At 47.2% G+C, this 81537-nt stretch carries 78 protein-coding genes and 8 tRNA genes; 26 read left to right on the top strand and 60 right to left on the bottom strand.

Annotated features, from left to right (window positions below; genetic code table 11):
• On the top strand, positions 1–184 hold a 184-nt coding region (locus tag HP568_RS29555; RefSeq protein ID WP_217366716.1), incomplete at its 5' end, for a hypothetical protein.
• 106 nt (positions 185–290) lie between these two features.
• On the opposite strand, the gene HP568_RS22230 is transcribed toward HP568_RS29555, so the two are convergent.
• The 10 genes from HP568_RS22230 to HP568_RS22185 all read right to left on the bottom strand — a co-directional run bounded on the left by HP568_RS22230 (position 291) and on the right by HP568_RS22185 (position 12471).
• Entirely contained in the window at positions 291–1076 is a 786-nt protein-coding gene (locus HP568_RS22230) for a 3-hydroxybutyrate dehydrogenase (protein WP_173630252.1), read from the bottom strand.
• Positions 1077–1122: 46 nt separating this feature from the next.
• Complete coding sequence (locus HP568_RS22225; protein ID WP_048036091.1) at positions 1123–2505, bottom strand: GntP family permease; 1383 nt, start codon at positions 2503–2505, stop codon at positions 1123–1125.
• Positions 2506–2909: 404 nt separating this feature from the next.
• Positions 2910–4280: a sigma-54 interaction domain-containing protein gene (locus HP568_RS22220; protein WP_173630251.1), complete on the bottom strand. Its 1371-nt coding sequence runs from the start codon at positions 4278–4280 to the stop codon at positions 2910–2912.
• Positions 4281–4393: 113 nt separating this feature from the next.
• Positions 4394–4780 (bottom strand): MmcQ/YjbR family DNA-binding protein, encoded by a 387-nt coding sequence (locus HP568_RS22215; RefSeq protein WP_173630250.1) that lies wholly within the window; start codon positions 4778–4780, stop codon positions 4394–4396.
• Positions 4781–4811: 31 nt separating this feature from the next.
• A complete protein-coding gene (locus tag HP568_RS22210; protein WP_048036088.1) occupies positions 4812–6038 on the bottom strand; it encodes an MFS transporter in 1227 nt (408 codons plus the stop codon).
• A 277-nt stretch (positions 6039–6315) separates the two neighbouring features.
• Positions 6316–7656, bottom strand: a complete 1341-nt coding sequence (locus HP568_RS22205; protein WP_173630249.1) for an alpha/beta hydrolase-fold protein — start codon at positions 7654–7656, stop codon at positions 6316–6318.
• A gap of 9 nt (positions 7657–7665) precedes the next feature.
• The gene (locus tag HP568_RS22200) at positions 7666–8685 is read right to left on the bottom strand and encodes a FecCD family ABC transporter permease (RefSeq protein WP_173630248.1); all 1020 of its coding nucleotides are present in this window, start codon (positions 8683–8685) and stop codon (positions 7666–7668) included.
• Positions 8678–9685: a FecCD family ABC transporter permease gene (locus tag HP568_RS22195; protein WP_173630247.1), complete on the bottom strand. Its 1008-nt coding sequence runs from the start codon at positions 9683–9685 to the stop codon at positions 8678–8680. The genes HP568_RS22200 and HP568_RS22195 overlap by 8 nt, the downstream gene beginning before the upstream one ends.
• A gap of 19 nt (positions 9686–9704) precedes the next feature.
• On the bottom strand, positions 9705–10709 hold the full coding sequence (locus HP568_RS22190) for an iron-hydroxamate ABC transporter substrate-binding protein (RefSeq protein WP_173630246.1): 1005 nt from the start codon (positions 10707–10709) through the stop codon (positions 9705–9707).
• Between the two features lie 112 nt (positions 10710–10821).
• Positions 10822–12471 (bottom strand): AraC family transcriptional regulator, encoded by a 1650-nt coding sequence (locus HP568_RS22185; RefSeq protein ID WP_173630245.1) that lies wholly within the window; start codon positions 12469–12471, stop codon positions 10822–10824.
• Positions 12472–12651: 180 nt separating this feature from the next.
• On the opposite strand from HP568_RS22185, the gene HP568_RS22180 reads away from it, so the two are divergent.
• The 4 genes from HP568_RS22180 (at position 12652) to HP568_RS22165 (ending at position 16922) form a co-directional block, all read left to right on the top strand.
• Positions 12652–13341 (top strand): response regulator transcription factor, encoded by a 690-nt coding sequence (locus HP568_RS22180; RefSeq protein ID WP_173630244.1) that lies wholly within the window; start codon positions 12652–12654, stop codon positions 13339–13341.
• Complete coding sequence (locus HP568_RS22175) at positions 13338–14744, top strand: sensor histidine kinase (RefSeq protein WP_173630243.1); 1407 nt, start codon at positions 13338–13340, stop codon at positions 14742–14744. Before HP568_RS22180 ends, HP568_RS22175 begins: the two co-directional genes overlap by 4 nt.
• Positions 14745–14830: 86 nt before the next feature.
• Positions 14831–15898, top strand: a complete 1068-nt coding sequence (locus tag HP568_RS22170; RefSeq protein ID WP_173630242.1) for a PD40 domain-containing protein — start codon at positions 14831–14833, stop codon at positions 15896–15898.
• Between the two features lie 10 nt (positions 15899–15908).
• Positions 15909–16922, top strand: coding sequence for an ATP-binding protein (locus HP568_RS22165; protein WP_173630241.1), 1014 nt, complete (start codon positions 15909–15911; stop codon positions 16920–16922).
• A 283-nt stretch (positions 16923–17205) separates the two neighbouring features.
• Here the strand turns inward: HP568_RS22165 and HP568_RS22160 are convergent, their stop codons facing one another.
• The 3 genes from HP568_RS22160 to HP568_RS22150 all read right to left on the bottom strand — a co-directional run bounded on the left by HP568_RS22160 (position 17206) and on the right by HP568_RS22150 (position 19494).
• A complete protein-coding gene (locus HP568_RS22160; RefSeq protein WP_048036078.1) occupies positions 17206–17721 on the bottom strand; it encodes a DinB family protein in 516 nt (171 codons plus the stop codon).
• An 84-nt stretch (positions 17722–17805) separates the two neighbouring features.
• A complete protein-coding gene (locus tag HP568_RS22155; protein ID WP_173630240.1) occupies positions 17806–18771 on the bottom strand; it encodes a helix-turn-helix transcriptional regulator in 966 nt (321 codons plus the stop codon).
• A gap of 72 nt (positions 18772–18843) precedes the next feature.
• Positions 18844–19494, bottom strand: a complete 651-nt coding sequence (locus HP568_RS22150; RefSeq protein ID WP_309142235.1) for a polysaccharide deacetylase family protein — start codon at positions 19492–19494, stop codon at positions 18844–18846.
• 325 nt (positions 19495–19819) lie between these two features.
• Here HP568_RS22150 and HP568_RS30080 point away from each other — a divergent pair, with 325 nt between their 5' ends.
• Positions 19820–21823, top strand: a complete 2004-nt coding sequence (locus HP568_RS30080; RefSeq protein ID WP_082196068.1) for an ABC transporter ATP-binding protein — start codon at positions 19820–19822, stop codon at positions 21821–21823.
• Positions 21824–21876: 53 nt separating this feature from the next.
• On the opposite strand, the gene HP568_RS22140 is transcribed toward HP568_RS30080, so the two are convergent.
• Both HP568_RS22140 and HP568_RS22135 read right to left on the bottom strand, forming a co-directional pair.
• Complete coding sequence (locus HP568_RS22140) at positions 21877–24108, bottom strand: heavy metal translocating P-type ATPase (RefSeq protein ID WP_173630239.1); 2232 nt, start codon at positions 24106–24108, stop codon at positions 21877–21879.
• Between the two features lie 189 nt (positions 24109–24297).
• Positions 24298–24594, bottom strand: coding sequence for a hypothetical protein (locus HP568_RS22135; RefSeq protein ID WP_048036073.1), 297 nt, complete (start codon positions 24592–24594; stop codon positions 24298–24300).
• 142 nt (positions 24595–24736) lie between these two features.
• Between HP568_RS22135 and HP568_RS22130 the strand changes: the two genes are divergently transcribed.
• Positions 24737–25111, top strand: coding sequence for an ArsR/SmtB family transcription factor (locus tag HP568_RS22130; RefSeq protein WP_173630238.1), 375 nt, complete (start codon positions 24737–24739; stop codon positions 25109–25111).
• 42 nt (positions 25112–25153) lie between these two features.
• Here the strand turns inward: HP568_RS22130 and HP568_RS22125 are convergent, their stop codons facing one another.
• From HP568_RS22125 to HP568_RS22085, 9 genes are all read right to left on the bottom strand, one after another.
• Entirely contained in the window at positions 25154–25594 is a 441-nt protein-coding gene (locus HP568_RS22125) for a hypothetical protein (protein ID WP_173630237.1), read from the bottom strand.
• A 26-nt stretch (positions 25595–25620) separates the two neighbouring features.
• Complete coding sequence (locus tag HP568_RS22120; RefSeq protein ID WP_173630236.1) at positions 25621–27030, bottom strand: sensor histidine kinase; 1410 nt, start codon at positions 27028–27030, stop codon at positions 25621–25623.
• Entirely contained in the window at positions 27027–27707 is a 681-nt protein-coding gene (locus tag HP568_RS22115; RefSeq protein WP_173630235.1) for a response regulator transcription factor, read from the bottom strand. The genes HP568_RS22120 and HP568_RS22115 overlap by 4 nt, the downstream gene beginning before the upstream one ends.
• A gap of 287 nt (positions 27708–27994) precedes the next feature.
• Positions 27995–28612, bottom strand: a complete 618-nt coding sequence (locus HP568_RS22110) for an alpha/beta hydrolase (protein ID WP_173630234.1) — start codon at positions 28610–28612, stop codon at positions 27995–27997.
• Positions 28609–29559 (bottom strand): ring-cleaving dioxygenase, encoded by a 951-nt coding sequence (locus tag HP568_RS22105; RefSeq protein WP_048036067.1) that lies wholly within the window; start codon positions 29557–29559, stop codon positions 28609–28611. Before HP568_RS22105 ends, HP568_RS22110 begins: the two co-directional genes overlap by 4 nt.
• Before the next feature lie 19 nt (positions 29560–29578).
• A complete protein-coding gene (locus HP568_RS22100; protein ID WP_048036066.1) occupies positions 29579–30220 on the bottom strand; it encodes a nitroreductase family protein in 642 nt (213 codons plus the stop codon).
• A gap of 213 nt (positions 30221–30433) precedes the next feature.
• On the bottom strand, positions 30434–30937 hold the full coding sequence (locus HP568_RS22095; RefSeq protein ID WP_173630233.1) for a DinB family protein: 504 nt from the start codon (positions 30935–30937) through the stop codon (positions 30434–30436).
• Between the two features lie 35 nt (positions 30938–30972).
• On the bottom strand, positions 30973–32061 hold the full coding sequence (locus HP568_RS22090; RefSeq protein WP_048036063.1) for a saccharopine dehydrogenase family protein: 1089 nt from the start codon (positions 32059–32061) through the stop codon (positions 30973–30975).
• Entirely contained in the window at positions 32058–33455 is a 1398-nt protein-coding gene (locus tag HP568_RS22085) for an MFS transporter (protein WP_173630232.1), read from the bottom strand. Before HP568_RS22085 ends, HP568_RS22090 begins: the two co-directional genes overlap by 4 nt.
• A gap of 134 nt (positions 33456–33589) precedes the next feature.
• Between HP568_RS22085 and HP568_RS22080 the strand changes: the two genes are divergently transcribed.
• Complete coding sequence (locus tag HP568_RS22080) at positions 33590–34672, top strand: helix-turn-helix transcriptional regulator (RefSeq protein ID WP_173630231.1); 1083 nt, start codon at positions 33590–33592, stop codon at positions 34670–34672.
• A gap of 80 nt (positions 34673–34752) precedes the next feature.
• On the opposite strand, the gene HP568_RS22075 is transcribed toward HP568_RS22080, so the two are convergent.
• The 4 genes from HP568_RS22075 to HP568_RS22060 all read right to left on the bottom strand — a co-directional run bounded on the left by HP568_RS22075 (position 34753) and on the right by HP568_RS22060 (position 37329).
• Positions 34753–35235: a GNAT family N-acetyltransferase gene (locus HP568_RS22075; RefSeq protein WP_173630230.1), complete on the bottom strand. Its 483-nt coding sequence runs from the start codon at positions 35233–35235 to the stop codon at positions 34753–34755.
• A gap of 59 nt (positions 35236–35294) precedes the next feature.
• Positions 35295–36401, bottom strand: coding sequence for a threonine aldolase family protein (locus HP568_RS22070; RefSeq protein WP_173630229.1), 1107 nt, complete (start codon positions 36399–36401; stop codon positions 35295–35297).
• 94 nt (positions 36402–36495) lie between these two features.
• The gene (locus HP568_RS22065; protein WP_217366714.1) at positions 36496–36654 is read right to left on the bottom strand and encodes a hypothetical protein; all 159 of its coding nucleotides are present in this window, start codon (positions 36652–36654) and stop codon (positions 36496–36498) included.
• A 105-nt stretch (positions 36655–36759) separates the two neighbouring features.
• Positions 36760–37329: a bifunctional transcriptional activator/DNA repair enzyme AdaA gene (locus tag HP568_RS22060; RefSeq protein WP_173630228.1), complete on the bottom strand. Its 570-nt coding sequence runs from the start codon at positions 37327–37329 to the stop codon at positions 36760–36762.
• 169 nt (positions 37330–37498) lie between these two features.
• On the opposite strand from HP568_RS22060, the gene HP568_RS22055 reads away from it, so the two are divergent.
• The 3 genes from HP568_RS22055 to HP568_RS22045 all read left to right on the top strand — a co-directional run bounded on the left by HP568_RS22055 (position 37499) and on the right by HP568_RS22045 (position 39953).
• The gene (locus tag HP568_RS22055) at positions 37499–38431 is read left to right on the top strand and encodes a DNA-3-methyladenine glycosylase family protein (RefSeq protein WP_173630227.1); all 933 of its coding nucleotides are present in this window, start codon (positions 37499–37501) and stop codon (positions 38429–38431) included.
• Positions 38432–38450: 19 nt separating this feature from the next.
• Positions 38451–39569, top strand: a complete 1119-nt coding sequence (locus tag HP568_RS22050; protein WP_173630226.1) for a deoxyribonuclease IV — start codon at positions 38451–38453, stop codon at positions 39567–39569.
• An 84-nt stretch (positions 39570–39653) separates the two neighbouring features.
• Positions 39654–39953, top strand: coding sequence for an Ada metal-binding domain-containing protein (locus tag HP568_RS22045; protein ID WP_048036055.1), 300 nt, complete (start codon positions 39654–39656; stop codon positions 39951–39953).
• Here the strand turns inward: HP568_RS22045 and HP568_RS22040 are convergent.
• The 3 genes from HP568_RS22040 to HP568_RS22030 all read right to left on the bottom strand — a co-directional run bounded on the left by HP568_RS22040 (position 39950) and on the right by HP568_RS22030 (position 42067).
• Entirely contained in the window at positions 39950–40345 is a 396-nt protein-coding gene (locus HP568_RS22040; RefSeq protein WP_217366713.1) for a hypothetical protein, read from the bottom strand. The two genes, HP568_RS22045 and HP568_RS22040, sit on opposite strands and share 4 nt — an antisense overlap.
• 10 nt (positions 40346–40355) lie before the next feature.
• Complete coding sequence (locus HP568_RS22035) at positions 40356–41135, bottom strand: cyclase family protein (protein ID WP_048036054.1); 780 nt, start codon at positions 41133–41135, stop codon at positions 40356–40358.
• Between the two features lie 128 nt (positions 41136–41263).
• Positions 41264–42067 carry a MerR family transcriptional regulator gene (locus tag HP568_RS22030; RefSeq protein ID WP_173630225.1) on the bottom strand — a complete coding sequence of 268 codons (804 nt, stop codon included), beginning with the start codon at positions 42065–42067 and terminating at the stop codon, positions 41264–41266.
• 92 nt (positions 42068–42159) lie between these two features.
• Between HP568_RS22030 and HP568_RS22025 the strand changes: the two genes are divergently transcribed.
• Together HP568_RS22025 and HP568_RS22020 are read left to right on the top strand one after the other, a co-directional pair.
• Positions 42160–43170, top strand: a complete 1011-nt coding sequence (locus tag HP568_RS22025) for an alpha/beta fold hydrolase (RefSeq protein ID WP_173630224.1) — start codon at positions 42160–42162, stop codon at positions 43168–43170.
• 181 nt (positions 43171–43351) lie between these two features.
• Positions 43352–43903, top strand: coding sequence for a dihydrofolate reductase family protein (locus HP568_RS22020; protein WP_048036052.1), 552 nt, complete (start codon positions 43352–43354; stop codon positions 43901–43903).
• Between the two features lie 68 nt (positions 43904–43971).
• Here HP568_RS22020 and HP568_RS22015 read toward each other — a convergent pair whose 3' ends face one another.
• Both HP568_RS22015 and HP568_RS22010 read right to left on the bottom strand, forming a co-directional pair.
• Positions 43972–45291, bottom strand: a complete 1320-nt coding sequence (locus HP568_RS22015) for a hemolysin family protein (protein WP_082196066.1) — start codon at positions 45289–45291, stop codon at positions 43972–43974.
• A 198-nt stretch (positions 45292–45489) separates the two neighbouring features.
• Positions 45490–46251, bottom strand: coding sequence for an exodeoxyribonuclease III (locus HP568_RS22010; RefSeq protein ID WP_173630254.1), 762 nt, complete (start codon positions 46249–46251; stop codon positions 45490–45492).
• 225 nt (positions 46252–46476) lie between these two features.
• Between HP568_RS22010 and mphJ the strand changes: the two genes are divergently transcribed.
• From mphJ to HP568_RS21995, 3 genes are all read left to right on the top strand, one after another.
• Entirely contained in the window at positions 46477–47403 is a 927-nt protein-coding gene (gene mphJ, locus HP568_RS22005; RefSeq protein ID WP_173630223.1) for a macrolide 2'-phosphotransferase MphJ, read from the top strand.
• Positions 47404–47544: 141 nt separating this feature from the next.
• Positions 47545–47862, top strand: a complete 318-nt coding sequence (locus HP568_RS22000; RefSeq protein ID WP_048036049.1) for a hypothetical protein — start codon at positions 47545–47547, stop codon at positions 47860–47862.
• Between the two features lie 117 nt (positions 47863–47979).
• Positions 47980–48489: a PepSY-associated TM helix domain-containing protein gene (locus HP568_RS21995; RefSeq protein WP_056491653.1), complete on the top strand. Its 510-nt coding sequence runs from the start codon at positions 47980–47982 to the stop codon at positions 48487–48489.
• 56 nt (positions 48490–48545) lie between these two features.
• Here HP568_RS21995 and HP568_RS21990 read toward each other — a convergent pair whose 3' ends face one another.
• The 5 genes from HP568_RS21990 to HP568_RS21970 all read right to left on the bottom strand — a co-directional run bounded on the left by HP568_RS21990 (position 48546) and on the right by HP568_RS21970 (position 54256).
• Positions 48546–49070, bottom strand: coding sequence for a DUF420 domain-containing protein (locus HP568_RS21990; RefSeq protein WP_048036047.1), 525 nt, complete (start codon positions 49068–49070; stop codon positions 48546–48548).
• Between the two features lie 187 nt (positions 49071–49257).
• On the bottom strand, positions 49258–50637 hold the full coding sequence (locus tag HP568_RS21985) for an amino acid permease (RefSeq protein ID WP_173630222.1): 1380 nt from the start codon (positions 50635–50637) through the stop codon (positions 49258–49260).
• Positions 50638–50959: 322 nt separating this feature from the next.
• Positions 50960–51901: an alpha/beta hydrolase gene (locus tag HP568_RS21980; protein ID WP_173630221.1), complete on the bottom strand. Its 942-nt coding sequence runs from the start codon at positions 51899–51901 to the stop codon at positions 50960–50962.
• A gap of 13 nt (positions 51902–51914) precedes the next feature.
• Positions 51915–52985, bottom strand: coding sequence for an LLM class flavin-dependent oxidoreductase (locus HP568_RS21975; protein ID WP_173630253.1), 1071 nt, complete (start codon positions 52983–52985; stop codon positions 51915–51917).
• A 53-nt stretch (positions 52986–53038) separates the two neighbouring features.
• Complete coding sequence (locus HP568_RS21970) at positions 53039–54256, bottom strand: MFS transporter (RefSeq protein WP_173630220.1); 1218 nt, start codon at positions 54254–54256, stop codon at positions 53039–53041.
• Positions 54257–54503: 247 nt separating this feature from the next.
• Between HP568_RS21970 and HP568_RS21965 the strand changes: the two genes are divergently transcribed.
• Positions 54504–55085, top strand: coding sequence for a TetR/AcrR family transcriptional regulator (locus HP568_RS21965; protein ID WP_048036042.1), 582 nt, complete (start codon positions 54504–54506; stop codon positions 55083–55085).
• A gap of 73 nt (positions 55086–55158) precedes the next feature.
• Here the strand turns inward: HP568_RS21965 and HP568_RS21960 are convergent, their stop codons facing one another.
• Entirely contained in the window at positions 55159–57129 is a 1971-nt protein-coding gene (locus HP568_RS21960; RefSeq protein WP_173630219.1) for a methyl-accepting chemotaxis protein, read from the bottom strand.
• Between the two features lie 304 nt (positions 57130–57433).
• Here HP568_RS21960 and HP568_RS21955 point away from each other — a divergent pair, with 304 nt between their 5' ends.
• Entirely contained in the window at positions 57434–58222 is a 789-nt protein-coding gene (locus HP568_RS21955) for a hypothetical protein (RefSeq protein ID WP_173630218.1), read from the top strand.
• 256 nt (positions 58223–58478) lie between these two features.
• Positions 58479–59540 carry an SDR family oxidoreductase gene (locus tag HP568_RS21950; RefSeq protein ID WP_173630217.1) on the top strand — a complete coding sequence of 354 codons (1062 nt, stop codon included), beginning with the start codon at positions 58479–58481 and terminating at the stop codon, positions 59538–59540.
• 126 nt (positions 59541–59666) lie between these two features.
• Here HP568_RS21950 and HP568_RS21945 read toward each other — a convergent pair whose 3' ends face one another.
• From HP568_RS21945 to HP568_RS21935, 3 genes are all read right to left on the bottom strand, one after another.
• Positions 59667–60872, bottom strand: a complete 1206-nt coding sequence (locus tag HP568_RS21945) for an MFS transporter (RefSeq protein ID WP_173630216.1) — start codon at positions 60870–60872, stop codon at positions 59667–59669.
• Positions 60873–60967: 95 nt separating this feature from the next.
• A complete protein-coding gene (locus HP568_RS21940; RefSeq protein WP_048036094.1) occupies positions 60968–61270 on the bottom strand; it encodes an ArsR/SmtB family transcription factor in 303 nt (100 codons plus the stop codon).
• A 78-nt stretch (positions 61271–61348) separates the two neighbouring features.
• The gene (locus tag HP568_RS21935) at positions 61349–61741 is read right to left on the bottom strand and encodes a RidA family protein (RefSeq protein WP_173630215.1); all 393 of its coding nucleotides are present in this window, start codon (positions 61739–61741) and stop codon (positions 61349–61351) included.
• 105 nt (positions 61742–61846) lie between these two features.
• Between HP568_RS21935 and HP568_RS21930 the strand changes: the two genes are divergently transcribed.
• Positions 61847–62188: a winged helix-turn-helix transcriptional regulator gene (locus HP568_RS21930; protein WP_048036037.1), complete on the top strand. Its 342-nt coding sequence runs from the start codon at positions 61847–61849 to the stop codon at positions 62186–62188.
• 174 nt (positions 62189–62362) lie between these two features.
• On the opposite strand, the gene HP568_RS21925 is transcribed toward HP568_RS21930, so the two are convergent.
• Entirely contained in the window at positions 62363–63883 is a 1521-nt protein-coding gene (locus HP568_RS21925; protein ID WP_173630214.1) for a chitinase, read from the bottom strand.
• 412 nt (positions 63884–64295) lie between these two features.
• On the opposite strand from HP568_RS21925, the gene glpT reads away from it, so the two are divergent.
• The 5 genes from glpT to glpQ all read left to right on the top strand — a co-directional run bounded on the left by glpT (position 64296) and on the right by glpQ (position 68983).
• A complete protein-coding gene (gene glpT, locus HP568_RS21920) occupies positions 64296–65660 on the top strand; it encodes a glycerol-3-phosphate transporter (RefSeq protein ID WP_173630213.1) in 1365 nt (454 codons plus the stop codon).
• Between the two features lie 513 nt (positions 65661–66173).
• Positions 66174–66593 (top strand): MarR family winged helix-turn-helix transcriptional regulator, encoded by a 420-nt coding sequence (locus tag HP568_RS21915; RefSeq protein WP_173630212.1) that lies wholly within the window; start codon positions 66174–66176, stop codon positions 66591–66593.
• 27 nt (positions 66594–66620) lie between these two features.
• Positions 66621–67262 carry a nitroreductase family protein gene (locus HP568_RS21910; RefSeq protein WP_056491692.1) on the top strand — a complete coding sequence of 214 codons (642 nt, stop codon included), beginning with the start codon at positions 66621–66623 and terminating at the stop codon, positions 67260–67262.
• Positions 67263–67292: 30 nt separating this feature from the next.
• Positions 67293–67589, top strand: a complete 297-nt coding sequence (locus HP568_RS21905; RefSeq protein WP_173630211.1) for a putative quinol monooxygenase — start codon at positions 67293–67295, stop codon at positions 67587–67589.
• Positions 67590–67876: 287 nt separating this feature from the next.
• Positions 67877–68983 carry a glycerophosphodiester phosphodiesterase gene (gene glpQ, locus HP568_RS21900; protein WP_048036032.1) on the top strand — a complete coding sequence of 369 codons (1107 nt, stop codon included), beginning with the start codon at positions 67877–67879 and terminating at the stop codon, positions 68981–68983.
• Positions 68984–69286: 303 nt separating this feature from the next.
• On the opposite strand, the gene HP568_RS21895 is transcribed toward glpQ, so the two are convergent.
• The 8 genes from HP568_RS21895 to sigW form a co-directional block, all read right to left on the bottom strand.
• Positions 69287–70567: an MFS transporter gene (locus HP568_RS21895; protein WP_173630210.1), complete on the bottom strand. Its 1281-nt coding sequence runs from the start codon at positions 70565–70567 to the stop codon at positions 69287–69289.
• A 213-nt stretch (positions 70568–70780) separates the two neighbouring features.
• Complete coding sequence (locus tag HP568_RS21890) at positions 70781–71569, bottom strand: nucleotidyltransferase domain-containing protein (RefSeq protein ID WP_173630209.1); 789 nt, start codon at positions 71567–71569, stop codon at positions 70781–70783.
• Between the two features lie 613 nt (positions 71570–72182).
• Entirely contained in the window at positions 72183–74015 is a 1833-nt protein-coding gene (glmS, locus tag HP568_RS21885; protein WP_173630208.1) for a glutamine--fructose-6-phosphate transaminase (isomerizing), read from the bottom strand.
• 481 nt (positions 74016–74496) lie between these two features.
• Positions 74497–75843, bottom strand: coding sequence for a phosphoglucosamine mutase (gene glmM, locus HP568_RS21880; RefSeq protein WP_048036024.1), 1347 nt, complete (start codon positions 75841–75843; stop codon positions 74497–74499).
• Between the two features lie 43 nt (positions 75844–75886).
• The gene (locus HP568_RS21875; protein ID WP_173630207.1) at positions 75887–77134 is read right to left on the bottom strand and encodes a CdaR family protein; all 1248 of its coding nucleotides are present in this window, start codon (positions 77132–77134) and stop codon (positions 75887–75889) included.
• Entirely contained in the window at positions 77127–77951 is an 825-nt protein-coding gene (cdaA, locus tag HP568_RS21870; RefSeq protein ID WP_007725283.1) for a diadenylate cyclase CdaA, read from the bottom strand. The genes HP568_RS21875 and cdaA overlap by 8 nt, the downstream gene beginning before the upstream one ends.
• A 105-nt stretch (positions 77952–78056) precedes the next feature.
• Entirely contained in the window at positions 78057–78680 is a 624-nt protein-coding gene (locus tag HP568_RS21865) for a zf-HC2 domain-containing protein (protein ID WP_007725281.1), read from the bottom strand.
• 17 nt (positions 78681–78697) lie between these two features.
• On the bottom strand, positions 78698–79261 hold the full coding sequence (gene sigW, locus HP568_RS21860; RefSeq protein ID WP_016742677.1) for an RNA polymerase sigma factor SigW: 564 nt from the start codon (positions 79259–79261) through the stop codon (positions 78698–78700).
• Between the two features lie 170 nt (positions 79262–79431).
• Here sigW and HP568_RS21855 point away from each other — a divergent pair, with 170 nt between their 5' ends.
• Complete coding sequence (locus HP568_RS21855; protein ID WP_007725277.1) at positions 79432–79590, top strand: aspartyl-phosphate phosphatase Spo0E family protein; 159 nt, start codon at positions 79432–79434, stop codon at positions 79588–79590.
• A gap of 93 nt (positions 79591–79683) precedes the next feature.
• Here HP568_RS21855 and rocF read toward each other — a convergent pair whose 3' ends face one another.
• The 9 genes from rocF to HP568_RS21810 all read right to left on the bottom strand — a co-directional run bounded on the left by rocF (position 79684) and on the right by HP568_RS21810 (position 81520).
• Positions 79684–80580 (bottom strand): arginase, encoded by an 897-nt coding sequence (rocF, locus tag HP568_RS21850; protein ID WP_012684013.1) that lies wholly within the window; start codon positions 80578–80580, stop codon positions 79684–79686.
• 170 nt (positions 80581–80750) lie between these two features.
• Positions 80751–80824, bottom strand: a tRNA-Gly gene (locus HP568_RS21845).
• 9 nt (positions 80825–80833) lie between these two features.
• Positions 80834–80910 (bottom strand) — tRNA-Pro (locus HP568_RS21840).
• A gap of 5 nt (positions 80911–80915) precedes the next feature.
• Positions 80916–80992 (bottom strand) — tRNA-Arg (locus HP568_RS21835).
• A gap of 21 nt (positions 80993–81013) precedes the next feature.
• Positions 81014–81089, bottom strand: a tRNA-Lys gene (locus tag HP568_RS21830).
• 6 nt (positions 81090–81095) lie between these two features.
• Positions 81096–81170: transfer RNA gene (locus HP568_RS21825), tRNA-Gln, on the bottom strand.
• Positions 81171–81191: 21 nt separating this feature from the next.
• Positions 81192–81276: transfer RNA gene (locus HP568_RS21820), tRNA-Tyr, on the bottom strand.
• 8 nt (positions 81277–81284) lie between these two features.
• Positions 81285–81360 (bottom strand) — tRNA-Val (locus HP568_RS21815).
• A gap of 86 nt (positions 81361–81446) precedes the next feature.
• Positions 81447–81520: transfer RNA gene (locus HP568_RS21810), tRNA-Glu, on the bottom strand.
• Positions 81521–81537: the final 17 nt, after the last annotated feature.

The raw sequence follows: 81537 nt of genomic DNA, 5'->3' as shown, positions 1-81537 counted from the left end.
CTGGTTCAAAGCTGGCAAATCATTTAATGATAGACTCATTAACGCTTTCGCTATTCAGTTTTCAAAGAGCATTTTTGTCGAACGCTTTATATCTTATCACGTTCGTTACTTGCGAGTCAAGAAGTTTTTTATCGAATCTCGTTTTCTTTTCTCGTATTTTGTCGTCGTTCTTGGCGACAAGTAATAATCTATCACATAGAAAAAGAGAATACAAGACCTTTTTTACTAGTTTTTTAAAAAAAGATAGCGAAATTAAAAAAGCCCCTATAAAAACAGGGGCTTTAACAGGCTTACTGGGCTGTATACCCACCGTCAATGACGACAGCCTGACCCGTGACGCCTGACGCTTTCTTGCTAGCTAAAAAGGCAGCGTAGTTCGCTACTTCCTTTACTTGCAGCAGTCGCTTCTGTGGCACCAGCGGGTAGATGACTTCTTCCATCACCTTTTCCAACGGCACATTTCTTGTCTTAGCCAAATCCGCTAATTGGTTTTGTACCAGCGGCGTATCGACATACCCCGGACAAATGGCATTTACCGTAATACCAGCCGCTGCTCCTTCCAGGGCTGCAACCTTGGTAAGCCCGATGACTCCGTGCTTGGCACTGTTGTACGCTGCCTTTCCCGCAAAGCCAATCAGGCCGTTGATCGAAGCCATATTGATGATACGGCCATGACCTTGTTGCTTCATAATGGGGAACACGTGTTTAATCGCAACAAAAGGCGCTGTCAGCATAATACCGAGCATTTGTTCAAATTTTGCAGTCGGAAACTCTTCTATTGGAGAGACAAATTGCAATCCGGCATTATTCACTAAGATATCGAGTCTGCCAAAAGTCTTGACTGTCTGCTGGATGCACTCCTGCATTTGTACCTCGTCGGTGACATTACAGCCAAAACTGATTGCTTCGTGCCCTTCCTTTTGCAATTGGGCTGCTGCTGCTTCCGCTAATTCCCCATTCAAGTCCAGTATGACGACTTTCGCCCCTTCCTCGGCAAACGTCCGGGCAATCTCCAATCCAATTCCGCTCGCTGCCCCTGTTACTATTGCTACCTGCTGCTCCAACAATTTCTCCATACCCTAGTATCTCCTCTCCTGTTCCTCATTTTCTCTGTCTATAAAATTAGAAAATAGAAACGGCAAATGCCAGAATGAATACGACAGCTGTTTTCAAAACCGTAATCGCGAAAATGTCTTTGTACGATTGACGATGAGTCAAACCAGTAATCGCGAGTAGTGTAATGACCGCTCCGTTGTGCGGCAATGTGTCCATACCACCGGAAGACATCGAGGCAATACGATGCAGCAACTCAGGGCTGATTCCCGCAGCATTCGCCATCTCCAGGTATTGCTTGCCCATAACCTCCAGCGCGATCGACATTCCTCCCGACGCTGAACCTGTCACACCTGCCAGTACGTTTACAGCCAGTGCCTCAGAAACCAATGGATGATCACTGGCTCCCATAATCCAGCCTTGGATGAGCTTGAAGCCTGGCAATGTTTTCACAACGTTTCCGAATCCAACTTCGGAGGCAGTATTGAAGATCGCCAAGAGAGAGCCCATCGCGGCAGCAGTCAAACCACTAGCCAGCTTGTTTTTGACTTGCTTCACATTGATTAAAAGCGCGGCAATAATTCCAAGACAGAGCGAAATAATCAGTGACCAAGAAGATACGACGTTTTTCACTTTCTCAATTTTAAATGATTCTTTGAGGATCGCTGGATCGTACCACGTCTCTACTGTCCAAATCCCTCTACTGAACATATAGTTACCCACGAGCACCAACGCCAACGGCAGAATCGCGACCCAGATGTTCATGTAGGATTCATTTTTGATCAACTCCGGCTCATTCGTATGTCCCTCGCCGTAGCCTTCCCCAGCAGCGACAGCTTGCTTGCGTCTGCGCTCCAGCCATAGCATCCCGCCAATGAAAACCATAATGGCGCCAATCGTTCCAACAACAGGTGCAGCATAAGCATCCGTACCAAAATAAGTCGTAGGAATAATGTTTTGAATTTGTGGTGTACCCGGCAAGGCATCCATCGTATACGTAAAAGCCCCGAGCGCAATCGTTCCTGGAATGAGACGCTTCGGAATATTGGCTTCACGGAAAATCGCGGCGGCAAACGGATACACCGCAAACGCCACAACGAACAGGGAAACCCCGCCATACGTCAAAATCGAACATGCCAGAACGACAGCCAAGATCGCACGATTAGAGCCAAGTGCCCTTACAATCGTGTGGGCAATAGACGAGGCAGCACCGCTCAACTCCATGACTTTTCCGAAAATGGCACCCAGTAAGAAAATAGGGAAGAATGATTTCACATAGTTCGCTGCATTCGTCATAAAGGTTTCGGTGTAGCTCGGCAACAAAGAGATCCCGGAAAGGACAACGGCCAGCAGCGTAAAAATAGGGGCAAATACGATAACAGGATAGCCCCGATATGCAAAAAACATCAGGAGACCGAGCGAAATCAAGATGGATAACACTTCGATGATCATATAATTCTCCTTTCAATTTTCTCCTCTCGTTACAGAGGAAATTCTGTGTATTCACTTGAGGAAAACGCTTTCATACTTACTCAATTGCATGGACCATGCCAACTCCAACCGATTCCAGAAAAATCGTTCAACCATACCCGTTCATCGTGTCTGGACTGTTGGTAAGCAGATGATAGCGCTTGCAGTTTTTCCGGATTTCCGGAAATTTCTGTCCGGTTTTATGGAATCTAGCAAAAATCTGCCCACCTTTTCGGGAATTTGCTCACGGAAGGCTACTGGGTTTAAGCAGAATTTCACCTTGCTCTATTCCAGAAAACCGGAATCTACCAAAACGTTGGTCCTGTAGATGAAAAAAGCCGCGAACCTGGCTCAACGCCACATCCCCGACTTATACACGCCTCGTACTACTGATACTTCTCCCACTTTTCGTAAAAGGTGGACTTGCTGATTTGCAGCAGCTTGGCGGCGGTAAGCTTGTTGCCCCCTGCTTGCTGCATCGCTTGGCGAAGTGCTTCCTGCTCAGCCTCTTCCAAGACTTTTTTCAATGGCCGAACAACATGAGTTGGACTCGACAAGGACGCGAGGGCCCCTTCGTCAGATACAGGCAGCCAAACATGCTCCTTTTTCAGGACATCGTCTTCGAGTAGATGAAGGGCTCGTTCCAGCACGTTTTTCAACTCCCTTACATTGCCTGGCCAGGAGTAGCCCCGAAGTACGTTCCACACCTCTTCATCAATGGCCCTGACCACAACGCCAGTGGAATCACCAAGCTGTTTGAGCAGATTCGAAACCAGCTCTGGCAAATCCTCCAGACGCTCGCGCAACGGAGGGATCGAGAGTGACACGACATTCAACCTGTAATAGAGGTCCGCCCGAAACTTCCCTTCCTTGATGCTTTGAAGCATGTCCGAATTCGTGGAAGCGATCACCCGCACATCAATTGGCGTCGTCCGAACAGCACCTACCCGCTCTACTTCTTTTTCCTGCAAAACACGCAGTAGCTTGGCTTGCAGCGGCAACGGCATGTCCCCGATCTCATCCAACAAAATGGTTCCATGGTTGGCAAGCTCGAACTTTCCTTTTTTTCCGCGGCGAACAGCTCCGGTAAACGCACCTTCTTCATAGCCAAATAGCTCTGATTCCAGCAAAGAATCCGGAATAGCGGCACAATTCACCCGAATGAATGGCCCCATTTTCCGCTTGCTCTCGGCATGAATGGCGTGGGCAAATAGCTCCTTGCCCGTCCCGCTTTCCCCTGTGATGAGCACAGTCGAATCGCTTTTCGCAACTTTCTGAGAAAATTTTTTAAGCTCCTGCAGCTTCTGGCTGTACCCAACGATTTGGTCAAAATGATAGGTAGCCCCCATCCGCCGCCGCAGCTCTTTCTTATAATAGGTCAGCTCATCCTTCAACTGAGCAACCATCGCAGCCAAAGCAGTAAGCTCCTGCACATCCTGGAACAGCACCGTTCCCAGAACCGCAATCACTTTTCCTTCGTCCATGATCGGGATGCGATGCGCAATCATGTTCTGTCCTTTTATTTGCTGAATGTCGGCGATCTCGGCAACACCCTCCTGACCGACAATATGCATCCGCGTGTTTTCGATGACATCCGTCACTGGCTGTCCGATCACGTCCTGTACATTCAGAAATTCCCGATAGCTCCGATTCAATAAGAGTATTTTTCCGTCCTTGTCTGTTACGATCATCGGTTCATGGGCATTTTCAAAAACGACCTCAAGCAATTTGCTCATCTGCTGGAGATTCCAATCCAAAACCGGCTCCCCCTTTGTCTGAATGCTGCTGTGTCAAACGTTCGCTCACTACTCGTTACGCTAAAATTATACAGGAACGATCAGGGGAGGTGTGCTTTTTCATAAAGGCTGTGTTATCGAGGCTGCTCTTGTAATTGCTTGACCAATCGCTTGGGAGCCGCGCACATATAGCCTTCCCGTATGTAATCCTCGATTTCACCATAGCTAGTCACGTTTTTGTCCAGGATCGAAACCCAGCCGTGATGTCCGATGTATGGCGTCTTGTAAAAATGCTCCTGCGCAAGCAAAATCTCTTGAGTCGTCTTCAGCACCTTCACAGAAAGGGAGGGGCCTTCAGTGCCCCCCTCTCCCAAAATGACAAACGGCTTGTCGTTTACGCGAAACGATGTATGTCCAAAAGCGTCTACCTGCTCCGTTACTTCTGGCAACCGAATCGCCAGCTCGCGAACAGCAGCTACCATCTTCAAACCTTCTATAGAAGAAATCTGTTCGTGCACCATCTGGTCCAAGCCTCCCTTTGCTACCAAACGCTTATATACCAGTCTGTTCTGTACTTTGCACCACGTTTCCTTCCCGCATACGATAAAGCGGCAAAATAAAGCTAAGACCAATGATCATCAGGAATGCAGCGATCCCGTATATGACTGCGAGCGGAAGATACAGCTTCAATACCCCCGTAATACTCATCATGACAACCATGGAGCCTGTAAACAGCGGGGTTAGTATTCCATTCACCCGACCAATAAAGGTACTCTCTGTGTTTTTAAGCAGCATCGTGTTGATCCCAATTTGAATGGAGGGCAAGAGCAATCCCGCGATGAACTGGGCAACAAGTGTCAGCCACAGATTCGCAGACATCCCGCAAATCGCTACTGCGACTGCATTTCCAAGAAGCCCCATGACTAATAACTTTTGCGGTGGAATCGTTTTGGCAGCTGCCATCGTCATGGCCCCTCCAGCAATCATCCCCACACCTTGGGCAGTAATTAACCATTGCAAGCTTTCTTTCGGCAATTGCAGTTGTTCGGTCACGAGAAAAATCCCAAGCGGCTGAATCATTCCCAATGAGAAACCCACAGCCAAAAAGCAAAAGCCAAGCATTGACAATACGCGACTGGAGAAGACATAACGAATCCCGCTGACCATCTCCCCAAGCAGTGCCGTTTCTTGCTGACCTTCTTTCTCGACACGATCTGGCGGCAACAAATACAGGACACCGGCCGCAGAGAGGAACGCAACTGCCGTGATGACCATGGCAATCTCCATCCCCCATTGCTGGAACACAAATGTACCGACGATCGGACCAAATACCATGAAGATCGCGAAAATAGTCTGATACGCGGACATTCCTACCTGAAGCTGTTCACCAGGTACATGCAGCTTGAACAGCTTCATTCCGGACGGTTGGGAAAACTGAGAGAGAATGGCTGAAATAAGCGTGGCAAAAAAAATGGCCTTCCACGAGCCGTAAACGAAGGTAAGCAGCACTCCGATAACCGACAGAGCACTGAGCAGCTCACACCAGACCATCGTTTTTCTCGGTTTCCAGCGATCAGCAAACGTACCAGCAAGAAAGGAAAACAGAAAGATTGGCGCATACTCCGCCACAGAAATCATGGAGACAGCGAACGGATCGCCTCCTGTATGATCCATCACATAGAGCAGAATCGCCATGTTGCGCACCCATACTCCGATTTGCAACAGGAATGCTGATAACAAAATAGCCCTGACATAGCGGTTTTTCAAAACATTTGACATAAAAAAGCCTCCTTATCCATTGCGATCTGGACAGGAGGCTACGCATATTATCGTCAAAAAGACATAGAAACCCTTTGGTGAGTCTAAAAAGGATCTACCATCTATTCGCCAATATGCACATACTACCCCTATCCAAAAACGCATCGATTTATCCGATTGGTTTTGTGGAAATAGGAGTTAGCAGATCATTGGCTTAATGGTCACCCTTTCTTGTAGAATGAACCAAGGGTACCACAAAAAGTAATCTTGTGACAAGAAAAATTCACTTGATCTTGTCCTATGCCTTGTCGACAAGTGTGATGCGCTCTGTTGCAGGAATACGCGGCTGAGCGCCAGGAATCGCGGCTGGATAACCGATATGCAGGTTCCCCAGCACTTTTTCTCCTGGTCGAATGCCCATCGCTTCACGGAATTCCTGCTCGTGAATCCATGGGTACGTCTCCCATGTCAAACCAATGCCTTTTTCCCACGCCAGCAAGCTAAAGTTATGAATAACAATGCTGGTCGAAGCGAAATCGTCCTGACGCGTAATCAGGTTCGGACTTTCTTCCATGATGACCGTCATCAGCATCGGGATCGCCATGATTTTATTGTAAAACTTCTCGCCTACTTCTTTCTTTTTCGCAGGATCAATCTCCCGCTTTTCCTTCATGATCCGCACGGCTTCGGCGATTCTTCTCTTACCTTCCCCGTATGTCACGATAAAACGCCACGGCTGTGTCATGTGATAATTCGGCGCCCACACGGCTGTATCCATCAGTTCAGTAACCAACGCAGGGTCTACCTCACGATCTGTAAAGCGATGAATCGAGCGGCGCTCTCTAATCAATTTGGCCAGTTCCATTTCTGTCTCCTCCTTCTCATTCCAGAGCCATTGCAACGCCCCCGGAAATCTGGCGTTTGCACATTCGCTCAAATGATCCGCCCCTTCGTCAATGAACAGGGCGAGCTGATCCGCTGTAAAGCCGCTATCAGCCAATATCTGATGCGCTTCTTTTGTCAGCGGCACCATTTGTTTCTGGATGTTTTGTTTTTTGGCACCTTCCTTACTGCCAACATCCATGTAGATGCGCAGCTCGGGATGGTACATTTTCTTTTCCTGCATAAACGGAACCATGCCCTCATACCAATACGATCCCGAAATGCTGCCGATTTTCGTGAAAACATTCGGATATTGGTGCGCTGCGTACATCGAGATCAAGCCACCAAGCGAAAATCCGATGATCCCTGTTTTTTCCGGCCTAGGGTCTGTCCTGTACTTGCTGTCGATATACGCCTTACATTCATTGGCGACGTAAGAAAGATATGCATCTCCTTGCCCGCCAAAATCAATGTTCCGCTCAGGCGAGATCGATTGGGAAAACCAAGGTGTATAGTCATCCCTGCGGTTTTCTGGTTGGATGCCGACGAGAATTAGCTCAGGAATTTTTCCCTCTGCAAACTTTTCTTCAATTACATCGAGTGCAGTACTAAAAGCAGGATCAAACAAGTCACCGCCATCATGGACATACATGACGGGAAAACGGGATGTACTCTTGTCATAGGATGGCGGCAAATATACGAGCAGTGCTCGGTGATGGCATACGTCTGCAAACAATTGTCCCTTCACAATTTGCACGTCCCCTCTTTATTTTTTTCTTCTACTCAGTAGATAGAAGAAATACGGTACACCGATGATGGAAATGACGATACCCACTGGCAGTTCAATGGGTGTGAACACTGTTTTGGCGATAAAGTCCGCTGCCACGACCATGAGCATCCCGATTGTTCCCGACAAGGGAAGAACATACCTGTGCTGGATTCCCGTCAGACGCTTCGCAATATGCGGTGCCATCAAGCCGACGAATCCGATGCCTCCGGAAACTGAGACGCACGCGCTCACGATCCCGATACTCGACAGCAGGAGAATATTGCGCTCCTTTTCCACAGACACACCCAGATTTTTGACGGACTCCTCGCTCAGTTGAAGCAAATCGAGAATATGCACCTTGCGCATCAAAACAGGAATGAGTATGACTAGCCATGGCAGCATCCCTGCAATATGCGTCCAGTTGGCACTCCAAATACTTCCCGAGAGCCATACGGTTGCCATTTCAAAATCGTTGGGATTCATTTTTAACGAGAGATACAGTGACACGGCACCCAATCCAGAGCCAATAGCGATCCCCACGAGAATCAGTCGTTGTGGGTCAAGCGCCCCGTTACGCCAGGCGAATAGATAAATCAGTCCAGCCGCAAGCAATCCGCCTGTCAAACCGAACAAAGGCATGGCCATGATGGAATACCAGCTCGCCTCCATGAATTGCCCACCGAAGAAAAACATAAAGGCGACGATAGCGGCTCCTGCCCCAGCGTTAATGCCCAATATCCCCGGATCAGCCAGCCCGTTACGGGTGATCCCCTGAATGACGGTACCAGCGACCCCCAAGCCAAAGCCGACCAACGCCGCAATAACTATCCGAGGCAGGCGAAAATCGAAAATAACCAAATCGTATTCCGCTACAGGATCAACACGCAATAACGTACGGATGACATCCATCACCGTCATGTCAAATACACCGTTGGTCACGCTGATATAAATCGCCAGCAAAATCAAGGCGATGTTGAAGAGAAATAGCAAACGAAATCTACCTTTTTGATTAGGCATGCTTTCCCCCTCCTCTCTTGTAAATCAAATAGAGGAAGAACGGAACGCCAATAAAAGCCGTTACCACACCGATAGGGGTCTCAAACGGACTGTTCATAAATCGGCTGAGAACGTCAGACAGGGCCAGGAAAATGCCGCCCAGCAATCCTGCACACGGAATGATCCATCGATAATCGAGACCTACCAAAAAGCGGGTAATATGCGGAATAATCAGCCCGACAAAAGCGATTTTTCCTGCCAACGCTACAGAAATGCCTGTCAGAATGACGACAGCGGTCGTTGCCAGCACTTTGACCATCACCGTTCTCTGTCCAAGACCGCGAGATACTTCGTCTCCCAAGGACAAGATCGTAATCGATTTGGACAAAAGAAGTGCGAGGACAATACCGACGATGGCAAAAGGAACCGCTAGCTTCACCAGCCCAGGCTCCAAGAGATGCAGCCTAGCATTGTACCAGAAGCTGACGTTTTGCGAGACTTGAAAATAAGCAGAAATTGCGGCTGAAATACTGCTCAAAAAGGTGCCCGTAATTGTGCCAATGACCGCCATCCCTACTGGCGTCAAGCCATTCGGCAACAGTCGGGAAAAAGCGAGAACCATCGCGACTGCGAGTGCTGAACCGATTAAGGACATGGTGATCATCGTGACACTCGTAGCGGATGGAATGAACACCATGCACAGCGTAACAGCAAAGACCGAACCGTCAGACACACCCATAATAGAGGGGGACGCGAGGTAATTCCTCGTCATCCCCTGCATCAACGCTCCTGATATCGCTAAAAATGCTCCGATCATGAGTGCGCCCAAAACTCTCGGCAAGCGAGAGTGCATGACAATTTGATGATCGACATTCCCTTCATCAAAGGCAAAGAAAGCTTGATAAATCGTCCCTGCATCAATCGACTTGGCCCCGTAATGAATGGAGAGCAAGATGGTAAGGAGGATCACCACTGGCGAAACAGCTAGTATGATCATGGAAGTTGCTTTTTTGGATTGCATAGCTTACCCTCGCCCACTTTTACTTGGCAGACAATTTTTCTACAGCCGCCTTCAGGAATTGTGTTTTACTCCAAGCAGTACCGCCTTGTGCGAGAGGATCAACCACGTTTACGTAAACATTGCCGTTTTTCACAGCATTCACGCTCTTCCAAATCGGGTTGTTCTGCAAATCTTCCAATGCGTTTGGCTTGTCTTTATTCTCGTCTGGAGAGAATTGAATGAACAGGTAGTCCGGGTTGATTTGGCTGAACTTCTCCATGGAGATAATTTCTTGTGCCTTCGCTGCTTTTACTTCATCAGGTGCAGTCAAACCAAGGTCTGCGTACAGAGCTGGATTGAAGAACACCTTCTCTGGATAGATGTTGATATTTCCTTGGCGCAGACGAATCACCAATACTTTTTTATCCTTCACACTGTCTCCCAATTTTGCTTTTGCAGCTTCAATCCCTGATTTATATTCATTGAGCGCTTTCTCTGCCTCAGCTTGTTTGCCAGTCAACTCACCCAGCAACTGCAGATTCGCTTCCCAGTTGGTCGAAATGTGGGAAACAGGGAAGGTAGGCGCAATTTTGTTCAATTTTTCAGCCATCTCGGGCGGGAATTTACTGCTTCCCAGAATGACATCAGGCTTCAAGGACAGGATGGTTTCCAGATTCGGTTGGATTTTTTCCCCGATGGATGTGGCTTCGCCCGTAATCGGTGCAAACATCTCCGGGAATTTACCGCCTACAGAAATCGCTCCTACCGGTTTCACGTTCAGTACCAGCGAATCTTCCATGGACTCCATGCTGCCTACAATGGCGATCCGCTCTGTTTTGCTAGGAACGGTGTATTCTTTATCCAAATATTTGATCGTGCGTGTCTCTGCTTTATTAGCTTCATCGGCCGGCTTTTCTGCTGTAGCTGTTGTCGCAGGTGCTGCAGTAGGTGCAGTCGTGTTATTCGCTGCTTCTTTTCCTCCGCCGCACGCTGTCAGAGCCAATGTCAGCGCTGCAATGCTCAAGCCTAGGTATATCTTTTTCATTCTTGAAAGACCCCTCTCAGAAATGTAATGTTTCACTCTAGATTAGTGATAACGATTATCATTCGTGATTATAAAACATCCACTCATGCCCGACCATGGACGAAATCCAGAATCAACATGGACGATCTCCTGAAAATAATCTCACACTCTCTTCCACGATCCGTTCATGAGCCGTTGCCGAGTATTCTCGCCAAGGGTCCGACATAATGAGATGCGCCCGATTGTTGCGGACTGCTTCGATCTCTTGCCATGGTCCCGATGCTTTCAAAGCTTGGAAGCATGCCAGCGTTTCAGCTTCTTGGCAAACCAACAGCAGCAAGCGATCTGGCGCGAGCGCAGCCACTTCCTGTACGGTCACAAGCTGGTCGTACTCGTTCTGCTCCGAGACAAAAGCAGGTTTGACTTGCAAATCCTGATAAAACACTTCATTCATACTGCGATTGCAGTGGACATAGAGCTGGTTTTTCAAAATCCGCACGATGAGTACCGTTTCATCGCCCAGAACGTGTTGAAGCTGTGCCCTGGCCCTCTTCACCTTTTTCTCGTACTCGCAAAGCCAATGATGCGCTTCCACGGACTCGCCCAAAAAGTCTGCCATAAGCTGAAGTTGTTCTTTCCACCCCCGCTCTTCAAAGGGTACATACAAGGTGGGCGCAATCTCGTCCAGATGCTTCTGTTCCTGCAAACTCGTCTCGTCCAAGCCAATGATGACGTCCGGCTTGGCATCGCGAAGCAATTCGATGTTGGCTTTCCAATTCTGATTAATTCGAAACGCGCTCAGATGTACCGGGATATCGTTGCGATAGCTGTGATGATAGTAAGCCGTCCATTTCGGATGCAAGGGTGCAGCGTAAGGAATCATTTTCAAAGCCAGCAAATGCCCGATGATGGTCGAGCCGTACGCCGCAATTTTTCGTTGGCGGCTTTTCATATAGAGAGTGGGTGAAACACCAACCGCTTTCTTGAATTTTCGACTAAAGTAAAACTCGTCGTTGTAGCCGACTTGATGAGCGATATCGCGCAGCTTGGCATGGGACTGCACCATCATCTGCTTCGCCCGGCTGATACGAAGCTCTGCCAAATAATCCATAGCTGAGATGCCATACGTTTTTTTGAACAGATCGACGAAATATTTTGGACTCACATCTGCGATGCGTGCCAGCTGTTCAATCGTCACATTTTCCGAGTAATGCTCTTCCATGTGTGCGCGTGCCCGCTCCAGCGCCATTCCAGAATCCGTGGATGAGAAGTGAGCATGCTTGACGATGTGGTACCATAGCTCTTGAAATGTGTGTTGGCCTCGGAAACGCTCGAGTGCCGTCTCTTGCTTCCAAAGATTCTGGATCAAATCACAATAGACAGGAAGTTGCCCTGCCGATTGAACAGAGATCTCTCCCCGAAAAGGAAACAGATGCTTTTCCCGAAGGGCTTGAAAGCGCCGATGCCTGTCTCTCGTTTCCATAAAGACATCAAAACGAAGCATGTACATCTCCAAATGATCAGCGGAATCAGGGACGATGCCAAACGTAAGCATAGGAGGACATACGTAAATCGCGTCCTGCCGCAATTGGTACTCCTCGTTCTCCAGTCGCAGGCGCCCCCGTCCCCCGGTTACTACCAGCAAAATATGCGAATGAGTGAATTGTTGGCGTAGTCGGTCATGTCCTTGAGCTTTGAGCCATGTAATGTCACGCAGCTTAAAAATGGCTTCTGCCATGGTCTTCTCTGTGAATTGTTGAACCAAGGCCTGTGTTTCGTTCATGTTCTCACCTCTGCCCGATCCTCTATGTAAATATTGATAATAATTCTCATTATCATCAATAGAGAAAGTATAACAAAAGTGACGCTTGCTTCCTATCAGGAATATTTGATCGATTTGAACCGATAACTTGAACGTGGTATGGTACGTACCAATAGAAAGGGACGACGGGAGGGAGTGTCCGTGGAATGCAAGGTTGTCGTCGCGGACGACGAGCAAACAATCGTGAGTGCGATTGCTTATGCGCTTGTGCGCGAAGGATTCCAAGTAGAAACAGCAACAGATGGCGAGGAGGCTTTGCGAAAAGTCGAATCGTTTCATCCCCATGTACTCGTACTCGACGTCATGATGCCGAAATTGTCGGGCTATGACGTATGTCGAAAACTCCAAGATCGAAAAGACATCACCATTCTGCTCCTGACTGTAAAAAACGACATCGTCGATAAACTTGTCGGATTGGAATTGGGAGCCGATGACTACATGACCAAACCGTTTGATCTGCGTGAGGTAGTAGCGCGGGTCAAAGCACTGTACAGACGTTTGGAAAAGAACACGGCTATCCAGCAAAAGGATGCGGTAATCGTTGGGGCGCTCCAGCTTCATTTGGAGCAGCGAACCGTTTTCTCCCATCAGCAAGAAATCGTACTAACCCCGAAAGAATTCGATTTGCTCGCTCTTTTGCTGACTCATTTGAAGCGAGTTTTTACGCGGGAAGAATTACTCGACTTGGTTTGGGGGATGGACTACGAGGGAGGAACGCGTACCGTGGATATTCATATCCAGCGTCTACGTGCGAAATTGGGGAGGGAGCATCAGCATTTGCTACAGACCGTTTACGGCTTTGGTTATAAAGCAGTGGGAGAACCATCATGAGACTTCGTCTGAAATGGAAGTTTACTTGGTTTCTCGCCGGTCTCCTGTTATTTACAGTGGCTGTATTGAGCAGCTTGGTTCTGCAAGGCGTTCGCAGCTACCAGCGTGAACAGATGGAAAATACGATGGACGGGCTGGCCCGTACCGCTCAAGTCAGGATCACACAGCAATACGTCACGGGTACGCCAATCCCCTCGCAAACGTTTATGAAAATAGAAGGTCAAAAACTGGCCATTGAGCTATCCGCAACGAGCCATCATCGCGTCATTTTGTACGACATGGGCGGTACTGCAGTCGGGGATTCTTTGCCGATGGCTGCCAGACCAGATGTACAAAGTCCTTTCACCTACGCCTTGCAAAACAAAATCGCTTATGTAATCGTGGGGGACACGCTGCAATACCTCTCCCCCCTCTCAGGTCCTGACGGGCAAATCGGCGTGATTCATTTTGAGTCGTCCCTTAAAGACCAGCTCAGCTTCGACCGAGAATTAGTCCTGCTGTTTTTGTACGTTGGACTGGCAGTGCTTGGCTTCGGCCTGTTATTTGGCTTGCTCTACATGAATCGTCATGCTTCTGCAATCAGTCAATTGAAGCGTGCGGCTGAACACATTCAGATGGGCCGTTATTTAGAAGCACCACCATTGACTCGCCTTGATGAGCTGGGAGATTTGAGCCATGGCATTTACGATATGAGTAAAGCCATTCAGGCAAACATTCATACCCAAAAGCAATTTTTCGATAATGTCAGTCATGAATTCAAAACGCCGCTTACCGCGATCAAGGCAAACGCCGACCTGCTGCAAATGTACGGAGATGATCCCGCTATGACGCACCAGGCTGGCACAGCCATTGCCGGTGAGGCCTCCAGATTGCATGAACTCGTGGAAAAAGCACTACAGCTATCCGCTATGGGGACCTATGCATTTGAGCATCGCCCTGAGCAGGTGCCACTGCATGAAATGCTGGAGGAGCTCTGTCTGCGCCTGCTGGGCAAAGCTGAAAAATCAGGGATTACGATTCACCGCGAGCTCGCCCCTGCTACGATTTGGGCAGATCCCAACAGCCTCCGTCATATTTTCCTCAATCTGATAGACAATGCGATCAAATACAATACGCAAGGCGGCTCTGTCACCGTGTGCACCCACGCTATGCACCAGCAGGTCGACGTCTTGATTCAAGACACAGGCGTTGGTATACCAGAAGAGGAACGAAAGCGCATTTTCGATCCGTTTTACACGATTTATCCCGATCGTGCTCGTCAAACAGGTGGAACTGGTCTCGGCTTGTCCCTCGTTAAACAATTTGTCGAGAGAGAGCATGGCAAAATTCGCGTAGAGAATGGTCCCAATGGACAAGGCACGACATTTATTGTCACTTTCGAAGCTCTTCGTTTACAAGTTTGAAACATGTCGAAATTTTGGTGAGATTATCTCCTCGTAAGATAGACAAACGGCACGAATGAACATATAGAAAGGAGGCACAAGCACTGATGCAAGAAAGACGGCTACCGAGGCATTTCATGATCCTTTTCGTAACAGCGTTGCTATTCTTGCTGACAGGATGTCGCTACAAGGCTGACGACATCACGATCATCGATCCCCCCACTACTGAGCAAGCCGCTTCTCTTGCATTGGAGCGAGTGGATCGACTGGATGGCGTTTACGCGCTTGGCTGGCTTTCGGAAACTGAGCTTCTGTACCGAACTGACTCAGAGACGGATGATGAATTGCACATACGTAATCTGCAAAATGGTTCAAGCAAGCCAATCGGTATAAAGGCAAAGGACACAGCCCAGCTCTCCCACGATCGTACACATGTGCTGCTAGCTGATCGCATCCATGCAGCGGTGGGTGATCTTACAACAGGTAGCACCCTGCCCTTGCAAATCGGTGAGGCCGACTTGTCTGGAATGATGGCTGATGCCAAAGGCTCCTGGGCCGATAACGGTACGTATGTCATGCCGATCGTGAAGCGATACGAATACGGAGTGGTGTTCATCGATCGGGGCGGCAGGGTCACCCCTTATACTTTGCCCACTACCAATCAACCTGTCCAAAAAGTCGCCAAGCATGGTGATCGTCTGTACTACCTGGATGCCAACAAACAACTGAAAATGACCGTTTGGGGCAGTCATGAGGAGAAGCTCCTGCACAGCAAGGTGATTGACTTTTCACTTTCCCCGGACGGTACGAGACTCGCGTTTGTATGGGAGACTGCGGTAGATGAGATCAGCTTGTCCATCACTGATTCCTTGGGCAGTAAGCCCGACCAGCCCATTATCAAAGGACGCCTATTGCAGCAGCTATCCTGGTCGCCCGATGGACAGCGGCTCGCTCTTTCGATTTTCAGCCTGTCCCAAGGTATGACGGGTCTCTACGTCATGGATGCCACAACCGGATTCATGCTCCGATTGTCTACTCATGCGAATCTGAACAGCGAAATCGTCTGGAGTCCGTCAGGTCAGCGGCTGTTCGTAAGCGATGGAGATCGCTGGACGCAAGACGCTCAAGTATCTACGATGATTTATCAACTGAAACCATTCAACATAACGGAGTGAAAATGAAGATATGAAACGATATGTTCTACCTTTTGTCTCTAGCCTCGTCGCGATTACTTTTGTAACAGGGTGCACCTCTGCCTCTGATCAACTGACGGTAAAAGACCCTGCCCCACCTGCGACTGAAAACACAGGTCAGTCTCCCGCTGATGCGACAAAAGGCGAAAAGCCTGCCGATGATTTGCTCAAGCAGTTCACCGTACTAGCTGCGCAAGCCAAGGAAGCGAATGAGCTAACTGCCTTTTTGGATCAGCATCTGGCGAAAACGGACACGAAAACTGCCGATCAATTATTTTTTGAACTTGATCAGTACTACGAAAAACATCTGCCTACGATAAACGATAACTTCAAGGCGCTCCTCGCCCAGCCGGGAAATGCGGATAAGCTGTACGCCCTGCAATACCCCTATGATTTCAACAAGCTAGAAGGCGATGACAGCTTCAAGCAATGGCTCCTCAATCAAACAGAGGGCGGACTCGTCTTACAGGCAACGAACGATATGTCCTTCTACTGGCAAGTGGATTACAAAGCACTGCAAAAATATGCTGCTTCGCTCGGTGAGGAAGGGAAGGACTACTTGTCCATTCAAGAAACAGAAACGGGCAAACCGTATTTGGGTGACGGCGGTTTGCAAATCACGCGGGCCGAGCTCGGACCCAGAATGGTTGAAGTCGAAGAGTATTTGGTCAACTACCGCAGTAGCCCACGTGCAGTGAAGCTTCGTACGCTCTATATCGACTATCTCAAAACATACTTGTCTGATTACCGTTATGATGCCATTGACGAAGCAACAATGAAGCTGCTCCCGGCCGTCAAGGAAGAGTATCAGAACTTTGCCAAGAAATATGAGGCTACGAAAACAGGACGGATCGTCAAGGATTACTTGAGCGAGGTCGCTAAAAATAATGACGTGATCTTTGAACCCGGCAAGTCTGGTGAAAGCATCCTTGGAGAACGAAAGCCGAACCTTAGTCAGTTCTTGAATGGGCTCGAGGTGCGAATTGCTCGGACGATGAATCCTTAAAAAACATGCAGTTTGCGTGGCTGTAGTGGAGGAGAGGGAACAGGAGAAAACGACTCAGCTTCTAGGGCCACCCACTGGGGGATTGACTGGCCGACTCCATGCAAAAAGCGAAACCGCGTCCAAAGTGGTCCAATCTGGAAATATCTCAGAGGTGGACGCTTAAGGGCGTGTTTCGCTTTTTGCATTACGTCTCGGACGGTGTCCCTAAGATCTTCGCTGTTTTCTCCTGTTCCCTCTACAAGCTGCTTGTTTTTTTCGGTAGTTGATAAAAGATGAAAAACCTTTACTGTTCTACCGCAGAAGTCTCGAACAAATAAAAAATGTAATCGGAGGAAGCTCCCGCGTGACCCATTTGTCTGAGCATGGCGGAGATATTGCCTCGATGATAGGTTCCGTGGTTGGCGATGTGCTGGACGATGTCGGCGTAACGAGCGTGAACCGTGCCCAATGCCGGGTGCGTATAAGGCGAGGTGTCATCCATCGAGATTTGCCCGAAGAAATCTCTGAACTGTTGGGCTGATTCGGCAAACAGTTTTCGCAGCTCGTGTACGTTTTTCCCTTTTAATTCCTGCAAGAGAACCCCTACTTTTTGTCCTACCTCTTCGTAGCTCTCCCCCTTCATGGCCAACAACCAAACATAATCCGTCTTGAGCATGTGAGCCAGCGTCTGGGTGATGGTCGGAAACACACTCGGGACCTCCTGCTCACTTACTCCCTCTGGTACCTCCTGCAACCGCTCGAATACCTTTTCGTTTGCCCATACATGATATTCGTACAAACGCAATGCTTCATGCTTCATAATCAATCTGCCCCCATTCCCTTTTTCCATCTCTTCTTTGCTTTCAATATAAATCAACTCTACTGACAAAAATGGTCAGTGAATTCAAGTCGACTGATAAAAATGAAATAAATCGGCAGCGATGGCAGCCAAACGCTCTTTTACAAAGGCTGGCTCTTCCACTTGAATGGATTTTCCGTATGGCAAAAGATAATGAGGAAGGATCGAATGGGCCATTTGCTCATCTACTTGAAAGATCACCTGTGCCTCGCTGCGCTCGATCACAGTATGTCCGAGATACCAATGCCTGCACAAATCAGCGAGTGACTGTGGTCTTCCTTTGACTTTGATCAAAATGGTGTTGCCCTGCTTGTCTGCTTCCGGTAGTAAATTCGAGAGAAAAAAATGCCGCGCAGAAAATTCAGGTGGGCGTTGAAAGTTGGCTTCTGTACGTTCGATCTCATAGACACGATCTGCACGAAAGCTGCGAATGGTATTACGGAGATGGCAATAGGCAACGATATACCAGTTCCCCTTCCAATAAACGAGTCCGTATGGATCGATATGACGCCTCTGTCTCGTTGTCTGGTAGGCTTTCTGATACTCCATCGAAAGGGTGTACCCATTGGCAACAGACAGCTCCAGCTCCTGTAGGGTAGATTCCAGAGAAGGATCAACAGGAGGCTGGATCACCTCGAAGCCGATACTATGTCGGTCAATCGCGTCACGCTGCTCTTCATTTGTGTAACGTTTTAGCTTGGAAATGGCCCTGTGCAAATCTGCTCCGAAGGGATACCCCGCCTCTTGGGCAAAAGCCGCTGCATGAATCAGGGCTTTTTGCTCGTTGAGATCGAAAAATAACGGAGCTTCATTGAAATGCTGAAGTAAACTATAGCCACCATTGTGTCCGGCATCGGAAATGATGGGTACACCGCTCGCACACAGTGAATCAATATAGCGATAAACAGTGCGAATATTGATCTCGAGAATCTCTGCCAACTGCTTGGCTGTCATTCGTTTACCGGTCTTCAACAGCCACAAAATGGAGAGCATATTATCGGCTTTGGACATTTTCTGATTCGCTCCCCTGAAAGAAATCTTCTTATTCTACTAATTACCACAGATTCCAATCCATTTCCTCCTCTATCTGCCCCTTCTCCTTTTCTCGACAGGATCGGTTCTTTCCCGATAAGCTGTCAGTTGAAACAAGGCGGAAATGGTTGAGAAGGTATATGTCTGCTCACTTAACACCTCAATGACATAGGGCAAGGCGTCCATACTTCCCTTTAGCGTGTCTTTCGTACCGCCAGCGGAATGTTGAAGCACGACTGCACCTGGGCGGACATGTCCCAAGATGTTTCTCGCGACCTGTGGACCGGTGAGACCTTTCCAATCCCAGCTCTCTAAATCCCACATAATGATTTCGTAGTCACTCGCTACAAGTAGCTGGATGACTTCCTCATTTACTGCTCCATATGGTGGCCGAACCATTCGAGGTCTCACACCTACTACCTTTTCGATCTGATCTGAGGTACGTTCTACCTGCTCATGAACAGCCAAAAGCGGTATTTTCGTAAAGTCAGGGTGATCCCAACTATGGTTTCCTACCATGTGTCCTTCCTTTACGATCCGCTCCAGTATTTTCGGGTTATACTTCACCATTTGTCCCACACAGAAAAAAGTTGCCTTTACCTGATAATGGGCTAATATTTCTAACACACGAGGCGTCCACAACTGATCCGGCCCATCATCAAAAGTGAGCGCGATTTCCTTTGACTGATTGAGCTTGTTCACAAGCGTTGCCCTCCTTATCAGCCAGTATTCTGTTGCATTGATGCATAGTATGACTGGGCTATCATTTGGTAACGCTAAAAAAACCCCTATTGTGGGCTTTTGGCAAAATTCAGGAAAAGATCTGTATGGATATGCAACGCATAAAAAATTTTTTTAACAACGGTTTATGAATATAGTATAATGATGATAATGATTTTCATTTTCGTAAAAATTTATACTAGTGCGTATTCAAAGAGTCGACTTTTGGATTACCTCTAGTTAGAGAGATTGTTGGATATACATGGAGGGTTAATCACGACAAAGCATGCTCGAAAGGGAGGATTATATGGGAAAAGTTTTAGAAGTAAAAGATTTGCATGTGTCATTCGATACGTATGCAGGTGAAGTCAAAGCAGTACGAGGCGTCTCCTTCGATCTGGAAAAAGGAGAGACGCTGGCGATTGTTGGTGAATCTGGTTCCGGTAAATCCGTCACCTCACAAGCACTTATGCGCCTCATTCCGTCTCCTCCTGGACGCATTCCAAAAGGACAAGTTCTCTTTGAAGGAAGAGATTTGGTTACGCTTTCCGAAAAAGAAATGCAGGATGTCCGCGGTCGCGATATCTCGATGATTTTCCAAGACCCGATGACTTCCTTGAATCCGACGATGACTATCGGGAACCAAATCATGGAGAGCTTCATCAAGCACCAAAAGCTGAACCGTGCTGACGCGCGCAGCCGTGCTATTGAACTGTTGGAAATGGTAGGGATTCCATTTGCCAAAGAACGTGTCGATCAATACCCGCACCAGTTTTCCGGCGGGATGCGCCAACGGATCGTCATTGCCATCGCACTGGCCTGCAATCCAAAAATTATCATCGCTGATGAGCCGACAACTGCTCTGGACGTATCGATTCAGGCGCAAATTTTGGAGTTGCTGAAAGAACTGCAAAAGAAAATGGGTACCTCGATCATCTTTATTACGCATGACCTCGGTGTCGTTGCTAACATGGCAGACCGTGTAGCAGTTATGTATGCAGGTAAAATTGTGGAAATCGGTAAAGTCGATGAAATTTTCTACGATCCTAAGCACCCGTATACATGGGGTCTATTGGGTTCCATGCCTAGCCTCGATGCCAGCGATGAAGAGCTGATGTCCATTCCTGGATCGCCGCCTGATATGTTCAAGCCACCTGTGGGTGATGCTTTCGCGGCTCGTAACCCATATGCGTTGAAGGTCGATCTGGAATATGAACCACCGATGTTCAAAATCTCCGATACGCACTATGCGGCAACATGGCTCCTGCATGAAATGGCACCTGACATCAAACCGCCTGCTTCGGCTGTGAGACGAAAAGTCAATTCTGATGATGCGACTGACGCTCCAGTAAGCACCAAAAAAACCTTCAACTACGAGAACCGTGAGAAGCTGGTTGAAGTCAAAGATTTGAAACAGCATTTTGACCTCGGAAATGGTCATACGCTGAAAGCTGTAGATGGTATCACCTTTGACATCTACAAAGGAGAAATCTTCGGTCTTGTGGGTGAATCCGGTTGCGGTAAATCCACTACAGGAAGAACCATCCTTCGCCTATACGATGCAACTGGCGGAGAGGTCTTGTTCAATGGACAAAGTGTACACGGAAAGAAAACACTTGAAGAAAAGAAATGGCTCAACCGCAAAATCCAGATGATTTTCCAAGACCCGTACTCATCATTGAACCCACGTCTGACTGTATCCGATATTATTGCGGAAGGTCTGGACATTCATCGTCTGGCAACCAAGGAAGCACGCATCGCCAAGGTACACGAGCTGCTGGAAACCGTTGGCCTCAACCGCGAGCACGCAAACCGTTACCCGCATGAGTTCAGCGGCGGACAGCGTCAACGGATCGGGATTGCACGGGCATTGGCTGTTGATCCGGAATTCATCATTGCCGATGAACCGATCTCTGCTCTCGACGTGTCCATTCAGGCCCAGGTCATTAACCTGCTCAAACGCCTGCAAAAAGAAAAAGGCCTGACTTATCTGTTCATCGCCCATGACCTGTCCATGGTTAAATACATCAGTGACCGCATTGGTGTTATGTACCGCGGACGTATTGTGGAGCTGGCAGAAAGTAATCGCCTGTACGAGAATCCGATTCATCCGTACACCAAATCGTTGCTCTCGGCAATTCCATTGCCAGACCCTGATTATGAGCGCAACCGTAAGCGCATCGTTTTCGATGATCAGGAATATTTGCAAGATCAAGGAGAAGAACGCATCTTGCGTGAAATTGAGCGGGGTCACTTTGTCGCTTGCACCCAAAAAGAATTCGAAAGATACGGCGGCGGCGTCTTGGTATAAAAACTTGCACAGAAAAAGGGAGAGAGCTTCAACGGCTCATCTCCCTTTTTTATTTAATCCTTCATTCGCAAGAGTCTCATGCTGTTTAAGATAACCAGCAATGCGGCTCCTGTGTCACTGAGTACCGCCAGCCACAAGGTTAGATAGCCTGGGAAGATCAACACGAGTGCGACCAGCTTCACGATGATCGAAAACCAGATGTTTTGCTTGATAATCGCGAGTGCTTTTCTGCTGACCTTCATCGTGTGCGGCAGCTTTTCGAGATTGTCAGCCATCAGTACGATATCAGCGGTTTCCATTGCCGTATCGGTGCCAGCCCCACCCATGGCAATCCCCAAGTCAGCTGATGCGAGAGCAGGCGCATCGTTGATCCCGTCACCCACCATGGCGACGACCTTGCCTTCTTGCTGTAGTCGCTTGACCGCTTCTACCTTATCTTGTGGCAGCAGCTCTGCAAAATAACGGTTCACACCAGTCTGACTCGCGACCTTTTTCGCCGTACCTGCATTGTCACCTGTCAGCATCACGATGTCTTCGATACCTGCGGCCTTGAGCTTGCCAATCGCACTAACCGTAATCTCACGAATGGTATCGGCAACGGCAATCATCCCGATCAATTTCGTTGCGGTTCCGATAACCACCAGTGTATGTCCTTCACTTTGTAATGACTCGATTTTCGTTTGCCATGCCGACAGATCGACTCCCAGCTCTTGAAACAGAGCGGGCTTCCCTGCATAAAATGTTTCGGTTCCAATGACAGCACTCGCCCCTTTTCCGACGATCGCCTTGAAATCTTGCCCACTCTGGGAAGCAACCTGCTTTTGTTTCGCATAGGTGAGGATCGCTTGTGCAATCGGATGGGAAGAACGCTCTTCAATCGTTCTGGCGATCGACAATACTTCGTCTTCGCTTCCCTCCATCTCGATAACCGCTGCAACCTGTGGCTTCCCTTCCGTCAATGTGCCCGTTTTATCGAAGGCAATGGCAGTGATCGCTCCTGCCTTTTCCAAAAACGTACCGCCCTTGATCAGGACGCCGTTTCTCGCTGCGTTTCCAATCGCGGATACAATCGCAACTGGCGTGGAAATAACCAATGCGCACGGGCAAGCAACAACCAGCAGCTCAAGCCCTCTGTAGAACCATTCTCCCCAGGTACCGAGCCCGAGTAATGGCGGGAATACAATCACGAGCAAAGCAAGCACGAGCACGATGGGCGTGTAGATCGCGGCGAATTTGTCGACGAATGCCTGAGTAGGCGCTTTTTTCTCCTGCGCTTCCTCCACGAGATGAATGATTCTGGCAATCGCTGTATCCTCCACCAGCTTTGTTACTTCAATCTCCACCGCGCCGCTTTCGTTGACACTCCCTGCAAAAACACTGTCGCCGACCAGCTTATCTACGGGAATCGATTCACCTGTAATCGGGGCCTGATTGACGCTCGATGTCCCGTGTACAATCACACCATCCAGTGGGATTTTCTCTCCCGGCTTCACTACGATGACTTGGCCGACAGCAATGTCCTCAACTGACTTGCGGGTAAGAGACTCTCCCACCTTGACCCATGCCTCAGGCGGAGCCAAATCCATCAGATTGCGTATGGAGTCGCGCGTTTTTTCAATCGATTTGGTTTGCAGCAGGTTTCCGATGGAAAAAAGCCAGACGACCGTCGCGCCCTCCAGCCACTCACCGATTAATGCTGCTCCTACAGCCGCTACAGACATCAATACGTTCATATCCAGTGAACCACTTTTCATCGCGTAAAAAGCACTGCGCGCAGGCCGGTAGCCGCCACTTATGATCGACAACGCATAGAGAACAGTAACGACCAGCGGAGATATGCTAGGCGATAAGGAACCTAAAAAACCGAGAGCCAACAGCACACCGGAAATCGTTGTCAGTGCCGTCCCTGCTTGATCCGTTTTCGGTACGGCTTTGGCCGTGCGCCTCGTAAGCAGTATGGCGCTGTATCCAGCCTTGGCGACTTCTTTGACCACCGCATCTTCTCCCAGCCCATCCGCGACGAGCTGCATTTTACCCGTGGAAAAGTTCACGTTTACCTCTTTTACGGCAGGCAACGTCTGCATATGCTTTTCCAGCGATTTAGCGCACGAACTGCAATCCATACCTGTAACGCGATAGACAACAGCCTGTGAAGAAAGAATGCCTGCGCTTTCTGTTGCCGCAGCCGCAGGCTCGAGAACCGTGAGAATTTTACCAGCATGCTTATGCTCACTTCCGCATTGATGCCCACTGCAACACTCATCTTTTTTTCGTTCTTCTGCCATCTGTTCTCACCTTTTCCAAGCATCTATTTTGCCCAGCTTCGAATGAAATCAATCCACAAACATTCAAACAAATATTTAATTATTATATTATCTTATCCTTCAGGTTCGTTCAAGAATTGATTTGAATATTTCGTCCATTTTTTTACAGATCGAGAATAAAGAAAAAGACCCCTATTACTAGGAGTCTTGTTACTTGGTACGGGCTTCTACTGGTGCTGGGGTAGTCTGCCAACGCTCCCCACAGTCCAGACATTTGCACTTGATTACTTTACGCTTTTCTAAGGCAAGACGAACGGCAAACAGGATAAAGGCCCCTGATAGTCCGAGGAACAAAAAGATGACAGGAGTCCCTTTCACCGAAATGCCGATCAAGGCAAGCACTGCCAAAACCGCTACATAAATGGTTATGTATAATGGCTTATTGATCGATTCCGTCAAATCGATCTTTGCAGAACGGCACTTCGGGCACTTTGGTTGCGCACTCATGGTATTCTCTCCCCATTTCTTGGATCATGTTCATCTTACACGAAAACAGAGAGGGACACTACACTGCCATGAAAATGTCGTTTTTCCTTTTCACTTTCTCCGCGAATGTCTATAATAGTAGGACATTGTAGAGCATGAGGTGATGGTTCCAGTGGATGACATCTGTGAAATCCAATGTTTTGATGAGGAAAAAGTAAATCGGTTAAAGCCGTTCGCCACAGAATCAGAAGGGGTAGCAAAAATCTTCAAGGCGTTGGCCGATGACACCCGCGCCAAAATCATTCACATCCTCTCGATGGAAGACGAGCTCTGTGTCTGTGATGTGGCTGCTATCATCGGAAGCTCGATCGCTAACACCTCCCACCATCTGCGGCTTCTTCGCAACATGGGACTAGCCAAGTACCGCAAAGAAGGAAAGCTCGTTTTTTACTCGTTGGATGATGATCATGTACGCCATCTCATATCTGCGGGGATTGAACACGCCAAAGAACAGAAAACCATTGTCCGAGCTACCTGATTGCTCGGGCTTTTTTATTTCTCCCGCATTTTAAACATTTGATTAACAATGGTGATTTACACTCGTTTTCCGGGTAAACCGCTGCCTGATCGCCTCTATTCCCACAAATATAAGGAAGTAACATATACTGGCGAACACAAAAACCGTTGCCTGCGGATAAAACAATTTAGCATGTGGATCAACACTCATTAGCCATTGAAAAAACACAGGCACATAGCCGATAACAGCATATCCCCCGAAACGCACAGCGTATTTTTTCCACCTGTTCAAGTGCAATCGACTCACTAGCCAGTCCACGAATACCGACAGCCATACGAAGACAATCAGGTTCATTGCCATGCTTAAGAACACACCCAGCAAATACTCTTGTCCGAACCCGTACGGCGCGCTTGGATCACGATAAATGTAGATGATCAACGCAGCATACAGACCGGTAATGAAAGCGGATATGACTGCGGCGAGAACACGCATGCCGATATTCATGGAAATCACTCCCTTGCTTCGCTTCGTTATGCTTCGTTTGTCGTTCGCGCAGTAGGCTGTTCACCCGTCGGTAGGCTGACCATGACCGTTGTCCCTTCGCCTATCCGACTTTGAATGTGAATGCTGCCTTTTGCGACCTGCAAAATTTTTTGCACGATAGAAAGACCGAGACCGCTTCCCGTGGCTTCTCGATTGCGTGACTTGTCTCCTTTGTAAAAACGGTCAAAGACATGCTCCTGCTCTTCTTCTGACATGCCGATCCCCGTATCCCGAATGGTCACGACGATTCGCGTATCCTTCTGTATCGTAATGTAAATAGAGCCAGCCGTTGGGGTGAATTTGATACTGTTGGCAAGCAGGTTCATCCATACTTGATTGAGCAACTGCTTGTCACCGACGATGAAGGTCTCCGGTAAAGTCAGCTCCATCACGAGCTTTTTTTGTTGCCACTGATGCTGCAAAACTAAGAGGACTTGCCTGATCTGCTCATCCAGACGAAAACGGGTCGGTTCGTACAGACCTGTCTCTTTGTCCAGGGAAGCAAGCGTCAACAGTTGCTTGCTCAAGGAAGACAGCCGTCTGCTCTCCTCTTCGATGATAGTCAAGTACGTTTCCCGCTGCTCGTTTGTCACACCACCGCTGCGGATGGCTTGAGAAAAGCCTTGGATCGATGTTAATGGAGATTGGATTTCATGAGAGACATTGGAGACAAACTCTTGGCGCATCTCGTCGAGTTGTTTGAGTGACTCTGTCATCCTGGCAAAATGCATGGCCAACTCGCCGATTTCGTCCCGGCGAGCGATGTCCAGGTGGATGTCGTACTGGCCTTCTGCCAGCCTTTTGGTCGCATGGCTTAGCTTCTCGATCGGCTTCACCAAATAACGGGTAAATATCAAGATCAGGATTAGGCTAAGCACAAACATCGCGGCCAACAGCAAGGCAAACATAATATGCACCTCACCAAACTGCTGCTCAATATTTGGCCGTACAAACAGGGCGTATTTTTTCCCTTCTGCTGTAAGCGGCAAGCCAATGCTGTTTTTTAATGTATTCTCAAAAAATCCGGTCACAAACAAACCGTGCTGTTCTTCTGTAATCCCTCTGTAAGTCTCACCCGCCAGCACTTTTTGCACGATGGCAGGCTCTATCTGCTGATCGCGAAAAGGTGCTCCGAATTGACTTACTTCGCCATTCTCATCCACGAGATACATCTGAAAATTCAAATTGGCTACGTGGGTCATGTAAGCGGGCAGGTCGAGTGTGGATTTATGCTCGTACAAATCGATTATTTGCTGGCCGATGCTCGTGATTTTTTGCTCATTATAAGCACGCAAATTTCGTTGATAATACTCATTTGCCAACAAAAATCCAAGTGTGCCACTGATCAGTACAATTGCGACGAAGGTAAGAACTACCCGGACGTAGAGAGATTTCACGTGCCTCGTACCTCCAGCTTGTAGCCTAAGCCGCGAACGGTAGAAATGACAAAGTCATTTGTTTTCTCCGTAAATTTCTCTCGCAGCCGCTTAATATGCACATCGATGGTACGACTATCGCTCTCGGTGTCGCTCCCCCACACTAGCTCCAACAGTTGATCTCGGGTAAAGATCCGATCAGGAAAACTGGCAAGCTGGGCAAGCAGTTCAAATTCCTTTAACGGTAAATGAATCAACTCATCTTTCACCTTCACGACATGGCTGATCCGATCAATGACGGTATCGTTTATGACGATGATTTGTTTGCTGACCATCTGATAGCGACGCAGCAAGGCCTTGATGCGGTACAGCAATTCGGTAGGCTCAAATGGCTTGGTCAAATAATCATCCGTCCCCGCCAAAAAGCCTTTTTCCTTATCCCGCACCTCTCCCTTTGCCGTTAGCATAATGACAGGGAGGTCGTAAAATTCCCGGATCTCCCGGCACAGCTCCCAGCCGTTTTTGCCTGGCATCATCACATCCACGATGGCGAGCTGGACAGACTCTTGTTCCAACAGCACCGAAGCCTCATTTCCATCCACACAAGCCAAGACGTTGTATCCCTCTTTTGCTAAGTAAAACCGCAATAGCTCACGTACGTGTGGGTCGTCATCTGCAATCAAAATCGTCAGTTTCATCAAGCTGGCCCCCTTGTTACTCCGCCCTCTGGTTCTCCTGCTTCATTATTTTGAATGATACTCACTTGTCTACCATCCTGCAAATCGTCACTGGCTTGCGCCTATCTACGTGGATCAATCGTAAAGAAGCAATATGAACAAGGGATGAACGAATCCTGCTGGCTCTTGCAGACTCTTACACATCTGATTAAATCTGCGGGAAACATGCTCTTTTCCCGGAAAAACAGCGGTTTGCGCACACAAAAAAGCGGCAGACACCTAAGCCCGCCGCTCTTGTTATTCATCGATTACTTGCGAAACATCTCTGTAAACCACGCGGCCGAAGCCTCTACTTCCTTCACCGTCAACTGATGACCATACGAATCCCAATGCACAGTCACATCAGCACCTGCTTCTGTCAGTATTTGGTTCAGCTCCTCCGTCTCTTGTGCAGTACAGATCGGATCGTTCGTGCCCGCTCCGATGAACACCGGGATGGCTGACATATCAGGCAGAGCGATCCCACGTCGTGGAACCATTGGGTGATAAAGAATCGCCCCTTTTAGCGGATTCGGGTAATGGAACAGGAGACTCCCTGCGATATTCGCTCCGTTCGAATAGCCGACTGCCACGATATTATCTCGCTCGATCTGATACGTAACCGCCGCCTGATCCAAAAAGTCATGCAGCTCCTCCGTGCGGTAGACCAAATCCTCTTCGTCAAAAACCCCCTCTGCTAGGCGTCGGAAAAATCGTGGCATGCCGTTTTCGAGAACATTCCCACGGACACTCAGTACAGAAGCTCCTGGATAAATGCGATTGGCCAGTGGCAAGAGGTCGTTTTCATCTCCGCCCGTTCCGTGAAGCAGCAACAGTGTCGGTGCTTCTGAATCGGTTCCTTTTCGAAAAATATGCTTCAAATTCATGATTTATCTTCCTCCAACACTCTGACTGTAATCGGCGGCAAGCCTTGCTCAATCTGGGCACGACGTGGCTCATACCACTCGGGGAGCATCAGTTTTTCACCCAATGTGTCAAATGGCTCATCTCGTTCAAAGCCCGGAGGATCTGTCGCAATTTCAAACAAAATCTCGCCTGGCTCGCGGAAGTAGATGGCATTGAAATATTGACGGTCAATAATATCTGTCGGATGGAGACCGGATTGAGCCGCGCGCTGCTGCCACAGTTGGTGATCCTGATCGTCTATGGCACGCCATGCGATATGGTGGATCGTACCTGCGCCACCTGCTCCTCTTGGTATTGGTTCGGCATTCACGTCAATGATATTACCCAAATCGCCGTGAGCCTGGAAGCGGACAAGGCCGTTTTCTTCGCCAACTCTAGTCAGTCCCATTAGTCTCTCGAGAACATCCATGGTATGGGCCGGTGCCATGCTGTACAAGATCGCACCGCCGAAGCCTTTGATCGCCTTGTCAGCCGGTACTCCGCCAAAGGACCATTTGCTTGCTGGGCCGCCTTCACGTTCTACGATCTCCAGCTGTAAGCCGTCTCTGTCCGTAAATTGCAGATACGTTTCGTTAAAACGCTCCACGCGGCGGTACTCGATTCCGAATTTATTCAGTCGATCCTCCCAGAAGGAAAACGCCCCCACCGGAATCAAGAAAGTCGTATACCCTACCTGCCCACCGCCAACGCGTCCGCGGCGACCAGATTCCCACGGGAAAAAGGTGATCGCGGTACCTGGACTGCCGACCTCATTCCCGAAGTACAGATGATATACATCTGGCGCATCGAAGTTAATCGTTTTTTTCACCATGCGCAATCCGAGAAAACCTGCGTAAAAATCAACGTTATTTTGGGCGCTTGTAACAAAAGCCGTGATATGGTGAATTCCTGCTGTTTGCTGTGTCATTTTGAATAGCCTCCTCAAATTATGATTTACTTGCTTGGAATGTGTTGTAGCTCACGAACTCTCCAACGGGCTTGCGGTATCCTCTGACACGCTGGCTGGATGTATCCTCTTTTCCAATCGTGATCATCAGAGCTGGCACAAAGCTGTCCGGAACCTTTGCTATCTCTTGGACGGCTGCTGGATCGAAGCCGATCATCGGGCACGTATCCCAGCCTTTATCCTTTGCAGCGAGCATGAACAGCATTGCGGACAAATTGGCATTGCGGATCGCTTCATCGCGCTTGAACTGCTCTCCTCCTGACTCGTACATCGCTCTGACTGAAGAATTGTTGTGATCGTACTCGCGTTGATCCATGATCCCTAAATGAAGAAGCCCCTCATTGATGCGCTCTACGCTTTGGTATGCTTCCTTGTCTCCAAATACAAGCACAACTGCCGAAGCGGTTTTCACCTTATATTGTCTATATGCGGCTTCATATACACGCTCTTTGGCTTCTGGATCGGTGACAACTACATAATGGGCATGCTGCAAATTGAATGCAGATGGTGCGAATTTGACCAGCGACATGATTTCATCGATATCAGCAGGTGTTATCGTTACGTCCGTTAGAAACTTGTTTGCGGATCTTCTGTTTTTTACAAGGGTAGTGAATTCACTCATGGGACTTCCTCCTCGATTTTTTCTATCTCATTCACTTTTGGATATCTTAAATTAAAGATAATAGCGTATAAAAATGTTCCTGCTTGGGGAAGTAGGATGACGATGTAACGAAAATTAAATATCTTGAATTTGAGATAATTATAGGACCAAAATTCTCCCTTGTCAACAGCCCAAGGCCAGAAGAATGAAATCTCTTCCAGCCTAAGGCTCTTGTCAGTTGGCGTACCAGTATAGAGCATAATCGGTCATGACAGAAGGATACCCCATTTGGCGCAGCATCGCCGTTATGTTTCCACGATGATACGTTCCGTGATTGACCACTTGCATGATGATTTCTGCCAAGCTCGTATCGCGTACTCTCGTGTACGGATTGTTGAGGACAATGCGGCGATCCAAATCTTCTTCTTGGCTGAGAAAAGCTTTGAATTGCTCGACCAGCTTGGCATACAACTGCTCTACTTCCTCCAAGCTTTTTCCCGTCAATTCCTTTTCCTCCTGCCATGCCTCATTCAATGCCGCTTGCATGTCCATGCCTTGCAATATGCGAATCCAGCCTTGGTCCACCATATAAATATGCTCCATCACTTTTGCTACTGTCGGGAAAACGCTTTGGACTTCTTGCTCGTAAACACCTTCCGGAAGTTCCTTCAAGCGATTGATTAACGTCTGATTCGCCCACGCGTGAAAATCGTACATGTTTTTGGCATAGTGTGTCATAATAAAGCCCCCTCTTCGGTTCGTCGATAGCTCTATCATAGACCGGCTTCCCTGACAAATATGGTCAGTGATGCTTTTTGCTCCAGCCAAAATCTCATTTTTTCTAAAGAAAACAGTTGTTCTATGTGGTGGACTCCTGGAGGAAACGCTTCTTCATACAGTGATTTTGCTACGGCAGCCGCCACCATTGCGGTCATGTTGGACTGATCGCGCCCGTAAAGCAGACACTCTACTATCGCCTCGTTCGTTCCCCGTTTTCCCCGTGCTTCTACCTTGATGGCAAACCGATCGTCCCCCATTTTCCAACGCCCAAACGCTTCAATTGTGGCTTCCCGTACTTTTGGTTGATGAAGTAGTCGGCAAATTCCTATGCTCTTCAAACCAGCCATCACTCTCGTCATCCCATCCAGATCAAAACAAAGTCGGGTAGATACTGTGGGGATATCTAAAGTGCGCGCCAATGTCTGCTGGTCGGAAAACGGAAATCGATACGCGTGCTTTTTCCCCAGCTCCGGTCCAAAATCAACGAGCTTGCCCTCTGTCATACTCTCTACAGTCACACGCAGATGCTTATTCATCACCTCGTAGCTCGTGCACAAGTTATCGACAGTCCATTCAATCGCGGCCTTCCCGTGCCGATCACCGAGACCAAGCATAATGAAGATGTCCAGCTCACTCACCTGATCCAGCAAGCGATGAGCTTCCCCTGCGAGCAGGTTGGTCAGACCTGGCGCCAGTCCTACACTGAGCACGGCTGTTCCCATGCTCTTCGTTTCAGTTTGGCTCCCCCATTGTTCGATTTGCGTCAAAAAATGGCCATTTGCCGAAATATCGAGATAATGCGTTCCGTTTCGCACACAACCATCCACAAAAGCCATATCCGTCTGATCCAGACACATGACCACCAGCTTGACTTTTTCCAGCATACTTTGGTCCAACGGCTTGTGAATATCAAGTTGTAGCGGCAGCACCTTCCCATTTGCTTCTCGGCAAAATGCTTCAGCCTTCTCCAAGCTGCGTCCAGCAGCATACACCCGTCCCGGATATGCTTCACCCAAATTGTTGCATATGGTTGCCCCTACATGACCGTACCCTCCGATTACCACAATTCGATCCTTGCTCATGCCTTCTCCACCTCTGCGCCTCTCTTTTTCTGCCGCTCCAGACGTCCCGCATACCACCAGACCAACAATCCGCTCAGGCAGATCAGTCCACCTGCTCCAAAAACCGCACGATACGCATCAATCATCGGCTGCACAGCTTGATTCGATTCGCCGTTCATCATGCCCAGTCCCAACGCTGCGCCGACCACCATCCCTGCATTGCGCGTCAAGGCGATCATGCCTCCGATCGCACCCGCATGCTCCATCGGAACGTGGCGAATGATGTAGCTGTTGTTGGGCGAAGCAATCAGCCCCATACCTGCCCCTACCAAAGCCAGTACCCCGATGATTTCCACCGTAGATAATGCCTCTAGCCAGATCGCCAAGACGGTCATCCCTGCCCCCATCGCACCGAGACCGGCAAAAATGAGTGGTCGTGCCCGATAGCGGTCGGAAGCCCAGCCACTAAAAGGACCCGTCAGCGCCAGCAGCAGTGGATAAGCAGTCATCATATACCCTGCTGTCAAAGGAGAAACATGCGCTTGATCAAGCAGGTAGAACGGCAGGACAACCAGTACGAGATTAGCGAGCACAAACGAAGTGAAGCTAATGAACAGTCCACTGGACACAGCCGATTGGCGAAAGACCGCTACGGGCAAAAACGGTACTGACTGTCGCCGCTCCCACCAGAAAAACGCCCATGCCAAGACGAGTACACCTCCAAAAAGGATGAGCATCCCTCCTGAATCCCAGCCCCACCCGTTTCCATTGGAGATTGCGATAATGACTGAGCTGACCAGCAGCATGAACAGACCTGCCCCAACGAAATCAAGTGAACTGGCCTTCTTCGTCTGCTCATGAGAAGGAATGTAACGAAAAGCCAGCCCCGTAGCCAAGATAGCGACAGGAACATGAATCAGGAACAACCACTCCCAGCTCAGCCACGACGCGATCATCCCACCTGCAATCGGCCCCGTCATGCCGCCAAGCGCAACAGCCGTACTTATGATCCCCAGTGCCCTCCCCCGCATTTCTTTTGGGAGCAAAATCGCAATGAGCGCGATATTGGTGGCCTGGAACATAGCCGCTCCGATGGCTTGCACGATTCGTAGCGCCAACAGCATCGTGATCGTCGTCGAGAATGCCACCAAGACAGAGCTTACCGTGAACAGCAGGAAGCCGTAATTATGCAGCACGCGATGCCCGAATCGATCTCCCAGCTTGCCCATAAAAGGAAGAAGAGACGCAATGACTAGCAAATAACCCGTTGTAATCCATTGTGCAATCGCCAGCTTCGTCTGGAAAATGTATGTGAACTGAGGGAGCGAGACATTGACAATCCCCGCCGTAAAATGAGACAAGAATGCACCCAGACAAATCGCGATCATCATGAAAAAGCGCTGCCGCTGGCTCATATGGTCTTTCCAACTCCTCGCGTATCTTGTAAATTTAGACTAAGAATTATTCTCAATTATAGAGAGGAACGAGGAGAGCACCATCCCACAAAGCTGGGATTTTCTAATGTCAATAGACGTACAGGAGAATGCAAATGAGCACAAATCGGGAAGCGAGCAAACGGAAAGTGATGGCACTGGCTGAACGCTTTTCTCACTCCTCACAAGACTATCGGACAGCGCTCTTGCAGCTATTGCGAGAGGTCGTCCCTTTTGACGGGGCCTGCTGTACCGCCGTTGATCCGCAAACACTTTTGTCCACCGGAGCCATTACAGAAAACGGGGTGGAAGCGATTCATCATGGGATTTTTGAGCATGAATACTTGCGCGAGGACTTTAATCGGTATGATGATCTATGCAAAGCGGCTGAGCCTGTCGCTACGTTGAGTCAAGCGACCGAGGGACAGCTTGAACGCAGTGACCGCTATCGCAATGTTCTGCTCCCCGCCGGTTTTCATGATGAAATGCGTGCTGCCCTCAAGTACGATGGTGCATGCTGGGGTTATTTAACGTTGTTTCGTTCGCAGGGGCGTCCCATTTTTTCTGAGCCAGAACGTGAATGTATTTTGGCTTTGGCTCCGCTGATTGCTTATCAGTTGCGAAAGACGAGTCTGTCCTTACCCGCTGAGGAGAATACGTGGATAGAAGAAGAGATGGGGATATTAATGCTGTCGGATCAGTTTATCTTGCTCGCTGCCAATTCCACAGCGGAAAAATGGCTGACCCTGCTGCGCCAATGGGAGTCCATTGATCGCGATACCTTGCCCCGACCAGTGCGAGCAGTTTGTTCGCGGGCGCTCTCTCAGCTAGCAGAAGGTCGCACGTCATCCATGGCAAAAGTCTGCATTCGCATGCCAAATGGCCCTTACATGACGATTCAGGCAAGCCCCATGAATAGCCAAAGCAGCACGGTCCACTTGGCTGTCTTGTTCGGTCCCGCAAAACCTGCTGACATGCTGCCACTCATCGCCGAAGCATACGGATTGTCAGTACGTGAGAAGCAAATACTCGACCAGATTGTCCGCGGCGCTTCCACGAAGGAGCTCGCGCGCACACTGCACATCTCCGCCTATACGGTTCAGGATCATTTGAAGTCCATCTTCGCAAAAACCGGGGTGTCCAGCAGACGAGAGCTGATCTGGCAATTGTTTACCCGATTTGGCGTACAGGCGAACTAGTGAAAACCTAACCAAAAGCCCCCTTCTTACAGCACACGCTGCCAGAAAGGGGCTTTTAAAAAGCTACTACTCGCAACCATTCATGTTGAAGCAGTCAAATCGAGATGAAAAATCAGCTCCTCGCCATACTCACCCGCAAATCTCCATCCCTGATCGACGAGTCCCGCCTTTTTATACAGTTGGATCGCCGGCGTATTCGTATGATGCACCGTCAACACGATTTCCTCTCGCCCCGGGTAATGCTCTCTCGCGATGTCAGCCAAGCCATGGAATACTCGCAAAGCATAGCCCTTCTTTTGATGGCGGGAATCGATCGACAATGATTTGAAAATAAGCGCCTGGTCATTTGGTGTGTAGGGATTGCCTGTGGATGGTGTGAATAAGGCAAAACAGCCGATCAGATGGCCTTGGTCGAAAACTACATACGGCTTATAATCAGGATTGTTTTGAGATGCTTCGATCACATCGACTGGTAAAGACGTGTAGATCGCTTGTTCTTGCGGCAAATCGTAAGCCATGATCGAAGGGTAGTCGCTTTGTTCGTACGGTCTGATAGTGAACATATCGATTCCTTTCTCTTCTTTCGGAAAAATTCGCGCAGCCCGGTATGTATTTGATTCATTTACTCGGCTTTTGATTTCTGCTCCCCTATTTTTTGATACAGCTTTTCGAATGCCAACCCTAGCTCTTCCTTCGGGATCATCGCATACCGATCGCCAATACTTACCTCGTAGGAGCTAGAAGATTCGTCGTCTTGTCTTACATAATGCGTGAAGCCAATCCCTGTTTCTTCACTAAGTGAGACCATGATACGCTCGAGCTCTTCTTTCGACAAATCTGCGTGCACATGAAACATGTTGGATACAGGTACGACCGGTCTCGTGGATATCCCCTGGCATTGGTTATAGAGTGCTGCCAGCTCTTTTGCATCCTCGTAATATTGACTGAATTTATGTTTTCTCTGCTCAAAATGGTATTCTGCCGTGACAATATACGGGTACAAACTAATCAGGTCCCCGCCATGTCGTCTTTTCCATACCTTCGATTGCTTCGTGAAGTCTTCATCCCCAGCCAGGATCGCTCCGGCAATTCCGCCTATCCCTTTGTAAAAGGAAACGTACACACTATCGAACAACGCGCATACCTCATCGGCTGTCTTCTGGTAATACGGCAAGATTTCCAAAAGCCGGGCACCATCCAGATGCAGACGAATTCCTTTTTTCCGACAATAACGGGAGATCGCCTCCAGATCCTCATACGCGGGCAGTTGTCCGCCGATCTCACGCTGCGGCAATTCCAGCAACAGGCACGCGATATCGTCGTCCATGCCAAGAACATCGTCCAGTTCAATCACTCTATCTTTATCCGCCAGCAAGACAGCCTCGATCTGATGCAGCTCCTTCAGCCCATCTTCCTCGTGAATCTCCAAGTGGCAGAGCGGATGATAGGCGACCTTTTTGATTCCCTTCTCATCGCACCAGAGGCGTAACGCGATTTGTTGGGCCATCGTACCGCTGGGAAAGAACACGGCAGACTCCTTGCCCAAATATTCGGCCATCTTGCGCTGAAAATTCTCGATGAGCTCGCCTGTTCCGTACATATCACCCTCTACATGCCCATCCACCCTGGACAGGACCTGCTGCAATTGATGGATGTCTCTCTTGCTGTGCCCAGCGATTTGATAAGTCGTCTTTTTAAATACTTCTCGCAAGGTTTTCGTATCGTTCATCTTGGCAGGGCTCCTTTTTCTTTCTCATCTTCAATCGCTTGATAGGCAGTAGTCCAGAAATCAAGGAAAGCACCAGGTGGTTGTGGTGAATCCATCAGACGTTGCGTGATTGCGTACCAATCGCCTCGACATGCACCTCACCTTTCCGATAAACCAGTGAGACCAGTCCTGGCAGTTCTCCGCGCTCGACATAGCCACTCAGCCTGTCATGCATGCGTCCGAGTCTGTCTAAAGAAAATGCTCCCTTGCTCATCCCTTAACCCCTCCGTCCCGTTTTCAAAAAACTCTCATGGAAGTGGTGGTTATTCTCGGATGCAGATGCTTCTTACTTCTAAAGATATCACATTTCACAAGCAGCTTATGTCGTTTGTTGTTTGACGTACAGATGACGATATTCACTCGGCGTCTTGCCCGTCATTTTTTTAAACAACGTGATAAAATACGGCGTATTCGGCATTCCTACCAATTGCGCAACATCCGCGATCTGGTTGTTCGAATGAGCCAGCAGCTCCCGCGCCCTTTCCATCCGCTTTTTCTGGATGTACTCCACGGGCGTCATATCCATGAGTCGCTTAAACGTCCGCTGCAAATGAAACGGACTGCCATGGCACATATCAGCCAAATGCTCCAACGTCAGCTTTTCGTTATAATGAGAATCAATATATTGTGTAATTTGTGCCACCCACTCACGATCAGGCAACCTCTCTCCCGTGGGCTTGCAACGTTTACATGGACGAAATTCTTCCCGCAGGGCTTGGCTTGCATGTTGGAAAACCCGCACGTTCTCCCTCTTCGGCGGCTTCGACTTGCACGACGGTCTACAAAAGATTTTCGTCGTTTTTACCGCATAAAAAAATTGATCATCGTAAGACGCATCGTTATGAATAATGGCATGCCATCGCTCATCGGTTACCCGTTCCTCCAACACATGTCATCTCCTTTGCCATAGCCGTTTTCGAATCGCTTGCTCTTACCGACAGTATACCCCCGCGCTACGTGATCCGTACTGCTAGAAGATTAAAATAGCAAGATAACGAAATGACAATATCGCTTTTCTTATTATAAAACTAGGAGGAAGTCAGACAGGAGGTTTTCGCATGACAAGCAGTCTATCCCACTCGGCTTGGGTCGATAATAGAGAAGAAATAATCTTGTCCGTGCCTACGGAATTCAGTTTTTCGCAAAATCTTCAATACTTGTCCAGAGCATCCAACGAATGCATGTTTCACATTCAAAACGGGCGCCTCTACAAAGCCATCCCGATGGAACAAGATCAACAAGTGGTCGAAATTCACGCAGATAACGAACAAGGATTGACTGTGCGTTTTCTCAGCCCTTCTTTGCCCACTGAAAAAGTCCGGATAGAGGTAGCTCGCTATGTCCGGGATTGGTTCGATCTCGATCGAGACCTGGTTCCGTTTTATGAGCTTGCCGCAGGGGATGCTCTTCTAAAGCAGGCCGTTGAAAAGTTTTACGGGCTGCGGACCATGGGCATTCCCGACCTGTTTGAAGCGCTCAGTTGGGGAATCATTGGACAGCAAATTAACCTGACCTATGCGTACACCCTCAAGCGGCGGTTGGTAGAGACATTTGGAAAACGGGTAGAGTTCGAAGAAGAGACGTATTGGCTTTTTCCCACAGCGGAGAAAATCGCCGGATTGACCGTCGCTGATCTGGATGAATTGCGCATGACGACCAAGAAATGCGAGTATTTGATTGACGTCGCACAACTCATCGTTGAAGGGAAACTATCGAAAGAGCTATTATGGGACGGAGGAGATTATCAAACCGCGGAGAAACGATTGACCAGCATCCGCGGGATTGGACCGTGGACGGCCAACTATGTGCTCATGCGTTGTCTGCGAATGCCCTCTGCTTTTCCCATCGATGATGTCGGCCTGCACAATGCAATCAAATTTTTACTAGGCAAAGAAAAAAAGCCGACAAAAGCAGAAATACGAGAGCTGTCAAAGGCTTGGACGAATTGGGAGTCGTACGCTACTTTTTATTTATGGCGTTTTCTTTATTAATCAAAGGAGGTTCTATCCTATGCTAAAAATAGGTTCGCACGTATCATTCTCCGGTAAAGGACTGCTAAATGCCGCCGAAGAAGCAGCCACTTATGGCTCGAGTACCTTTATGATCTACACCGGTGCACCGCAAAACACCCGCCGCAAGCCGATCGAGGACCAGTACATTACGGAAGGCAAAGAAGTAATGGCGAAGCAAGGCGTGGATGAAATTGTGGTACATGCCCCATACATTATTAACTTGGGCTCTTACAAGGACGATACCTATGAGCTCGCTGTCCGTTTTCTGCAAGAAGAGATTCGCCGGACCGACTACATTGGCGTCAAGAATATCGTGCTGCACCCTGGCGCATACACGGACAAGGATGCAGAGTACGGCATTGCCCGGATCGCAGAAGGCTTGAATGAAGTGCTGACAGGTGTCAAAGACACCAACGTGAACATCGCACTGGAAACTATGGCTGGTAAAGGAACGGAAATCGGTCGCAGCTTTGAGGAAATCGCGGCCATCATCGAGAAAGTAGAAGACAACAGCAGGCTGACCGTCTGCATGGATACGTGTCACATTCACGACGCCGGGTACGATATCGTCAACGACTTCGATGGCGTCCTGGAACAGTTTGACCGGACAATCGGCTTGGATCGTCTCGCTGTCGTTCACTTGAATGACAGCAAAAACTTCCGCGGAGCAGGCAAAGACCGCCACGCGCCAATCGGTGCGGGACTCATCGGCTTTGATGCGATGAATTACATCGTGAACCACGAGAAAATCCGCCACCTGCCACTTGTACTGGAGACACCTTGGATCAGCAAGGAAAAAGGCAATGAGCGTCCGATGTACGAAGCAGAAATCGCCCTCTTGCGCGGGGAAGTGGACAAGCGCTTCGGCGGCGAATTCATGGATCATGTGGAGCGCCTCGATTTCTTTTTCCGCAAACAAGATATCACCAGACGCGAGTATGTGGTTGGGATTTGGGAGCTGCTCAAAAACGACGCGAAGGCAAAGAAAGCCGATGGCCGCGAGCCAATGGAGCGCCTATACGATATGGTGAAGGAAGCGAGATTGTTCCCAGAACTCAACGAAGAGCAGATCAACCACCGCTTGACCGCCTACTTCGCGATTCCGAAATACTCGTAAGGTAAGAAACACTTTATGTAGGCTGACTGTGACTTCCTCCTTTTGGAGTGAACACGACACACTACCAATAAAGGAGGGAGCCATATGCCTACGCCGAAAAAGCCAGCACCCCAAGATGCTGACTCTGCCAAAACATACACCCTGCTCGGAGCTGATCGCTCCTTTTATCAAAGTGATACTCCGGGTACATTGGGGGGCTACCGGCCACGCAAAATATACGGCCGACTGGATTGCCCCTCTGCCATCAGAGCTATTACGCGAGGCGGTTATGTCCGTCATCGCGTATTTTTTGCAGATGAAGCTACTGCTATTGCTGCGGGATATCGGCCTTGTGCTGTTTGTTTGCGGGAGAAATATTTGCTGTGGAAAGTCCTTCCCCTTTAAGGTTTTAGAACACCTGCGGGGATTCGAAAGAGTACATAGTTGCCCGTCCACATTTGTGACGTGATGATCAGCTTCTCTTTCCCCCGTTCAAAAAAGTATCCGGCCCCTTCTTGCTGGATAAAGGTCCAGCCTTTTTCTGTCACTGCTCGTTTCATTGCTTCTGCCGCTGAAGCCTCATTCGCTTGCGGCCCATACCCATACCAATCGACGTTTTCCTCCGTCGTCAATTTGACGATGGCTCCCGTGTTTTCGTCCAACAGCTCCGTCACTTCTCTTTTTGACTTGGAATCGAATGGCAATGCAGGATACCCGATCAGAGAAACATTCGCGATCATGATGAAACAAAAGCCCAAGAAAAGTAGGAGGAACAAAACTTTTGCTCGCTTGTTCATGCCTATGCAACTACTCCTCTTCTTCGATAATCGCAACAGGACGCGCCCATCCCGCGCTCGCTCCTTTCACTTTTACAGGAAACACAGAAACGGTAAACCCGTAGGGCCTCGGCAATTGCTCCAAATTTGCCAGCTTTTCAATTTGGCAATACTCTTTCTCTTTTCCCACATAGTGAGCTGCCCATAAAACGCCATCGCGCGGATTTTGTTTATAATCAGCGGCTTGAACGGAAAACGGAATATCCCACCCCCACCCATCGGTTCCCATGACCTTGATTCCTTGATCGATCAACCAATGTGTTGCTTCGGCGGATACTCCTGCATGTGATTGAAAATAGTGCTCTGCATAGTATCTTTTATCCGCATCCGTCCTGATCAGGACAATATCGAACGGTTTCAGTTCGTATTGGATTTGGGCGAGCTTCTGTTTTACATCATTCGCCGTGATTTCATAGCCAGACGGCTTTTCACTAAAATCAAGCAGGACACCATCTCCGTAGAACCACTCCAATGGCAACTGATCAATCGTTTTCGCTGGCTCTCCCTCTGAAGTAGGCCAGTAATGCCATGGCGCATCTACATGTGTTCCTGTATGTGTCGTGAGTGTCACCGTTTCACTCGCCCAAGCCTTCTGTTCGGGAAAATCCGTTGGTTGCAATCCGAAATACTGGGCAGCCTGGACAGCCCCTTCTTCATGGCTATTGTATTGAATCTCAGGCGGAAACGGTTCTTTTGCCAGACGATCAAGAGGCACACTCAGATCAATGAACCGACGCGCTTTTCTATTCATCGTAGGATTCCCTTCTTTCTACCTTTGAATTTTCTGTATTTTCAATGTACTACCTGCCTCTACCAGCGTCAAATGAACATACGTAGCAAAAGGCCAGTACCTCGTCGTTATACAGGTACTGGCCTTCTTCATGGCGATTCTATGGGAATTTGTACTTCTACATACGTATCGCCCCCATGCGAGGATTGTAGATAGTTTTCTCTGCCTGGCTGATCTTTTTTGATCCGGTATTGATTGCCCTCTATCCATTTTGCCAAGTCAATACAGGCTGTCGAAGGAACGAATGGTTCTACGCGTTGAACCAGGGTGGCCATCATCGGCTCCTCTGGCAGCATACGTATTTCCAGCATGTCGGATGGCAAGGGAATGTCCTGTTTGAGCACATAGCCGATCTCCATTTCGAATGCCGTCTCATCTCTCTCCGATTCCTTCCACAAAACGATGGGAGAAAGCACCCCTCTCTGCTGCTTGCCTGCATAATGAGCAAGCCGATCGAAAAGCAGCGGAATCTCTTCCACCGTACCTTCCGCACGGAACGAGACAACTTTTTGGGCTTCGACTCGTTTAAAGACAACTTCTTGTTCTACGTACCCCTTTTGCTCGATCGACAGCAGACGTTCCTTGATTCGATTCAATCGTGCTTGCTCCTCCTCAAGTAGTTGTTCCATTTCCCTTTCTTTTTGCCTGAATATGCCTTGTAGTTGGTCCATGGACATCTCTTCATGAAGCAATTGCTGAATTTGCTGCAACGTAAACCCCAAATCCTTGTACATAAGGATTCGATTGAGTGTAACCAATTGCTCTGCTGCATAAAACCGATAGCCAGTTTCTTTGTCGATAGCCGCTGGCTTCAAAATGCCAATTTGGTCATAAAAGCGAAGCGTCTTTAAGGACACTCTGCTCAATCGGGAAAATTCACTGATCTTAAACATGGAAAAACCCCAATCTATCATTCCCTTGACTTTCCCCTGTACGGGAACGTTTATAGTGGAAAAAAATCATGCTTACAAAGGAGCAATGCGAGATGGATTACGACATTTTTCACTTGGGAGATGTTCGCTTGCAGTCAGGAGTGACACTGCCACATGCATTTATTGCTTACAAAACGTATGGCACGCTCAACGCAGCCAAGGATAACGTCATTATATTTCCTACATCGTTTGGAGACCAGCATTACCAAAACGAATGGCTCATCGGGGAGGATAAGGCTTTGAATCCGAAACAATATTTTATCATCATTCCCAACATGTTCGGCAACGGGCTATCGTCCTCCCCGAGCAATACAGCCAGCCCGTATGATCAGGCCCATTTTCCACACGTTACGATCTACGATAATGTCGTACTTCAGCATCGACTCATTACGGAGAGGTTTGGCATCAAAAAAATTGCGCTGGCAACCGGCTGGTCGATGGGGGCCATCCAGGCTTTTCATTGGGCAGCGAGCTACCCAGATATGGTTGAACGATTGGCTCCTTTTGCCGGAACCGCAAAAACATGGCCGCATAACATCGTCTTGATCGAAGGGATTCGAGCAGCATTGCAGGCCGATGTAGCTTGGAATAACGGGCTGTATACAGCATCTCCCGAGGTTGGCTTGCGTACCTTGGGACGCGTTTATGCGAGTTGGGGGTTTTCACAGCCATTTTATCGCGAGGAATGCTATAAAGCTTTGGGCTATGAGACACTTTCCGAATTTATCTCGGGATTTTGGGAGGAGAGCTTTGTTCATTCGGATGCCAATGATTTGCTGGCGATGATGTGGACGTGGCAGCATGCCGACATTAGCCAAAATGATAAATACAAGGGAGACTTTGAGGCGGCGTTACGAAGCATCCAGGCACGAACGGTTGTGATGCCTGTACGGACTGATTTGTATTTCACGCCAGAAGACAGTGAATATGAGACCAAGCACATCCCTAACGCTACCTTTAAACCGATTGAATCAATCTGGGGACACTTGGCTGGGTTTGGACTAAACCCTGCCGATACCGCGTTTATTGATGCCACCTTAAAAGAACTGTTGGGGACAAACTGAAAATACGAAGTAGAGGGACACCTATCAGGGTGCCCCTTCCTTATTTTTTGCAAGGAGTGACTCGACGGATTCAGCTATATCCTCCGACGTAACCGTTGTATTCATGATCAGAATAAAAATGCGTGCAAGCCCTATAGCGTTTCACATAAAATGGAATGGAGAAAAGAGGAGGGATTTCCAAATGGCCTCATTAATCTATCATGTTGCTGTATCGTTAGACAATTTCATTGCCGATCAAGGAATCATGGATGGAAATATTGAAAACACTCTCTTTTTATTTGAGGGAGAACATGTACCGGACTTTTTATCTGAAATTCAGGAATATGATGCCGTGTTGATGGGCGCCAAAACCTACGAGTTTGGGTTTAAATTCGGGGCCAAGCCGGGCGAACCAGGCTATAAGGGAATCAAGCATTATATTTTCTCAAACTCCATGCAGTTTGAATCCAATGCGGAAGTCGAGCTGGTCAAAGGCGATGCCATCGAATTTATTAAAAATCTCAAACAGCAAGAAAACGGCAAGCTATGGCTATGTGGGGGCGGTGAATTGGCAGGAGCGTTACTGGCACATCAACTGATTGATCAATTAGTGCTGAAAGTGAATCCGGTGATGGTCGGTGAAGGTATCCCGTTATTTGGAAGTGTGAAGCCACGTCTCAAACTCGAGTTAGTGGACATGAAGCAGTACGCGAACGGCGTAACGAAGCCTACTTACAACATTGTTTATATATAATCCTGCCTACTAAGAGCTTCCTTACCTTCTGTCATATAAAAAAAGATGGGGAATTCCCCATCTTTTGATTACGTTACATCCTGCAGCTCACGAGTTGGAACTTCTGCTGCTTTTTGAATTTCAATTTTCCTTATGCGATGCTTGTCTTTCTTTCTGATCGTAAAGACAAGATCAACGTATTGCCATTGGATACCTTCTTTGAGTGTCGGATTTTGACTGTATAGCCAGCCCCCGATGGTATCGAGCTCTTCTTCATTAATATTGGCGTTAAGCAAATCGTTAACCTCGGAGAGCAGTACCTTTCCGTCTACAATCACATGGCTATTCTCTTCCACGATTTCGATTTCGGCTTTTTCCTCCGCATCGAACTCATCACGAATCTCTCCTACAATTTCCTCCAAAATATCTTCGATCGTAACCATTCCGGAGGTACCGCCATACTCGTCGATCAGGATAGCGATATGCGTTCTTTGTTTCTGCATTTTTTTCAAAAGGTCTTTTACAGGAGTAGCTTCTGAAACCGTCAAAAACGGTCGGATGAGCTTGGAAATGTCCAAATTCGGATCATCGGCATAATTCAGAAAAAACTCTTTCGTGTTAATCATCCCGATAATATGATCTTTGTTTTGCGAAATAACCGGGAAACGGGTGTATTGCTCTTCTTTCATGATTCGAAGGTTTTCCTCAAGGGTATATTCCTTGTGCAAGCAGCTCATATCTGTTCGCGGAACCATAATCTCGCGTGCAAGCATCTCATCAAAAGCAAAGATATTGCTTACATATCCATACTCAGACTGATTAATTTTGCCGCTCTCATAGCTTTCCGTCAGAATGATTCGCAGCTCTTCTTCTGAGTGACTTTCTTCGTGCTCCTTGGTCGGTTTCATACCGAATGAACGCACGAGGAGAGCAGCAGAGCCATTCAGCACCCAGATTGCAGGGTACATCAATTTATAGAACCAAATAATAGGTTTCGCACACAGTAAGCTAACCGCTTCTGCCTTTTGGATCGCCACTGTTTTCGGTGCCAGCTCCCCGACAACCACATGTAGAAACGTAACGAGCGAGTATGCAATCACAAACGACAGAACTGCAACGACTTGTTCGGGTAAATACGGCGTAAGAAAAGGGCTAATGATACTTTCAATCGTCGGTTTCCCCAATACCCCCAAGCCAATGGCTGTCAACGTAATCCCCAACTGACACGCTGACAAATATCCATCCAGGTTACTAACTACTTTCTGAACAGCAAGAGCATTCTTTCTCCCTTCCATGACCAGTTGGTCTACACGGCTTGGGCGAAGCTTTACAATTGCGAATTCCGTTGCCACAAAAAAAGCAGTAGCAACAATCAGAAAAGCAATTAGTAACAAATTCATGGTTAGCAATATCCTATCCCCTCTTCATTAGAAGTCATACGTTTTCATTGTACGAAACTCCGCTCCTCCACATCAACGTTCGCTTATATCCAATTTCGTCTTAATTGTTTGATTATAGGCAGTTTTGCTATTTCAGGTCTCTCACCCTCACAATTGCTGACTACAGGCATAGCATACTCACTCATATCCTTCCCTGGCTCCCACTGTTTATTCGATGGTCCCCAGCTCCAACACGACCGGACAATGATCGCTTCCCATCACCTGTGAGTCAATTCCCGCCCCGACCAACGATGGAGCCAGTCTCTCAGACACGAGAAAATAATCAATACGCCATCCGATATTTCGTTCTCTTACTTTCGGCATAAAAGACCACCATGTATAAGCATCTGTCTGATCCGGATAAAAATATCGATAGGTATCCACAAACCCGGCTGCCAGCAATCTCGTCATCTTCTCACGCTCTTCAGGAGTAAAGCCGGAATTATTGCGATTCGACTTCGCATTTTTCAAATCTATCTCTTGATGGGCGACATTCAGATCCCCACAAACCACCACGGGCTTCTTCGCATCTAGCTGCAACAAGTAGCTCCGAAACCGCTCCTCCCATTCCAGCCGATAATCCAATCTCGACAGATCACGCTTCGCATTCGGGGTGTATACGGTGACCAGGTAGAAATCCTGAAACTCCAGCGTAATGATTCGTCCCTCAGGCTCATGGTCTTCTTCCAAGCCGTAACGCACAGATAGTGGTTCCATTTTTGTAAAAACAGCCGTCCCGGAATAGCCTTTTTTCTCTGCGTAGTTCCAATATTGATGGTACTCCTCGCCGATCTCCATCTCGATTTGACCTTCTTGCAGCTTCGTTTCCTGCAAGCAAAAAATATCGGCATTCACTTCTTTGAAGTACTCATAAAACCCTTTGTTCACGCATGCGCGAAGTCCATTTACATTCCAAGAAATCAATTTCATCATCGCTAATCTCCTCGTCGCTATTCGTTAGATTCCATGGTACACTATCTTTGTTTTCAATTATAGGAGGTTACGATGATGGACATCGCAATGGGCATCGCATTCATGAGACTTCGTTAAAATCGACAAGATCCCATGTAGGCTCAACCATTTTCAAAAAAGGAATGGGATGAGTTTATTTGTGTTTGATTGATTTTAACTATTCATAAATGAGGTGTTTTTGTTATGTCAAAAAACAATGTAGAGCACATGCTTGCACTCGCGAAAAATAACGGAATCCTTGTAGACCCAACTACCGTGAAGGTGAATGCATCCGGCTTAGACTTCCTTGCGATTTTTGCAAGTACGATAGACGGTGTTCCATGGGTATTACGCCAACCGCGACGAACCGATGTCGTGGAGACAGCTCGTTATGAGAAAAAGGTGTTAGACCTCGTTGCCAAACATCTACGTGTCGAAGTACCGGATTGGCAGGTTCACACCTCTGAATTCATCGCTTATCCGATCCTGGGTGGCACACCGATGGCGACGATCAATATGGAAACAAAAAATTATGAGTGGTATTTGAATCCTGAATCTCTACCTGAATTGTGCATCCAAACATGGGTGGAAGCATTGGTGGAATTACATGGTATTCATCATGATCTTGCTCGAGATGCTGGTATCCGCGTCAAACAGCCTAACGAAGCACGAGCAAGCCTTCGAGAAAAGATGAATGAAGTCAAACGCGTCTTTGGCGTTTCCGGGGCGCTATGGGATCGTTGGCAAGAATGGCTTGCGGATGATACATTCTGGCCTGCTCACTCTGCTCTTGTGCATGGTGACCTCCATCCGGGGCATATCCTGGTTGCTGAAAACGGCAAGGTAACGGGGCTCCTCGATTGGACGGAGGCCGAGGTAGCTGATCCGGCGACGGACTTTACGGTCTTTTACATGTTGTTTGGCGATTCTGGTTTGGCTGACTTCATCAAACGCTACGAAAAAGCAGGAGGCAATGTATGGCCGCGTATGCATGAGCATATCGTAGAAATGACATCCGTGTATCCCGTCATTCTTGCCACCTTCGCGTTGAAATCAGGGCTGGAAGAATTCAAGATCATGGCACGACAAGCTCTGGGTGTCGACGAAAACGGCAAAGAGATCTCTTCATAGATAAACGAACCACCGCCCCAGATTGGAGGCGGTGGTTTTTATGTAAATAGCTACATTGAGCCATTACTGACTTGGAGATAAGGTGTTACAATAAATCGGCTTATTTGGACAATCCTTTACTAAATAGATGGAGTGAATAGGATGAAGCGAGGACTTCTTATTGGCATTGGTGCTGTAATCGTAGTAGCAGGCGTGCTTTCCATTCCTGTTGAGGCAGGCCCCTCACCCGATACACGAATCATATTGGAGCATACGAACAAGACGTATATTTCACCTCCCTGTTATGAGCAAGCAAACAAAACCAACAATCTAGCCGAGGCCGATATTCAAAAAGCACAAGAATTGAATTATCAGCCAGAGTCCAGTTGCACGGCAAATTCACTTGCCCCCATCAAGCAACCGATTGCTTCCATACTCGCCGTAAATCTCGGAATCAAACAAAGCCAATGGGATTGGTAGATGCACTACGCCCCGTTTTCACGAATTGTTCAAGGAAAATAGCTAATCTGAGCCATCTCCTTTTATCAACGAAGTTTATATAATCATCTAGAACGTCATCGAGAGGAGTAACCCTGCATGCTATTTAAGAAGTGGAACCGTAACTTCCACCGCTACATCGGACTCATCGTTAGCCTTTTCTTGCTGATGTGGGCCATTACTGGTTTTCTCCTGTTAAATGTCCCTTGGTATCAGGAAAAAGCCACAGACTTGAAAACCACAATGATCGAGGTACCTGCCCAATCAGAAAAGCTAACCATTGCCTATGTGGGGGAGAAGTTAGTAGAAACGGGGGAATATTCTTGGGATGAAATCAGATCGATCGCAAAATCAGGTGACTCTTTCAAAGTGTACGTCAACAGAGATCCGATTCTGCGGCTGACTGTTTCTTCTGAAGGGCATATCACTGCCTTGAAACAAGATCCCATTTTAGATTTCTTCTACGGATTGCATGTGGGCGAATGGGAAGATCTTAACTATGTGACTGTGTTAGAGATTATCTCCATCTTAACGGCTTTTCTTGTCGTGTCTGGGCTTATTTATTTCCTGCCCAAACGCTGGTTTAAGAAACGTGAATCGAAAATATAAAGGCTTCGTCCATAAAAAAAGAGCGTTAGCTATAGCAGCTAATGCTCTTTTTTTGATTAATAATACGGAGAAATCATGATGTAAACAATGACACCCGTCGCACTGACATACAACCACATCGGCATCGTCCAGCGTGCGATTTTTTTATGTTTTTCCACCTTCATGTTGAGTCCACGTGCAGTCGTAATCAGCGCAAATGGAACGATAATCGCCGACAACAAAATATGTGTAATCAAGATGAAGTAATAAATCGGACGCAGAATCCCCTCTCCCCCGAAAGAAGTGCTAGGTGCCATTCCGTGGTAGATCACATACGAAACCAAGAAAAGCGCTGTTGTGGAGAAGGCTGCAAAAATATATCCTCGATGCATCTTAATGTTTTTGTACTTCACGATGGAAACAAGCGCGGCAATCAAAAATACAAAGGTGAAGCTGTTCATGACCGCATTAAAAAACGGCAGAAACGTCAGGTCGAGATGGCTGAAATCATTGTTCTTCGGCATGAAGTACAAGATGGCGATAAGCGTGTTAATCGCTATGGTGAGAATAACGATAATCGGTGTATAGTTGCGTTGTTTCATTCTTATGCTCCTTTTTTCTCAGATCATGAATGAGTATCCCGCTTTAGTCTACCCATTGACGAGCCCGGACATTGGCAGCCGAAGACGGTTAACCAGTCCAGTCATCCTAATGATAAACGAAGTAGGTATGCCGTACAAAGGCGATTTGATGAACAAAAAAAAGACCAACTACTGTTGGTCCCTTTCGCTATTTCTTGTTTGCTTGCTCGTCCAGCGGTACTGCCTTGTTTATTCCTAGTGCAAAGAAACTGATGACCACAATCGCCAAGAAGACAATCCCGGCAATCAGGGAGACGCGTGTCTCATCATTGATCCACATACCGATGAGTACCGTGATGAGAAAAGCAATGGTCAAATAGTTGGTCACTGGGGCAAAAGGCATTTTAAATGGATGGTTGTCCATTTCAGCTCCCTTTGCTTTACGGAATCTGATTTGACTGATCAAAATGACAAACCACGGAACCATACCAGGTAGTACACTCGCACTGTACACATACACGAAGAGATTTTCTGGAGCGATATAGCTTAAGATAACGCCAATACCTAGACCGAGCAGAACACCAATCGTACCTAACAACGGTACACCATTCGAAGACAGCTTCGTAAAAACTTTCGGGGCTTGGCCATTTACACCTAAGGTATACAGCATACGCCCTGCACTATAAATCCCGCTATTACAGCCAGACATGGCAGCAGTAATCACGACAAAGTTAATGAGACCTGCCGCTGCGGTAATACCAATTTTCGCAAAAGTAGCAACGAACGGACTGCCGATTGCCTGCAATTGATCCCAAGGGTAAACGGTTACAATAACAAAAATCGCACCAATATAGAAAATCAAAATGCGCCAAATGATACTTTGGATCGCACTTCTTAATGTTTTTTTCGGGTCTTTTGCTTCCCCTGCTGTAATCCCGATGAGCTCGACACCTTGATACGCCCCGATCACCAAGGAAAGAGCAAAGAAAAAGCCTGTCCAACCGCCTGTAAAGAATCCGCCATTCTCCCACAGATTCGATAATCCGATTGCGTTTCCACCATTTCCAATACCAAAGAAGATCAATCCAAATCCTGCAATAATCATCAAGACGATCGTTACAATCTTGATCATGGCAAACCAAAACTCAAATTCACCAAATGATTTTACCGAAACCAGGTTTGCTGCACCGAGAATCACCATCGCAATAATGCCTGGAATCCAAGGCGGTAAATCCGGGAACCAATACTGCATGTACGTCCCGACGGCAATGATCTCTGCCATCCCGACAATGACCCACTGGAACCAGTTACTCCAAGCCGTCATATAACCTGCTAACGGATGGATATACTTATGTCCAAAGGTCGCGAATGAACCCGTACTCGGTTCCATATACAACATTTCACCCATTGCACGCATGATGAAAAAAATAAAAATTCCTACAATTGCATAAGCTAGCATGACGGATGGGCCTGTCCACTTAATCGTGCTGGCCGACCCCATAAATAGCCCAACACCAATCGTACCGCCCAAAGCAATCATCTGAATATGACGGGCTTCCAGACCTCTCTTCAGTTCCTTGTTTCCCACGTAAGCTTCCTCTTCCTCTCTGCTGTTGGCGGTATTTTAGGAAAGCGATCATAGAAAGCATTCCTAATGGTTAGTAAAATTATTCCTCTGCCTTGCGTTGTGCTTCACTTCCGAATTGTTTGTTTATTTGTAAAATATATTTTCCTAACGTTAATTATTATATTCACTTTATAAACAATTTGTAAATCGATATATTCGAGAAAAATATAACCAAAAATATATTACTGAAAAAACATTTTCTTCTAAACTGGGTTACATGATTGAAAGCACAACAATCGCCGAGATCTCTCTCGATCGGTTGTTGTGCTTTTTGTCTCCTCGATTATTTAGGATTAAGCGCTCTTGCCATCGCATCTATATAGCTTTGGCTGGCGCGCTGGCTCACTTCTGCTTCGGGAACAAATACTTCAAAGCAGTGGTAGCAGCCGGGATACAGATGAAATTCTACGTCTACACCCGCTTGCGCAAGGCGCGTCACATATTCGATCGTCTCATCTCGGAACAGATCGAGCTGTCCTACGCACGTATAAGTCGGCGGCAGCCCCGCCAAGCTTTCTGCTCTCGACGGCACCGCATATGCGGATACCTGACTGTCCTCGGCATCTTTGCCTAGGTACATGCTCCAAGCAGCCAAATTGTTTGTCCGGTTCCAGGTTGCATTTTCCGCCTCAATTTCATAACTCGACGCTGTACGATTACGGTTATCGATCATCGGATACAACGGCATCTGGAAGATAAGGGCTGGTCCGCCTTTGTCGCGAGCCATTAAAGCAAGTGCTGCGGTCAGCCCCCCTCCCCCGCTTGCACCAGCAATCGCAACCCTCTCTAAATCGATGCCGAGTGACTCAGCTTCGTCTGTCATCCACGTTAAACCGGCGTAACAGTCATGGATGGCAGATGGATAAGGATGCTCGGGAGCCAGACGATAATCAACCGATACGACGACACAATTAGCCGCTTGTACAAAACGTTCGCACAGAACGTCATCCATGTCGGGATGCCCCATCACATAGCCTCCTCCGTGAATCCACAGCATAGCAGGAAGTTTACTACCTGTTCGCTGGACGGGCTCGTATATTTTAACTAGCATCTCTCCTGCTGCGCCCGGAATCATTCGACTTGTGGTACGGACGTGCTCCGACTTCACAATAGGCGGATTTTTCAGCATGTCCCTGCTCGAATCCAAATTTTCTTTGAGTTGAAAACCAGGGAATTTTGCTAATGTGTGCCTTAATTCCGGCAGTACTCGACGATGAAAATCCACGTAAATCCCTCCATTAAGCAAATGCTGATTCTTGCTGCGTCTCTGCTTCCCACTTGGTTATTTCTTCTCGCACCCGAGGGGCTACCTCTGTTCCTAAGAGCTCAATCGCTCTCATTACCAGTTCATGCGGCATCGTGGATATCGGCACATACATCATAAAGCGCGTCATGCCTACATGTTTGCGAAGGTGGATAATCTTTTGAGCAACCGTCTCCGGATCACCCACATACAATGCTCCTTCGAAGCTGCGTGCGGCATCGAAGCTAGCACGGTTATAATGCGCCCAGCCCCGCTCCCTTCCGATTTTATTCATTCCTGCTTGGGTAGAAGGGAAGAATGTATCTGCCGCCCGTTCCGTATCTTCTGCAACAAATCCGAGTGAATGTGACCCAACTGTTAATCGCGATACGTCATGACCAGCGTGCATGGCCACCTTCTTGTAAAGCTGTACAAGTGGCGCAAACTGCCGCGGACTTCCACCAATGATCGCCAGCATCAGCGGCAATCCCAGCAGACCTGCACGAACAACAGATTCCTGATTACCTCCGCTGCCAATCCATATGGGTAAAGGTTTCTGAACGGGCCGTGGATACACGCCCAAGTTCTGAATAGCTGGACGATGACCGCCCCTCCAGGTTACTTTTTCGGACGCCTGTATTTTCAGGAGCAGTTCCAAATGTTCTTCAAACAGCTCATCATAGTCATTCAAGTCATAGCCGAACAGGGGAAAAGACTCGATAAAGGAACCCCGTCCCGCCATAATCTCTGCCCTTCCATTTGAAATGCCGTCGAGTGTAGCAAAATCTTGAAAAACACGCACTGGATCAGCCGAAGAAAGCACTGTCACTGCACTGGTCAGCCGAATCCTTTTTGTCAATGGCGCAGCCGCAGACAGCACCATTGCTGGAGAAGAAGCAGCATAATCCTTGCGATGATGTTCACCTATGCCAAATACATCAAGCCCAACCTGATCAGCGAGGACAATTTCCTCGACAACTTCACGCAATCGCTGTGCGTGGCTTATCACTTCACCTGTCTGAACATCCGGTGTCGTTTCCACAAACGAAGTAATCCCGATCTCCACAGACAATCTCTCCTTTATCTTCACTTCGAACTATTAGCACATCCCTTTGCAAACTAGCGTCTGGTCACTGCCCAATACACCAGAGCCAAAGCACTGACTGCGGCTCCGAGCAAGCATACTCCCTCCCAACCAAAATGCGCATATGTATAGGTCGAGGCAATAGAGCCAGCAGAAGAGCCGATCGAATAGAAAACCATATACCCGGCCGTGAGCCGACTCCGCGCCTCTGCACCCAAGGTGAAGATCATACTTTGATTCGTAACATGCACGGCCTGTACCGCCAAATCAAGCAAAACGATACCGATCACCAAGGCAACTAACGACTGTTCTATATAGCTGATTAACAGCCACGAAAGTAGCAATAGGCTCAAAGCGATGCCCGTCGTTCTCTGTCCGTAACCGCGATCTGCAAGCTTCCCTGCCCTTGCTGCAGCTAACGCTCCGGCAACTCCTGCGAGACCAAACGCCCCGATTGCCGTATGCGACAAAGATAATGGAGGTGCACTCAGAGGCAGTACCAATGGCGTCCACAAAATACTAAAAGCAGCAAAAATCAGCATAGCCAGAACAGAGCGAATACGTAATAGCCGTTCTTGTGCGAACAACATCAGTACCGACCTAAGCAACTGGAGATAGGATAGCGGTTTTACCTCCCGCTCTCTATTTGGCAATACCCGAAATAATACGCAAACCATTATCAATAGAAATGCAGCAGAGACCAGATATACAGAACGCCACCCCGCAAGATCTGTTAAAACTCCTGCAATGGTTCGCGCTAGAAGTATGCCAATCACGATTCCACTTGTAACTACTCCAACCACTCGTCCTCGCTCAGCGGGGGCAGCCATTGTCGCCGCGAATGCAACAATCGTCTGCGTCACAACGGCAAGCAATCCTATTGCAGCTATCCCTGCGAATAATACCTTACTGGTGGAGGCAGTCCCTACGATAACCAGCGCTACCACAGATAAAAACATCTGACCGATAATCAAGCGGCGCTGGTTCAATAAATCGCCCAGTGGCACAAGCAATAACAGTCCTACTGCATAAAAGATTTGTGTAAGGGTGATCAGAAGCCCAATGATGGAATAGTCAATTCCGAACTCACTCGACAAACGATCAAGTAGTGGCTGCGCGAAGTAGATATTCGCAACGGACATCCCGCAAGCAACCGCAAACAATAGTGTTACATAGCGAGGCATGGGAGAGCCTTGCACTGAATCCGCCTTTCTATCGGCTTTGGCCGTTACTTTTTCAATAACTTCCTCCATCTGATTTCACCTTACCTCCTTTAGTTTACGTTTCGGGCAAAATAACATACCGATCAGTACGTTATTTTGCCCAGTAAATATATCCCACCATTTCTTTTTCTGTCAACACCATTCTTTTTACACTAGGATAAACCGCCCTGAAATTGACAAAGCAGATGAAAAACAATAAAATATAAAATACCATTCAGTACAAAAAATATTGGTCGTTACATAGATTCAAATACATGAGTAATGAAAGGAACTCTTTATGGCAAGAACACGCGAATTTGACGAAGAAAAAGTACTAGAAGCAGCTATGCAGCTCTTTTGGGAGAAGGGGTATGAAGCTACCTCATTAAGTGATTTAACTTCCCGTATGGGTATCCAGCGCCCCAGTATTTACTCAACCTTTGGTGACAAAAAAGAATTGTTCGAAGCCGCACTACGCAGATACACGATGTCTCGTGCTTCCGAAATACGAACGAAGCTTCAAAACCAGCCATCCGTAAAAGAGGCATTTCGCCATTTTTTTAAAGAGGTAGCCGACGAGGAATATACGGAAGGTCTCAGCCGAGGATGCTTTTGCATTAATACCATGGTCGAACTTGCCCCTCATGATGAAAAATTTGAGATTTTGACAAGGGAACACCAAATGTACCTCTCTGTTATCTTTCAAGAAACGATCGAGCGAGGTATCCAAACAGGTGAACTGGATTCGAGTATAGACGCGAAAGCTACCGCACAAGCGCTTATCGTATCGTTAATTGGACTGACCGTAATCATGAAATCTCGCCCAAATCGATCATTTGTTGATAATTCGATAGAAGTTACACTTACATTACTTAGGTAACCATATGGATCAACTTGGACAAAAAAAGACCAACATATGTTGGTCTTCTTTCTCTTTATCACTACAACTACTGTTAGCGCTCCAATTTAAAACGCTGTACCAAAGACTGCAACTCTTCCGCAATGTTAGCAAGATGCGCTGCCGAAGCCGCCACTTCCTCCATCGAAGCATTCTGTTCTTCACTGGCTGCTGCGACTTGGTCGACCTCTTGGGCAGTGGCTTGGCTCATGGCGCTCGATTCACCAAAGGCAACAAGCATCGATGTATTTGATTGCATCAGTCCTTGGCTGACGCGAGCTACTTGCGCGAGGTGCGCGTCAATGCGGTTAATGGCCTCATACATCTCCGTAAAACGCTGCTCAACCGATTGTGTCAAATCACTTCCCGCTGTAGCAGAATCCACGCCTTCCTCCGTGCGTCTAACCATGTGAAGGACCCGATTCTGAACGTCGCTGATCAGACTGTCGATCTTTTCAGCAGCAGAGCCTGTCTGATCAGCCAGCTTGCGTACCTCATCAGCGACGACAGCGAACCCGCGGCCTTCTTGCCCGGCACGCGCTGCTTCAACAGCAGCATTCAGCGCAAGCAAATTCGTCTGAGAGGCGATATCCTGGATGAAATTCGTCACCCCGCTAATTTCTCCAGCAACCCGTTTTAATTCCTCCATCTCATCTTTTGAACGAGTGGAATGCTCCACAATCATATTCACCTGTTGTCTCGCCGCTCCGAGGGACTCCTCTCCAGTGCTGGCCAGACCTGTAATGAGCTGCGACATTTCCGTGCTCTCACGCAGAATGCGGATGGCATCATCCAGCTCCTGTTGCGCTTGCGTCGCCGATTGCTTCACCATATCTATACTCTGATTCATATCGGAAGACATGGACGCTATTTCTTGCATAGAGGCAGCTACTTGTTCAATCGTTTGCACGTTCTCCTCCGAATTCGCAGACAGGTGCTGGGAGGAAGCAGAGATTTGCTCGGAATGATCGGTAATTTGACGCAGGACATCCGACAACGATTGCGACATCGTATTAAAGTTGGATTGCAGCTGCCCTATCTCATCCGTTCTTCCACTTTCAATAGACCGGACTGTCAAATCCCCCTGTGCGATCGAGTCGGTCAGTTGCTTTAATTGCAGAATTGGTCGCACCGTGCGTTTCATAAATATCCAAACGAACAGGGCAATGAGGGCAAGCAAAAGAACGATGAACAAGAACGAAGTACGCATCAGTGGCCCCGTTTTTTGATTGATTTCACTCCAATCAATTACGGAAACGACGTTCAAGCCGAGCGAATTTTGCTTGTTGAAATGATAATACTCACGAAGCTCGTTATCATCCATTTCGAAAGAACCCTCCGCTTGATCACGCATCACTTGGAAGCGCTCGTCTTCAAGCGGCTTACCTTGCGGGAATCGCGGATGCGACAGTGTTATGTTGTTCTGATCGAACAAGCTCACATATCCCTTTTCTCCAATCTTGTACGTCTTTACCAGCTCGTTTAAGTGATCAATAGAAACGTCGATTCCCGCTACTCCTTTACCGTCCGGGAGCGTCTTGGCAAACGTAATCACGTAGCTTCCGCTTATCGCGTCGATATAAGGTGGCGTCACAACGACCTGCCCTTTATGCTGTATCGCCTGCTTGTACCATTCACGGGTAGTTGGGTCAATTTCCTTTTTCGCCGAGTTGTAGTATCGATTGTCGTAGTACATGAATGCAGCCAAAACATTGTCGATATCTTTCTCTATATTGCGGATGCGATCATAAATATACGTATCCGCACTTTGTCCCGGCGAAACTTGAACATCCGCAAAGCTATCGATCGTAACAGAATAATCCTGGTACGAATTATTCAGTACTTGTGTAATCATCGTAGTAACCGATTCGATTTGAGACAACAATTCGCGCTCTAACTGGTTGCGTGCCAGTTGTGTCAAGGTCAGGCTCAGAACGACAGAAGGAACAACAATAAGCAAGACGAGTAATAACAGGATCTGCTTAGATAGCGATGCTTTATAACCAGTAATCATTTTCTTAATCATCTGTGATGACTCCTCTCTAGTGAATTAAAATAACGAGTTGCAACGCAAACAACGCCTCACCGGTTGTCAGAAGGCGCGTTCCTATCAGGCCAGATTCATCCCTATGTCCACCTTTTCCATATGGACATTTCTGCAAAGTATATTTTCCCTGTTAGTACCTATTTGAAACTTCACGGCATTAAATAAGTAATATTTGGTAAATTACTATCCGATACAAATAATAGCCAAACATCAGTAATCCGCATTCCGGATTGGCTGCCGTTTTGGCCAACGACTCGATTCATGAAAGGAGGTAACCTCATTCATGTTGTCTGTTACAACTAGATACGCCGTAAGCTCGTCTGTCCAGTATAGAAGCGCAGGAAATCACCCACAGACGAAAGCACTGGGGCACGACAGTAACAAAAAGCAGGATCATGTAACGATTAGCCAGCAAGGCCTACAGCTAAGCAATGGGAACAACGCCCTCAATAAGAATAAGATGCTGCAAAGCCTCATGGAACAAAAGCAAGCGATGCTGGAGAGACGGAACAACTATTATGCGGATGCGGTTGAAAAACTGACAGACCCGAAAGTCATGAAAGAACGACTGGATGAGATGGACAAACAGATCGAGGAAATCGATACGCAGATGAAGCAAATTCAGTTGGAAGAACAACGCAAGGCGAGAGGCACAGATGAAGAGAGCAGGGAACAGAAAGCTTCTGATTCCGCCCCCCAACAAGATGACTCACCACATTCCTCACCTACCCTCCACGCTGTTTTAACGGCAACCCACGATCTCAAGAATGTACATAGTGTTAAACGCGCTCAGATTACCTTGGAATTAGAGGCTAAGGCGTGGGAACCTGCATCAAAGGACGGAGATTTTACGAGGTCAGAAGAACTGAAGCGGAAAGCCGAGGGCTTAAACGGCAAGCTGCTGAAGATGACGGCCGAGATCGAAAAAAAGCTTGAGAATTCTCAAGAGGCTAATCAGGTAGAGCGTTCTTCTAACGACAAGCAATTAGATGAGCAAAAGAAAAATCCTTACCTGCAACAGCGAATGGAAAACCAACATGTATCTGGATCTACCATCGATTGGATTGCATAACTTGTAAGCGAAAAACCTCCTTCCGCTACACATTAGTAGCTCTGGAGGTTTTTTCGATTGGTTTTCAGAGGAAAAATACCGGGAAATCTAGGGCAAATGGCTATTCATGTGGCTGTTAAACAGTTGTTTGAAACTACTCAGTTGTTCACGATACCGTTTCATCCACACTCGTCACAGCTACATTTTTCATCATATAATGAATTATTGATATATCAGCAACTCCCTACCTACCAAACATACGGAGCTGGTTAACCATATGAATATCCTTGTAACCGGAGCAACAGGTTTTCTCGGAAAAAAACTATCCCATGATCTATTAAACGAGGGTCATACCCTTTACTTACTCGCTCGAAATGAAAAAAAGGCAAACGATTTGTTACATAGCTTTGCCGAAAAGCACCGGGCACAGGTACATATTTTGCTAGGTGATGTTTCGAAAAAAGACTTGGGCGTCTCTGAAAATGATCTGGGACAGCTCAACCAAAAAATAGAGGCAATGTACCATATTGCCGCATACCTTTCCTTCGATCCCGCTCAGAAACCGCAGACGTACGAGGTAAATGTAGAGGGAACAAAAAATACATTACAATTCGCAGAAGCCATTCGCTCCCCCCGCTTTATCTATGTGAGTACGGCTTATACTATCGGCACTGAAACAGAAGGACAAGAAGCGCTGTACAACCCGGAACGCTCCTTCGTGAACAACTACGAAGAGACAAAATGCTTGGCAGAGCACCTCGTCTTCTCCTACAGCGACAAAATGGAGACCATCATTGTCAGACCTTCGATCATTATCGGTGATTCCAAAACAGGCGAAGCCGATACCAATTTTGGTTTGTATGGATTACTAAAAGGTCTTCGCGTTCTGAAAAGAAGAGCGTCCCGAGCAGAAGGCTGGGAAAATCAAAAGTACCGAATTTTGGTGGATGTCGACGTGAACTCGAACCTCGTCCCCGTTGATTATGTCTCTTCTGTCTTGCTCGCTGCACTTACCCATGGTGAGCATAAGGAAATCTATCACGCTACCAATCCTGTTCCACCGACCCAACAGCTAGTGGTGGATTGTATCAAAGAAGTCTTGGATTTTCCTAATTTAGTTCCTGTTCCATTCGAAACAACCGAGCTGTTATCTGAAGAAGAGAAAGCCTTTAATGCTTCTATGAGCTTGTTCCATTCGTATTGGAAGCGGAGTATTTCTTTCCCGAATGACAACACCAAGAAACTGCTGCAAAAAGTGGGTCAAAGCGAATTGCAGATGGATAAAGAGATGTTACTTGCGATTATGAGTGGATTTCAGAAGCAGGCTGTTCTTAGTTAGTGCAGATGAAAACCCGGATGATTAGTTTCCTCAAAACAACAGGCCACCCTTAAAGGATGGCCTGTTGTTAAGATCGCGTCACTGACGGAACCGTTCCTTCGAGCCTGTGTCTTTTGAGACTGGCAATCAGCGGTTGCTGGACCGTGTTTCGTATGCGCCTGGTTTATGTCTAACTTTTTCTCTTAACATCGCCTGTAAAATCAGTGCAGCAACGATAGCAATCACCACGCCAAACATACCTAACCAAGTGATTGACGATAAGGATACTTGATCAACAGCGATGCCTCCAATTCCAGCCCCTGCCGCCATCGCCAGTTGCATCATAGATTGGTTCAGACCAAGCATTACCCCTGAATTATTCGGTTCAATCCGAACCAAATTATACTGTTGTGTTGGCCCGGAAGACCAAGCAGCGAAGGACCATAATACCAATATCGCCATCACCGTAAACGGTTCATGTGAGATAGATACGGTAATCGAGAGCAAAATGAGAGCTGCAACGTGCAGAACCATTCCACCAAGTAATGTAGAAAATACTCCCCATTTGTCCGTACTGTAACCACCGAATTTGGAACCGATCAGACTAGCTAAACCGAATGCCAATAAAGCGCTACTCAACAAATTTTCACTTATATCAGCGGCTTCGAGAAGATAAGGAGATATATAAGTATAGGCAATGGAATATCCACCTAGCCAAAAGAACGTAACCGATAAACCAAGCCCGACTTTCGGATTTTTCAACAATGATAATTGTTTCGAAAGAGGTACGGGTTCATCTCCTTTTACTCGTGGGATCGTGCGGGACAGGACAAACATTGCCAAAAGTCCTGCCAGTGCAATAAACCCGAATACAAATTGCCATTCAAATGCGGCTGCCGCTACTCGTCCAAGGGGAACACCGATAATTAAAGATGCTGTAAATCCCATAATGACAGTTGCGATCGAACTTGCCTGCTTGCCTTCAGGAGAGATCTTGGCCGCGATATCTAACGCAGTCACAACCACCATTCCAGCACCTACAGCCATGATCACACGGGCTATAATAAAGAATTCAAACCCCGGAAGAGCGAACGACAGTATATTGGCAACTACGAAAATTCCTAGTGCACTAACAAGAAGCCTCCGCCTATCCATTTTTGCCGTTATGGCCATCATCACAGGAGTTACAATGGCATAAACAAATGAAAATATAGTAACCAGCTGTCCTGCCGCTGTAATGGAGATGCCCATAGTATCCGAGATCTTATCCAGGATGCCTGAGATCACATACTCTGAAGTACCCACTAGAAAACTGACCAATGACAAAAAGTAAACCTTCCATGTATTCGACATGAATAGCACCCCTCAAAATTTAAACATATTAAGATATGTCGATATGAAGCTTGAAATAAAACTGAATACTGCATGAAGCATTCAGTTTTATTCGATCATATTTGATTGCTAAAAAAAGCGCCTATTTCACGTATTTTTTCTTCGTCCCTGGTATAGTACGTATATTTTCCAATACGCTCCGTCTTGATCAGCCCAGCGCGTTGGAGAATGGACAAATATTGGGACGCAGTTGATTGGGTCATATTCAATTTCTCTGTTATTTGACTGACGCATACCCCGATCTTTCTCATATCAACTCCTTCATGGGGTGTAAAATGTTTTTCAGGCTCTTTTAACCAATGCAGAATTTGGAGTCTAGACTCGTTGGACAGCGCTTTAAAAATTTCAATTGGATCCATACGCATTATTATATCGAGAATTGTCGATGTGTCAAGAGTTCATGCCATAACACCGCATGCTGTAGAGCGGCAGCCGAGTTAGTTGGTGTGTGCGACAGCGCGGATTTCAATCAGTTGGTGAGGAAACGCAAGACCCGACACGCCGATGAGGGTAGCAGCCGGACGATGGTCACCGACATACTCTTTGTACATACTGACGCACTGCTCGAAATGCTCTTGCGGATTTGTCAGAAAGACCTCCATCTCAGCGATGTTCGACCTTGTGACACCAAATCCGGCCAGCACGCGATCGAGATTCTCCAGCGTCTGCCGGGTCTGTGTCTCGATATCGCCCTCGCCAACGAACACACCCTGCATATCGTGGGAAAATTGCCCCGAAATGTAGATGGTACCATTGACGCTATAACCTTGTGTGACGCCGAAACCTTCTTCCCAAGCAACACCGTGATTGTAGGTTTTACCATGAGTCATTTTATTCTCTCCTTTTCTCAAAGTAAGGTTAGAATAAAATGAGATCAAATAAAAAAACAGTACGCACTTTATTGATAGCTACTACCAGAAAGGATAGTGTAAAAAATGAGCATGGCTGAATATAAGGGAAAAGTTAAGAATATTCAAGATACACCTTTTGGTTATACATTGTCCGTCATAGGTGGCAAATGGAAAATGGTTATTCTTTACCTCCTGGCAGAAAACCAGCCGGTTCGCTTTAATGATCTGAAAAGACAGATTGGAGCTATTACTTATAAAACATTGAGTTCCCAACTGAAAGAATTGGAAGCAGATGGTATGGTGACGCGGAAAGAATACCCTCAAGTTCCTCCTAAAGTCGAGTACAGTCTCACACATAAAGCGGAAACACTATTACCTGTTTTGGAAGAGTTATGTGAGTGGGGAGTAAAGAACCAAAACCGCTAAATGGACCAGACTGCTGAACTCACAACATCTTCTCAGGAAACGTTACTTCAAAATAAATCAACCGACTCCGATTCCTCCAGGTTGGGTCATTCCAACCGCTACACCAGACTTTTGTATGAATAACAATGACACCCACCCGTGAGAGCGGGTGGGTTTTTTCACAAGATTTCGTCCTTACTGGTTCAGTGCATCAAGCGAAGTGCGAACATGATTGGCAAACGAATAGTTATTTTTAGCATCCCAGTTGATAGACCAGGTCATAACTCCATGGAACTGCGGATAACCTGCTGGATTTTGGAGCTTGTAAGCTCCTCCAAATGACGTGCCTTTTACCAAGTATTGAAGGGCTTTTTGGATATCGGCTGGAGACGTATAGCCTCCCCCGGCAGCACTTGGAGCAGAAGGTAGCCCGATAGCGACTTGGTTCTCTCTCAAAGCTGGAAACATGTTGTTAGGGTTACGACCGATAGGGAATCCTTTCAATAGCATTTCTGCCATCGCTACTTGGAAATCAGCCGTTCCTTGCTGATACGTACGACCATCTAATGCTTCTAGCGCACCAGAATTATAGTGTTGCACGTGGATATAATTCATTCGATCGCGAAGAGCATGAATCACAGGTAGATAAGCGCCCCACGGCCCACCATAGGAAGCGTAACCTCCTTGGACATAAGCCGTTTCTGGTGCCATTGTCAAAATGAAAGATGGGCCAAATGTATCCGTGATCGTCTGAGTCGCTGAGATTAAGTTTATAATTTTTGGTGTTGTCGGATTTCTAAAATCAGTGTCCCCCGCATTGAGCGACAGGGAGCTTCCTTCCAGATCAATATCCATACCATCAAAACCATACGTTTGAATGATCGAGGTCATCGAGGTAATAAAATTTTGTTTGGCAGCTTCCGTCGTTAGCTCGACTGTCCCATTCGCTCCGCCAATCGAGATAAGGACCTTCTTCCCCTTTGATTTCAAAAAGGCGATATCCGACTTAAATTCCTCAATGGATGCATTGAACGGCACGAATCCCATTGTCGCATGATCGCCACCGACTGGTTCTGCGAATGCAACATTGATTACATCGTATTTATCTGAGACATCTCTTAGCTTGAGTACCGTAGAACCATTGTCAAAATTATGCCAGTAGCCGATCAAAACTCGTTTGGACACCGGTTCAGTTGGGGATTTGGATAAAGTGGTTACCGTTAGCGAAGCGCTGGGTGGGGATACATTACCTGCGGCATCTTTTGCCTGTATCTTGAATGAATAGGTCGTATTTGCTAGAAGCCCTGTCACGGTATAGGATGTTGTATTCGCTGTACCAGCGAGTGTATCTCCGTTGTAGACGAGATACTCCTGAACAGCCATGTTATCCGTAGAAGCTGTCCAAGATAAGCTGACCGAACTACTTGATATCCCTACTTCACTAAGATTTGTGGGGGACGTAGGTGGAATGGTATCGGGAGCAGACGGACCTTGCAGTTGCCACAGTGTCGGTACGTTAGGCGGTTCCCATCCGACAAGCGATGTATGAGCAAATGTACATTTGTAATCTTGCCCTTGATACGTAACCATGTCGCCTAAGTTGTATGCGGTGTTAGGAGTCCACGGTGTCATGGCGTGAGAAGACTGCGGGAATATAGAAAAGATTAAGATAAGCGACAGTACTACCAAAAATCCTGTTTTTCTTATCAAATACATCAAACAAATCCTCCTTCATTTTTACTTGCAATAAAAAAGAGTGTCCTTTACATCTTTGCTTAACCCCCCTCATACAGATGAGCTAATATAAAGATATCCTTATATTTGGAAAAGATGTATTTTTTTGATTTATATATGCATAAAAAAACCTCTTTCGAGGCTTTTCGAAGAGGTGCGACCGCGTTTTTGCGGAAAATTTTCTTACGCTCCAGAATTTTTAAGCGTGATCCAGTGGCTCGGCATTGACAACGTTTTCACAGAATAATAGAATACATTTACGACAAGTTAACTATGATGGAGATTCGGAGACTCATACTTTTTGGCACTTTCATTTTTGAAAGCGCCATTAAGGTATGGGTTTTTTTACGTATATCGCCATCCTAGTTAGAAATAACTTAGGGGGAGGATTAAGATGCTCAAACTGTTTAAGCCTGCACCGCCTATTGACAGATTGCCTGACGAACAAATTGATTCTGAGTATAAAAAGCTCAGGCTTCAGGTGTTTCTCGGAATCTTCATCGGTTATGCGGCGTACTATCTCATCCGCAAAAACTTTTCGCTCGCCATGCCTTATTTGATTGAAGAAGGATATACAAAATCAGAGCTCGGTTTTGCATTATCCGCCATTTCGATTTCCTACGGGATCAGCAAGTTTGTAATGGCCATTTTTTCAGACCGAAGCAACCCGCGAATGTTCTTGCCTGCCGGTTTGATTCTTTCTGCACTTATTAGTTTATTGATGGGCGTTGTTCCGTACTTCACCTCATCCGTCACGATCATGTTTGTGATGCTGTTCCTGAACGGTTGGTTCCAGGGAATGGGCTGGCCTCCATCCGGGCGTGTCCTTGTACACTGGTTTAGTGTAAGTGAAAGAGGAAACAAAACAGCCATTTGGAATGTAGCCCATAACGTTGGTGGAGGATTGATGGCCCCCCTCGCTGTGGCAGGTGCAGCGATGTTCACCGGGCTTTCGGGTAATACCGCTTCCGGGTATGAAGGCGTATTTATCCTGCCTGCTCTGGTTGCCATTGTCTTTGCATTCATTACGTATTTCTTAATTCGCGATACTCCGCAGTCAGTCGGCCTGCCGCCTATCGAAGAATATCGCAATGACTATCCAAACAAGGCGAAGAAAACGTTTGAAACAGAGTTCTCCACAAAAGAAATCCTTTTCAAATATGTATTGAACAACAAATGGGTTTGGGCAATCGCAATTGCAAACATCTTCGTCTACTTCGTCCGTTACGGCGTTTTGGACTGGGCTCCGACCTATTTGAGTGAGGAAAAAGGCTTTGATATGAGCAAGTCGAGCGTTGCCTACTTCTTGTACGAATGGGCAGGTATCCCGGGAACGCTCCTGTGCGGCTGGCTGTCCGATAAATTGTTCAAAGGCCGCCGTGGACCCGCAGGGTTTGTCTTTATGCTCGGGGTATTGATTGCTGTTCTGGTCTACTGGTTCAACCCACCTGGAAATTCCGTAGTCGATATGATTTGCCTGATCGCTATCGGTTTCCTGATTTACGGTCCAGTCATGCTGATTGGTTTGCAAGCCCTTGATTTTGTACCAAAAAAGGCTGCTGGAACCGCTGCAGGGCTGACGGGTCTGTTTGGTTACCTGGGCGGTACCGTCACAGCGAATGCATTGATGGGGGTTATCGTTGATGCCTCCGGCTGGGATGCAGGATTTATGTTGCTGACAGCTTCGTGCGCATTGGCTGCTCTTGTTTTTGCCCTTACATGGAATGTGCGGGGGCAGGAAGTCGTTAAAAATCATTAAAATAGTAAAAAGAAGGATGAAAATCGTTGTGATTTTTATCCTTCTTTTTTTATGGCATGAATAACCAGTTCTTTCCTAGTATCCAGCTCAGAGATCAGACAAAATTACGTAAGTATTAGCCCCAAGCTCTACATCTCTCCTTAGGTATAATTCTACAGATCATTTCCCTTTATTTTGATTTATTCACTTGTCTCGGGTCTTGTGCCATACCTCATTTGTGTTCCATCACCAATTTCCCTACTTCATTTACTTCCCAAGACCAATCCGTCCCGTCTTTTTTTGAGGGAGAACATGATGATACCCTGAAGAAATTGCTATCATATCCGTTTGCCCAGCGACTTTTGCAGGGATCATATGTTGCAAACGTTGAAATAAGGTGTTATATTAATTGACGTATCAATTATTGATACGTCAATTAATATCAAGTCATCATGCTCAACTGACTGTATGTTGTCATTGCTTGTGGATATATGACTGAGTTCCTACTCATCTTGCCCCCGGGAGGCATTTTTCATGACACGCAAGGAATTTGAAGAGGAGCACATACTGAATCTGCTCATCGGATTAACCAATAAAATAAGTCCCAAGTTCGAACGCTGTACCGGAATCAGCTCTACTCGCCTTGCGATCTTGCAAATCCTTTGCGAATGCAACGAAATCAATCAATCCCAGCTACAAAAGCACATCAATATCGACAGTGCTGCCATTACACGCCACCTGAAGCAACTTGAAGCGGATGGTATGGTGACCCGACACAAAAATCCAAATGATAACCGCGAAACCTTCGTTCGTCTATCTGAAGAAGGACATCATCGGATTGAAGGGTACAAAAGCGAGAAACGAAATTTTATCCAACAGATTCTGGAAGGCTTTAGCGAGGATGAAACGCAGGTCTTAACTGATTTTCTCAAACGGATGCAAAACAACATTTGATTGTTCAAGAAAGGAGTCTGTTTTTACATGATAAACACAGTACAAAGAACAAATGATTTTCGTGAAATCACGTTTGGTCGTCGTTCTGTCAAACTTTATGATCCTGAAATAAAAATCAGCCGCGAGGAAATGATTGAGATTCTAGCGGGAGCTACACGCGCTCCATCTTCAGTCAACATGCAGCCTTGGCGCTTTGTGGTTATCGAAAGTCAAGAAGGGAAAGAAAAACTTGCAGAGCTGGCACGCTTCAACAAAACGCAGGTACTCACCTCTTCCGCCGTTATTGCCGTATTCGTCGACATGAAAAATGCAGAATATATGGATGAGATATTTGGAAAAGCTGTCGAGCTCGGATACATGCCGCAGGAAGTGAAGGACATGCAGTTGAAAGCCGTAAAGCCTTACTACGCCAATATACCAGCCTCTGACCTGCGCGACGTCAATTTTATCGATGCCGGGCTCGTATCCATGCAATTGATGCTGGTTGCCCGTTCATTCGGCTATGACACGAACCCAATCGGCGGCTATGAAAAAGATCAAATAGCAGAAGCGCTTGATTTGGACAAGGATCGCTATCAACCGATCATGCTGATCAGTATCGGGAAAGCAGCCAAGGAAGGATACCCATCTTACCGTCTCCCTGTTGAGACAGTGACAACCTGGAAATAATTCAAATTCGTTGAAGAGAGGTAGAAAACCATGCTTATTATACATGCCCATCTGCAAGTGATACCCTCACAGGAAGAAGCCTTCCTTCAAGCGACCAAAGCCCTGGTTGCTGCAAGCCAAGCTGAAGAAGGAAATGTGGGATACACCCTTCTGAAAAGCACAGAGCAAGAATATCACTACACCATGGTAGAAAAGTGGAAGGACGCTGACGCAGTAGCGGCGCACAATGCAAGCGCTCATTTTCAAGCTTTTGTGAAGCTAGCTCCCTCCTTTTTTGCAGCAGCTATGGAATTGGAAGTATTCGCAGGAGAGCCTGTGAAGTTGTAATTCGTGATGTACGGAAAAACAGCAAGGTTGGTCCTGTGATCAGCCTTGCTGTTTTTTTGTCCAGCAATACATGAAATGGGTAATAGCAAGCAAATAGGATCATGAACTGCTTTAAAAGGGCTGCCGCTAACAATTTATTGACAGCGCTTTCTTTATCCCTTACATTAGTAACCAATATAATATTTTTGTGATGGAGATCAGGAGATTCACAATATTTCATTTGGTACGGTATAACCTACCAGTGAAATTTGTGGATCTTTTTTTCATCCAAATGGAGGAGGAAGAACATGAAAAAACTGGTTACATCCTTGGCAGCCGCTCTCGCTATTACAACAAGCTTTGGAAGCGTATCCTTTGCCGAAGCGGATAAGATTGTCATCGCCCACCGCGGAGCGAGCGGATACTTGCCGGAACATACGCTGCCCGCAAAAGCGATGGCTTACGCGATGGGAGTCGACTACATCGAACAAGACGTGGTTATGACAAAGGACAGCAAACTGGTCATCATGCACGACCATTATCTGGACAGCGTAACCAATGTAGCGGAGGTCTACCCTGATCGAAAACGAAAAGATGGCAGGTACTACGTTATTGATTTCACTCTTGACGAGATCAAGAAACTGAAAACGACAGAGGTCTTCACAGTAGAAAACGGCAAGCAGGTACAAGACTATCCGGATCGCTTCCCTCTCTGGAAATCCAGCTTCAGTGTTCACACCTTGGAAGAAGAGATTGAACTGATCCAGGGTATGAACAAAAGCACAGGTCGTAACGTAGGGATCTATACGGAGATCAAAGCTCCCTGGTTCCACAGACACGAAGGAAAGGACATCAGCCTCGCAGTGTTACAGGTGTTGAAAAAGTACGGCTATGTGTCCAAGAATGACAAAGCGTACATACAGACTTTCGACCCCAATGAAGCAAAACGGATTCGCACGGAGCTCTATCCACATTTGAATATGAACGTGAAGCTTGTACAGCTCATGGCAGAAACCGGCTGGAACGAAACCATGATCTATGAAAACGGTAAGGGCGTTCCCTACAACTACGATTGGATGTTTGAAAAAGGGGCGATGAAAGAAATTGCGAAATACGCAGACGGCGTAGGGCCATGGAAGCCGATGATCATCAAAGAAGAGTCGACGAAAGACCACCTCATCATTACCAATCTTGTCAAAGAGGCTCATGAAGCTGACCTGGAAGTGCATCCATACACCTTCCGAGCGGATAAAGGACAAATCCCTGCCTATGCAGCAAACTTTGAGGAACTGCTCGATCAGTTCTACTTCACAGCAGGAGTTGACGGGGTGTTTACGGACTTCCCTGACCGTGCCGTTGATTTTTTACGAAGAGCGGAGTCCCAAAGCAAAACGTCCCAGTACAAGGGTAGCTGACACAGACCGCAAAGTAACTTAAAAACACCTCTTTAACACTAAAACGCCGGTATCTTGTACGCTAAGGATTACCGGCTTTAATAATTGTGGGATTCTTTTTGGGACATAACAGAGATACTATGGACCACTCGGGAGAAGGTCAAGCTAAACGGATCTATATAAACCAAAAGAGCTGCACGCCGAAGGGGACTGAACCCAATAAATGAATCAGCGGTGACCTAAGACCAGAAAATAAAGTCTTAGACTCACCGCTGCTATATTATGCTATCGAACCTGTTAGTTTAATGCTTCTTAAGGCACTCCTTAGCTCTTTATAAACACATCTTTTTCCAATGTTAATTCATGAAATGATTTCACACGTAGTTGTAAAAATGGGGTGAACAATAATGTACAAGCCGAAGCTAACAATCCAATGCCACCCGCAAATAAAGCGAACCGTAAACCCATTGCCCCCCCGATCATCCCTCCCATTAACGAACCAAGCGGTAAAGAACCCCACGAGATAAATCGAAACGTAGCATTCACGCGACCTTGCAGGGCATCGGGTACAATTACTTGACGTAAACTGATGGTACTAATGCTAAACATGGAGACACCCATTCCGAAAAGAAGCTGTCCGAGCATCATAATCAACGCCATACTTAATTCTGATCCTACTGCTAATGGAGCAAGCAAACCGCCACTTGCTGCGATCGTAGCGGAACCTACAATTGTTGGACCTACTCCAAAACGACGTACAGCCCTTTGGGCAAGCAGAGAGCCAAATAGGTACCCTACTCCTAGCGTTCCATAAATGATGCCAAGAATGCTCGCACTGATTTTGAGTTCTTGCGATGCATATAGAACATAAACACTAAAAATAACATTCCAGGAAAGGTTAAAGACTGTTGAGCAGCGCACCACTCCCCACAGCAATGGTTTTGTGTAAACTGTATGCAGCCCTTCTTTAATTTCCAGCCACATATTTTTTTGTTTTTTCGCATCTGTCACGACTGTCTCCAACTTGCGAATCCGGGCTATGTATACAGCGGATACAAAAAAGGATACCGCCGTAAACAAGATTGCAAAAGGAGCGGTGATTAACTGTTCCAGTCCACCTGATAAACCCGGCCCAGCAATTTGTGCGGTAGATTTACTTGTCTCTAGTTTGCTATTCCCATCAACAAGCTGCTCCTTGCTCACAATGGAAGGCAAAAAGGATGTATAGGCAACATCAAAAAAGACAGTACAGATCCCCACTATGAAGGCTACCAAATATAGAACTGTCATATTCAGGAATCCAGTTAAGGCTGTCAGCGGCACAATGAGCAGTAATGCACCCCTGAAAAAGTTAGCGGCGACAAGAATTGGTCGCCGGGGAAATCTGTCTATCCATACACCAGCAAGCAAACCGAAAAGGATAAATGGCGCATACTCGACAAAACCAAGCAACCCCATTTGCATGGGACTGGCCCCTAAATAGAGAGCTGCCACTAATGGCATTCCTAATAATGCAACCTGAGTCCCAAACTGTGATGCAGTTTGCCCAATCCAGAGCCTGCGAAAATCTGCGTTAGTTAACAATCCTTCCACCTTGTTACTCATGCTCGTTCCCCCATTGCCATTCAAATTTGCATTTTTAGTATAGGGGAAATTACGTTTCAAGATCTTGCGCTTTCATTATGAAGGCCTATGTCTGCTTTTTTCGTTTATAATGCCATACATACCCTACCGTTAGCGTCGAAAAGGCAGCCGATTAATTTCGACTGCCTTTCCACATTGTTATTGAACTATCGTTCCCTTTTGTTTAACAAGTTGCTATTGGGATTGTCCTGAATATATACCGTCGAGAAACTCGATTGAGACGCGTTCTGCTTCCTTCCTAGGTACAATTTCCGAACCTTGGCGTAGACGTTGGTACATCTTGATCGTATTTTTTAGCGCGTGGTAGCAACTTTCAAAGCTGTGGATGGGAATCGTACCTTTTAGTTCCCCCAGTTCCTTGAGAGCGTATTTCTCGAGCTTTCGAACCCCTCTCGGGGAATGACCGTTGCGAATGAGTACCAACGGCCCTAACACTACATTGCGCATAAAAGTTAGCGTATCGATTAATTCGAATAATTCACCTCTCCCTAATTTTGTAGCGCAGTAATGCACCCATACCCAGAAGCGATCTTCGATCCATTGAGGCTGAGGGAAAGGGAGAGATGGACTTGTTTTACTGAATATCGTTGCAATACCAGAACTTCTCTCCCAAAGAATCAGTGGGTTCTCGACTCGGGATTCGAGCTCTTCCAGTTGTACAAATTTAAGGTCGACATGAAGAGGGGCTGGGCCATATAAACAAATAAGCAATCTCGGTTCCCCGACATGCTCGCCTGTGAATGCAGAAAGTAAATTACCGAGTCTTTCGGCAATTCGGAAGCGTTGTTCCATGATCTCATTTCGAAAAGCATAATTGTAGACGATTATTAAATCCAGATCACTATACTCATCCATTTCTCCGTACACCATAGATCCGCCTGCGAGGAGACCTAAAAGTCGTTGATCTTGGCTTACATACTCAATTGCTTGCTCAATAAATCGATCATGTAAAGGTAACCTCATGCCAAGCACTCCTTAAATAGTGACCCATAAAATGGGTATTATTACAAAGTAACATTTACAATTAGTGGTAGTCAACTGTATGTAGATCCATATAGCAACAGATCGCATTATCCTGCCCGTAGCGTAATGACTCATGGTAAGTCTAAAAGTATATTTTCTCAGTCTACAACAATATTTTCTTTGAACACATAGCCACCAGCCCAAAACTTTATTATCACTGAACAGAATCATTAAAAAGAAGCGTTAGTTCTTTACTAACGCTACTAAACTTATTTACAAGCTTTGCACTTATTAACTACTTTTTTTGACTACCAACTTTATTCCTCTAAAACATAACTTTATTGTTAGAAATCATATTGAAACAATAGTTTATTGCTCAGAACAATACTTCATTATAATGAATCAACTCTCCGTTGATAAAAGCCCCTACTATTACTAAAGAAAAAAAGCCCCATATAACCAATTTCATTGGTAATGGGGCACTTATCGTTCTATATTTTTTCTGTGACAGACATAATTAATTGGTGGCAAACTTTATTATTCGGTGACAGTGTCTATTATTTAGTGACAGACTATTTTATCACTGAACACGATGTTCTTATTCCCTTCAACCCTACTCAACCGTCACACTCTTCGCCAAGTTCCGTGGTTTATCCACGTCAAGGCCGCGAGCGACAGAAGCGTAGTAAGCAAGTAATTGCAATGGAATGACGGTCAGAATCGGTGTGAGCATTGGCAGAGTGGCTGGCATGTAAATGACCTCATCCACACTCTTCGCCAGGTCGTGGTTGCCTTCAGTCGCAAAGCCCAGTACATGAGCGCCGCGAGCTTTTACTTCCACGATGTTGCTTACCGTTTTTTCGTAGATGTCTGGTTGCGTAGCCAAAGCTACAACTGGAACATTATCTTCAATCAGCGCAAGTGTACCGTGCTTCAGCTCACCAGCTGGATACGCTTCAGAGTGAATGTAGGAGATTTCCTTCAGCTTCAGAGAGCCTTCCAGCGAAACCGCATAGTCGAGGCTGCGGCCGATGAAGAACAGGCTGCTTACCTCTTTTGTGCCCTCCGCAAAGCGACGAATTTGATCATCGTTATTCAGCATGGAAGCGATTTTGCCAGGGATCTCGCTCAGGTGTTCAACGACTTCAGCAACCTCAGCAGCCGCCATGGTGCCTTTTACTTGAGCCAGATACAGGCTGAACAAGTACAGGGCAACGACTTGGGAGGTGTATGCTTTCGTAGATGCTACCGCTACTTCCGGACCAGCCCACGTAAAGATCACTTCGTCAGCTTCACGAGCTACAGAGCTACCTACCACGTTGGTGATAGCCAATACCTTCACGCTGCTCTTCTTCGCCTCACGCAGCGCAGCCAGCGTATCTGCTGTCTCACCAGATTGGCTGATGACGATCATCAGTGTCTTGTCTGTGTAGATCGGATCACGGTAACGGAACTCGGAAGCGACTGCTACCTCTACAGGTACGCGAGTCCACTTTTCGATAACATCCTTACCGACGAGACCTGCGTGCATGGAAGTACCGCATGCCACGATGTAGATGCGATCGTATGCAGCCAATTCCACATCGCTCATTTTCAGCTCAGGCAAAATCACTCGCTTATTGTCCTCGTCAATGCGGGCACCCATGGTATCGCGAACAGCTTGAGGCTGCTCGTGCATTTCCTTGAGCATGAAGGAATCATATCCGCCTTTTTCTGCTTGTACCAAATCCCACTCGACATGGAACAGTTCCCGCTCGATTTTCTCGCCGGTCTCCGCGTTCATCAGTTCCACACCATCGCGAGTCAACACAGCCATTTCGCCTTCGTTCAAAATGTACACGTCACGTGTATGCTCCAAAATAGCCGGGATATCCGAACCGATAAAGCTCTCGCCTTGACCCACACCAACTACCAGCGGGCTAGCCAATCGAATCGCTACCAGCTTCTCTGGCTCGTGCTGCGTCATGATTCCCAATGCATAGGCACCACGCATGCGTTGAACAGCACGACGAGCTGTAGAAACGATATCGCCATCGTACATGTCCGCGAGCAAGTGAGCAATAACTTCGGTATCTGTCTCAGAAGTGAACGTGTAGCCTTTTGCCAGCAGCTCTTCTTTCAATGGCAGGAAGTTTTCGATGATCCCGTTGTGAACGACTGCAAAAGCCGATTTCTCGTCTGTATGTGGGTGGGAGTTCTCGTCAGACGGTTTTCCGTGTGTTGCCCAACGTGTATGCCCGATTCCCATAGAACCAGTCAATGGCTTCGACTCTAAACGACCTTCCAGAACAGCCAGACGTCCCTGAGCTTTTGAGTACTCCAAGCCGTTTTCGTTCACGACAGCAACCCCTGCTGAATCATAGCCGCGATACTCCAGCTTGCGAAGTCCTCCGATTACGATATCTTGCGCTTGTTTATTTCCAATATATCCAACGATTCCGCACATAAGTGTATGGTCCCCTTCCAATTTGGCGAGGGACTTCCACCCGAACAATGGTACGGGGGTGAGTCCCCCGCCATTCCATGTTTTTATATGGTCATACTGTTTCATCTATTTCGGCAATGGCAAATAACGTATCACACACAAGGTTTTGTCCACCAGATCACCCTGATGTTTTGTCCCTGCGCTCTGCGGCAGTGATACTGCTGCCGGGAGGTATCCGCCGAATCCTTCGATAAACCTCCACCTCGTCCACTGGGCTCCATGTCGGGCAGCCTCAGTGCTGGCGCTTTTCAATGGTCTGCATTTGATTTACGATGCTTGTTCTTTTTTGCACAACCCCTCCCATTTTTTTCTTTCTTGGTGCTAGCGCACATGAACACTGTACCACAGATTATGAAGAGCGACAACATCTCGTCGCCGTATTTTAGTTGTATGCAAAAGGGAGCGGCATCGAAACCGCTCCCTGCAACTTTTTACACTAATTTTACACCAGTTCTTGTTTGACCACGTCAACGATCCGATTCACGAGCCCTTCCAACTGTGACGCATCTGGGCCTTCTGCCATGACACGTACGATTGGCTCTGTTCCGGACGGACGAACCAGAACGCGACCATTGCCAGCCAAATCTTCTTCCACGTCACGGATGGCCTGCGCAATAGCTTCATTGCCATTCAGCTTTGACTTGTCCTCTACACGGACATTGATCAAAAGCTGCGGATACTTGACCATCACTTGTTTGAGCTCGGACAACGGCTTGCCAGACTCCTTGATGATGTTCAAGAGCTGCAGACCCGTTAACAGACCGTCTCCTGTCGTATTATAGTCCAGGAAGACAATATGACCGGACTGTTCGCCACCGAGATTATAACCTCCGCGCAGCATCTCTTCAACTACATAGCGATCCCCTACAGCAGTCTTCGTCGTATTGATGGAGCACTCCTCCATCCCTTTGAAGAAGCCCATGTTGGCCATTACGGTCGTAACAACTGTATTGTTGTTGAGCTTTCCTTTTGCCTTAAGTGCTCGTGCACAGATCGCCATAATATAGTCGCCGTCGATGATTTCACCATTATCATCTACAGCAATGCAGCGATCCGCGTCCCCATCAAAGGATAGACCCAAGTCAGCTTTATGCTTCAAAACTTCTTCTACTAGACGTTCAGGATGCGTTGAACCGCATTGGTCATTGATGTTGATTCCATTCGGGTTCGCACCAATCGTGATCACTTCAGCGTCCACATCCGCAAACAGACGAGCTGCCAATGATGAGACAGCACCATTTGCACAGTCCAGGACTACCTTCAGACCGTCAAATCGCTCAGATACGGTACTCTTTAAATGAGAGAGGTACTTTTGACCACCCTCCAGGAATTCCAGAACCGTCCCGATTTGTTCGCCTGTTGGTCGAGGCATAGTATCCTCTGTCGCGTCCAAATACTGTTCTACTTCAGCTTCCACTTCGTCGGACAGTTTAAAACCGTTGCTGCCGAAGAACTTGATTCCGTTATCCGGAAACGGATTGTGAGAGGCGGAGATCATAACACCCGCATCTGCACCAAGTGCACGTGTGAGATACGCTACCCCCGAGGTGGAGATAACACCCAATCTGACCACTTCTGCTCCAACCGATAACAGCCCAGCCAAAAGTGCGTTTTCCAGCATTTGTCCGGAAATGCGCGTATCGCGCCCAATCACCACTTTTGGTTTCCCTTCCTGCTTGTGTCTGGTAAGAACGTAACCGCCAACGCGTCCGATTTTAAATGCCAGTTCGGGTGTCAGTTGTGTATTTGCTACACCGCGTACACCGTCTGTTCCGAAATACTTCCCCATGATTGTCCCTCATTTCCTTCCTTGTGCACACAACAGCTTATGTCTACCTTTGCTTGTTCGTGATTTGAATTGTGACCTTTTTCGGTGCACTCGCAGAAGTCTTGATATACTCCGACTGATTGAAGATGTAATTCAATGGTACTTCGTATACACCCGCCGGCATATTGCTGACATCTGCTACGACCTGCAAGTCTTCATGACTCAACTGATTCAGCACTTCTGGTGCGCCGATCACATCGAAGTCGATTGTAGACATCTCCTGGCCATCGGTGGATAGTACCTTTGCTTCCATGCTTTCTGATAGCCCGCTAATGCGAATCGGAATCTTATCCAAACGCTTGGTCGTTGATGGAACGACTTTCAGCGATACGGTCAAATACTCCGGCTCTACCTTCACAATATTATCCATTAACGGTATCTTTAGCTCTATATCGCGATCTGATGTAATGTGGCCGAGATCGATTTCCGGCCCTGGGTATGTGTTGGATTTGATGCCATCAATGACTTCCTTCGGTCCATAGACCGTGACCTCTTCCACATTCATACCCATACTAGCCAAACTATATCCATTCGGCAATTCATTCGTCAAGTTTAATTTGATTGGCACTTTGGCAAACGGACTCGTTACGGGGATGTTGACTTCTACCGTAAGTGGCACCACATCCGCCCCTTGAATCACGTTACCAGACTTGTCCACGACTTTGAGTGGAACCGTTGTTTTGATTGCGGAAGTAGCCCCTTCCAGGTCAACCGAAGCCTTAACTGCTGCTACCTTATTCACTTGGCTTTCAGGTACCCTTACAAGTGCTCTAAACGGCTTTACAATAGGCTCTCCAGCCGTATAACCTGGAGCGACCTGTCCCAATTTCTCCACGGAAACTTCACGCTCAACGGTCTTCTTCTCTTCCAAGGTGATTTCCACGATATTCGGGATGATCCCTACCTTGACTTCATCCGGGAATCCCTTGTACTGGACAGGTACACGATGTGTTCCTTTGCCCAGGTTCGTCGCATCGACATACACTTCCCACGATTCCTCCGGGAAGAAATTGTGTCGATAAAAAGGATTATTGCTTTCCAAGGCGACCTTTACCGTTCGTTGCTGCTTAACCACCTGGTAACGATCAGTATCGTATTTCACATGCAAATTGACACTATCAATAAAAGTTGGCTGACTTGCCTCAGGAGTCGTCGTTTGTTCGGCTTCCAGATTGACAATCATCCACGTCATGATAGCCAAAAGCAACGCAACAGCACGTGCAAACCAGTGACTGTTTAACCATTTATCCATGTTTTCGCCTCCATTGCCAACGACTTCCCATGGATTTGCCTTTGGACAGAGGCTGAAGCTGTTCTGTCAGCATCTCTGCCAGTTGCGCCTCCGTCAGATTCCGATTCATTGCTCCATGCGCGGCAAAGGACACCTGACCAGTCTCTTCGGATACGATGATCGCAATGCCATCGGAAACCTCACTTAACCCTATTGCCGCTCGATGGCGCGTACCCAACTCCTTCGAGATGGAATTGTTTTCAGACAGTGGAAGATAACAGGCAGCAGCCATAATCATGTCTTTTCTCATAATGACTGCACCGTCATGCAACGGTGTATTCGGGATAAAAATATTGATCAACAGCTCCGAGCTGACGCGCCCGTTAATGCCAATACCCGTTTCCACGTAGTCATTTAGACCCGTCTCTCTCTCAATGACGATCAATGCACCAATGCGACGCTTGGCCATGTACGTAACCGATTTGCCCACTTCTTGAACCAAGCGGCTAACCGCCTCATCATCCTGCGTACTGCTTGAACGGGAAAAAAGCTTGCCTCGACCAAGCTGCTCCAGTGCTCGACGCAACTCCGGCTGGAAGATGATGACGACCGCCAAAACCCCAAATGTAAAAGCTTGATTCATCAGCGCGTGCAGTGCCGTCAGCTGAAAATATTTACTGAGGAACCATGTGATGACGATGACCATAATCCCCTTCAGCAATTGTACAGCGCGCGTCCCGCGTATAAGCATAATGATTTTATAGAACACGTATGTAACGAGTAAAATATCCGTTGCATACCGTAGCAAATCCCCATAATCCATGGATATCGATATCATAACGAAGCCCCCATATCTCGCTCCATCTAATGAAGTCAGTCTATCTTCTGCGGAAAAAGCACGGCTCCACTGCCGTGCTCTGATAGCTGTACTCTCTATTTTCTCTTATGGCAAGATCGGAAGCAAGTCATTTCCAATATTTTTCACCTCATACCAAATCCAATCTACGATCGCTTCGATTGATTCGGTATTTCCCACGACTTGGGCGGTAGATGCCACGAACACTTTTCCTTCAATAGCCACAACATTTCCTGTTACATGACCTCGAACATCTACGTTTCCGTTGCGGACAACCAAGTCTCCATCAATATTGGTTCCTGCTGGCACAACTACGACATTGCGTTCACGATCTATTTTTAATTTATCCAAATTAGCAGAGGATACCTGTAGAGTGTCATCCCGATCAAACCAACTGTTGAATACACTGCCGGTCATCAAAAAGAGAAATACCGCTGCAGCTGTCAAAAACGGGTGATTACGAAGCCATCCTGATAACAGATTCGCTTTCGTCGGCGCAGGCAATTGCGCAAGTACACGAGCTGTAAAATCAGAAGAGACATGAATATGTGAAGCGCTTTGAACAAAAGCGATGGCTCTCTGCAACTCATGCATATGCTGACGACAACTCACACAAGACTTTATATGTGTTTGCAATTGCAGATTGGCTAATTCATCAGTGTCCCCATCTAGATATTCGTGAATGAGGCAGATCATATCCCGGCATTCCATCGTGATTTTCTCCTTTCTCACATCAATCGCAACTTGCTGCGTAATGCTTCCCTTCCTCGGTGAATACGCGTCTTGATTGTCGTTATGGGAAGCTTTACGATATCGCTGATCTCCTGCAACGACAAATCCTCGATATAACGCAAGATCATAATCGAGCGATATTTGGGCTGTAAGTGAGACAAAGCATCTTGCACCGTCTCCTGCAGCTCCTGCGTTACGACTTTGTCCTCCGGTGTTCGCTCGTTAGAAGACAGGCGTGAATACCAGTCCAGGCCTTGCCCTGGTTCGGTTTCTTCATCCAATGAAAAGTCAGGTCGTTTTTTCCGGCCACGGTCGATACATAGATTGGTCGCGATCCTGTAGATCCACGTGGAGAACTTATAGCTGTCATCGTATGAATGCAAATTGGCATAGACACGCAAAAATGTTTCTTGCGCGATGTCCTCTGCATCCTGACGGTTTCCCACCATACGATATGCGAGCTGAAATATCTTGTCTTTATAAATCTCGATTAACTCCGCAAAAGCTTCACGGTCTCCACGTTTTGCCCGCTGAGTCAACCGTTTCTCTACAAAATCCATGCGATCCTCCCCACAATACCGTAATCCTATATACGGATGATACTGCATATGGTTTCATTTTTAATCTTGTGTTTGTGCGGATAATTTGTTGGGAAATAGAGGAATAAGCGTATGGCTTTCCTCTATATATAAGTAATGATAGCTCATTTATCTCACGGGTGGAAAGGAGAGTGCAACGATTGTCAAAAAAAGACGTTCTCCTCGAGATTGAAATGCTGCGAAAAGAACTGAACGATCAGTACAAAAAACAAGCCTGCATTACTCCAGAATTAGTTACGCTAAGCGTACAACTGGACCAGCTATTAAATAAACTTCGACTCCATCCTTAGAATGTACAGCTTTCCCCCATCAATGTAAAGATGCGGTAAAACAAAAAAAGAGGGCCAAAAGCCTCTCTTTTTTCATGATCTTCTTTATTTAGTTTACAGTAATTTATCACCAAAAACAGAACTCATCAAAGCGACTGCAACGCGAGCTGTCATGTTTTCTCGGTCAAGAATCGGGTTGACCTCTACGAATTCAGCAGAGCAAAGAATATCTGCATCTGCCAGCATTTCCAATGAGACATGCCCTTCGCGATAGGAGATACCGCCTATTACGGGCGTCCCTACTCCTGGAGCATCGTGTGGATCAAGTCCATCCAAGTCGAGGCTCAAATGCACGCCATCTGTGTTTTTGGACACATGCGCAATTGCTTCATCCATCACTCGAGCCATACCCAATTTATCAATTTCATGCATGGTGAAAACCTTCATGCCAATACGCTTGATCAATTCACGCTCACCTTGATCCAGATCACGCGCACCGATGATGACCACGTTTTCTGCCTTCACCTTTGGTGTATATCCACCAATGTTCGTCAGACGCTCATGTCCATACCCCAAGCTCGCTGCCAAAGGCATACCGTGAATATTTCCCGATGGAGAAGTGGCACCCGTATTCAAATCACCGTGAGCATCAAACCAGATCACACCCAGGTTTTTTACGTGCTTAGCCACACCTGCTATGGTTCCCAGGGCAATGCTGTGATCGCCACCCAATACAAGCGGGAATCGACCAGCAGTCATGATATCGCTTACAACATTGGCAAGCTTCTCATTGGCTTCCACGACTTCATCCAGGTATTTATGGTTTTCCGTCTCGGTGAAGTGATGAGGACGCGTTACAAAAATATCTCCTCGGTCTTCAATGTTGAAACCCATCTTTTCCAGGCGGGCTACAACACCTGCATAACGGATAGCGCTAGGTCCCATATCAACTCCACGGCGGTCTGCACCTAGATCCATCGGTACACCAACAATGCTCATGTTTTTGTTCATAAAAGTGCCACCCTTTCCTTCGTTCATCATTCTCTACTCCTATATTGTAGCCCCGGAAAGTAAAATGACTCAACTCGACATGATTTTGCATAAATAACCTGTCGGACATGCTTTATCAAAAACACAAAAAAACGAGCAACCATGTCGGTTTCTCGTTTCTAAAAAGCATATGGAGCGGGTGATGGGAATCGAACCCACGCGACCAGCTTGGAAGGCTGGAGTTCTACCATTGAACTACACCCGCATATAAAAATGGTCGGGAAGACAGGATTCGAACCTGCGACCCCTTGGTCCCAAGCCAAGTACTCTACCAAGCTGAGCTACTTCCCGATAAGTGGCGTGCCCTGAGAGATTCGAACTCCCGACCTTTTGATTCGTAGTCAAACGCTCTATCCAGCTGAGCTAAGGGCACATATTTTGATTTTTAAAAAACTGGTGAGCCATGAAGGACTCGAACCTTCGACCCTCTGATTAAAAGTCAGATGCTCTACCAACTGAGCTAATGGCTCGCAAAATGGCTGGGGTACTAGGATTTGAACCTAGGAATGACGGAGTCAAAGTCCGTTGCCTTACCGCTTGGCTATACCCCAACAACCCGCAAAATAAAAAAATGGTGGGGAGAGACGGATTCGAACCGCCGAACCCGGAGGGAGCAGATTTACAGTCTGCCGTGTTTAGCCACTTCACTATCTCCCCATTTTTTATGGTGGAGGCTGACGGGATCGAACCGCCGACCCTCTGCTTGTAAGGCAGATGCTCTCCCAGCTGAGCTAAGCCTCCAAATCCCTGACAAAGTGACGAGTATGCTAAGGAGCATACTCTGATAACTCTGCAGGTACCTTAACCACTGTTAAGGTGTTTTTAAGTGACCCGTAGGGGATTCGAACCCCTGTATGACAGCGTGAAAGGCTGCTGTGTTAAACCGCTTCACCAACGGGCCAAGATCATAAGAATACT

Source organism: Brevibacillus sp. MS2.2, from assembly GCF_013284345.1.
Lineage (GTDB): Bacteria > Bacillota > Bacilli > Brevibacillales > Brevibacillaceae > Brevibacillus > Brevibacillus brevis_C.
The sequence above is the reverse complement of the archived record's forward strand: the minus strand, read 5'-3'. Positions and strand labels throughout refer to the sequence as shown.

Excerpts from the sequence above, each read along its gene's own strand:
- HP568_RS21910 (WP_056491692.1), top strand. The coding sequence starts at position 66,621 with ATGATAAACACAGTACAAAGAACAAATGATTTTCGTGAAATCACGTTT.
- HP568_RS22215 (WP_173630250.1), bottom strand. The coding sequence starts at position 4,780 with ATGGTGCACGAACAGATTTCTTCTATAGAAGGTTTGAAGATGGTAGCT.
- HP568_RS22195 (WP_173630247.1), bottom strand. The coding sequence starts at position 9,685 with ATGCAATCCAAAAAAGCAACTTCCATGATCATACTAGCTGTTTCGCCA.
- HP568_RS22040 (WP_217366713.1), bottom strand. The coding sequence starts at position 40,345 with ATGAACAAGCGAGCAAAAGTTTTGTTCCTCCTACTTTTCTTGGGCTTT.
- HP568_RS21890 (WP_173630209.1), bottom strand. The coding sequence starts at position 71,569 with ATGAGGTTACCTTTACATGATCGATTTATTGAGCAAGCAATTGAGTAT.
- HP568_RS30080 (WP_082196068.1), top strand. The coding sequence starts at position 19,820 with ATGGGAAAAGTTTTAGAAGTAAAAGATTTGCATGTGTCATTCGATACG.
- HP568_RS22105 (WP_048036067.1), bottom strand. The coding sequence starts at position 29,559 with ATGACACAGCAAACAGCAGGAATTCACCATATCACGGCTTTTGTTACA.
- HP568_RS22070 (WP_173630229.1), bottom strand. The coding sequence starts at position 36,401 with ATGAACGATACGAAAACCTTGCGAGAAGTATTTAAAAAGACGACTTAT.
- HP568_RS22170 (WP_173630242.1), top strand. The coding sequence starts at position 14,831 with ATGCAAGAAAGACGGCTACCGAGGCATTTCATGATCCTTTTCGTAACA.
- HP568_RS22230 (WP_173630252.1), bottom strand. The coding sequence starts at position 1,076 with ATGGAGAAATTGTTGGAGCAGCAGGTAGCAATAGTAACAGGGGCAGCG.
- HP568_RS21945 (WP_173630216.1), bottom strand. The coding sequence starts at position 60,872 with ATGTCGAATACATGGAAGGTTTACTTTTTGTCATTGGTCAGTTTTCTA.
- HP568_RS21925 (WP_173630214.1), bottom strand. The coding sequence starts at position 63,883 with ATGTATTTGATAAGAAAAACAGGATTTTTGGTAGTACTGTCGCTTATC.
- HP568_RS22200 (WP_173630248.1), bottom strand. The coding sequence starts at position 8,685 with ATGCCTAATCAAAAAGGTAGATTTCGTTTGCTATTTCTCTTCAACATC.
- HP568_RS22100 (WP_048036066.1), bottom strand. The coding sequence starts at position 30,220 with ATGAGTGAATTCACTACCCTTGTAAAAAACAGAAGATCCGCAAACAAG.
- HP568_RS22025 (WP_173630224.1), top strand. The coding sequence starts at position 42,160 with ATGGATTACGACATTTTTCACTTGGGAGATGTTCGCTTGCAGTCAGGA.
- HP568_RS22185 (WP_173630245.1), bottom strand. The coding sequence starts at position 12,471 with ATGAACGAAACACAGGCCTTGGTTCAACAATTCACAGAGAAGACCATG.
- HP568_RS21955 (WP_173630218.1), top strand. The coding sequence starts at position 57,434 with ATGTTGTCTGTTACAACTAGATACGCCGTAAGCTCGTCTGTCCAGTAT.
- HP568_RS22160 (WP_048036078.1), bottom strand. The coding sequence starts at position 17,721 with ATGAAGCATGAAGCATTGCGTTTGTACGAATATCATGTATGGGCAAAC.
- HP568_RS22165 (WP_173630241.1), top strand. The coding sequence starts at position 15,909 with ATGAAACGATATGTTCTACCTTTTGTCTCTAGCCTCGTCGCGATTACT.
- HP568_RS22110 (WP_173630234.1), bottom strand. The coding sequence starts at position 28,612 with ATGAATTTGAAGCATATTTTTCGAAAAGGAACCGATTCAGAAGCACCG.
- HP568_RS22090 (WP_048036063.1), bottom strand. The coding sequence starts at position 32,061 with ATGAGCAAGGATCGAATTGTGGTAATCGGAGGGTACGGTCATGTAGGG.
- HP568_RS22125 (WP_173630237.1), bottom strand. The coding sequence starts at position 25,594 with ATGAATATCGGCATGCGTGTTCTCGCCGCAGTCATATCCGCTTTCATT.
- HP568_RS22130 (WP_173630238.1), top strand. The coding sequence starts at position 24,737 with ATGGTTCCAGTGGATGACATCTGTGAAATCCAATGTTTTGATGAGGAA.
- HP568_RS21960 (WP_173630219.1), bottom strand. The coding sequence starts at position 57,129 with ATGATTAAGAAAATGATTACTGGTTATAAAGCATCGCTATCTAAGCAG.
- HP568_RS21950 (WP_173630217.1), top strand. The coding sequence starts at position 58,479 with ATGAATATCCTTGTAACCGGAGCAACAGGTTTTCTCGGAAAAAAACTA.
- HP568_RS22080 (WP_173630231.1), top strand. The coding sequence starts at position 33,590 with ATGAGCACAAATCGGGAAGCGAGCAAACGGAAAGTGATGGCACTGGCT.
- HP568_RS22135 (WP_048036073.1), bottom strand. The coding sequence starts at position 24,594 with ATGAGTGCGCAACCAAAGTGCCCGAAGTGCCGTTCTGCAAAGATCGAT.
- HP568_RS22050 (WP_173630226.1), top strand. The coding sequence starts at position 38,451 with ATGCTAAAAATAGGTTCGCACGTATCATTCTCCGGTAAAGGACTGCTA.
- HP568_RS21965 (WP_048036042.1), top strand. The coding sequence starts at position 54,504 with ATGGCAAGAACACGCGAATTTGACGAAGAAAAAGTACTAGAAGCAGCT.
- HP568_RS21940 (WP_048036094.1), bottom strand. The coding sequence starts at position 61,270 with ATGGATCCAATTGAAATTTTTAAAGCGCTGTCCAACGAGTCTAGACTC.
- HP568_RS22210 (WP_048036088.1), bottom strand. The coding sequence starts at position 6,038 with ATGTCAAATGTTTTGAAAAACCGCTATGTCAGGGCTATTTTGTTATCA.
- HP568_RS22065 (WP_217366714.1), bottom strand. The coding sequence starts at position 36,654 with ATGAGCAAGGGAGCATTTTCTTTAGACAGACTCGGACGCATGCATGAC.
- HP568_RS22030 (WP_173630225.1), bottom strand. The coding sequence starts at position 42,067 with ATGTTTAAGATCAGTGAATTTTCCCGATTGAGCAGAGTGTCCTTAAAG.
- glmM (WP_048036024.1), bottom strand. The coding sequence starts at position 75,843 with ATGGGGAAGTATTTCGGAACAGACGGTGTACGCGGTGTAGCAAATACA.
- HP568_RS21915 (WP_173630212.1), top strand. The coding sequence starts at position 66,174 with ATGACACGCAAGGAATTTGAAGAGGAGCACATACTGAATCTGCTCATC.
- HP568_RS22035 (WP_048036054.1), bottom strand. The coding sequence starts at position 41,135 with ATGAATAGAAAAGCGCGTCGGTTCATTGATCTGAGTGTGCCTCTTGAT.
- HP568_RS22225 (WP_048036091.1), bottom strand. The coding sequence starts at position 2,505 with ATGATCATCGAAGTGTTATCCATCTTGATTTCGCTCGGTCTCCTGATG.
- glpT (WP_173630213.1), top strand. The coding sequence starts at position 64,296 with ATGCTCAAACTGTTTAAGCCTGCACCGCCTATTGACAGATTGCCTGAC.
- HP568_RS22115 (WP_173630235.1), bottom strand. The coding sequence starts at position 27,707 with ATGAAACTGACGATTTTGATTGCAGATGACGACCCACACGTACGTGAG.
- HP568_RS22085 (WP_173630232.1), bottom strand. The coding sequence starts at position 33,455 with ATGAGCCAGCGGCAGCGCTTTTTCATGATGATCGCGATTTGTCTGGGT.
- glmS (WP_173630208.1), bottom strand. The coding sequence starts at position 74,015 with ATGTGCGGAATCGTTGGATATATTGGAAATAAACAAGCGCAAGATATC.
- HP568_RS22155 (WP_173630240.1), bottom strand. The coding sequence starts at position 18,771 with ATGTCCAAAGCCGATAATATGCTCTCCATTTTGTGGCTGTTGAAGACC.
- HP568_RS22140 (WP_173630239.1), bottom strand. The coding sequence starts at position 24,108 with ATGGCAGAAGAACGAAAAAAAGATGAGTGTTGCAGTGGGCATCAATGC.
- cdaA (WP_007725283.1), bottom strand. The coding sequence starts at position 77,951 with ATGATATCGATATCCATGGATTATGGGGATTTGCTACGGTATGCAACG.
- HP568_RS22190 (WP_173630246.1), bottom strand. The coding sequence starts at position 10,709 with ATGAAAAAGATATACCTAGGCTTGAGCATTGCAGCGCTGACATTGGCT.
- HP568_RS22075 (WP_173630230.1), bottom strand. The coding sequence starts at position 35,235 with ATGTTCACTATCAGACCGTACGAACAAAGCGACTACCCTTCGATCATG.
- sigW (WP_016742677.1), bottom strand. The coding sequence starts at position 79,261 with ATGGATTTTGTAGAGAAACGGTTGACTCAGCGGGCAAAACGTGGAGAC.
- HP568_RS22095 (WP_173630233.1), bottom strand. The coding sequence starts at position 30,937 with ATGACACACTATGCCAAAAACATGTACGATTTTCACGCGTGGGCGAAT.
- HP568_RS21895 (WP_173630210.1), bottom strand. The coding sequence starts at position 70,567 with ATGAGTAACAAGGTGGAAGGATTGTTAACTAACGCAGATTTTCGCAGG.
- HP568_RS22000 (WP_048036049.1), top strand. The coding sequence starts at position 47,545 with ATGAAGCGAGGACTTCTTATTGGCATTGGTGCTGTAATCGTAGTAGCA.
- HP568_RS22055 (WP_173630227.1), top strand. The coding sequence starts at position 37,499 with ATGACAAGCAGTCTATCCCACTCGGCTTGGGTCGATAATAGAGAAGAA.
- HP568_RS21905 (WP_173630211.1), top strand. The coding sequence starts at position 67,293 with ATGCTTATTATACATGCCCATCTGCAAGTGATACCCTCACAGGAAGAA.
- rocF (WP_012684013.1), bottom strand. The coding sequence starts at position 80,580 with ATGAACAAAAACATGAGCATTGTTGGTGTACCGATGGATCTAGGTGCA.
- HP568_RS21875 (WP_173630207.1), bottom strand. The coding sequence starts at position 77,134 with ATGGATAAATGGTTAAACAGTCACTGGTTTGCACGTGCTGTTGCGTTG.
- mphJ (WP_173630223.1), top strand. The coding sequence starts at position 46,477 with ATGTCAAAAAACAATGTAGAGCACATGCTTGCACTCGCGAAAAATAAC.
- HP568_RS21935 (WP_173630215.1), bottom strand. The coding sequence starts at position 61,741 with ATGACTCATGGTAAAACCTACAATCACGGTGTTGCTTGGGAAGAAGGT.
- HP568_RS22175 (WP_173630243.1), top strand. The coding sequence starts at position 13,338 with ATGAGACTTCGTCTGAAATGGAAGTTTACTTGGTTTCTCGCCGGTCTC.
- HP568_RS21865 (WP_007725281.1), bottom strand. The coding sequence starts at position 78,680 with ATGGAATGCCGGGATATGATCTGCCTCATTCACGAATATCTAGATGGG.
- HP568_RS21930 (WP_048036037.1), top strand. The coding sequence starts at position 61,847 with ATGAGCATGGCTGAATATAAGGGAAAAGTTAAGAATATTCAAGATACA.
- HP568_RS21995 (WP_056491653.1), top strand. The coding sequence starts at position 47,980 with ATGCTATTTAAGAAGTGGAACCGTAACTTCCACCGCTACATCGGACTC.
- HP568_RS22020 (WP_048036052.1), top strand. The coding sequence starts at position 43,352 with ATGGCCTCATTAATCTATCATGTTGCTGTATCGTTAGACAATTTCATT.
- HP568_RS21970 (WP_173630220.1), bottom strand. The coding sequence starts at position 54,256 with ATGGAGGAAGTTATTGAAAAAGTAACGGCCAAAGCCGATAGAAAGGCG.
- HP568_RS22045 (WP_048036055.1), top strand. The coding sequence starts at position 39,654 with ATGCCTACGCCGAAAAAGCCAGCACCCCAAGATGCTGACTCTGCCAAA.
- glpQ (WP_048036032.1), top strand. The coding sequence starts at position 67,877 with ATGAAAAAACTGGTTACATCCTTGGCAGCCGCTCTCGCTATTACAACA.
- HP568_RS22010 (WP_173630254.1), bottom strand. The coding sequence starts at position 46,251 with ATGAAATTGATTTCTTGGAATGTAAATGGACTTCGCGCATGCGTGAAC.
- HP568_RS21990 (WP_048036047.1), bottom strand. The coding sequence starts at position 49,070 with ATGAAACAACGCAACTATACACCGATTATCGTTATTCTCACCATAGCG.